The following is a 114,459-nucleotide window of genomic DNA, read 5'->3' on the forward strand; positions in this document are numbered from 1 at the left end:
TTGAGCCTCCTCACAACGCTTGAGGGGTCTCAAGATTGTCGCTTCTCCCCCGTAGGACAAGGAAGGCTACGGCAGCGATACATCGCACGCAGAAAATGCTCGCATTTTCAAGGAGGCTACGCTATTTGCTCCAATACACAGCTAGAAACCAATCACCTCATTTATATAGTTTTTAGTTTTCCTTTCGGTGAATGAAATTAACTTGTTGATTGCAGTGGAAGGCGCGAAGTCCCGCGGGAGGAAGGGACTGGTAAGACCCCGCAACGGAATGAGGAGGCTTACGGACCGCCCGCTGGAAAACGAAGCGCCTGGAACGGAAATCAACAGAATTATATACTTATCTTTTTAAAAAAGAGGTTTCTACCGCTCCGCTTAATCGATAGAAACCTCCCTAAATGAATCACATTATAATGCTAAGGCATTGAACTAGTAATAAACTCAATCACCAATGCGAAAACTCCCAATAATATAGTCATAAAAGTTGTTGCCGAGACTATCTTTTTGCTTAGGTTAAACTTAGGGTCAGAGGTGATTGAATTTCGGTTTACTATAAAAATAACAATTCCTATAATAATAGACCCTGTCCAACTAATCAGACCAACTTCTGTCACTAACTTCTCCCAATCGAAAATCCAAAAGTATGCTATTAAAAGATGTATAACAACCAACGGTATTGTAATAATCCTCGTAATGCTTTCCACTTTAACTACTCCTCCTCGAGTCTATACTCCAAAATGTCTCCTGGTTGGCAGTCGAGAGCTTTGCAGACGGCCTCGAGGGTGGAGAAGCGGATGGCTTTGGCTTTGCCATTCTTGAGGATGGAGAGGTTTGCCATTGTTATTCCGACTCTTTCGGAGAGTTCGGTGACGCTCATTTTTCTTTTTGCCAACATGACATCAATATTTATGATTATGGCCACTGTTTTCACCTCACACTGTTAAGTCATTTTCAGATTTTATGTCAATGGCTACCTGTAAAAGCTTCTGAAGGACCGCGCTGAATACGGCAATTACGATAGAGGCAAAGATAGGAACCATTCCAATAATTAACGCCCCTGGCGCATCATCTTTGTCTGCTAAAAGAAATATAAAAGGCATGATTACTACATACACGCAACTGATTGCAATCGCACATAATTTAATTTTCTTTAAAGCTTCTACGGAAAATTGCGAGAACGCCTCATTCTTATCAATATATCCTAAAAGCTTTAACGCCTGATACAATGCAAAATAAAACGGAATGGTGGTCAAAAACATCCCGGTTACAATAGGATAGAGGATATAAACGTAATCAGTACTTACCGGGTTTTTCATCAACGAAAACAACCCAACTATACATAAAGTAAAAACCGGTGTCCCAATAAGAAATACCGCTATTTTCAAAAAGAGTGTAGAACCTTGTTTCATAAAAGCACCTCGCTTCATCGTGATAATTTGAATTTACCATTTAATTTATTGTTTTTCAATAAATATATATTATTTATTAATGTGCACAAAATCTTAATGAAAGGTTGTTTTCGCATACTTTGTTGCTTTTTCGCATTTATAAACTAACCGTTATATTCCTTGCTGTCGTGCTCTTTTCCTTGCTATACAAGGTAACTCGCATGCCATTTTAGCATTCCTAAGCTGTGAAAAATCCAAAGGCCGATTTTTCTTCGTGAAAAATCCAAAGGCCGATTTTTCTTCGTAAAAAGTCCAATTGCCGACTTTTTACTCAGTGATAGCAACAATCTTTGAGAAAAGAGCCTAACAAAAAGAAAAAGCTTCCTTCTGGTAAGAAGAAAAGCTTTTCCTTTAAGTATTGTACAGATTCCTTCTTTTTGAACGAGAAACACACTTCCACGCTTCCTATTTCCAAACAGCCAGGTACTTTTTCTTGTATTTTTGGTCATCAACTGTGTCAATTAGGTCTAGAGCAGTTTGTTTTATTGCTTCGTCTTGGAAGTGGTCGTGTAAGTCTTTCATGTTTTGGATAATGTCATGACGAATTAGGGTATAGTTCTTTTCTTCCGTTCCATTTTTGAAACGATCGCTCATGTATTCCATAACCATTTCCTTTTGCGGTGTCCCTGCAAGCCCAACTTTCCATATCGATTGAAGACTATGCCTAGCTGTAACAAATTTTACATCTTTTGTGACTTCCCATAACTTAGGAAAATCTTTCATCATTCTCATCTCTGGATCGCTTTTTGCTAGATTCGCTAAATATTGTGCTACCCGAGAGCGCTGATGGTTATCTTTATGCGTTAAATCCGCTAAGAGTTGATCCCAAACTTCATAAGTCCAATCCACTTTTTCTTCTGTGGCATTCAAGATATACTGATAAGCTTCATAACGCTCTTCTTTATCGCCGAACTTTGATTTTTCAAATTGCGATTTCATTATACTATCCATTTTCCCACCACCTACATTACTGTTGTGCGATTTGAATAAGGTTGCCGCAAGTATCGTCAAATACTGCGATGGTGACTCCACCCATTTCTGTAGGCTCCATCGTGAACGTTACTCCTTTTTTAACCAATCGCTCGTATTCCTTGTGAATGTCTGCAACACCAAACATGGTTGCAGGAATACCTTCTGAGAAAATCTTCTTTTGATATTCTTTTGCTGCGGGGTGGACATTTGGTTCTAGTAAAAGTTCTGTACCGTCTTTTTCTTCTGCAGATACAAGGGCAATCCACCTATGCTCACCGACCGGAATGTCATGTTTTTTCACAAAATCCAGTTTTTCTGTATAGAACTCCAATGCCTTGTCCTGATCTTGAACAAATAAACTTGTAACAATGATTTTCATCATGTATGTTCCTCCTTTGATAAGTAACTCGGCCTTACTCAATCCATCCTTTCAGTAAGTTTTTTAGTGGTTCGTTGTTGAAAATGATCACTCGATATTTACCTTTTCTTTCCGACTTTACAAGTCCAGCAGCTTCTAATACTGCAAGGTGTTTCGCTATCGCTTGCCGTGAGATGGATAGTTCATGCTTCATAATGAGACGTACAGTGAGTTCATACAACGTTTGCTCATTTCGTTCAGTTAGTTCATCTAAAATATGCCGTCTGGTCGAATCGCTGAGCGCTTTGAAAATTACATCTTTGTTCATATTTTAATTATATGCAACTAAAAGGTTGCGTGTCAAACTGAGGAGGGCGTCGGGGGGACAGGTACCTTGACCCATTTCTACACAAAAAAAAGACAAGCATCCTACTCACTTGCCTCCTCCATACAAGTATGTAATTTCATTCGTTCATTTCACTTTCGCAAACACACAAGTATCCCGCAGATTCCCATTCACTTCGCGTTCACTATTTTTGAGAATTCCCTCCAGCGTATATCCGGCTCTCTCTGCAACCGCACGACTCTTCACGTTATTAGAATCGCAACGAATCTCGACACGCTTTGCCTTCAGTTGTTCAAAGGCGAACTGGGTAATGCCTTCCACCGCTTCGGTGATGTAGCCCTTGCCGCTGAACCGAGAATCGATCCAATAACCGACTTCAAATTTCGGAATGGACCAGTCGATACGATGCAAGCCTGACGAAGCTACGAACTCACCGGTTTCTTTTAAGAAAACCAAAAGCCTTAAATCCTTTCGCTGCAAAAATTCTGAATGGCTTTCCCTTATATTCGCTTCCACATCTTCCACTGTCTGGTCTTGTTGCGCAAAAATCATCCATGGCTTCAGCTCAGAAAGAGAATGGATGATGGCTTCATGTACCACCGGACCATCTCCTGGCAAAGGCATTCTGATCAAGAGTCTATCTGTGGTGAACTCTGATGGAAAATCTTTTAAGATTGGTTTTGGGTTGGTCATCCTTTACAATCTCCTCTACTGTTATGCAAACTGGATCAAGGGGACAGGCACCATGACCCACTTGTAAAATTGTGCTTTTGCGGATCCCCTACCAAACTCCTTAAAAAATTGTAGAGATTCTTAACTTCTTATTTTTTATTAGGTCTCCCAAACTGTCACGGTTTATTTTAAACGATCCCAATAATGTGCCACCGTCTCCTACACTATAATCCGATAATTGTGTTTGTCCCCTCCACAAAGCTCTTCCTTTTTTAGCATTATCGATAAAATACAATTGATCCTTGTATATAAATTCAATTTCCCGTCCTTGCTCTAAATAATATACAAATTGGTCATAGCTGATGGTGTCTCCTTCTGGCACATTGGCATATTCCTTGTCGTTATTCATTAATCCACCTACCTTGACCTCCATTACTCTTTCCAATCTTGAGGAACCTGCACAATCACATACTTCCCTGTCCACATTTGTGTGGTTACAATTAAATCCGCGTCCTCTTTTTCAAAAAAGTAACCACTACCATCTTGAGTCTGAAACTCCCAGCCATGTTCTTTCATTAGCAGTTTTATGTTTTCATCGTCTTGTCCATGCTCATCCCGAGTAATAAACCACTCATAGCCATCCTCGTTTGCAATTTTCACGATGGGTTCTGAAGAGTTATTGATAGACTGCAAGACTTCTTTTTTACTTACGGATTCTATCGGCAGGGATGCGTAGTAAAACCTGCTATTGTATGCTACTATTCCTAGGATGACTGCAATAAGGCTGATGATGGCGATTCGTTTGATCATGGTTCCCCTCCCCAATTTACAAACACCTATTATTCTTTCTTAAAGCCCCTTCTAAATTCCATACCTATAGTAATCCTGAGAATGATAACTCCTAAATCCACAAGATTCATAGAGTTTTAGCGCATGGGCATTCTTCGCTTCTACCTCTAAAAAGACAGGCAGTCCTTTTTCACTTTCCATTTTCACCACTTTAGATAAGGCTTTCCTGCCAATTCCTTTGCCTTGGAGTTCTGGAAACACAGCGAATCCATATATCCAGGCTTCTCCGTTCGTTTCGGAGACGCGGATTTTTCCAGCAGTTCGATCTTGCGCTTCGATGATGAACATGTCTTCGCTGTTGAGTTCCTTCATTCGCTTGTTAAAGGCTCGCGCTTCTTGTTCTGTAAAATCAAAGCAGGCTACTTCCAATTGAATTTCCGCTTCAAAATCTTCTTGTGACGTTGATGGCCTTATGATTACAGCCGGATCATCATATAACTCACCTGTTTCCCATTTCATTTGATACTCCGCTATATAAAAGGTACAAGGAATGCGGTCTAGAAATTTCTTCGCGCTTTGAGAGGAGCTCGGCGCATTCAACAAGATAGTCGTTATCTCTCGCTTCTTCGTCTCTGCTACCGCTTCAGCAAACAATTTTGTGAAAAACCCTTTTCTTCGGTAGTCTGGGTGTACCATACCAGTCATCTCAATTTTATTACCGAATCCGTAGCAGCCAAGGAAACCTACCAGACGTTCATCTTCATAATGGAAGAAGTCTTCTTTGCTGTTGTCATCCCGAGTTTGGAGCATATCTTCATTCAGTTTCAGCTCGAAGCCCCCTTCTTTTTCACAGGCAATTTGGAGTTGTTTGATTTGTTGTAGTTGTTCGTTTGTTAGCATGGTTTACACCTCTTTTTTGGGTTGTAGGGACAGGCACCGTGACCAATTAACCGTCCTTTACTCTAGCTAAACTTTAATTTGAGTTCTCCCTATGATTCCTTTCACTGTTTATTAAGACACCTTACTTTATGAAAGCTAGGCCTTCCCCTTACATTCCGGGCCAATGGACCTTTCTCTGTGACTTTTCTCCAATTCATTTAAAAAGTCTAGATTTAGGAGTTTACTACAATTTTCTATTCTTACTTCTTCAAGGCTTTGTGCTTGTTTTAATTCATTTAAGTCTAATTCATTTCTAATATAATTTAGTTCTACTCTTTTCAGATTTAATAAAGACGAACAGCCTTGGAAGGATGAAATATTTGATTGAGTAAGTGTTAAGGACGTTAAATGCCTTAACCCTTCTATTTCCTGTAAGTTTTTGTTTTTGGGCTTATATTTTAACAGGGTGAGTACTCGTAAATTTGAGCAGGATGTTAACCCTTTTACATTTTTGTTCCATTCTAAATCCAACTCTACTAGTTCAGGCAGTTTGTTTAAATCTAGGGATACTCCAGGAATATGAATTCCCAGTTCTTTTAGTGATTTCATATGATACAAACCTTCGATATTTTTGATATAAATGCTCGAAATATTAATGTCTTCTACCTCTGGGCACTCCTCTAGAAAATCCACATGTTCTTTCCGATAATAGAGTTCGTTTATTTGAATTTTTTTTACATTGTTTGAACGAATATATTTGATATAGTCATGTAGATTTTTCTCTTCAATGACAATTCTATCACCATGAATTTTCCGAACACGCTTCAGAGTCATAATCTTACGGAACCTCCTTGGGTTGTAGGGACAGGCACCAAGACCCACTTCTACTCTACCTAAACATTAATCTGAGTTCTCCCTTTAAACCAATTCACTATTTATTAAATCGCCTTACTATATGAAAGCTAGACCTTACCTACATTCCGGGTCAATGGACCTGTCCCCACGACTCCTTTCAACTCTCCCTGATCCATCAGGCGCAGGAGAACAGTACCTTTTCTTAATATTTACAATATTTTAACTTATTATGACTCTTTTATATATTATCATTTCAAGTAGATACATAGTCTACAAAAATTCTTTCCCTATTTAAAACTATTAAAGTCTCGTCCATAAACGAGATTTTGATATAAAAAATTAATAGTAGGAGGCATATCTATGCTGAAGAAATCCATGTTGGTTATTTTTGCATTCATCCTGTCGTTCTCTGCTTTGCAACTTGACCCCCAAACGGTCTCGGCACTTCCCCCTGGAACACCATCCAAGTCTGAAGCTCAATCGCAATTGAATTCATTGACTGTGAAATCCGAAGACCCCATGACCGGCTATTCGCGGGATCTATTCCCACATTGGAGCGGCCAAGGTAGTGGCTGTGACACTCGCCAAATCGTCCTGCAACGTGATGCCGACTATTACAGCGGCAATTGCCCTGTCACTTCTGGAAAATGGTATAGTTACTTTGATGGAGTTATTGTGTACTCGCCATCCGAGATTGATGTTGATCACATTGTTCCTTTGGCCGAGGCTTGGCGTTCCGGCGCAAGCAGTTGGACGACCGAACAGCGTCGCAATTTCGCGAACGATCTCAATGGTCCACAATTGATTGCGGTAACAGCAAGCGTCAATCGTTCTAAAGGTGACCAAGATCCTTCCACATGGCAGCCACCTCGCACCGGAGCTCGCTGCGCATATGCGAAATGGTGGATTAACACGAAACACCGTTGGAACCTTCACCTTCAGTCTTCAGAAAAATCTTCTTTGCAAACAATGCTTAACGGCTGCGTTTACTAAATCTATGTGTGACTGCAAGTACAGTAGCTTGCAGTCATGCTTTTAATACAAGGCTGTTTTCGTAAACTTTGTTGCTATTTCGTATTTTTACAACGACCGTAATAATTGTTGCTGTCGTGCTCTTTTCCTGGTTATTCGGAGAGATTGCATGATATTTTGAAAGTAGATACACTGTGAAAAATCCAAAGGCCGATTTTTCTTGGTAAAAAGTCCAATTCCCGACTTTTTACAAGCGAATAGCAACAATCTAAAATGGAGAGGAGTCTTACATATGGAAAAGAAATCATCAATTTTCACTGCATCTCATGGAGTCATGACAGCCGAGGTTGGTGTCATCACTGGCGAACTTGAACTGCGTACCACCTGCGATGATGATGGTGTTCTCTCACTTGAGATTACATACGTCGGTGCCGCGGAATGGTACACGTTGCCTGGCGATGACTATCAACTGCATGATTCGCGAGATCACGAGGTAGTTCATCGGATGCTTGTTAAGGTTTTAGAACGACCTTGAAGAGAGTGGGTCGAAGGAAACAGACTCCTCGGCCCTTTTTAAACCAGGGACGGTTCTTCCGCTTCCACGCTACCTATAAATCAAAGAGAGTCCAAGTAATTTTATATGTACTTAACTTCCTCTTCCCCACAACCTTTCCATCTTTACTTCATTGTGTTCCTTCCTCAACTGAAACACATCAGGATTGCTGAGATTCCTCCAGTGATTAAACCCAAATCTGTCATTATAGTTCTTCAGCAACAGCGACATGATATTTCCGTGTGTAATGATTAAAGTGTTTTCCGTTTCACTTTTAAAAGCTTCTTCAACCACCTCGACAATCCGGTCCATCGCCTCTTTACTAGACTCTCCACCTTCATATTTCAACTCCAAGTCATCGAAGGTTGCTTCCAGTTTTTCAAGCCAGTCGGGTAAATTCCCTGAGCTAAGTGTGCGTTCAGCTAAGCGGTCATCAATTTCTATCTTTATGTTCATTTCCTTACTCAATGGTTCAACAGATTGGATAGCACGTAAAAAGGGGCTTGATAGGATCCGGTCTATTGGTGTGTTGGAGAAGAATCAGGCTAACTCTTGTGCTTGTTTAAATCCTCTTGCTGTAAGCTGTGATTCCGATGGTTGTCCTTGTGCTTCGCAATGCCTGACAATGTAAATGTTTTTTGACATGGATAGATCCCCTTTCGCTTTTCTACTAATTTAGTACGAATAGAATGGAAAATTGTTTCATTTTTCTTTGCGAAAAAGTGCGAGAAGGGACGGTTCTTGCGCTTCCATGTTACATAAGAAGCAAAAGAACCGTCCCTCTAATTAATATCTCTTACGTTCCAAACGATCTCCCCGTTTTCGTCCCAATCACTATGGTGTCGCTTGAATCCTATTTTCTCTAGAACTCGAAAAGATGGAAGGTTCCAGGTACGAACAGTAGACCAAATTTTTCGCCTCCCAGTGGCAACTGCAGCTTCCATAACTGCTGATGCGGCTTCCGTTGCGTAACCTTGGCCGTGCACCCTTTTAAATAACTCATAGGCAATCTCGGGTTCTGCTAAGGTGGAACGGCCGATAATCAAACCACAATACCCAATGACATCTCCTTCATCCCGACGACAGACAGCTAGTAGACTAATCCCGCTTTCCTTAGCTCTTTCACGAAAACGGATAATTTTATCCCTTGCAGCCTCGAGAGTTGGTTTGTCCACGCCCCGTTCCCCAACAAGCTCCCGGTACCAGGACGCATCAGATTCTTCCCACATGCGAAGGTAAAGCCTTTCAGTCACTATCTCAAACTTCATAGACTTATAAACATCTGTCATTTTGGAAACCTCCTTATCTACCTCCGCACTCCTTATACCTTCCCTTTCTAGGAGAGTAGGAAGTATTCTTTTAGTTAATGAAAATCTCTCTAACATACTTGACAACCAAATCCTGCACCAACAAGAATACCAACCATCCACACACCCCCATCCCTATAGAAATGAATAGTTGGATGGAATGCTGGAGTGCTATGTAGACAATGATCAATAGAACGGCAGTTGCCGGGAATCCCCAAAGTACTCCTAAAGCAAATTTACTTATCGTTGCTGCTTGTTCCCCTTGGACATAGAGCCAAATGATGCTAAGCAAACTTACCAATGGCAGTGCAGCAATGATTCCGCCATAGGAGGGAAATCTTCTGGAGATCTCCGTAACTGCCCCAATAACGAGAGCGGATGCGACTATTTTCAAGAGGACGTGCATTGTTTTGCCTTCTTACTAAATAGTTTTAGTGACTCTTCTATCAGGATTTTCTCATTGGCATTCAAACCGTTCCATACTTGTTCTAGCTTTTCTTTATCTAGACTCGTGTTGCGGTGTAAAATCTCTGCACCTAATTCTGTTAAGCAAAGGATGACTTTTCTTTCGTCAAGGGCGTCTCTCCGCTTATGTATGTAGTCTTTTTCTATCATTCTTTTTACATGTTCGGAGGCAGTATTAGGAGACACCTGCAAGAATGATGCAATCTGCTTTACTGCGGTTTCTTCCTTTTTATCTATTAGCTGTAGTATTCGAACCATTTGATGAGAGATCTTTTCCTTATGTACATAATGTAGGTGAAAATAGATATCGGTCCAATATTCATTTAATAATGTTGCTTTATCAGTCATTGAGAACACCTCTTCATATCGCTTATAACGATTATATCGTATAATACGATATAAAGGAAGTGATTTTCTTTTTATTGTTGCTGAGCCAAACAAAAGGGGCTAGGGACCTGTCTCCATGACACCTTTTTTCCAAGCGACCATAGATATGGAATTAATAGAAGATATATATTACAATGTAATTGAGAATGATAATCAAATTCATATATACTGTTAACACGAAGAATTAAAAAAGGGGACAATCTCATGGAAAATAATAAATCAACCTTAGCTCACATCATTCGAGAGCGACGTTCAATAAAAGCTGGATACACCGACAAGGAAGTGACACAGGAAACCGTTCTAGAACTACTGGATGATGCAGTCTGGGCACCAAACCATGGCCTACGGGAGCCTTGGCGGTTTATTTTTGTATCTTCATGTGAAAAGGACGGCTTTGTGGAAAAACTGGTTAAGACGTTTCCGCCAGAGATGCAGGAAAACAGAAGGAATTACTTTCGTCAACCGGCAGCCTACTTAATCGTGGTGATGGAAGAAGACCCAAGACAAAAGCAATGGGAAGAGAACTTTGGGGCGGTCAGCTCGCTTATTCAAAATTTCCAGCTGCTTGCCTGGGAACAAAAGCTCGGCGTTGTCTGGAAAACGAATCCGCATATTTACGATCCAAAAGTTCACAAGATTTTAGGTGTACAGCCAGGAGAGAAAATTGCCGGGTTCCTTCATATGGGGTACTTTGAACAAGTGCCACCAATGGGAGAGCGGACTTCAGCAGAAAAAAAGCTGACTTTTTTTAAAAACTAGAGTCAACAAAGTGGGTCGGGGTGCCTGTCCGAAGCTACTGAAAAATTCTTTGATTTTAGGCTCTGCTAAAACACCGCTGTTGATTTCCGCAAAAGACTTCGCTTTCCGCGGGGCGACCTTGAGCCTCCTCGGGCTATGCCCTGCGGGGTCTCAAGATTGTCGCTACTCCCCCGCTGGAGTCTACGTCTTTTGCTTCAATCCACAGCTAGAAACCATCAAATACTATAAGATACCCAGCTTTTAAGTGGCCTCTGCCTGTCCCTCTGACCCACCGCTGACTTGCTACTTTCGGTATGCCACTACCACCATTATTACTCCTAATATTGAACAGACCAGGTACACGATTGAGTAGGAAGTCAAATCTGCAACCGGCCCCATGATGGCACCCCCCATGGAAACACCTAGGTCGGCAGAGGCGATAAAGAGGCCTAATAATACATTACGGCTGGCCTTTGGAAGGATCAGGCTCAGGTAAGTCGTTAATGATGGATAGAGCAACGCTTGCGCTACCCCAACTGCTATTGCGCCAAAATAGAAGAATACCGCACCACCTTCTATGGCATAGCTGATACTTAACGTCCCAATGACGAGAAGCAGCATGGTACTCATCATAAAGGAAGAATGCCATTTGCCTTCCGAAGGTATCTTTTTACGTAATGTAAAGCGTGATAGGACAACCGTTGTGGCCATCAACATAAGAAAGATCCCTGCATTTCCATTTGGAACTTGCATGGAATAAAGCGGAATGAAGATGGTCGTTGCTCCAAAAACAATTGATCCAAAGAGCATCAATGTGCAGCTTCTAGAAAGATCTGGATTGGTAACGATTTGACGAAAGGCTGTACCCATTCGCATCTGTTCCGCTTCGTGCCGAGATGTTGTTGCAGCCTCCTTCCCACTTACCTTTGCTGTAAAACCAATCACTCCTGTTACAACGGCCAGAGTGACCATGACAATACCGAATGCTCCCATTCCCTCCTGCCAAATACCAAGTGCCAAGAGCGGACCTACGATACCCGGGATATAGGAAAAAAGGGAATACAATGATATTCCTTGTGAGCGATCTTTTTCAGGAAGTGCATCCATGATTCCGATTTGCAGCGCCATGGAAAAGAAGGCCGTGCAAATCCCTTGCAGGATCCTGGCAAATGCATAGCCACCCAGTCCTGTGACGGCATATAAGACCAAGGCTATTCCATTTAGAATCAAAATTGTCCGCAAGATAGGAATAGGGCCATACTTAGCAATCAGGTGACCTGCCCATGGCCTTAGGAACATCGTGGTGAATAAATACGCTCCCATGATGAGCCCTATTGTCGTGTTGGTTGCTCCGAGTGCCTTTCCTTGCAGTGGGATGATGACGTTTAAGATTGCATTAGCACTGAAGTAGAAGAGCACCAAGATATATAGCCGCATAAAGGGCCAGGATAATGCTCCTTTCATTCGTCTCTCTCCTCTATATCGTTAGTAACGAGTGTAATAGTTTTTTTGCATAGTCTGTTTGAACCTTGCCTAAATCTTGTGTATTTACCGTTTCTTCAATTTGACCGTCCTTGAAAATAATCATCCTGTCGCATAGATAGGCCGCTGCTTGGATGTCATGGGTGATGAATATATAACTCATATTGTAGGTGCGTTTTAACTCTTTCAGTAAATCCAACACTTGTACTTGGACAGAAACATCCAACGAACTGATGGCTTCATCGAATAGAATACAAGCAGGCTCTGTTGCAATTGCCCTAGCAATACAGACACGTTGTACTTCGCCACCTGATAACTCATGTGGATACCTTTTCAAATAGCTACCAGGAAGGTCAACCTTCTTGAGCAGCTCGATCAGCCTCTCTTCTCCCCTATCTTTCCTGCCTAAAATCTGTAGCGGCTCAAGAATTGCTTCTTTTACGGTAAAGAAAGGATTGATAGAAGATTTATAGTCTTGAAAGACGGCACTGATTTTTCCAAGCCTCGCTTTCCTTAAATAAGTCGGCAACTCTTTGAAAGTAACACTGCCACTGTCTGGCTTTTCCACTCCAAGAATCATCCGGCCAAGCGTAGATTTCCCGCTCCCGCTTTCTCCGATGATGCCAAGGCACTCTCCAGCCCTACATTCCAGCGTGACTTTGTTTAAGACTTTTTGTTTTTCCTTAGAAAAGAACCCGCCTTTTTTATAGGACTTTTCTACATCTCTAACTAGTAACAACTTGATCCCCCCATAATCTTTTTGTCAATCATTGAGAAAAGAGTCTTTTAAAGTGATTACTTAAAGAAAGTCTCGTTGCCACCAGGTAATTCGTGTATGGATGATTAGCATCATTGAAAATTTGCTGGGTGGTCCCGCTTTCCACAATTTCTCCATCCTTCATGACGATTACATCCTCTGCTATTCTTTGAACCACGCCTAAATCATGAGAAATAAAGATCATGGAGGATCCTAAACGTTCGCGCAGCTTTCTGAACTCCTCGACCACTTCGTATTGAGAAATGGTATCTAAAGCAGTAGTCGGTTCATCCGCAATTATAAGGTCCGGTTCCAATACAATGGCCAATGCAATCATGACGCGCTGCAGCATTCCTCCGGAGAGTTGATGCGGGTATTTCGCAAGCAGGTCTGACGGATTTTTTATCATCACTCGCTCAAGGGCAGGAATTATTTTCGCATCTGCCTGGGACTTGGTTAAACCTAAATGTGTAGCAAGTGTTTCTCTGAGATGGACACCTATGACACTAGTAGGATTAAACGCACTCATCCCATTTTGCATAATCATGCAGAAACTCTTTCCTCTTCTTTTTCTCATTTCCTTTTCTGAAAGACGGGTCAGTTCCTCCCCTTTAAATAAGACACTTCCCTTTTGCTGAAGGGTTGGCTTATTTAGGCGCATGACCGCTTTGCTTGTTACCGATTTTCCGCTCCCGCTCTCCCCTACAATGGCCAGGCAGCTTCCTTCTTTTACAGAAAATGTGCTTCCTTTCACAAGAAGCTTCCCTGAAATGGAGTCTTGCACCTGTAAGTTATGTACCTCTAATAGATTCATTGGTAGTTGGCCACCCCTTTTCCTTGCAAGCTAGCTTTCGGTTGCTTCCATCCGAATCGTTTTTTCTTCGTCTGGACTAGTTTGGGATCTAAAGCAACTTGAAGGGAGTCGGATAAGAAATTGAATGCCATGACAACAAGCACGATTGCAATCCCAGGGGCTAGCATCATCTCCGGTCTGATAAACATGACTTCCCTTGCTTCGTTCAACATCATTCCCCACTCTGCATGAGGTGCTTGAATACCTAAGCCTAAAAAAGAGAAACCAGAGATCTGCAGAATCATAGAGCCGATAGAACTACTTGCAACGACCGTAATATCTGCAAATGTTACCGGTAAGATATGTTTCCGGAGAATCCGTCCATTTCCGCTTCCTGAAACTTTGGCAAACTGAATATAATCAAGCTCTACATACTGCATGACAGATGTCCGGATTACCCTTGCAAACCAAGCCCACTTGATCAAGGCAAAAGCAATTAAGATATTCTCCAATCCCACGCCAAGAATACCAATGACAGCAAGCGCCATCACATATCCTGGAAAAGAAAGCATCATATCACACAGCCTCATAATGACCATATCTACTTTCCCTCTAAAATAACCGGCCAAAAAGCCTAAGATTCCACCAATTAAAACGGAGACAAAGAGAACAGCCAATACCCATAAAACACTCGGTCTAATTCCAAAGATAATTCTGGAGAGGATGCATCTCCCCAAGTGATCATTCCCTAGCCAATGGGAAAAAGATGGCGAAGCATAGCGTAAAGCCATATTCACTTCATTTGGATCATAAGGAGCAAACACCGGAGCAAAAATCCCCGCAATCAGCATCACTATAATGAAAAAGAAGGACACACATCCCACTATATCTTTTCGTAAATTACGCCAGATCCTCATTTATAGCTCCTTTCTGAGCTTTGGATTCATTGCTACATTCACAACATCTGAGAGAGTATTGAATACAACAAAGAATGCAGCTACTATCAGTACATAAGCCTGAATAATTGGAAAATCCCTCCCTAGGATTGCCTTGATGCTAAGGCTTCCTAAACCAGGCCATGCGAAGACATTCTCAACCACCACCGTGCTCCCGAGGATGATGGGAATCGCCATCCCAAAAATAGATATCGTAACCTGGAGGGAATTTTTCAACACATGCAACAGAACTTTGCCTTCTGAAAGCCCAGAAGCTCTTGCGTATAACACATAATCCTCATTCATATTGGAAAGCATGGATGAGCGGACGTTTCTGAAATATAACCCTGCATAACTGATGGTGATCACCAAAACAGGGAGAACATAACTCTGAAAGCCATCCATACCGCTAGTCGGAAGTAAATCCAATTTAACAGATATGTACCAAACCAAAATAGAAGCTAACAAATAAGAAGGCATCGCTGTTAGAAAAAACATCGAACCACGAATGGACTTATCGACCCATTTCCCCTCTTTAAACGCACATAATACTCCTAAAAGAACGGACGACACCATAATAGTGATGGACGAGACAAAGGTCAGTTTTAACGTATTTATAAAAGCCGGCCCAAGCAACGTCCACACTGGGAGGCCATTCACATAGGAATCCCCGAAATCAAGCTTAAAGCAGGACAACAGCCATTGAACGTACTGCACCAGTAAGGGTTGATCCAAACCAAAATCCTTTCTCGTTTGCTCCAAAAGCTCCCCTGTGATCTCCGGAACCTCCTGCGCCTGTAGAATTAATTTGGCAGGATCATGTGGTGAGAGGTGCACAAGCACAAATGTTAAAAACGATACGACGAAAAGCAAGGGAACTGCGATTAACAGCTTTTTAATCAAGTATCTTATCATGCGTTTCACTCCTTTTAAAATAAGGCTCTGTTAAACGCCGCTGTTGATTTCCGCAATAGGCTCGCTTTCCGCGGGGCGACCTTGAGCGGGCTTTGCCCTGTGGGGTCTCAAGATTGTCGCTACTCCCCCGCAGGAGTCTACGCCTTTTTCTCCAATCAACAGCTAGAAACCAACTCATTATCAACAGTCAACTTTAATAAAGCCTTTTCAAAAAAAAAGAAGGGATTTCTCCCCTCTTCTTATTTAAACTTCATTCCTTCAAAAGGTAATTCAAATTGTGTTTGTTTGAAGGTGACACCTTCTAAATTCTTTGGTGCAACCACTGTCACACTTCCATTAGAAATAGGAATGAAAACAGCCTCTTCATGGACCATCGTCAAAATATCTGCATACAATTGTTGTCTCGTGTCTTCATCTGTAGAAATCATTACTTCTTCAATTTTTTTGTAGAGTTCTTCTGCTTGAGCCATCCCTTTCGTAGTATGTAAATAGGAAGCCTCTGAGGTGAAGGCAGCGATTGTACTTTGTGGGTCGTATGCTAATCCCCATGTTTGGTTAAATAACAGATCATACTCCCCAGTTGCACGCCTATTTGCGATAGAAGTGGACTCTTCTCCCACAATATTAAGGCGGATCCCAGCATCCTTCACCAATGCCTGAATGTATTCTGCTTGTCGCTTTTGCGAAGACGAATTGCTGTCATAGTAAAAAGCCATTTCCAACGGCTTGCCGTCTTTTACTCGAATTCCATCATTAGCTGCTTTCCAGCCTGCCTCTTCTAACAGTTCCTTTGCCTTTTCTACATCGTATTCGCGCTTTTCTAATGGAATATCTGCATAGTTTACGTTAGATGAAAATAAGGTATCTGCCACTGATTCCGTTCCATTCAACAGATCTATTACAATGGTTTCCTTATCGATAGCGTGCCAAATAGCCTCCCGGACAGCCTTCTCATTTATCGGATTGTCTTCTCTGCTGCTATTTGCGACAATCATTTTCGTGTTCATCGGCTCACTTCTGATAATCTGATAATCACTGGATGAGACCAACTGCTCCATCGTTTCCACGTCTAAACTATCTGCACCACGGTCATCTGTGAATGCAAAGTTCACTTCCCCTTTTTGCAACGCTAAAAAGGTGGTCTCATCAGCAGGAAGCACCTTGGAGGTTATTTTCTTAATTGTTGGTGCGCCACCCCAGTAAGCATCATTTGCCTCGAACGTCGCATATTCATCTGTTTTTTGGTCCTTTAATATGTAAGGGCCTGTGCCATTGTAACCATTAACCCCGTTCTTGGTTCCTCCATCTTTAAAATCGTTTGGCGACAAGAACACATAAGGTCTTGTCATGGACAACTCTACTAATGTTGGATAATATGTTTCGGATAATACCAATTCAACTACATACTCATCTACCAGATTTACTTCCTTAATTTTCGTGGATAGCTTAATCCAAGCATGCTTTTCTGCATTTGCTTGAACAGCATCCATATTTTTCTTCACCGCTTCTGCATTAAACGGCTCCCCATCGTGAAACGTGACATCTTCTCTCAAGTGGAAAGTGTAGACTTTTCCGTCCTCTGAGATCTCCCAGGATTCTGCAAGCAATGGCTTGATTCCTTCTTTCGTGTTTTCTACAAGAGACTCATACACCATCCCTTGTGCGGACATCGACCCCGTATAAAAATGAGGGTTCATATCATTGATATCCTTGGATGAAGCATAAATCAGTTCATCGGTTTGTTTTTCTTTTGTGCTTGAACTAGTCCCATCAGAGCAACCACTTATAATTAATAAAATTGTTATTGCCAACGATAGTAACTTTGCGTTCTTTAACATTATGCATCTTCCTCTCTTTTATAACGTAACAATTACGATTTAAAAATTATGGTAAATCAAAATGATTACGTTTTATCTAACAGAATTATAGCATGCTGTTTAATTCTGTCAATGAGGGTGGGTCGTGGGGACAGGCACCTTGGCCCACAGATTATGGTGATTTTCTTAATTTCTTATAAAAAAGTATCTTTAGGAGACCTTCTAAGAAACCCAAACGACGCTTTCCCTACCATAGGGAAAGCGTTGTAAATAGTGATATCCTTTTGTAATTAAACATGATAGAAAAGCATGAAGTATTTTGTTGATTTTAATTTTGTTGATTTCAAAAGAGGAATAATGTAGGATGTGGGATTTCGGGTGCATTATTCAATTAAAAATTTAGCCTTTTGGAGACGAAACTCTAGTTGTTACTTTTACTTTTCATAATAAAAATCTCTTTTTCAAGCCTGTTTACCTTAGTGTCAATGAAGTCGACATCGTTCATCCTCGATTCATTTGTTAATTCAAATTGGCCTCCTATACCGTCAAGCTTTGCGTCAACAATATTAAACCGTGCGTCAACCGCATCAAATCGATCGTCAACAATACTAAACCGTGCGTCAACCGCATCAAATCGATCGTCAACAATACTAAACCGTGCGTCAACCGCATCAAATCGATCGTCAACAATACTAAACCGTGCGTCAACCGCATCAAATCGATCGTCAACAATACTAAACCGTGCGTCAACCGCATCAAATCGATCGTCAACAGTATTAAAACGCTCATGCATCTCTGTCTTCATATCATCCATTTGGGACTTCATACCATCCATTCGGAACTTCATACCTGTCATTTCTGACCTTAAGCTGGTTGTTTCCAATTTTAAGTCATTCACGTCTCCTCTCATGCCTTTAACTTCCGAGTCCAGACCGATCAGCAGCTCCAGAATTTGCTTTTCCATGTTATCACCTCCGCTTCTCATTATAAAGGTTAAGAGGAATATTATCATTATTTATACGAAGAATTCATTTTCCATTTTGGGGAAGCGGGTGTCACAGAGATCCACTATTTGAAGTGGGACGGGGTGCCTGTCCCTGCAACACCAGTTCCTCCTCTACCCACGCAAAATAGGCAAAGTACAACAGCGAAAAGAGCCTCCTGATTTTATTATTTCAATGATGTCGACTTCGATTACTTCAAAGCCTCTCTTCCTGAGCTCTTCGTTAACTTTCGGGTTTACTGGCAAGCTGAAGATTTTTTTATTCCCAATACTGAGTACGTTTGTGCCAAGTGTGAACTGTTCATCTTCTGTTACTTCGATTAGTTCGAATCTGGATGAGAGGATGTCTAGTTCTTTTTGTGTAAATGCTTCCGGATAGTAAAGCGCTTCTGATGGTGAGATGATATTGAACACACAATCCAGGTGTAAGTACTTTTCCTTGAATGGCACCTTAACGACTTCATAATGCGGCATAATGCTTTGTAGGTGTTCGATTGCCTTCTCGTTCGTCCGGTTGCTCAGTCCAACATACACGCTTTCTCCATTGATGATGACGTCCCCGCCCTCAATCATATCGCCTTTTAAATTTAAATAAGAGATTTCCTGCTGTTCCAACATGCCTTTTAGGACTTCTTCTTCCCCTTGTCTTATTTTATTGGCCATTTCCGCAACAAATAGAATGTTTCCAAGGGTAAAGCCTATATCTCGTGTGAAAACTTGCTCTGGGAACATTTTGATTGCAGGTAGGAGAATAACTTCCACTCCATGCTCCTCCAATGTATCGACGAATTTTTTATGCTGAGCCATTGCTAATTCAATATGAATTCCCTCATTCTTAAACTTCTTCTGTGTTTCATTGATAACTTCCCGGATTGTCATATACTCCGGTTTGCACAGGATAACCTTGCGTAACACATCATACTCACTACTTGCATGCGGTCGCATCGGGCTTTTTGAAAATAACGACATTGATAAACCCCCATCACTCAATTGATTTTTTTATTGTTACCAAATGGGCTCGAATAAATGATACTCAGTGTGTAGATTTATATTTTTTTGCACAAACTATATGAGCAAATCCTTAATAAAGGAGCCTCACATGAATCTTGGAAAAATAGGGAGTGTTATTATGGGAATTTTAGACGGAAATCCTCAAAATGAACCTTTACATTATGGGGAAGTATTTAGTATGTGGTCCAATTTAGTAGCAAATCATGGATCTATCGCAGCATCACAAACGTTTGTGAATCATACTGGTGATGAAGATCTCAGAAAAATGGTAGAGGAAGGCATTGAAGGTTTAAAAGAAGAGAACAAACAAATTGAACAAGTCCTTAAGGCAAATGGCATCGGATTACCTCCTGTACCACCAGAACGGCCAACAGCAAACTTGGAAGAAATTCCAGTCGGAGCAAGGTTTAGTGATCCAGAAATTTGTGCGACATTGTCTAAAAACACAGGTGAGGCCCTAGTGGCATGCAGTCAAGTTATTGCACAATGCGTTCGTGAGGATATTGCCTTGATGTATGGTCAATTTCATATGACAAAAGCACAATTCGGCGCAAAACTTCTAAAATTGAACAAAAGTAAAGGCTGGCTTATTCCCCCACCTTTACATCTAAATGGTCCTGAACACAAGTAAGTAAAAATAGGAGTAACTATATGAGCATTGAACATAATGAAAAGTTAACAAAAGCTATAAAAAAAGCCGATAAGTCAGTTTATGCCACACAGTTAGAGAGCAATAGTGATAATCTCGGCTATTCACAACAGGCAATTGAGATAGTTGAACAAGAGTTGAAAGAAGCAAAAGAAAATCACACTTCTTCATTAGAAGAACAACGTGCAAATGATATGCTTAGACTCTTAAAAGAAACACAAGCAGCTGTGAATGTCATACGAAATGACTAAATGCGGAGTCCCAGAGATGGGGCTCTTTTTTTTTCGGAAATAGTGGTACAACCCCCAAATGGTGAATAGAATGTGTAAGGAGATAATGGGGAGGGTAACAAAATGAATTCCATTTTCACTTACATATTCTTAGGGGTATCACTTGCAGCACCTATCGGACCGGTCAATGCTGCGCAGTTGGATAAAGGATTGCGACTTGGATTCGGACATGCCTGGATATTTGGGGTGGGGGCACTTGTCGCTGATATTTGCTATATGTTGCTTGTTTATATGGGGATGATTCATTTTATTGAGCAGCCGCTGATGAAAGCATTTCTCTGGCTTTTTGGCTTTTTTGTGCTCACCTATACAGGAATAGAAAGTTTAGTAAAAAGCGGGAAATCAAGCTTTGTGGAAGGATCACGCGGGAAGACGACATTGCTACGATCATGGACTTCCGGTTTCCTGCTTTCCATCTCTAACCCGCTTACCATTCTTTTTTGGCTTGGTATTTATGGTTCCGTTTTAGCAAAAACAGCTTCCTCTTTTTCCAGTAGTCAATTGGCTATTTATAGTGCGGCTATCATCTGTGGAATTTTATTATGGGATGTGTTCATGGCTACGATCTCCAGCTTAGCGAGGAATCTATTAGCGACCAATTTTCTTGTGGTAATTTCTATAATTTCGTCCTTATCGATGATTGGTTTTGGTATTTATTTTGGGGTGCAGGCATTTATATTGTTGTTTATGTAAACCACTATCCCCATCATCCTCCTCCCAAAATCCTTCCCCCTTTTATGACTTGATTTGCACAAACTTCCAGAATAACCTCACCCTCTTTACCTATACTAACTATGTACGTGACAAAATGGATGAAGAAATAAAAAGTGAGGGGTTAACTTGGCGAAAAAAGAGGAAAATGTATCCACCGATGATGCAGTGTTGCAAATGCTCCTTGATCTGACTGATAAGGATGGTGTGGAGATAGGGCTTACGTTAAATATGAATGGGACAGTGGTAGCAGGGACGCTTATCGGTCCACACACTTATTATGAAGGAATAATTATGTCAGCAGATCATGTAGAAAATAGTACACTCTCTCATGTCCTACATAAGAAATTCACTGACCTTAAAGAGGCGTACATTAGTGAAAAACAAGAGGAAGAAGAGAAAAAAAAGCAGGATATGATCGCTACATTTATTCATTTAAAAGATGCTGTGTACATCTCTGGGAACACGCAAGCCCCTTTCACGAGTCACGCATGGTGGCGTGGAAGGATTGATTCGATTGATGGATTTTCATTTAAACTTTAGCCGTGACAAATTTTAAAATCAGAGACAAGGTGTTGGAGGGGTAGAGTTGAAACACAAGAAAATGGCACAAGTCAGCGCTTGGTGCATAATAAGCATGGCTTCCATCCCTCTTATTATGACACTGGGCAATTCCATGCTCATACCTGTTTTACCATTGCTCGAAAAAGAATTGGACATCTCCTCCTTCCAATCCAGTATGATCATTACTTCTTACTCCGTTTCTTCTATTTTCTTAATACCTATCGCAGGATATCTATCCGATCGTTTCGGCAGGAAGATGGTCATATTGCCCAGTTTACTCCTGGCCCTTATTGGAGGGTTGATTTCCGGATTTGCTTCCTGGAAGATAGAAGATCCTTACACATGGATCATTATCGGACGAATCATTCAAGGTGTCGGAGCAGCGGGGGCAACCCCCATTATTTTGCCGCTAGTTGGAGACTTGTATCAGGATGACAATGAGAAGACAAGTTCTTGTTTGGGTATTATTGAGACATCTAATACGTTTGGGAAGGTTCTTAGTCCCATTTTAGGTTCGCTCTTGGCTGCTATACTATGGTACCTACCATTCTTTTCTATATCATTTTTCAGTCTGATCTCCATCCTCCTAGTACTCATTTTTATCAAAGTGCCTAAGAAAAAAGAAAAACCTCTAGGATTGAAGATATTTATCCAGAACACAAGAAAGATACTTCACAAAGAGGGAAAATGGCTTTATACCACTTTCGTTATCGGCATATACGCCATGCTAATCCTATTTGGCCTATTATTTTATTTATCGGACATACTTGAAAAAACCCATGACCTGCACGGCGTAAAAAAAGGGCTATACTTAGCAATCCCTTTATTTACCCTGTGTGTGTCGTCCTTTATCACAGGAAAGGTGATCAAAGGGAATATTGAATTAATGAGAAAAATCCTATTAATTTCCCTTGGGGTCATAGGCATTACTATTGTCTTTGTTGGATATCTGAATGACAAAATTTTCTTGTTGCTTACGATTTCCAGCTTCATCGGAATTAGCATTGGGGCTATGCTGCCCACGCTTGATGCTTTGATCACTGAAAATGTAGAAAAGGAAGAGAAAGGGACGATTACATCCTTTTATAGCTCTTCTCGGTTCATCGGGGTAGCCGCGGGTCCCCCGATTATGTCTGTCGTAATGAAAAATAATCTCTTAGTAAGCCTTTATTTTTCAGGTGCTCTGGCAATCATTATCGGAGTCCTAGTCTTTATTTTCATTCAAAATGTAAAGCCAAAAAAAAGCACGCTCTGGTAGCTGGTTAAAAGGAGAGTCATATGTCAAAAGCCACTTGCAGTTCCAAACAAACAACGGGTGATTTAGCCTGGTGGCAATTATCACTAATAGGAATCGGATGCACAATCGGCATCGGCTTTTTCTTGGGATCTTCTCTAGGAATCAAACTTGCTGGAGCTTCCATTATCGTTTCCTTTTTGATAGGCGCCGCTGGAACCTATATCGTGTATAGCAGATTAGCCAAAATGACCATCCAAGATCCACAGGAAGGCTCCTTTTGCTATTACGCGGGTAAAGCATTTGGCAGATGGGCTGGTTTTAGTTGCGGCTGGAATTACTGGTGTTCCAACATACTAATCATGGGTAGTCAGCTGACTGCCCTTGGTTTGTTATCTCAATTCTGGTTTCCCGATGTGCCGCTTTGGATTTTTTCAGCCGGATATGCAATTTTGTCATTCTTAGTTGTAATGTTAGGGACAAAAGGATTCGATAAAATGGAAGACCTTTTTGCCATCATCAAGGTAGCAGCAATCTTGATGTTCATTGTCATAGCCTTGGGTATATATTTTGGCTGGATTAAAGGAGATGGCGGTGGCGGGAGTGGGTCAAGTCCAGGGAACTTTCCTAACACCATCAAGGAGTGGATGCCGCTGGGGTTCAAGGGGTTGTGGTCTTCGCTTATTTATGCCTTCTACGCGTACGGAGGCATTGAAGTAATTGGACTGATGGCCATGCAACTGAAAAAGAAGGAAGATACGCTGAAGGCTGGAAGTATCATGATGGGGCTATTAATGATCCTTTATGTAGGTTCCCTTGGGCTCGCTGTTAGCCTTGCTACCTTTGAAAAGTTTAACGAAAAAGAGAGCCCTTTTGTGACCGCCCTAACCAATTACGACCTTTCCTTCTTTCCACACGTATTCAACGGGGCCATCATCATTGCCGGTTTCTCCACCATGACCGCAGCACTGTTTGGAGTAACCACCTTGTTGGTCACATTAGCTAAGGACGGAGACGCTCCAAAACTTTTTCAGAAAAAATTAAAATTTAAGGAGCTGCCACTTCCCTCCCTATTACTCGGTGTGGGGGGATTAGCAGCTTCAGTCGCCTGCGCATTCGTGTTGCCTGGGAAGGTGTTCGAATACATCACCACAGCTGCAGGATTGTTATTGTTATATAACTGGCTTTTCATCTTGCTGTCTTCCTTTCGGTTGGAGAAGAAAGGAAAGATATTGTCTGTTCTAGGGCTTCTCCTTCTGCTATTAGCAATAAGCGGAACCCTCTTGGAGAAGACCGTTCGGAATGGCTTCTTTATCAGCATCCTATTCGTATGCTTGATTGGGATCGTGACATTGATAATGCAGAGGAAGTGGAAGAAGGGTGGGGGGAAGAAGAAGTTGAAGTATAGTTGAGGGGGTTGAGGGGACAGGCACCTCGACCCGGTAACTATCCCGTTTTACTAATTGGGTTACGTCGCCTGTCCCTAAAGCTCTACTCTTCATGCCAAATCTCAATAACCGCAAGCGCTTCCTCTACACTTTTCACCCCTGCAATTTTCACATTAAGTTTAAAATCTTCCTTTGCTTTCAATGCCTCTTTTAAATTCCCATAAGGGACAATGACATGGGTGTGCCCATCTCTGGCAGCAGTTTGGACTTTTCCATTTATGGATTCTACATTTTTTACTTTACCGTTTTTGTTGATGGCGCCTGTTACCCCTATAGAAAGTTCATTAGTCCCTTTCCCCTCATGTAAAATGGATGACAACACTAATGCCAGCCCAGCACTACTGCCATTGATGTCCTCTCTATTTAAAAATCCCTCAATTTCAGAGTTAGTGTCTTCTAAATAATGATAAACATTTTTCCTCATATCTTCCACATGACTCTTCTTTACATGTAAAAGTTCAAAAATAAATTCATTTTTACTCCGATAGCGAATTATATTGTTTGCAGCAATATCTTCATACAAATCTGCTTTATTGTAAAAAGTTATCGTTGCTCCCTTTTCCAACTCTACACTTCCAATTCCCAAAACATAAATCCCAGTGTTAGGTACGATTTCTTCTGATGGTTGATAAAAAGTAACAATTGACTCTTTCTCATCAAGAACAAATGTTGAAAACTCATAATTAAAAAGGATAAAAGACAATAAAGCGGAAAATATAAATGAACGTCGCAATGCTTTTATGTTTAAGGAAACAAAAATAAACACTACGTTAGTTACCAGTAGCAACAGCAATAATAATGCAAAATCCATCCCCGTGAGATAATCAAACAAATATAAGTATAAAAAAGTAGAATAAATAAAAGTCGTACCAACAAACGGTTTCAAAATACTTGGCTTATCCAATTTAATATCCCCTTTTGACGATGATATGTCATATTTAATCAAAGAGGTAATCCGTCGCTCAATTTTATATGTTATTACTTTTATTTCTATGCTTAATTATCCGCTCACTGATATATCCCAGCAGTAACCCAACTACAATAGGTAGAAGTGCAATCTCTGTAGATGAAGGGGACCATTTAAAAATAAGAAAATCAATATCAGCAAAAAATCCAATCAAATACAACAAAATCATGGATCCAAAGGCGATTGATAACGGTATCCAAAATGACTTTCCCACTTTTCCAGCCCTCCATTCCTCATTTCATTTCCGCTTGTTATTCTCTTTTAACAGTTCTATAATCTGTTCATTTTGACTTTCGATGTTCCTTAACGATTTTTCAATTGCCATGGATGAAACGAAAATCACAATTAATATGCCGATTCCAACAAGTAACATTCTTATAGCTCCTATTCCTTAATTAGAAACATACATATTAAGTACCTTCTTTTCATAGCTAGCACTTAAACCTAATGCAACGTATTCTTAATCTTTTTTTGCTTTTTGACATATCCTTCTATGATGTATCTCCATTCAGCCCTATATCTCTAATACGAAACAAACTGGAAAAATGTTTCAATATTCAAAAACAAATACTTACAAAGAAAACCAGTAAGGCACTCTTTCTTACCTTACTGGTTGGAAGCATGCCGCCTTTTTCTCAAAGGACTCATGCACGTTATCACCCATTAAACTTCTCTGCCTTCTTACCTGCATAAAAACCCTACCCTCACCATCGCAATTGCCACAGCCGACACTAATCATTTCCTTCTCTCCCTCTTCTTGCAAATTGCGTTAGTCTTGGAAGGTACTCAACGACAAATAATCAGTCTGAGATATGACATCCACTTCTTCCCCATCCTTATGATATACAGTCAGGCTTCCCATTACCTCTTTGACCTCCCAACCCCATAACCGGATGATGGCTTGATACCTTAAAGGTAAGCCATTTTCCTCTGAAGCTGGCCCCCAATGATATTCTTCGAGGGTTCCGTTGCTGGAGGTCAATTCCGCGTACTTTGGCACAGGAAACCCTTTAAATGTTTCCGATTCTTCAAACGATAAAAAGAAAATGAACAGAACTGCAACTATCCCTACTGCAGTAGCTATGCCAAAAAGTTTCTCTTTATTCATCCTTATCGCTTCACCTCCACAGACAGACCTTCAAACATCGAAATCATTTCTTCAAACTTTACCTTCTCCTCCACAAACGGATAGTGATTGCTTTCTTCAAAAACCACTAACTTTGAATGAGGAAGGCTGTTATGTATTTCTTCTGAGAAAACAAGCGGGCACTGCGCATCATACCGACCACCATAAACAACCGTTGGCACCGTGACCTATCTAATTCACTCTCACTGATTTATAGATGAATTTTTTTAGCAATTCCTATCCTAAAATCACTACAGGAAGTACCACTTCCATAAACACTTAAGCCCCCCTATACATAATCTTATACTGACACTCCCTATTACATATGTACGTTAAATGGTTTAAAAAAACTTCTACAAACTAATATTTCTATTCACTATGACGAAAATCCTTTTTTTGTAAAAAAATAGATAAATCCTCTTTGGCAGGATAATTTTTATTGCTACAAAAAACAGGAGAACCGTTCTCCTGTTCACAATTAGCATCCATTCTTAAAGTTAAGTGGTACTGGTTGTGATTGTAGGACACGGTTCTCGATTGGATTGGTGAGGTCGATTCTGTTTCCATAGGTGTTGGTTACGGAAGAGAGAGTTTTTTGGACAAATTGATTAGCTAATAATTTATTTCACACGTAGTTCTTCCCGAAGCGCTTCTGCTTCAAACAACGCCACTTTATCTCCTTGGATGTCTCCGGGTTTATTTCCCTTTCCAATGATGTATCCCTTGAATTCCACTCCCATAAACTCAAAAATGTATTTAAATTGCTCGATCATTGGGAGACCTTTGATAGAAGGCGCATCCCCTCCGACTGCAATGACGTAGGCTTTTTTAGAAGACATTTTCGTTTTAAAATCCGCAAAATTAGCGTCCCGCATGGTATGGGACCAGCGATCAATAAAGTTCTTCATCGTTCCTGACATGCTATACCAATAAATTGGAGTGGCAAAGATTAACGTATCATGTTGGAGGATACGCTCGATCACGGAGTTATAGTCATCTTTTCGATCCTGAAATCCCTCCTCATCGTGTCGCATATCGACAATTGGCAGGATGGTGTGGTCTCTTAGGAAAATTTCCTCCACTTCGATTCCATGAATGGCGTGTTTTGTTAGAGTTTCCGTATTCCCTTGCTTGCGGGTTCCCCCATAAATAACTGCTATAGACATATTGATCTCTTCCTTTCACTTCTGATGACTCTATTTTATACTGAAGAGGTTGATGAGCATAGGAAAGAGGATTATTTTGAGGTGAAAACCTCATATGCGAGCTCGTTTATCGCAGGTTTTGAGTGTGGGGGGGGGCAGTATTTTTGCTTAATTACTAGTATTCTCGGGAAAATTCGCCCAAAACTGTAGATTACACACACTAAACTACCCGGCCTGAAGATTTATGAGCCAAGTTTTCAATTTATAAGCCAACTATTAAATTTATAAGCCACTTTTTCATTTTATAAGCCACTTTGTGCCAGATAAAGGCCATTCGACATAAACCGACACATGCAGAGTGAGACAAGGTTCACGCACCCCCCACCCTGTATCTAAAAGTAAGATAATTACTGATAAAACCGTATTCAAGTAACTCCCTATAGGAAAAAATTCCTAATCAACAAGATTCCATACAACAACGCTGTGCCGCCTGCAATAAGTAATCCTACCATTATAAATCCGTAAATAAGCCCTTTTCCCATCGCAAGGACATCTAAAAAATACCCCTTAATTGAATCCAAGATTGATTGCATAAAAACCTCCTAAAACTTAAAGTTTCTCCCAAATCGCGTTCGTATAGGCCACCTTCAAACCCGCGCGCTCCATATTCTTCTGACTTACACTACCGTAAGCTGCTTGCCCGATTACATATTCACAACCTGCATCCACAGCTTGTTGAATTCGCTTTTGGATCAATGCTGGTTGCACGCCTTTGTTTCGAAAAGCTGGTACGGTTGCCGAAGCTGCTAGCGTTGCAACCGCATTTTTTTGAAACAGGACGCCGACTCCTGCTGGATTTCCCTCGACACTCGCCATATAAAAAACCCAGTGATCGCTCTCTGCTAGGATCTTATTATTCTGCGTGACAAAATTCTTGAACGCTCCGGGCATCCCAAATCCCTTTGTATAAAGGTCTCCGAAAATATCAAAGTCCACAAGACTGATTTCTTCTATTTGAATGGTGTTACCTACCCCAGCTATCGGCGATTCGTCCGAAGAAAGAGAACGATAAAGCGCGGTATGAAAGCCACTCTGAAAAAAGCCCAGTGTACTGAGCTTTCGGAATAGGTCAGCAGATGCATTGCTTGGTGTCACTTCAAACCTAGCCGGAATGCCTTTTTCAGAATAAAACTCTATTATTTCGTCTAGGTCCCCTAGATTCTCTTCGCTAATTCCTTTCACCGTATTGAACGATGGGCCCGGGATATTTTTGACAGAGAAAGCAACTGCATTCCCAAAACGTTTCAAATCCACACCCATCGCGTTATCATTTAAGCCTCTAACTCTCATCAATCTGTCTTCTACTGCTTCAATCTCTGTATGTTCCACGATTTTCATACGATTTTTTGTTAGGATGGACATTTGGTAACCTCCGGTCCAATCAGATCCGTATCCGGCGGGTTATAACCTAGCTGTCGGCCTATTTTCACCATCTGCCCTTTATGGTGGAATTCGTGGGTGGTGGTGTGTGTGAAAAGCCAAAGAGTGCTGAAGTCAGAGGTTTCACCGTTTTTGAAGGTGTATGGAATGATATGCTCCCAGTTTCCTTCAAATTCTTGGAGAAATTCCTCGACAAGCTCGTCTGTTTTGCGGAAAAGCTCTCTCATATCTTGGACGTTGTTAATGGTGTTAGGATCTGTTTGGGGGATTGATTTTTTAAGAGCATGAGTCCCCAGCCAAAAATGATAGCAGCTCGCAATATGTACGTGAAGGTTTCGGATGGAATCACCACCAAAGCTCTCTACTTCTTTAATATATTGTTCGTAGGGCATGCCTTCACAATACTGAAATAATGTTTCCCTTGTCCGTTTGATCCAATCGTACTGACTTTGAAATAACTCCATTTTCCCATCTCCCTATTTTTAATGAAGGAATATTTCGACTTTAGTTAATGGTATCATACTGATGGAGAAATGGTAATAATTTCTTACTTGTAGGGCGGGGGTGATTGTTAGGGGGGATTTTTTGGAAAAAATTCTTTTGGACGTGGCATCCATTTATGCGTGAGGTACACTCTTCCTCTACGACTATGAAGACCTCTTGCTACTGATTTTCCGCTCATGAAGGTCTCCTTGCATCAGCAAAAAAGGCAAGTGTAGTGTGCTTCTACACTTGCCTTCTAATATAAATGGAAGATTACACGTCAGCGTTCCAAAAAAGGGTCATCGTACCTGTCTCCTCAACACCCTACAAAAACATCCCTTTTCACATTACGCTTAGATATATTATTACTCTTCAAATGCTCAGTCAACGTGTTTACAAAGGGCTTTGATCCTGCAATGAAGTATTGTCCTTTGTCATTGTACTTCTCAGTGAATCTGTCTATTTCTTGAAACAACTCATTATTTGTAGTAAGAAAGCTTACAACTACATCGGTATTGGCAAGATCTTCTTTATAGATATGTGACCCTTGGCTATTGAGGTAAAGTAGTTTCACCTGCTTCTCCACATTTACTTCCGCCTCTATTTGTTTGATCATTGCCCGAAATGGTGTAATACCGATATCTGCTGCGATAAAGAGTGCAGGACTGTCATCTTTTGCATAAAAGGAGCCCACAGGTCCGCTCATGCTAATTTTCATCCCAGCCTCTAATTCCAATAACGCACTTTTAAAATCACTTGGGTTATCGCCAATTTTGGTCGTGATTTTCACCACGTCCTCACTTGGAATGGATGCGACCGTTAAGGGTTTGGTGTTGTTTTTTATTTTCTTATGGGTAATGGTAAATAACCCATGTTGCCCTGGTTTCCACGTTAGGTCTTTATCCTTTTTAAAAATAAATGAATAGACCCCTTCTGTTTCTTTCACTTTTTCAATCAGAACGAGTTCACTTTTCTTAAAAATAGAAAGTGCATCTTTAAAAAAGCTCATCCTTGTATCCCCTTTCTCCCATTAATCTTCTTTTAGGATCTCAGTTAATCCTTCTACCATCATTGCCCAACCATACTTCGCGCCATTGAATGCTTGGTTCTCTTCTGCGAATCCTGCATGTTCCAGGTGTAGGTAGGTTATATCTCCTTCTTCTTTTAAGGTCCAGGTAACAATCGTATCAATTGGACCGCCAACCCATGTGTAAGATAGCTTATTAGGCTTGTCAACTATTAAAACTTCACTATCTACAACCAAGCCGATTTCTTTATTTCGAAACTGACATTTGTAGCCTACAATTGGTCTAAAATTATTCTCCATCACCCATTGTGCAAGTGTTTCTGAGTGAGTCAGGGCATTCCAAACTTTCTCGATGGGACTTTTAAATTGAAAATCTAATAATAAATTGGCCATTATTTATTCCTCCAATAATTTCTTTAGTCGCATTGCACTTTCATTCCAGAACTGCTCATAAAACGCCAACCAGTCTTGAACTTCCTTTAAAGGAGCCGGGTTAAGGCGGTACCTTGTTTCTCTTCCTATTTTACGATTTGTTACTAAATCGGCGGCTTTCAGAACAGACAAATGTTTTGATACGGCCGTGCGTCCCATATCAAAATGGGGAGTCAGTTCGTAAAGAGGCAGCTCCTCTAATTCGGCTAACAGGCGGATGATTTTCCGTCTGGTTGGATCTGCAATAGCCACATATACATCTCTTTCTTGAAGGGCAAGACTCAAGATCCCTCCTCCTTTCAAATAAATAAGACACCAATCAGTGTCTTAATTATACGACACTGATTGGTGTCTAGTCAACTGGATATATTGTATAAGAGAACGAGGATGGATACTTAAACAAAGAAGCGATAAGATAAATACCCAATTGCAACTATTAAAAATAGGATGACAGCAGAACCTGTTATCATTCTTGTTTTATCTAAAATTCCTTCTTCATTAAAGAAAAACCCCTTTATATTGCGCCATAAATCTATAAATAATGTTGCGATGTCCATACGAAGGCCCTCTCCCTTCAAATCTTATACCTATATATGTAAATATTAGCAGAATTCATAGAATATTAAGCACTGTCTCTAGATATTTATGATGTTGCATTTGAAGTTCGTGCCAAAATAGGGTGAGTTGATGCCAAAATGGTCCTAGTTCGTGCCAAAAACAATCAAGTTCATGCCAAAACACCACTAGTTCGTGCCAAAACAAGTTTTTGGTCTTTCGGACAGGCACGATGACCCAGTGGTTCACAGTGCCTGTCCCCTCAGCCCTTTCTTTTTGTTTAAAACATCCCATTTAGGGGAAATTAAAAGCACTTTGATTTATACATATTTAGGAGGTTTTGTTCTTGAAAAGAATGTTTGGTGTGTTGCAGAAGGTCGGGAAGGCGTTAATGCTTCCGGTCGCACTCCTACCAGCGGCGGGGATTTTGCTTGCGCTTGGGAATGCGTTGAAGGAAGAAAATTTGCTGGAATTGATGCCGTTCCTTAGCGCTGGCTGGATTCAGATGGTAGCGAATATCATGGATGCTGCCGGGGGAATTGTGTTTGATAATCTCCCTGTGTTATTTGCCGTTGGGGTTGCTGTTGGACTAGCCGGTGGTGAAGGGGTTGCTGCGCTTGCCGCCATTATCGGGTACCTCATCATGAATGCGACGATGGGTGTCGTGCTTGGCGTGGATGACGGCATGCTTGAGAATCCGGCATATGCGAATGTGCTCGGAATTAACACGCTACAGAGTGGTGTGTTCGGCGGGGTAATTGTCGGGATTCTTGGGGCCTTTATGTATAACAAGTACTACAATATCGAATTACCATCCTATCTCGGGTTCTTTGCCGGAAAGCGTTTCGTTCCGATTGTAACAGCTGCATCGGCTGTTGTGCTCGGGATTGCGATGTCCTTTGTTTGGCCTCCAATTCAAGGTGGGCTGAACACACTGTCAGAAAGTATGATCAATACCAATCTGACGTTGTCCGCATTTATTTTCGGTGTGATTGAACGGGCCTTGATTCCATTCGGGCTTCATCATATTTTCTATTCTCCTTTCTGGTTTGAGTTCGGTTCCTATACGTCGGAAGCCGGCAACATTGTCCGCGGAGACCAGGCGATGTTCTTTGCGCAGCTGCGTGATGGTGTCGAGCCGACTGCCGGGACCTTCATGACCGGTAAGTTCCCATTCATGATGTTCGGACTGCCAGCCGCGGCGCTTGCCATCTACCACACGGCACGTCCGGAGAAGAAGAAATTGGTCGGCGGAATTATGGCATCAGCTGCCCTTACCTCTTTCCTAACTGGGATTACAGAACCAATTGAATTCTCATTCCTATTTGTCGCACCTGTACTGTTCGCAATTCACACCGTGTTTGCGGGACTTTCATTCATGGTCATGCATATCCTCGATGTAAAAATCGGGATGACGTTCTCAGGCGGAGTTATCGACTACCTTCTGTTTGGAGTTGTGCCGAACCGTACCGCTTGGTGGCTTGTGATTCCAGTCGGGCTTGTGTTCTCCGTCATCTACTACTTCGGGTTCCGCTTTGCGATCCAGAAGTTTAACCTTGCAACACCTGGTCGTGAGGACGTGGACGAGGATGAGGATGGCGCGACTCCGACTACTGCAGGAGACCTGCCACATGACGTATTAGAGGCGATGGGTGGAAAGCAAAATATCTCCCATTTGGATGCTTGTATCACAAGGCTCCGTGTATCGGTAAACGAGATTTCAATGGTCGATAAGGCACGTTTGAAAAAGCTTGGTGCCTCTGGCGTGCTTGAAGTCGGCAACAATATCCAGGCTATATTCGGTCCGAAATCAGATACGTTAAAATCACAGATGAAAGACATTATGGATGGAAAAACACCTCGTCCTGCGAAGACTGCCCCAGGTGAAGAAGTCGAGCAGCAGATTGAAGAGATCAACCCGGATGCCATGCAAACCAAGTCTACAGAGGGTGGATTTATCGTTCCAATTAAAGGGGAAGTCAAGCCGCTGGATGATGTGCCAGATGAGGTCTTTTCCGGCAAGATGATGGGTGACGGGTTTGCAATCGAACCTTCGGAAGGGCTTGTTGTCTCCCCAGTTGACGGGAAAATCGTGAACCTGTTCCCAACAAAGCATGCAATCGGGATCGAGTCCAACGAAGGACACGAAATTCTAATTCACGTGGGAATTGATACGGTCAATCTCAAGGGTGAAGGTTTTGAGGCGTTGGTTGCCCAGGGGGATACGGTTACTAAGGGTCAGGAGCTCCTAAAGTTTGATATGGACTTTATCCGCGAGAATGCTCCTTCCTTGATGACGCCAATCGTGTTCACAAACCTCAAAGATGATGAAAAGGTGAAACTGAACAAGCAAGGTGCGGTTGACTTGAAAGAAGATGGCATTGTGGAGATTTCGAAAGGATGAATGGAGGGACGGTTCTCTTGCTCCGGGAGCAAGAGAACCGTCCCTATTTTTATTTCACTGATGGCGGGGTGTTATGCAAGGCTGGCGGTGCAGGATTAAGTATTGGCTTACTTCCCCAAGCACCTCCCATGCTTAAATATTGGAAGTTGGCCAATCCATCCGGTGCTGGCCCACTAGCCCATCTGCCTTTGCTGCTCTCTTCTCCCTCTGATAATGCGATAAACGTATGGGCAACTTCTGACTTTTCCTTTTGAGTAGGGAAGGTGCTTGGAACAATGACACCTTCTTGTGCTTCCAACTCTCTGATTGCCGCTATCCATTGGTTCTGATGCATTCTATCTCTGGCAATCAAAAACGAAAGCATGTCTTTTACGCCCCGGTCTGTGGTCTGTTCATATAACCTTACTGCTTGCAGACGCCCTTGTGATTCTGCATTCAAATTCGCCCTGAAATCAGCAAGTAAATTCCCGCTTGCGATTACATAACCTCCATTCCAAGGCACACCAACACTGTTGACCGGCATTGCTCCAAGACCCGATACGATGGCATATTGTGGATTCATCCCCCCCATAATCGCCGCCATAACAGGATTCTGAGCCGCCTCTTCTTGGGCTTTTACCGGAGCATTATCCAATAGTCTTGCAATCATCGTAGCCAACATCTCAATATGAGCGAGTTCCTCCGTTCCAGTATCCATCAATAAATCCCGGTACTTGTCATGTTTCCTTGCTCCCCAGCCTTGAAAAAGATATTGGACAGCAACCGAAATCTCCCCGAACTGTCCACCCAAAATCTCCTGTAGCCGTGTTGCAAATATGGGATCCGGCTTTTCTGGCTTTGCCTCATACTGTAATTCCTTTATATGAAAAAACAAACTATCTCCACCTTTCTCTTAAACCTTTACAAATTAAATATACTGAGACCTCCTTGTACATCATTCCTAAAAATTTTGGTCCCCGAAAGTATTTTAAAACAACCAATCGGCTACTTCGTTTTGACCCTCTATATTTCGTGATATAATAAAGAAAAATTTATAAGCGAGGATATATTATGGACAAACATCGAATCTATACTATGAGCTTCGCAAGTGTTTATCCCCATTACGTGACAAAGGCGGAGAAAAAAGGACGTACCAAATCAGAAGTGGACGAAATCATCCGTTGGTTGACTGGCTACAGCCAGGAAGAATTAGAAATGCTACTGGAAAAAAAGACAGACTTTGAGACCTTCTTTGCGGAAGCTCCCCAAATGAATGCTTCACGGGCTTTAATCAAAGGTGTCGTTTGCGGTGTTCGAGTGGAAAACATTGAAGAACTAACTATGCGAGAAATACGCTATCTGGATAAGCTGATCGATGAACTAGCCAAAGGAAAAACAATGGAGAAGATTTTTCGGGCTTAAGGGACTGGCACCTTGACCCAGCCAATTTCTGTAAGGATAAGGCTATTCGAAAATAAGTAGTAAGACTATAGAACACTGATCTCCTATATAAAAGAGTCGGTGTTTTTGTTTTGTAAGCAGCATAATATGTTTGGAAAGAGGTGTGTTTATGCAAAAGAGTTCCACCAAATTCGGGTCACTTTTCTTTCTGTTATCAGTCATTCCTTTGGTTTCCCTTATGAGTTCGTGGGGGGCGATAATTGTGGAGTTTTTCAACAGAGTGACCATTTTCATCCCACTTGCTTGTGGTATTATAGGCCTGGTTGTGAGTTTGTTTGGCGATAGGGGTTGGCCTAAAATTGTTCTGGTTTTAGGTAATATCCTTTGCATTGGTGCATGGATCTTGCTACTATTTGTTGCAATTTACGGTTTTCTAGCACCATAGATTTATCCATAAACTTGATAGATTTCGACAAAAAGGAATAGGGCTTTCTCTTTTCATGAATTATAAAGTTTCCCACTATACCTTTCTCAAAAGTTAATTTTGATTTTTCGGCTGGATACCTTGCCGCCCATAAGGCTAGTATTTTTTTCATCAAACGTTTGTTTAAAAAATCCTATTTTAAGATAAAGGTTTCCCGGGAAATTTGTCGGTTTGAATAGAATACTGGCATGTTTGTGAATTATACCACTACACCTTTTTCAAAAGTTAATCTCTTAAGAATAGTTTTCCCCTTACAGCCCCATGCCTTTGAATTTTTCTTAATCAAACGTTTGTTTGAAAATTGCTATATTAAAATAAAGAAAAGGACAGCCCTTTTCCAACAAGGGCTGTCCTTTTCAATGCTTAGCTCAAGTCCATGATGAAATCCGTCGATTCAAAAAACAACAAACTAATAAGAATTATGATAAGAGGCAGTAGGATACCGACGAGGCTACAAATTAAACCTGCCTTGGCATATCCTCGTCCTGATTGATCCGTTTTCTGAATCTCATTCAGACCCATCACAGCAAGTACAAATCCTGGAACTGCAAAAACCATGCTCAAAAAACTAATAGCGCAACATAATATCGATATGATACCAAGAATCAAAGAAAGAATCGCATTACTATTTATTTTTCCAGTCTCGGAATGCGGAACAGATTCATTCATTTTTTACACCTACCATTCTAATTTAAGTGAATGTTAGAAGGTTACAAAATTTATTTACACCCTTATTGAATTATACAGCGTTCTCACGGATAACTTCCCGAAGTTTTTCTTTCTCACTGCCATCCATCAAAAAGCTTTGCGGAATCAAAATAGCTTTATTTTTTGATATGTAGAACACAAACATATCCTTCGTTTCATGAATAGCCACGATGTCACTCCACTCAAGATTCGCTTCTGACTTCCTGACTTTTTGTTGGACACCTTCCTTGCTGACGGTGATGAATATTTCGTTTTTGATCAGCTGGTCACTATTGAACTCCTGTTTCACCTTGAATTTGTTGAGCACAGGTATCATATACCATACGATTAGTCCCAGCACCACCGCTCCAATGAGCCTTCCGATAAACGGGAGATATACAAGATACGTGGTAATCGGTATGTATAGAAAAGCACTAATGAGGGTGAACATCAGTCGCATTTTTCTCCAATGGAAACTGACATAAGTGTTATAATCCTCAAAACTGACGATGCCACTCACAGACACTTCTTCTCTGTTTGTTTGCAAAAGACCACTCCTTTTTGTTAATAGTAGCATGAATTCATTGCAGCAGAGTCATTTTGGACTTGTGTCCGTAACTGTAGTTACCTGCGCTTCTCATTTTCCAACAATGTATCTATCTTTTCTTCTATTCTATCAAGCTGCGTTCTCCGTTTCATAAAAGAACGACTCCCCCCGACAATCAACACCAATATCAGCACTAATAGCCCAAAAACAAATAGCTGCAATAGCGCGTCACCCAAATGAAATTCACTCATTAATATCGTCACACTCCTAATTGAATCTTAGGGTCAGGTACCTCGACCCTTCACTTGATTACCCGTCAAGCTAAATAAGTGCTTCCAATAAATAAAAACAGCAGGCTAAGCAAATACTCTGGGACATATACTTTTTTCTTTTCCCCATAGTAATGGGACTCTGCTCCATTTCCCAAATTTGTTATTCCTACAAGGATAGAGGCAATTCCTAAATAAGTGAAATTGAAGTCATCCCTATATCCTATCACCAAAAGTGTAAACACACCTATTAAGAGTATGAATCTAATTACATTTATCGGTCTCGAACTTTTTATACGTTTTCCTTTTTGAAAAAACAAGCCCATTTGGAACACTCCAATATTTTCAGTTTCTCTTTAAATGTAATGTATATAGGACCGGCCGCAATAGAGCGAACGATCCCTCAATTTCGAATGAAGAATAGGTGTACAAGTTTTAGTCTCCCGTTTTCATAAGCGAGTGTATCTTTTTCCCGACAACTGCCGCATAGAGTAGCACAGCATAGATGGTGACCCCCGCAAGGTAAAATGGCAGTTTGTCAGCAGGATCCGCGGTTGATGGTACTCCGTGTGCTTCGTTATACCAGGTTATATCCTTGAGACTGTACCAGATTGCGAGATATGTAAGTAGTAAGAAAAGCAGTACCAGTACTGTTTTAAAATGAAATGTGACACTATTCAAACTGATTATCAAGACTTCTCCTAGAGACATAGTTTGGTGAGGGAGTTCTTGCATTTCATCACTGGGTATGATGAAATAAAGCATCAATCCACCCCAGATAATAGCTATCATCAGCAATTCCAGTGTCCCCATTTTCACCCTCCCATTTTTTGCTACTAATAACTATACGAAACTGCATTCTGTTTGGTTTCATATCTTTTGTATTACGAGTTGAAATCAGTTTTCACGTCCCCAATCGGCTAAAGTGTCTTCGCAGCCCCTCGCCCAAAATATTGAATGTCAAAATGACATACATGATTGCGAACGCTGCAGCTGCCGGAATCCAGACCGCGGTATAGATGTCTTTTCTGGCATCTCCCAAAATGGTCGGCCAGTTGAAGCTGGTGTTGGAGATTTGATAAAGGCCGGTTTGAACCTCCACGAATTCCATCGTGATAAAAATGGAGAATATTCCGAGCTGGCCGATGATGAGGGCCACTCTTCCGATATCAAAGCAGAAGTTGACCAGCATGGTTGGGAGCAGTGTCGGCAGGAAGTGGTTCTTCGCAAGGCCGAAGTTCGTGAGGCCCACGGTTCTCGCGGCGTCGATATACGGTTTATTTTTCACATGAAGCAGTTGGTCCCGGATGGTCACCCCGACCCGACCCACTTCCACCAATGCTATGCTGAAAATGACAATCCAGAACCTGTTCTCTGCGTATATCAAAAGTGGCAGGTTAAACGCAAGGATGGCAAAGAAAATGACCGGCATGCTGGAAAATATCTGATCCCATACATTGAGGACATTGGAGATGACCCGACCTCCCAATGATGCAATGGCCCCAAGCGTGATGCCTACTAGATAGCGAATTGCCGTTATTAGGAAGATGAGCATCAGCGTGTCCTTGGCACCTATAACCAAAAGGCTCACCATGTTTCTGCCTTCATGGTCGGATCCAAGCGGAAAATCAGCTGAAGGAGGGAAAGGTGCTGATTCAATACCACCCGACTCTGGGAATATTAATCGTTTACCTTCTATCCCCTCTTTTACATACGGAAAATAGGAGCCAAACGTAGCCACCATTATTAAAATCAGCAGGAAAAATCCCCCGATCCACAGCGATTTATTTTTCGGCATCACTTACGCTCCCTTCTGGCTGAGTTTTGTCAGCAATAACATTTTGAGTACATGAACGACCAGCACAGTGGCAATAAAACAGAGGGCAAATCCGAAAACGAGGCCTGCTTCAATCGTGGTAGCCCCGAATCCGACCGTGTTCTGCCTTCCTCCCAGCGCCACGAACATCCTGTTTCCCGCACCGGCATAGCCTGTCAGGTACTCGACCATCAGCATATTGGAGATAACCACCATCATGATGGTCGGCAGGTGAGCGATAAGATCGAGCGCGCTGTTTCTCAAAATATGACGGTTTATCACCTGCTTGACTTTAAACCCTTTGGCAAAGGCCGTGCGGATATAATCCTGTCCATCCTGGTTCAAAAGGGACACACAAGTCATCCGCGCGACATACATGGTCGGATAGATGGACACGAGGAGTGCCGGCGCAGCAAAGCTGTACCAGTTTTGGTTGCTGAAGATCAGTCCCATAGGAAGATAGTAGAATGCTAGATAGAAAGCAATGATTACGATGAAAAAGTCAGGAATGGACTGAAATAGCCAGGTCGTGCCGTTCCCAAGCAGGTTCTTTTTCGTATAGGTGTTGCGGTAATCGAAAATCCCTTTGTACACGCCGGCAATAATACTTACAACAAAGCCGATGACGATGACGAGTAGGCTTTTCGGATAATACCTGAAGAGTTCCTTTTCCACCGAGGTTTCCGAAAACATCGTTCCGCCAAGGCTCTTATGTTCCCAGATGTGCTGGAAGAATTGGATGATGTTATTTTTATAAATATCTAAGAATAGTGAAAGCTGAAATCCCGGAAATCCTCCGTCTCCTAATTCTACAGGGATTTCCCCATAGTATCCGCCTCTTGGAAAAAAGATGAGCAGGATGGTGAAGACTAAAGCCAAGACAACTGAAAGTGACAATTTTAATGATTCTTTTTTTAATTCCATTGGTTCCCCCTTGTAAATCTTTTAACATTCAGTCTTTTTTCTCTGCTATAAAATACGTGCCTTCCACTTCATATAGAATGGCGCTGCTATTCTCGGTGTGTATGTAGAGTGGGGTTCCAGGTGCAAGAGCGTTACTGTCGAGATGCCGCTCCTCCACTTCCTCTTCCGTATCTATTTCCACGATGTTTCGTTGAACAATACCGATGAGCTCCCCCTTGGCACTTTCCTCCGCCTCTTGATGCGTCAGTTGATAAGAGGAGCCGTTAACATTCACGAATTCGTATGCCCAAGATGCTTCTTCGGAGTGGATGGTTATGATGGGTTCTTTGGTGTTTATGCAGCCTGATAAGGTTATGGAAAGGATGAAAAGCGCTAATAGTGTTTTTTTCATTTTTGTCACCTCAACCATTTGACGGCTGGAGTGTATGTAGGTTTCATTGCGCAGTTTCGACATTTCAGGCTTTTGACCTATCTTTCCTTGTATTAAACACACTGGCAAAAAAACCAATTATGGCGGCAATAGGAAGTTTAAGGAGAAAGTTAGCTGTCAGCCCTTCCACTGCATATCCTTTTACCTTTTGAAAAACCGTTGCTTCCGGAACCCAATCGATCACATATCCAACGCTCAAAATGCCAGGTATGGAGATAAGTGTGTAGACAAAGACAGTAGTGATGATGAACCTTTTCCAGTGCACATGCCTTCCTCCTTTTGAACGACTTAGCATTCTATCTCCAATTATTTCAAAATAATTGGTTTTACTCAATTGTTTTTTGAAAATTTTGTTAATAGTGAAATGGGTATTGTTTACAATTTGTCACTTTTGAAAGAATGCAATCTACGGAACTGGTGCACAGAGGTTTAAAAAAGCACCCTTTCTTTTTGAAAGAATGCGAGTAGTGATATAGTTTCGTTCTCTTGGAGAAAACCTTCTTCCTAAACTGCAAAAAGAGATTAGAGAGCGCCTCTCTCGGACAAAACCTTCTCCCTAAACTGCAAAAAGGGAAGAGAGAGGCACTCACAGTGAATTTCCACTATCATTACTCCCCTAGTAGTATCCGCTCAAACATCACCATATCCACCGCCTGAATCCCATCCTCAAAAATTGGTTCCGGATATTTCAGAAAAAAGCCCTTCCTTATTTCCATCATCCGAAATCCCGCTTTTTGATAGAATGCCAGATTGGCAATGCTGGAGTTGGCTGTACCGACAATCATTTTGCGGAAGCCCCTCTTCTGGTAAATCTCAAATGCTTCTGAGATTACCAGCTTTCCAAGACCTAGTCCGCGAAATTGCGGATCCAATGCAATATTTTTCAGCTCGATCACCTTGCCTGGCAGCTCCACGAACAAAGCTACTCCTGCCACTGAGTGCACAGAGCCAACATCGAACATGATCGCGTACATATCCCCTTCCTCTATATACTCATTTACCACGCTCTCGCTTTCATCCGCCAAGAGTAAGAAAGGCATATAGTCTATGCGACTCCCTGCGTCCACAGAAATCAGTTGTATTTTTCCCGTCATAACCTTTTCCTACCTCCTAAATCCGCCTTCCGAGTGAATGATCTGACCTGTAATCCATTCGGCATCTTCACTTACAAGGAACTTGATGGTTCGTGCAACATCACTCGGTTCCCCCACCCGACTGGAAGGGAACATATCGGAAAGTCCTGCCCGGATTTCCTCTGTCATCCAGCCTGTATCAGTCGGACCGGGGTTGATGGCATTGACGGTAATCCCAAGCTTAGCAACCTCTGCAGCCAAGGTAATCGTCATGGCATCAATCGCACCTTTTGTCGTTGCATACGAGAGCTCACCTGGCATTGGTCCACGGAACTGCCCGGATGTCAGGTTAACGATTCGCCCACCTGCTCCTCTTGTAAACTGCCGAGCAAATCTGCTGCTTAATAGAGTGGTAGCACGGATGTTTATTAGATAGTGCTTATCCAGATCCTCCGCTGTAATAGTGGCATAGTCATCGTTGGTAGAGTATGCCGCATTGTTAATCAAGATACTTGGCTGGCCGAGCTCCTCTTTCACTTTTTGAAACAGAAGATCAGGTGCTTCTACGAGTGTGAGATCCAGCTCAATAAAGCGCACCGGTACACCGAAGCCCTCAAGCTCCTCTTTTAAAAGATGTGGTTCATTCGCCACAGAACCCCATGGCATCTCTTTATCGTAAGGCGTCCAGTAAGTAAAAAAGATCGGGTGCCCCGCTTTTGCAAGCTCTCTGCAGACAGCAGCTCCTATCCCCTTTAAACGGCTTGCGCCAGTTACCACTGCAATTCTATTCATAAAATAACCCTCCTAAGATGATTAGGTATATCCACGTCTGGCCGATAGAGATGTTTTCTCCCAATAAAAAACAGGTGCACCAAAGGCACCTGTTTCTAGTGGGGCAATCGAACTCCACAACATGTGTATTCCTTTAATGAAATGATGGATCGACAGACTGGTCCCGTGTTCGGAACTGCTGTCACTATCCAATTACTCAGGTTTTCATTAAAGGTTCTTCCACATTGTTAGGATTTCGATTCCCCTTCCGTACATCTCTTTCTTTTAATGGTAATAATTTCAAACGAGTCTGTCAAGGGCAAGAGAGTTTAATATCGACTGATGTTCCCAAGAATTTCTTCTATGATGACATCTGGCTCCTTGTGAGTCGTATCATACAGATGGGGAATGTTTTCCGCTTTATTTTCCAACTGTTGTAAAAGCTCCAAGGAACGATGGATCATCTCGGTATCTCCACGTTTCGTGATGCGCTCTATAAGGACTTCTGGTTCTGCGCGCAGAACCACATAGTGAAGCGTGATATCATCCAGGCCCGATAGCTGGCTGCAGAACCATGGTAATTCATCCTCCACGACATAATCGATGACAACATCATAACCCTTCTCAATAAAATTCAGGGTCAAACTGCTCAGGTTCTGCCAGACGATGGAGAGCTTTTCCTCCCAAGAGGATTGCTCCTTTCCAACAAACATGGCCATTATTAAGTCCCCTTCTATCAGGACCGCTTTATCCATTTTGCGTGACAGACCTTTGGTAATGGTTGATTTTCCCACACCACATGGGCCGGAAATGATATAGATGGACCTTGTCATCGCTACACCTCTTTCTCAAATAAATTAAAAAAGAGCAGCAATCACGTTGAGAACGTTAACTGCTACTCTTGAAGATATTATGTAAAAAAACAAAAAATCCTGCATTGAAAAACACAAGAACTTGTGGTAAATTTATATAGATATGCATTGCGTTTTCTTGTAATTGAATATATTTTCCCTATTTTAATTATACAATGCATCTAATACGTTAGTCAACCTTTTTGTAAAAAAACTTTTTTAAAGGAGTGTTCCCTATGAATCAGGGCTTTCCGCAGGAGCAAAAACGAGTAGACAGTGTAATGGAGACGATTACGGAGGAAATCAGCAGACTTGAAGAAGAAACTGCCAAACGTAGGAACGAAGTGGTTCATATCCGCCGGCACTTTTGGGATGAAGTCAAGGTAAGCACAGATAGCTTCGATGATTACCTCGAGACCATCATCGGTTTGCGACAAGAAGCTCAGGCTCTGTCTGTAAGTCAAAGCACACATCGACATGCATCCAAGCGTTTATCCACCTTGCGACGAATGAAGGAGAATCCCTATTTTGGCCGGATCGATTTTTTGGAAGAAGGAAATGCATCCGGGGAGCACATCTATATTGGCATCTCCTCACTTAGTGATACGAGTGGTGAGGATTTCCTGATCTATGACTGGAGGGCTCCTGTATCAAGTGTCTATTACGATTACCAGCCCGGCCCAGCTAAGTACTCCACTCCTGGAGGCGACGTCCATGGCATGTTGGAGAAAAAGTGGCAATACCTTATCCGAGGTGGCGTTCTGGAGTCCATGTTCGATACGAGCCTCACCATTGGCGACGAAATTTTGCAACAGGTACTTGGCAAAGGCACAGATAAACAGATGCACAGTATAGTGGCCACCATTCAGCAGGAGCAGAACCGGATCATCCGTCATGATTCCGGGAGATTGCTCATAGTTCACGGCGCAGCAGGAAGTGGCAAGACATCCGCCGCCCTGCAACGAATTGCTTACTTGCTCTATAAGTATCGTGATCATTTGGATGCTGATCAAATCATTCTTTTTTCACCTAATTCCATGTTCAGCAGTTATGTGTCCAATGTCCTTCCTGAACTTGGTGAAGAGAATATGCAACAGGTTACGTTCCAGGAATACTTGGATCATCGTCTCGGTAAAGAATTCCAAGCCGAAACCCCTTACGAGCAGTTGGAATATATCTTAACTGGGGAAAATACCCCTTCGTATCAAGCAAGACTTGCAGGTATCCGTTTTAAAGCCTCCACCCGTTTCTTTGAGGCGATTCAATCCTATAGACAGTCACTGGAACAATCAGGCATGCTGTTTAAAGACATCACCTTTAGAGGGAAACCACTTGTTACCGCAGAGCAAATAGCGGAAAGGTTTTATAATCATGACACTTCCCTCCGCTTCCATAATAGATTGGAGAAGCTGAAGGATTGGTTAATAAAACTATTGAAAGAGCAGCAAAAAGTTGAAGAGGAAAATCCTTGGGTTCAAGAAGAAATAGAGTTGCTCAGCAATGAGGAGTACCATAAGGCGCATAAATTTTTAGCGGAAAAACGAGGCTTTGAAAGAGAAGCGGTTGCCGACTATGAAATGGAGCCGGAAGCACTTGCCCGATTGATTGTTCACAAAAAATTGAAGCCGTTACGAAATCGTGTTCGAGCTTTCCGTTTCATCGACTTTAAAGGCCTATACCAGCAAATTTTTTCTCATCCTTTGCATATTAAGCAATGGATGGAAGGGGAAAAACCAGCGGAGTGGTCAACAATTTGTGAAGCTACCTTAGAAAAGCTTGAGGAAGATGAGCTATTTTATGAGGACGCCACTCCGTTCTTACTTTTAAAAGAGCTGATTCAAGGCTTTCAAACGAACAGCGTGATCAAACACATTGTGGTAGACGAGGCCCAAGATTACTCTCCCTTTCAATTTGAATTTTTGAAGCGCCTGTTTACCGCGGCAAGGATGACCGTGCTCGGCGATTTTAACCAGGCAATCTTTGCTCATGCCAGTGAAGAGGTTGATTTCAACACGCTAACCAGCCTTTATGGGCCAGATAAAACGGAAATAATCAATATCGCACGAAGCTACCGTTCCACCAAACCGATCATTGAATTCACCAGAAGACTCGTTCCTAATGGGGAAGGGATCATTCCTTTTGAACGAGATGGCGAACGCCCTATTATGGAACAAGTAGCTGATCACGCAGAACTGCATCGCTGTATTGTTTCCAAAGTCGCAGATTTGCGACGCCATGGCTATCATAGTATTGCTATCATCTGCAAATCTGCTGAGGAAAGTGAACGTGCGTTTAAGTCGCTGGCTGGTATTGATGAGATTAAACTACTGAGGAGCAACTCGATGGAGTATGAACAAGGTGTAGTTGTTGTCCCGGCGTATTTATCCAAGGGAATCGAATTTGAGGCGGTCATAATTTATGACGCGTCGGAAATTGTGTATGGCGATGAGAGTCTCCGAAGACTGTTTTACACTGCTTGTACCAGAGCAATGCATTATTTGCAGCTTTATAGCGTAGGTAAGCCGGGTCCGTTTTTAGAGGGCGTGTTGCGGGAGGGGTTTATCCGATCTTGAGATAATTGGAAGTCGGGGTCTATAACACCTTAAACTGTACAGCAAACTATAAACATATCAATCACTCTCAGAGTGAAGAGCTCAAGAGACCTTGATTCTATCCCATTAAGTAAATCCCATCCAAAAGCCCAATTCCTAAAAAAACAAGAGAGAAATTGGGCTTTTTTTTAATAGGTGATAAATCCGGATATCTATGCTGAAAATAATAATCTTCTCTTCAACTTTTGCTCCGTTTCAAGCATATTAAATTGCTGATCTCTTCCTTAAGAATGTCTCAAAAGGACCTCTTATAGATCTTTGATGCATAAAATATGCAACCGATACTGAAATAATCCAAACTAACAGGGCAATTATGTCACTCGCTAATTGACTAATGTTTCCACCAAGACCACCAGCATAAGGAGCTAAAATGAAAACAAATAGAAGTGACTGAAATAGATAAAAACTCAATGAACGTTGTCCAAGAGCAGAAATAGCTTTTGTAAGGCTCCCAGTCGTCCCTTCTAACTTAACAACTAGTAATCCAATCAGCGCAGTCCATCCAACACCACCAGCATAACCAGTTATTGTATGAAGTGATTTTGCAATAGCTTCGAAAACATCATTGTAACTTGTCCAAAATAAAGACGACATTAGGGCCATCGGTATTCCGCCAGCAGTCGATAGTAAAAGCCCCAATATAGCAGCCGTGATAAGTGCCTCCTTATGGCTCTTAGGGTTATCTATTATCTTGAAACGGGCCGCTAAAATGCCAATTAGCACCCCTGGGATTACTTGATAACTCAGCACAGGTGTATAAAACAACCAATCAAACATTCGAGTAATAGATGCCTCAATAGGATTTGCAATTATAGCTGAAGTTGCGACTTCCATATTCAATGCATCAAAACCTCTAGGCATGTACGGGGCAAACACTCCTACCAATATAAGAAAAAACACAGCGATTATGATGATTCTCCTATTGGATAATTGAAGAAATAAACTTGCAAAAAGGAGAGAGATAAATCCATACACCCCGATGATATCTGCCATGAAAAGAGTTGCATGGAAAAAACCGATTACTAACATCCAAGCTCCTCTGCGCTTAAAGATTTTTTTCGTATCCTTCAAGTTGACCCCTTTTCTCTTTTGGCCTTTAAATACTTGATGGAGCCCATATCCGAAAAGGATAGCAAATAGAGGGAAAGCACGTCCGTCAATGAAAACTTGCCTGAAGAATACAGTTAACTGGTCTATTAAAGTGATTTCTTTTTCAGTTGAAAATATAAATTGATTAGCATGTGCCAAAGCAATAAACAACAACATAAAACCACGCGCTAAGTCTGGTGTTAATTTTCTTTTATTTGCAATTGAGATAGTATTCATAAGTTTTTCCTTACAATTTATTATTTTGATTATTAACTAGTACTATAAGTCTGAAACTGTCGAATTACAATGTAAGCAAAGTGCAAACTACTTTCACCCAATCCATCCTATTCAAGATCAATCTTGAATAATTCTCCTTTGCCACTACGTATCATAATCTACTCCCTAAATTTAAAGATTCAAGTGTCTGCATTGATTTAAGAGGCTCCCTTAAACCCGCAAGATCCTTTTCATTAAACCTCCACAACATATATACCTATCCCCCCTTCGTTCGAAAAGGTACCTCGATGGAGTTAGTCTCTTCACGCATTCTTTATTGGCTTCCATTCCGTGCAATGAAATTTTTTATTTTTTCATCACCTGTTCCTCTTTTTGTTTTAAAATAAACACTTCTCTAATAAAAGCCCCCACTATGCCAGAAGCTCCAATGATGGATATCAAATTCATAATCCTGACAAAAGTATGAGGAGTAGAAACCACCACGATACTTTGTAAGATTATAGACAGGCAAAGTAAAGAAGACATCATAACATAGTATTTAACGGTTGGCTCTTTTACTTTCATCGTAATCCCCCTCCATATTTTTCACATGCCGCTTTGTATCGTTTCCCAATCCGCAACCTTGCGCAGAATTTCATCAATCCCCCATACTAGAAAAGAGCCAACTGTAGAACAAATAAGAAAGAGCCTGCTCAAATTATCCCAAGCCTCATTATTGAATAAATGGAGGATGAATATTAGAATCAACCCAAAAAACAAGTGAATGACGAAAGCAATAAAAGCTCTTATAGAAGGAGATATTTTTTGGGTGACCATATCGGAGAGGCAAGAAACCGGTAAACCATACAGTAATAAAAATGGGGCCCCATATAAAAACAAGAGCCAAAACACACCTAGAAATTCCGATATTGAAGGAAGGCTCCATACCGAGATGAGTGCAGGTACAAGAATACAGGCCAAGAAATAGGTCAAAAGCTTCCTAATGATCATTATGTATCCCCCTATAAAGTACGTCTCTTTATTGAAACGGAAGTCTAGGTGGTCATACCCAAATACTGATAATCCCTATCATACACCCAGTAACAAGAAAAGCCGTTGCTACTCTTATATTGTTGACACCAGCATTTACGAGTTTTCTGGAGAGGGCATGTCCACCTTCAAGGTTCTTGAAACGCTTCCAGAACTTTTGATAAAAATATGCCGCTAGAAGGAGAAACATTAGTGCTAAAATGTCCAGTACTACAAACCAACTCAGTTAAATCCCCTTCCTTTCGCATTTGACTCTCCAAATCATATGATGATAACCCTCATCCCAAAAATCTTCTAGCAAAAAGGCCGGATCTCCAAATTTCTTCGTCCAGATTCTTTGAGCACTTACATACCCACTGTCGAGGCAAAACTCTGTTATGCACTTGCTTTGCATTGCCAGCATTATTCTATTTAAAAGTAAATTACCTATCCCTTTCCTTTGGTAATCAGGATGTACAAAAATGGTCCCGACTTCATGTAAGCCTTTAAACGCATTATTTGTACACATGCAAATAAGCTCACTTGCTGCTCCATATTCGATAGTTCCGATTATTTTATCTCCATCTAGAGCAAGAAGAAAAAACCGCTTCTCCCCATTACTTTCCAGGTCTCTAGCTAAGTAGGTTTTCTTCCCTTCTATCTCATTTTCCATGTCTTCTATTTTATCTACTATGCCTTCTTTGTTAAATGTGTCTGTTATTACCGCTCTAAAAAATTGATTCAAGTTGTTAATATCGTCTTCCATTGGCCTTCTTATCTCTACGTTAATCAACACAAAGCCTCCTTCATAAAAGTCAATATATGAACAATACTATTCCGCTTGAAAGTGAGATATAGATAAATCCTAACAGCAATGCATACATGAACTCTTTAGATTTTCGATCCAAGATTAAATATAAACCTCCATAAAAAAATCGTTAAAACTATCATTAATATGGAAGAGAAAGCTATTAGACCATAATCAGCAGAAAAATAGATTTCTATTCTATCCATTAAAATAATGGTTAAAATAACTACCGGGAGTGATATCCAATGGCTTTTTGCTATCGTATCCTTCCCTTTTTGAAACTTTACTTTTCTTGAAATCATTTTGAGAAGTGTTTTTGCTAAAAAATGACTCACTACAAAAAGCCCAACAACCGTGATAATCTCCATCATTAAAATACAAATCCCCTCCTGTTAAGGTGAAAATCTTACCCAACCACCAACAAAAAACAGTCTGTTGAAACCATACTAGACCCGGCTTCCCACCAAAATATCCATTAATTGGTCCACACTTTTAGCAATATAGGTAGGTTCGGCATCCCTAATCTCATCTAACGAACCATAACCGTAAGTCACTCCAATTGAATCAATCCCTGTATTCTTCGCCCCAATGATATCGTGCTTCCGATCTCCAATCATGATAAAATCGCTATGTTTATAATTAGTATATTTATCGAGTATGTATTGAATGATTTCCGTTTTGGATGACCTTGTTCCATCAAGGTTACTCCCGACAATAAGTTGAAAATATTGTTCGATATTAAAATACTTTATAATTTGTTCAGCAAACACGGTAGGCTTCGAAGTCGCAACCACTAACAAATAGCCACTTTCCTTTAATGCCGCTAATAGCAAAGAGATATTAGGATATAACACATTTTCAAACATCCCCTTCTCCCTAAACCTATCTCTATAAAGATCAATTGCACTTTTTGACTTCATTTCATCAAAACCATAATACTCCGCAAAGGAAACCTGGAGTGGTGGACCAATAAAACACTCTAGTTTATCGGTATCAGGCTCCGCAATAGCCATTTTCTCTAATGCGTATTGAACCGACTTCGTAATTCCTTCTTTTGGATCGGAAAGGGTTCCATCTAAATCGAATAGGATGATCTTGTATTTTTCCAAAATAACTCCCCCTTTTTATCTAAACTCATCTTGCACGGAATAGAAATCACTTTCCAATTGGAAATGTTTTTCAAGTTACAACTGCACAATCCCTTCTTCCACTCCAAATCGGATGAGACCTTCGTATGGATCTCCACAAATATTTAATAACTTACAAAACGCCGGTTCAGTTTTGTATCCTTGATTTTTAAGGTTTATCACTTTTTCTTTTAAACCTGGATTTCTCTTCAACAGTTCATATTCAATCATCATATGGAGATATGCAAATTGCTTGTGTACAGGTTGAGCTTGTCCGAACAATTCAAACTCAAAATCCCGAAAAATAAAGTTCGCTTTCACTACTTCTCTTCCTCGGATCGTTGTTCTTTTGATTGAGAAATTCTCCTTATCAGCGTAAAGAGTTTGTAGCTTTTCTGCGAAATGCCCTAGCTCCTGTACTTCCATAATTATGTCTAAATCTGACCCTTGTATATCAATACCGATGGGTAGCGTTCCACAGAGGATGGGATTATAGGCATCTAACTCATTCAAAATATTCAAGTCTCTCATTGCTACATAAGCCTCTTGCTGCTTTATATTGCCGGCTTTCATTTTCTCGAAAGTATTGATCAAAAAACACCTTCCTCACCCTCATTAAAAATTCGGCGCTATTCTTTACTTTCGAATAGCGCCTAAATGATCAATTACGTTGCATATATTTTAAAGGTGCAACTCTTTATATATATTCTAAGTAAACTTAGCAAATGCTACCAAAGATCCCTCATCACAAGACTTGAAACCATTCTTTTCATAAAAATGTCTTACGTCAGGGGCTTCTTCCGTTAATAGAACTTTTTGTCGAACATGTTGATATTTCTTCAGAACCTGCTGCAACAGTTGAGTAGCAATTCCTTGATTATGATATGCATTCAACACCAGAATATCTTGGATATAAATAATGGTTAATCCGTCACCAACAATACGAATTAACCCAACCAATTCTTCACCATCCCAAGCAGAAATAACTTCCAAGGACTGATAGATTGCTTGATAAAGTATAAATCCTTGGTGTAAGCAAACCACTCTACATCATTGTACAATTTCTCTAATTGTTCTAGCTTAATCACTTTGTCTCTACTAAACTTAATTTCCATTCCTTTTCCTCCTCAAAATAATTATTTTGAAGAGTTCTTCCATTTAACCACTGCCTTATACCTCCATTAGCCGCTTTTAACGAATAAAAAGCGCCGTACCCAAATCCATATACTGCATCATATGGTTCTTGACTTAAGTAATTTAATCTTCCTTTAAGCTATCCAATAACACATATCCAAAAATTAACGCAGCTATGGTGGAAAGATCTAAATGTATGATGTCCATCATAAACGGAATGTACCTACCTAGGATAGTGAGAGAAAGAATGGGAACCAAAGCTACGTAAAAGGTTGGAAGTCCGACTGTCAGTAACTTTATCCAATTCACTGACCATGCTTTTTCTTGTTTTATCTCTTTTATTAATCTTGGCAAGCGAAGGAGTATTCCTATTAAGACCGTGAATAATGTTTTAAATATAACTGCAGGAATAAAATTATAGTTCCTTTGAGCTCCATCCAGCAAATGCAGCTGATATCTTGAACCAATATAGTATATAAACCCAATAACTATAGTCCAGAATAAATACCTTGAAAATTTTCTCATCACAAACCTCCTGCATTTTATTGGACATTACATAGTTGATATACGGGGTTACAGTCAAAAAGTTTCGTATTTTGCCCTAAAGCTAGTTGGCCCAACAAACGTGTATTCTGAGTTAACTATGGCTACATTTATAAATAATTGTTGATCTATTTTCACACTTAGCTCCAAACACTTTCCTTCTTCCTCTTAATCAAGTATGTAACGGTACTTAAAATTAGAATGGTAATTAGAATACTAAAGCCTAGGAATATTGAGGTATTAAAGCTGTTGATTATTTGAAAAATGAACAACAGTGCAATAATAGATATAAATATATAACCTTTTTTTCTACTTTTAATATAAAGAGATGAAAAAATGGTTAGTGCCAAAGAAACCATAATTACTTGAGATATGAAAATTGTGAGGTACATCCAAAAACTCATTTTCTCACGTTAGCCTCCTTATTATATTCTTGTGTTGTAATTCAAAATCGATGTCAGACTCTTTGTGATCTACTATATTAACTTTTGTGTTTTCACCTAAATATCTTATAAATCCCCTTCCGATCGCGATGCTCACAACCATTTTTCTCGAATATCTTTATCATATTGGCATTGTTCACATCGGTGCTTCCCACATAATAGATGGCCTGAAATTGCTTGAGTAACGCCATACTAATTTGGTGAATTTGTACACCCAGTCCGCGCCCCCTTAATTCAGGAACTACACCGAAATAAAATAACCTTCCTTCATCTTCGGTGCCTATTTCTATATGAGGAATACTTATTCCAACCAAAGCTCCATCCTTCAAAAAATAATAGCAATGCTGCCGCCACACCGGTCCCAGTTCATTTTTTAATGAATTCATGACTTCATCTATTGGTTGCTTTATATTCTTATTGGCAGATCCCGATCGACAAAGCTCATATAACTCTCCATATCTCTGGTCATCCAGGAATCCTTCTGCAAGAGAATGCCAAACTAATTCACCCTCCGGTATAGGCAAATCGGCCAGTTTCCGTGTGTACTCCACGATACATGAAACTTTGCCAAACTTATTTTCAAGCAGCCAACTTTCATATTGCTCATCCATCAGTAAGGATAAATAGCCAATCTCCAGTCGGTCCCATTCTTTCAGGATGTCTGCAAATTGGCTTAAGTATAATTCTGTAGGAACATCATCCATTTTAATCTGATCAACAAGCCAGTATTTTTGTTCGTTTTTAATGATATTAAATAAGTTCAATTCGCTCCCCCACTACCTTCTTCGGTTGTTGGACAATCCGAAAGATAAAGTTAATACCTTCAAGAAACCGTCCTACCTGCTACCTGTAACTCTATTATTTTAGGTTAAATATACCTTTTCCAGTTTGCAAATCTATTGGCAATGATGAATGTTCGTGTGTTATGAGCCAAGACTCATTTACTTTTTTTAAGCCAAATGTAAAACGGTTTGTTATTTGACGAAGTTTCTCTCCAGATTTTTCTCTGTAAGCAGCGAACGTTACAGCACAATGAACAAATGCAACATTAGTATTTTCCTCAATAGATAAATCATTAAAATCTACTTTTAGTAAATCTCCGTCTTCACTCAAACCATTAAACCACTCTAATACATTTTCTCTCCATAAAGAAATACCCTTACACTCCCAGTTTCCCCAGCAATCATAAATAAGTACATCAGCAGCATAGGTAGACAGGAATTTTTCAGCATCTTTTTCATAAACCGCACATTTGTAATTTTCAAGAACGTCCTGAACTTTACTAATACCAATCGTCATTAAGTCATCTCCTTCAAAAAAGTTAAGTTTTTTTCCATATTCATTCCTTTTTTACTTATTCAACAATCCTGCACTTATTACTTATTACCAATTGTTTCAAAATTAAGTAATTTCCACAAGAAATATATTCAAAAAAAGCTTACCCTTTTCTGGATAAGCGCTTTGTTAGCTATAGTATCTTTTGTGATTAAGAGTAAAGTTCGAAATTGGATTGGGCAACTTTGCATCTAAATAAGTGTTAAGAATAATAAATGCTAAACATAATTAGGATAAGAATAATTGCTCTAATCCAAATTAACTTATTACTTATTCCAGCTTTCTTCTCCAAGTGATATATATAATGAACTGTTATGATAAAACCTAATAATGTCAGTATGTACCCTGTTGTAATTTCAACTAATATAAGATATTCAAAAATACTAAAACCAATTAGAAGAAGACCAATTGAACCCAAAATCATATTTAGATAAAGACTTCTATTATTGTCATTCATCACGTCATCTTCCCCGTTCCTACCATTCCGTTCAATTATAATTATTTCCTTGTTCAGGAAATACTTCCAGATTATTGAAGTTTTACGATTTATTCACTAATATCGTAAACCAGTATATCGAATAATTTTTCATCAACATAAAGGAATATCGCCCATTCACCGGGTTTTGGTATCTTAACGGTTGACGGTGCGTGTACATCCGCTCCATTATTGGGTCCCCCAAGTGGTATGCTCCATCCGTTTGTTGTTATTTGATGAATGGTTTGTGATTCCTTATGGAAGCCAACCACTGTAAGTTTTACGTTGGTGGGCTCATTAACTCCCCATAAATGCCACATCCATTTTTGCGGAGTTAAACTGGGCATATCTGCACCTATGACACCTGACTTATTTTTATTACCCATTATATTGTCATTAAAAATGACTGCTTTGTTTTCCCAATCGATATTCTCAAAATTACTTTCCTCTACGAAATCAGGAATGCTTTCTGTTATGTTCGAATCATTTTTAGTTTCATTTGATGAGCAAGCCGTTAAAACGAATGCACCTAACAACAGAACCAATAAAGCTGTAAACTTTTTACTATAAACCATTAGGAACCTTTTCCCCCTTTAATAAGTTTTCTAATACAGGAATGCTGCCCTATTCCTAAGTAAGAAGCGATAAGCTATGCTGCAATCGCTCCAGATTCTTGAACAACTCATAGATGATGGATTGTTAAGCTTGCTTTCTAATATCAACTTTATAAGAAATTTTATCTTTTACTTCTTTTTCTTAAAAAACACAAAATAAAGAATTATAGACAACGATAGAAGTACAATTATAATTGATGGTTCCATAGTAATACCTCCAGAATGTATTTAACATAAAATACGTTTTCTCTTAGTGAAAAGTTTCATCTACATCAAAATTGACAAGTCAACCTGAAAATTTGATATTTACTTACTATGGAACCTAGTTACGAGCACAATATAGAAATAGATAAAGCAGGTATTTTACAAACTTCCTCACAGACTTATCTTGAATTCTTTTAAAATTAGTCAATCATTAGTAACTACTTATGTGTTTCTTCCATATTCTTCACGTGGACTGTTTTAGTTATGAGAACAGCAACTACTTCTTTTTTAGTAATCGCACCATTTTTCTCATAATTTACAATTCGGTAAATCCCTTCTTATTTACTTTCATATTCCATTAATCTGCCCTTTTACTTAATACCAATTATTTCAAAATCTGTCGTACAACTCAATCTTCTTTTCGTCAAAAAACGCATTCCTTGTTTCAGAAAAGCGTTAGTTAGTGGAATAATGTCTTATATAATCTAATTATCTCGTTTATATTTTTTTGAAAAGTAATAGCCTACAAGTGATATTGAGATTACCATAACAGTAAATATAATGAATTTAACCAATTGCTTATCCCATACAAAATAATAGGTGAAAATTAAACTACCAATTATAATTATAATTTGAAGTACGAGATAAAAAATCCTTTTATCCAAGGTCATCCCCACCCTTATTCAAATCCTCTTCCTAATTTTAACATATAATTTCCACTTCTTAATACTATGATTGGCCGTTTATTGATTAATTCCGCTCCCATAATTCATGATTCGTAGATAACCATATTTAAAAATGGTAATTGTAATTTAGAAATAAATGGAATACATTTAAAGAGGAAACATTTTTATGTTTATTGAATGGGGGTATTCAACATGCTTTGGGTGAACTTTGTTCTGATTATCGTAATTGTGTTGGTGGTGGCGAAAATAGTTAAAGTTTCTTTAAGGAAACTATTAAAAATTGAGAAAAGCAAAAAGAAGTTTTTTTCTTACAACCATATCAATAAGCTGCACGTAAAAATTGATTGGAGTTTCAGAATTATTGCTGCGCTCACTTCTATTACTCTAGCTATCTTAATTGGTAATCAAAACATCTCCATGACCGCAATAGTAGTGGTTTTGGTAGTATTTATTTTAGCGGATTATTCGATACGGGCATTTTTCGAATGGAAATTCTCCGACAATCCGAAAGAATCCATTTTAACGGTTAGTGAGATGTTTATATTAGTTGTTTCGGTTGTCATTGTTTCTACTATGAATTTATTGAATATTAATCTACATTAATGTTGATTTTTGGGAAGGGGAGGGTTCATTAGACTGCTTTTGCAAGCTGCGTCTTCCCCCGAAAATCGAAACCTACTTGTTCAGTATCCCCAAATATTCCTTCCATGGCCCCACGTCTGTGCTGTACCTTTTTGCGATTACACGTACGATTTGGGCAGTGTGGGTGAGGTCATGCACCGCCCATGTGGAGATTAATTCTCTTGCCTTCACTTCCCCGAGGGCCGGGTGTATGCCTTTTTGCTCCAAATGCTGTGTCGGGTCGATAAGTAGTTTAAGTGTTTGTAGGTTTTCTTTCCGAATTTCTCTAAACGCCTGTAGCTTCTGCTCGATTGGTGCTGCCGTGTTTTCATTTAAATGTGCGAACCGGTCAAACTCCGGGAATGGCTTGCTGTCGCCTTCCTGCAAAATAAACCGGAGCCGCGGAATCCAGTTCATCTTTTCCCCTTCGATCAGGTGGTCGATGACTTCTATGGCATTCCAGGTTCCTTCCCCTTCATTACAGATTAACCAGCCCTCTGAAAGACCCACTAGAAGCTGTTCGAGCGCATTTGGTGTGCGTTCAAGTATCTCCATCGCTTCATTCATTTGAAAGTTCATGGTACATACCTCCCTCTATTATTCATTCAATCTATTAATAATTTTACATCATCTGCTAAAAGAGTGGACAAGGAACTCGATATAAAGGAAAAGGGGAGATTTTTGTCATGAAGAAAGCAGTCATTCTTTTTATATCAGGGGTATTTTTTCTAACTGTTACACCAGAAATGGCGTTTGCCCAGGCTGTATCAAACGAAACGGGACAGCCCAATAAATTCATTGTCATTGTTTCTACTATTATCATCATCCTCGTCTTCTCTCTTTTTAAATGGTGGAAAGACAGGAACGCTACATAAGGAAAAGTCCAAGCATGCCAATCCATTCCTCATATCCTATAGAAAAGACTATGGGAGTGATCTGGGATGGGAAACGCATGTCTGGATTTCAATATCAGGACACAGTTTACCTTTACGGTGAGTGATCGGGATCTAAGTAAGGTTTTGAATGGACTGGCTGAGGAAAGCGTGAATATCAACGGCTATTTCCAGACGCTTGCCGGGAAGAAGTTCAATTTTGTCCGCATGGTGGTCGGTACATCTGCTGATGAGCCCGAGCGGGACATCCGCATAGTTCGGAGAGTGATGAAGCAAGTCGGGGTCCGTTATAGGGAGAATCAGATTATCCAGTTGCTCGATCGTGTTTATGGTGTGCCGGGACAGGTCAACACAATCTTTGGCACGCTTTGGTGCAAGATGCAGGTTCGTGCTGTCTACCTTGGGGAGGACAACAACATCTACCTGGATGTTTCCAATATCGGATACGCAATCCGGCTTTTATCAGAAGTGAACCCTCCGCGTTGCTAGGACTGTTGTGATGGCCTTTTGCCTGAATGCTGCATAGTATAGGGTAAAACTCAGACTGAAGGAGTTGTGAGACTATGCGGGAGATGCCGGAAGTGGTGGAGTCGTTTGACTATTTGATTCGGACGCAGTTTTCATTTGATGTGGATGAATGGGCTTTAAGCTGTATTATGGATGGATTGGGAGAGCAGCAGGTCAATATTAATGCCTATTTTCACTCTAAGACAAATGATGGGACTCACCTTGTAAAATTGGTACTTGGCAGCAGTGAAGCTGAGACGTCACAGGACTTGCAGGCGTTGCGAAGGGTTTTGCGTGGCTATGGACTGGGTTTCAAGGAAAGACAGGTCATCCAGGTGGTTAAGCTGCCGGCAGGGAAATCCGGACAGCTCAACGACCTTTTTGGTGCGCTCTGGTGTGAGCTACAGGTGGAAAGCATGTATCTAGGCGAAAATACGAATGTATTTTTAGATACATCCGATATTGAACGCGCAATTGACATCCTTTCTGATCCAGTAATGTTTGTATGTGAAAAGAACTGTTAGAACGGGACAGTGTCATGAATCGGCGTGGTCGTGGTGGCCTCCCAGTCCGTGCGGGTAATGGCATATCCGACTGAATCGAATAGCTTGTCGTTTTGAGGCCAGGCACTACGGTGGTAGGCTTCTTTGACGTATCCGCTGTTATGGAAGGTCTTGCGCATTGCAAGGTTGTCGTGGCGGGTATGGCCTTCGATTCTGATGAGATGTGGGTAGTTCGTGAATGCATATTGTGTGAGCCATTTTACAGCTTGAGGGCCACGGTTTTGTCCTCTGGCTTTTTGTTTGAGTCGGAGGTCGAACAGGCAGCTTGGGTCCTCTAGGTCGAAAAGCCGTAACATGCCGATGGTTGTTTGATTCTCGTATTGGATGAAGAAGGTTTTTGTTCCTTCGTTTGTGTAGTTGTTTTGTGCGATGGATTTTTTTATCGCTTCCTCTGTCGGGTTTTCCGTCCCATGGTAGGGCCAGGTTTCGGTTGTCAGCAGTTGGACAAGCTCGTTTTCGGTTTCTTTTGTGAGTTCGGTGTATGTTTGCATATTAGTCTACTTTCCTCCGTTTAGCTTGTTGATTTTCCCATTCCTCGCGCAGCATGCCCATGCGGATCGAGTCATAGAGTTTACCTTGATAGTTTCGAACGTTCCTTATACATGCTTCCTGTGTGAAGTTCAATTTTTTACCGACCTGTACCATCCGGAGGTTTCCGGACCAGGTGGTATAGCCGACTCTCGGAATCTGCGGTTTTGTATGGAACAGATAGTCAGTCCATAGCTTGATTGCTTCGGTTCCGTAGCCGCCATTCCAAAATTTTGGCAAGTAGATGATGATGCCCATCTCCAGCCAATTGGACGGTTCGTGCTCCCAGTAGTAGATGACGCTTCCGATTGTCTCGGGCTCGGCTGTTTGCGTTTGGATCAGGTAGATGGAATCCATTCCTCCGTTGATCTGCTTGGTCATTTTCGTGATGTAAGTTTCCTCGTCGATAATCTCCAGTGGAAAGTATGGCGCGTCCCACTTTTTGTATTCGGGGTTGGGGTCGCCGTACATGAGGTGGTATAGTTCCGGGAGATCGGGGATGGTTAGTTTTTTAAGTTGGATTTTGGTTCCTTGGATGGTAGTTGGTGTAGCTGATATTGATGAGTTTTGGATTGTCGGCATAAGTAAGGGCTCCTTTTTGGATGGGTAACTAGGTAATTTACGTTTATGTGTGGGGTTTGGTTTCGTTTTTTGTCTGTTTTCTTGACTTCGTGATGGAAATATATGGATTGTCGTTAATTCAGGCTGTTTTTTTGTATAATTGGAGAGGTTTTTTGAATACTTTGGGCATTTTTTTGTATAATTCCCCTCGTTTTTTGTATACTTCCCCTTTAGACCTTCAGATGCACAATTACACAAAAACCTCATCTTCCAGCAGATCCCTTATCCTAGCATAGTAATTTTTAAACAATCGTTTGTTCAAGGAAAAATTCAACTCTTGTGCCCCAATGCATCCACGAAAAAATCACAAATTAACTTTTAAGATTGCTATGTTACCAAAGTAATTTCCCCCAAAACTGAAAAACAGACCCCTATCCCAAAAGATAGAAGCCTGCCCACCAAATCATTTATTCCCCTAAATCCACATTATGGTACACACGTTGCACGTCGTCGCAGTCTTCTAGCGCATCAATAAGCTTTTCAAACTGCTCTTGTGCATCTTCCGGTAGCTCCACTTCGTTTTGAGCAAGCATCGTTAGTTCGGCTACTGTGAACTCTTCCACTCCGGCATCCTTTAATGCTGACTGCACCGCATGGAATTGGTCGGGCTCAGCATACACGATTACCGTTTCCTCTTCTTCCATGATGTCGCGCACGTCCAGGTCCGCTTCCATCAGCAACTCTAGTACTTCGTCGGAAGTTTTTCCTTCGAATGCGAATACTGCCGTTGCGTCGAACATATAGGCAACAGATCCACTTACACCCATGTTACCGCCGTTTTTCCCAAATGCTGCACGTACTTCGGAAGCTGTGCGGTTTACGTTGTTTGTAAGTGTGTCCACGATAACCATGGAACCGTTCGGACCGAAGCCTTCGTAACGTAGCTCATTATAGCTTTCTTCCCCGGCGCCTTTAGCCTTGTCGATAGCGCGGTCAATGATGTTGCGTGGCACGTTGTATGTTTTCGCGCGCTCAAGTACAAATTTCAATGCCATGTTGGATTCTGGATCCGGCTCGCCTTGCTTCGCTGCTACATAGATTTCAAGGGCAAATTTAGAATAGACTCTACTCGTATTCTGATCCTTTGCCGCCTTCTTTTCCTTGATGTTGTTCCATTTACGACCCATATATATTCACTCTCTTTCGGAATTTAAAAGATATAACTTTTTCTATTATACATCAATCCCCTTCACGGTTTCGAGTATTTCCCATTAAAATGCTTGTTACCTGTGGTAAGATTGGTTTTGATGTTCTAATCATTTTATTTTTAACCTATTATAACTTTTAGGAGGGTCGCAATTTCAGAGATTGCGATATGTTTACTATGAAAAATTTATTTTCTTCTTTTACTATATTTTCATCGGTTCAATGGTTATTTTTCATTTTCGCCAATACGGTTGTGGTTCCGCTCTCAATCGGGGCCGCTTTTGACGTGGCACCGGAAGTGAGCCGGATGATGCTGAGTGCCTCCCTTCTTTTTACAGGGCTGGCCTGCATCTTTCAAGGATGGATGGGCCATCGCTACCCGCTGCTGGAAGGGCATTCTGGTTTATTGTGGGGCGTGATGTTGAACCTTGGACTCACTGCCTCTTCGCTTGGCATGAGTTTCACCGAAATTGGCGGGGGCGTTGCGACTGGACTGCTGTTTGCCGGCGGGTTCACGATGCTGCTTGCGGTGTTCGGCTGGACTTCGGTGTTGCCGAGAATCTTCACGCCGATGGTCATGACGGTGTATCTGTTCTTATTGACCTTTCAGTTGATGATGGTGTTTTTCCAAGGGATGCTCGGTGTGACGGAGGATGGCGTGATGAATGTGCCTGTGAGCATGCTTTCCGTTGCGCTTGTCATTTTTGTTAGTGTGTTGAAAATAAAGGCGCCGAGGGTCATCGGGAATTTCGCGATTCTTATCGGAATTGTCGTTGGGTGGATATTGTATGTTCTGCTGTTCCCTGGTAGTGGCCAGGAGGCGCCTGCTGCGGCATTTGCGTTTGACCTGTTTCCGCTCGGCGCGCCGAATCTGGAGTATGGAATCATTGCGGTCGCCTTCTTTGCAGGGGTGCTGAACTTGAGCAACACGATTGCATCTGTTCAGGCGGCTGCCGACCTGTATGGAGAGACTGCCATGCCGGGGCAATTCCGGAATTCCTTCTTCTTTACTGGCATGTTTTCAGTGATTGCTTCCTTATTCGGACTTGTTCCTTACACGCCGTTCACGTCGACGATTGGATTTTTACAGAGTACGAGAATATTAGATCGGAAGCCGTTTTTCATAGGTGGCATCATGCTTGCCGCAATTGGACTGGTGCCTCCGTTGACGTCGTTCCTGGTGACAATGCCAATGACTGTTGGAAATGCAGTGCTGTTTGTTGCGTATCTACAGTTGTTCGGGACTGCCTATAGCAGTCTGAGAGGTGCTGTATTCAACTCGGATACGATCTTCCGCTTGGCGGCACCAGTATTACTGGGGGTCTGCTTGATGAACACCTCGCCGGCTGTGTTCGGTCCGTTGCCGGTGCTATTGCAGCCGTTCTTGGCGAATGGGTTAATCATGGGAGTGCTGCTGTCGATTGTGTTGGAGAAGGTGACGAATTGGGGGCAGTTTGAGGATAAGGCGGTTGAGCATAGCTGACTCTAAGTGTTAGCTATTTTGATTAGCTATTTTGATTTACCGGAAGTACTTTTACTTTAAAATTGATAATCCAAAAGGAAAACCTCACATAAAAGAGAATGTATTACTGAATTAATTATTTTCTCAGGAGGTTTATTCCCATGAATCCAACCCTAACGGAAGGGCACGGAGATGTCATCAAAGCTATCTTCGTCTATCCTCGAACAGAACAAGTCGAGGAAGTCACACTAAATACGGCGCAAGTAACCGCCTTGCTAAATTCTACTCAAGTTTGGATTGAGTCTTTCAGCGCAAACCTAAAAATGCATAACACCGTTTGGTCGTATGGCAACGGAAACTTCACATTGCAAATTTATTTGAAGTGAGATCGAAAAAGCAGAACCAGTTTACTTAGTGGTTCTGCCTTTCAGCTGTTTCTTTCCTCATCGCCGCTCTCAGTGTTAAGATAATAATCACCAAGAACAAGGAGGAAACCATCATCCGACAGATAGAATTCAAATACGAAGTCACACGACATGCTTTATCCGCGCTGGTTAATCATTTTAAACCTTGGCGTTATGGGAGAATTCTCTTTTATATAGGCGCTTTTCTTTTCAGCATCTATTCCATTACCGACCTGCTTCAGATGTACGGGGAGATACCTACCGGGTTGTTTGTCATGTCCGCCGTTATGGCATTTATTGTTCCGTTCTTTGTTGCTTTCCTTTTAATTAAGATGGTCACTTTTCTTGCAGGGCTCATTTTATTTAGAAAACCCGTTTATGAAGAGGAGATGATCGTGCGGTATCAGGAGGGGGACGACTATTTCCTTGCCGGAAAAGACCAATCGAAATTCAACTTTACTGCCAATACTGAAATGATAGAAACGAAGGACTATTACATTCTGTTCAAGGGTAAGCTTATCCAGGACGGGATTGCCATTCCCAAGCTGTCCTCGCTTGATGAGGGGTATGAGGAGAGAGTCGGGTTTCTGATTAGTATTATACAAAGTAAAAAATGAGCAAGAAGCCTTTCGTGGATGTGGAAAGGCTTTTTACTTACAATTGTCGGTCGTTACCCGCTATTCTTCAAAAGAACAAACCCCAAGAATATGACCGTCCGGATCCTTGAACTCAAAGGACATCACTGTGCCATAATCCATTACGTCCTCTACCTCTACACCATTCTCCCGCAATTTCTGATGTGCCACATAAATATCGGAAGAATAGAAGTTCAATAAACAATGGGATGCTGGTGTCACTTTCTCCGCGTGCACAAGCGTCAAAGGCGTCTCCCCCACTTCAATTGCCGCATAGCCATTTTCTACATCATGCCACCTGACTGAAAAGCCTAGTACCTCTGTGTACCAATTAATGGACCTTTCCATGTCAGTCACCTCTAGAAATACTGTATCAATCCTTTTGAATAGTGCACTCATGCTATCTGCTCCTTTCTTTGATTTCTTTGTGAAGTCATGCATAGTTAACCTCCATTACCCCTTTATCGTCGATATAACTTTAAGTACACCTCCAAATCCTCCGCACTATTAATCTCTGAAATGTCATCCTTGTGCAGTTGGAGTGTCTTATTCTCAAAGCTGAGCCCAAAATGATGCAGAGGAACTCCCTTCTCTTTTAATGCCTGTAAAAAAAGAAAAGCCCTCTGCATTTCCGTCTTACTGTTAGCGCTTGTTAGGAGGATTTTGTCTAAGGTGACACCTACTTCGACTGTTGCATACTTTTTGTATCCTCCCACTAGGGGCTCTTTTGGCTCCGTTTCAGAATAGACTAAATCAATCCCGTAGTTAGAGGGGTTAGGGTAATGTTCTTCCACGATTGCTCCTATTTCCTCATTTGCCTCCGTACTCCAAACCTCATAACGATACCCATCTTGCGTTTCTCCTGTATAGCGATTCTGCCCCACATAAAACAAAAGATCTGGTTCGTCTTTTGCATAGGCATAAGCATGATATTTCCTCGTGTTGAAAAAATCAAAAGAGATATCCTCGATCACAAAATCCTTGCCGTATTTCTCTTCCAAATATGTTTCGAATACTTGTTTGTTTTTCCATAGCCCCCAAGGCGATCCCCAAAAGACAAATGACAGGAGCAGGGCCAGAACAATGCCCCCTGACCCCCACCACATATATTTTCGCTTCAGCTTACATTCCCCCAGCTTTCCGTTTTTTCCAGTCCTCTGCAAGCATTCCGTACACCGCATGATCGACGTGATGGTCATACAGCCATTCCGCTTGTCGAATCTTCCCTTCCAACGTAAATCCGAGTCTCTCTGGAATAGACCTACTTTTCACATTCTCCACCGCCGCACGAATATCAACCCGGTTCATTCCAAGCTCCGTGATGGCATAGTCCGTCAACGCTTCCGCCACCCTAGTCATGATGCCATTCCCTTGATAATCCTTATCCAGCCAGTACCCGATATATGCCACTTTGTTGGTCCAGTCAAGGGTATTGTAGCTTGCCGCACCAACTATTTCCCCTTTAAAAAGAATCATCGTCGTCATCGCTTTATTTTCCGCATAGCTTTGTCTGGTACCTTTTATAAAATTCCTGGAGTCCTCCACCTTTTTTGTGAAGTCCAGCCATGGCAGCCACTCGCGCAGATAGGCCCTAGAGTTGTCGGTCAGCTCAAATAGTCGCTCTGCATCTTTTTCTTCTGCTAGTTTTAAAGATAGTTCCTCGTCAATTTTATGTATGAACATGGTTGTGTTCCCCCTAAATGATTTGTAGTTTTTTTAAATGCATAATCGATTCCACATTTTCCTTTTTATCGGCTCAAATGCTCATGTATCAACTTCCATTTCCCCTCTTCTTTTACAAACACATTCGTTGCCCGCCCGCTTCCGGAAATGAATTCTCCATTCATGTAGCCTTCATAATGAAACGTGTAGAGGCAAGTTGCAGTCCTCTCACCCACAGCAATCCACTGCACATCTTTTGCAGCGTACACTTCCTCTTTTATTGTGTCCCATGCGTTTTCAAAGAAAGAGCGAATATCCTCTAGGCTGGTGCAGGTTTTATTAGTGAACCAGTAGACAACATTCTCGTGGAGACTTTTTTCCACGTTATCAAAGTTGTGGGTGTTCGTAGCTTCTATGTACTCTTCTAGCGCTTTTTTATAATCCATTTCCATTTCCATTCCCCTTTACGGTCGCATTTCCTTTGGCTCCAACACTCCAACGAGGGAAGTCTGTGCCTGGTTCTGAATTGCTTCTATTACCCCGTCGGCAATCTCTTTGTTCCGGAGCCATCTTCCTTGGTTCCCTTCCAGCTTAAATCCAAGTTGGATCTGGTGGTAGCTGCAGGTGATTGGAATATGCATAGCACTCTTCACTTCCGAAAGATGGGCCCGGCTTCCTAATACGTGGTAAAGCTCCAAGACTCCACTTGTTTCTGCAATTGTTTTGGTTATCTTATCCAACGCCGGTTCTCCACCGGTATGAACCCAAGCTACGACCAAATCGACTGGACCGTTGTGCTGGATTGTTTGATGGAGCAGGCTGTCTAGTTTGTCCACTTCTTTATAGTCGACCAACAAAGCGGTTATTTTCCCATTCTCCGCTTTGTCAGTCAGTGCACTCATCTTATGAGGATTTCGTCCAATAACGGAAACATGGTAATCCTGTACCGTTAACCATAGACATACCTCTGCAAGCATGCCTGTACCGCCAATTACTAGCGCATGCTTCATGTCCTTTCCGCTCCTTTCACTTTCAACCGGTACACAAACTGTTCGCCCATCCGCCCCATCACTTTTTTTCCACTGTCTTCAAAACCTGATCTTAGGTACACCCTTTGCGCAGCTTCGTTTCGTAGATTTACCGCCAGTATGACCTCATCCACTTGAGGGTAATTTCGCTTCACGAAGTCCGGCAACAGTTCCAGCGATTTCCCTGCAATCCCTTGTCCTTGAAAAGGAAGAGAAACGGAATATGCCCGTAAAAGAATGGCAGTTGGATTGTCTGTATATGTTGGAAGTTCCTCCCCCTGGTAAAGGACGAAGAAACCGGCCGGTATCCTGTTTGATAAAATGACAACCGGATGCCTGCCTTTATCGGTTTCACATGTTTCCAATGCGTCAACTGGAAGGGAGGTGAATTTCAGTTGTTCTTCTGGAAGCTCGAATTCATTTAAACGATCCCGGTATTCCGGGCGATATGTGTCAAGTTCCACTTCATTCCTTTGCGTCACCGTCCAACCGTCTTGAGGGTCTATTAAACTATTTGTGATTTCCATCGGTAAAGGTCCCGCTAAGCAATCCGCCAGCTTTAGCGCCCCTCTCCACTCCTTTTCCGGACGAAGCAGGCAATTCGCTTCAAAAAACTGCACGTTAATCTTTTCACATGTAGCGCTTTGCTTACTTCTTTCTACGATTTCATCATGGATATGTTCCATGAAAAATTGATAAGATTGCTTATCTTTCCACATGGACAAGATACACGCTTCTTTGGGATTGGTTGCGCTCCAGCCACCTACCTGTCCCAAAATACCCTCTGCATTTTCCAGCACAAGCCAAGCCTCTTGTGCTTTTGAAAAATCTTCTCTATGTTCGTCGGCCACTTGGCATTTAATCCATTTTATTAGCATCACTATCACCTTTCGTTGCAGAAATAAGCTCTTTGGCAAAATCAATGATGGCGTTGACTCTTTCCTCGTTTTTCGTAAATTTCCTCTCTGGACTTCCCTTACGAATATGGATTGCCTCCTGAATCAGGTCATGCCACTTTTGATCAAGTTCACGCCGCCCATATTCTCCCGCCTCAAGCTTGGAGATGATACCTTGTTCCTTCGATGTGTAAAATTGCCGCAGCAAGCCGAGCACTGTCCATTCCATTTCCGTTTCAATGTGTTTAACTGGGTATGCGATCAGTTGCTCTTTCTTCTGTTCCATGGCGAAAATTCTTTGAGCCCAGTATTCATTCATATTTTTGCGGACATAAGCTATTAGATCTTCAGTTGTTACGGCAAAGGGGAGGTCGTAAGCTTCAGGGCCCATGATCGTTATTCCTTTGTTTTTCAATAGCCACCACGTAACCGGAATATCATGCACCGCTTTTCCGAAGGTGCCCTCGTTGTAGAAATAGGTTTCTTCTCTCATGTTAGTCCATTGCACGTATATTCCATCCAATTGCGGCTTTTCGCATGTTTTCTCTAGGTTTAAATGAATATTTTTTAATGTATCTGCATCTTTTCCTGTGAGTTTTCGGCTTGTCACCGCAACAAAATCAACGTCACTTTCTCCTTCCATATACGCATCTATTGCGATGGACCCGTGCAAATACAGTCCTTCTAGCAACCCTGGTAACTCTTTGTTGCAGCTATCTATATAAAGATTCAAAACCTTTTGTACATTTTCCGGAATCCTACCCATTTTTATCACCCTATTATTAAAAAATTTGCATTCTACACCTTTCGACTCTCTGTCCGTTTTTTCCTCTTACACGTAAGAAAACAGAATAATAATGAATAAACACGAGATTAATTATTGACCAAACAAGAATAAACATGCAATAATAGGAAAGAAGTTGAAAATAACATTGGGGTGATGATCTTGTTTACAGATGAAAGACGGGGAGAAATTTTGAAGGTATTGGAGCAGGATGGAAGAGTGCTGGCGAAGGATTTGGCCGACCAGTTCAACATGTCGATTGATTCCATCCGCAGAGACCTATCCATCATGGAAGAACAGGGGCTTTTGAAAAGAACACACGGTGGCGCAATTCCGGTAGCATCCGTTCGGACCATGCCACGTCCTCCTGCAGAACGCTTCGGGGACGGCACGGAACACCAGAATGCCATTGCAAAAATGGCTGCAGGGTATGTAAAAGCTAACCAAACGGTATTTATCGGCGGGGCGTCCATTCACTATGTATTGCTCAAGTATCTACCCAAAGACATTCCATTCACGGTGCTAACCAACTCACTTGAAATTGCATATGCGTTGCGCGGGTCCGAAAACATCTCCACATTTTTAATTGGTGGAAATGTAAAAAGCTCCGGCAATATTACGGATGCTTTGGCGAATGAATTTGTGCGTCAGTTCACGGTCGATTTGTGCTTTGCAACGGCTGGGGCTCTTTCCGCAAAAGGCTTGAGCACCGCAACGCCGGAAGTGGCCATATTTTATAAGACGGTTTATGATAACTCGAAGAAATTGGTTGGGATGTTCGAACATACGAAGGTCGGGCAGGAGATGTTTGCCGGAATGTATCCGGTTGGGAAGTTGGATGTTGTGATTACAGATAAGGAAACAGATAAAGAAAAAGTGAATGGGTTGAAGGCTGCTGGGGTTGAGGTTTTGGTGGCTGGGGAATAGATTTTTTTAATGAAAGGCTCTTTTCTCAAAGATTGTTGCTATTCCCTTGTAAAAAGTCGGTATTTGGGACTTTTTACTAGGAAAAATCGGTCTTTGGATTTTTCACTGCTTATCTACTATAAAATCGGCATGCAAGTTATCCTGTACCGCCAGGAAAAGAGCACGACAGAAAGGAATATAACGGTTGGTTTATTAATGCGTAAAAGCAACAAAGTTTACGAAAATAGCCTAATGAAAAGCGACGGCACACGTCTTGGTGCTGCCGCTTTTTTGTATTATGTTAATTGCTTCTTCTTCCGTTTTTCCTGTGTCCACGATGTTGGAAATCAGCAAATAACCAGAGTTGATGCGGAAACTCAAGGAGTTCGTGCCAAAATAGGTCGAGTTCATGCCAAAATCCCGTAAGTTGATTCCAAAACGCATCCAGTTCATGCCAAACTACCCCGAGTTCATGCCAAACGTTTTTTTCCGCCGCCGTACCCTCCCCAATAAAAAAGACATCGACTCCATCCCGGGATCAAGGACCCCAAAAAAATCATTCCTCCTTCTCAAAATCCTCCCGCAGCAACCCATAATAGGCAAGGTCCACAAATCTCCCGTCCCGCATCGCATGCTGGCGCCAGGTTCCTTCGTGTTTCATGCCGACTTTCTCCATGATGCGCCAAGATCCAGGGTTATCAGCAAACGCTCCGGCGAAAACCTTGTTGAGTCCTAGTTCCTTAAAGCCGTAATCCACCACAGCACGTGCAGCCTCGGTTCCGTAGCCTTTTCCCCAATATGGTCGGCCGATCCAGTATCCCAGTTCTCCGCGTTTGTAGGCTGGGGTTTGTTTGATGTTGATGATTCCTATTAAACTGTCGCTCTCTTTTTCTACAATCGCTAAGACTGCCAGACTCTCCTCTTCTGCAGCCATCATGCGTTGGATGAAGTCCTTGGCAGAGCCTGGCGGATATGGATGCGGCACCGTCAAGGTTGTTTTGGCAAGTTCGTAGTCGCTGGCCAGTTCTTCGACACGGTCAGCATCTTCAAGCTTTAGCCGTCGTAATAGTAATCTTTCTGTATTTATTATTTTCCCCATTTGATGACCCCTTTTCTCAAAACAAGAAATTCAAAGTAATATTTTCCTATTATATACATTCTTTTTGCTTTGTCCATACTTCAAATCTATCAATTCTGACTATTTCTACTATTTTTCGATTTTCTCCTGACTAAAAAATAGGATTATTTACTCACCCACTTTAGTACGTTACCGCATCTTAAGTCATAGAAAATCCTGGAATTTTCTATCGTTTCACATACATTCAAGATCGGCTGACCTTAAAAATAGTCTGAATAGTCTGTTTACCAAACCCCCTTTTTCCTTTACGATGAAAATGTCGAAAATATCGTAACCCGATATTTTCGTAACACTAAATATCTAGAGGGGATGGGTTTATTTGAAAAAGATTTTTATTCTTGCTGCAGTAGTATTCCTTATTTTCGCCGGTCTTTTCTCCGGTGGACCATCGTCAAACGCGGCGAGCTCGCTACAGGAATTCAAAAACAAAGGGAAAGTAAGGGTTGTCGACAATAAAGGAAATCAAGGACCTCCTTCCTTTGTAGCTGGAATTCTATCAGAAAAGCAAGCAAAAGCCGACGCTCAGAATGCGAAGAAGTTCCTTGGAAAACATAAGGACTTTTTCCACATGAACAATCCTGAAAAAGATTTGAAGGAAGTTAGAGCAACAACTGATGATCTTGGGATGACACACGTTCGCCTTCAACAAACGAAAAACGGCGTTCCGGTCGATCGAAACGAACTCAATGTACATTTTAACGAAGAGAATGTGATCACTACGGTTAACGGCAACTATGATACGAAATTAGACTCCTTAGAAATCAACACCACACCTTCCATTCAAGCGGACAAAGCGGTAACAGAAGCGAAAGCAGCGGTTGATGCTCCAGCAGATATTCCGATTGAGTCCTCTGAACTAATCATCTATCCACTCGAGGAAAACTATCATCTTGCTTACCGAGTAAACCTCGAATTTTTCGAAGGCGAAGCTGGTAACTGGTATGTGTATGTGGATGCCCACAATGGTAAAGTATTAGATCACTATAACGCGATGACTGGCTTTGGATTCTTCGAAGATATCATTGGAACGAACAATGTAGAAGGATCTTCCGCTTTAAAAGTAGAACAAGGTCCAAATCCGAAAGCAGTTGAAAATGCGGGAAAATTGAAGCCTGCGCGCGGGTCTGGCTTAGGCACAATCGGATTGACAAAGCTACTCAATCTTTCTCACGGCAATGTTCCTGGAAGTGGCGAGGGGACGCAGTTCTTCTTGGCTGATTATACAACTCCACAGATGGATGGAATCTTCACCTATAATATGAAAAACACGTCTAATCAAATGTGGTTATATTCCAACAAAAATGCTTCCTGGAAGGATGTAGAATACACTGGAGATAGCAGCACGTGGGAAACAGTTGGACAAGGTCCTGCAGTCGATGCACACTCCAACTCTCGTATTGTGTATGATTATTTCTTAAATAAGCATGGCCGCAACTCCTTGGATGGAAACGGAATGGCCATTAATTCTCGCGTTCACTACTGGAAAGAATATAACAATGCCTTCTGGAGTAACGGAATTGCGATGATGACTTATGGGGATGGCGATGGAAAGCAATTCATTCCACTTGCTGCCTTAGATGTAACGGCCCATGAAATGGTTCACGGTATCACGCATTATAACGGCGGCTTGCGTTACCGTTTTGAGACTGGTGCTATCAATGAAGCCTACTCTGATACATTTGCTGCTTTAGTAGACGATAGCAACTGGGATATCGGCGAGGATATTATGGGGGAAGAGTGGTTAGCGAATGGCAGAACGGCCCTTCGAAGCAATGAAGATCCAGGTAAGTTCCCAACAGGTGCGGTCTACTGGCCTTACAGCATTGACGGTGAAGGTCGCTACCCAGCCCACATGGATGAGTACTACTACCTTCCTTCGAACATGGATAACGGCGGGGTACACATCAACTGTACGATCCTACAGCACTCCGCCTACCTTGTAGCGGAAGAATATGGCATGGGTAGAACAGTGGTGGCAGACACTTGGTACCGTGCATATGACTACCTGCACTACGACGCATCTTTTGCAGAGTTCCGCGAAGCGATTTTACAATCTGCTATCGACCTTTATGGCGAGGGCAGCGACGAGTACAATGCGTTCTTGGGAGCATTTGATGACATCGGTCTTTATGAAGGCTGGTCTGTGAATGACAATCCGAGAGCACCACAATTTTAATTTAAACAAAAAAACAGTGCCGATTAACCATTTGGCACTGTTTTTTACGTTTACTTTTCTAAATAATGCACACTGAACTTTTCCTCGTCATCCATCCATATCTTGCTCGGCTTAAACCCGCATTGTATAGCAATCTCCTGGAACTCACCGATTGAGTATTTATAGGAATTTTCCGTGTGGATGGTTTCGCCTACTCGAAAGTAGAATTCGTGTTCTTCAATTTTCACTGCCTGATCATATTGGCTTTCAAGGTGCATTTCAATGCGACCTTTCTCCTTGTTATAGAAGGCGAGGTGTTCGAATTGTTCCTCATTAAAATCCGCCTCAAGCTCCCTGTTTATTCTTGTCAAAAGGTTGAGATTGAATGCCGCGGTAATACCTTGCGCGTCATCATAGGCCTTTTCTAGCGTATTGATGTCCTTTTTCGTATCAACACCAATGAGGAAACCATCTCCTTCGTTCAGGAGTTGAGCGGATTTCATTAGAAAGTTCCGGACTTCCACCGGCTCGAAATTCCCAATCGTGGAGCCTGGAAAGAATATTACCTTCTTTCCTTTCGACTCCAATGGCAGCGTAAGTGGAGCCGTATAATCCCCGCATACCGCCTTTATCGTTATATGAGGGAACTGCATTCCGAGCTCCAAGCTTGACTGAAAGAGAAAGTCACGCGAGATATCAATAGGAACATATTCTTTTAGACTCGAAAAATTGTGAAGAAGCGTCTTTATTTTGTTGCTGCTTCCGCTTCCGTATTCTATTAATGTGTGGACATCCCCAACAGCCATCGTAATTTCCTGTATCTTTTCGTTGAAGATTTTCACTTCGGTTCGAGTCGGATAATATTCGTCCAGTCCAGTTATCAATTCGAACAGCTCTGAACCTCGATGATCATATAGGAATTTAGGGGAGATTGTCTTGATTGGAGATGATAGTCCCCTTATGATTTCTTCCCGCATGTTTTCTTTTTCTATATAAAAATCGTAGCCCTGAATATTGTTTTCGAGCAATCTCATATTGCATCCTCCGCCAAACGGAATCCGCTGAACTGCCAGCGCTTATCAGCTGGGAAGAAGTTGCGGTAGGTGCTGCGGATGTGATCCTGCGGTGTGGCACAGGATCCGCCGCGCAGGACGATCTGGTTGCACATGAATTTGGCATTGTATTCTCCAAGAGCCCCTTCAAGCGGCTTGCTGCCCGGATATGGCGAGTAGGCGCTTGCTGTCCATTCCCACACGTCTCCGTACATTTTTGACCCGGCCAATTGATCGGTTGCAGCTGGATGGTAAGTGCCGCTGTCCATCGTGTTCCCCTTAATCTCGAGGTCCCTTGCCGCATGCTCCCATTCCGCTTCTGTCGGAAGACGCTTTCCACTCCATCTGCTGAAGGCGTCCGCCTCATAGAAGCTAACATGGACAACCGGCTCATGAGGATCGAGATTTTTCATGCCAGAAAGGGTAAAGATGCTCCACTCGCCATCGTCCCCCTTTCTCCAGTAAAGCGGGGCTTGCCAGTCGTTCTTTTTCACGGTATTCCAGCCGTCAGATAACCAGTAGTATGGTTTCTGATATCCTCCTGCTTCTATAAATTCCAGATACTCCCCGTTGGTAACAGGGTGATCCGCCATTTTGTATGGCTCGAGCCAAACTTTATGATTCGGTCCTTCATTATCAAAAGCAAAGCCATCACCGTTATGCCCGATCTCAATGAGACCGCCATCATAGGTATGGAAGGACGGCTCTCTTTTTTCGGATGGGCCGGATTGGGATTCTTTATACACTGGGTGCAGCGGATTGACGAAAAAGTTGTATTTAACATCCATCAGGATCAGCTCCTGGTGCTGTTGTTCGTGCTGCATACCGATTTCTATGAGGCTATGGATCTTTTCCCGGTTAGCTTGTTCTGCCCCTTCATGTTGCTCGATCAGATCCACTATATAGTTGTTTATATAATCACGGTATCGGAAAATGTCCTGGATACTGGGTCTCGATAGGACGCCGCGCTGATGTCTCGGTTGGAATGGCCCTACCGTTTCATAATAGGAGTTGAAAAGAAAATCATAGGATGGGTGGAACTCTTTATAGTTCTCAAAGTACTCTTTGAGGACAAAACGCTCAAAGAACCAGGTGGTGTGGGCCAGATGCCACTTTGGTGGACTGACATCCGGGTGAGATTGAATGATAAAGTCTTCGGTTTCCAAAGGCTGGACAAGCTTCATGGTGATATCACGCACATTCATAAATCGCTGTGAAATGGATTTTAATGCTTGTGTTTGTGTTTCCATGTGTACCGCTCCTTTTATTGGATTCTAGCTTTGTTCGACCACATTTCCTTCTGCAGGGATTGGATTTTCTTTCAGCATTTTGGCGAAATGCATCAGGTTGTATGCCATGATCTTGGCATGTTCCATTGTGAAGTCGTTCTTATGTCCTTCCGCTTCGATATACGACGATCCAGGTCCCGCTTCGCCTACCCAGTATGTATCCACATTCGGCGGAATCGTAAAACCAATATGCGTCAATCCGTAAAGGATGGATGAGGCCGCATGCTTTGCGCCGTCCTCGTTTCCTGTTATGACTACACCTCCCACCTTGTTATAGTAAATATATTGCCCTTTGTCATTCGTTAGTCCACTTCCGCCATAAAGCCGCTCCATCACCATCGTTGCAACACTGCTCTTCTCACCAATCCACAGCGGCGTCCCGATGATGACGATGTCCGCATGCATCACCTTGTTGAACACATCCTGCCACTCGTCCCCATAACCCTCGTCCTCACTCACGCCGAATTTAATGTTGTAATCTGCTATCCTCACAATCTCAGACTCTACGTTTTCGTTGTTGAAATGCTTGATGACCTCTTTCATGAGTGCTTCTGTATTGGATTCCTCGTTGGAAGATTTAAGTGAACAATTTAGGAATAATGCTTTTGTCATTTTGGGGTGGTCCTCCTCTTGTTTTGGTGATTGAAAATATTACTCTTTACCCTATTAAAGGTAATTGAAACGTAAAAAGATAGATTTGTTGGGTGATGTTTTGGTTAAGAGTTTGTGAAGTGAGGGATGTGGAGGTTAATAGCTCATTAGGGGCTTTCGGGGGCACATTTGTGATAGGTTTTATTGTATCGAGTCAACATATCGGCTGAAAGCAGCCTTTTAACGCGCTGAAACTCTAAAGTTACACTAAAATACGGTAATTTTATAGGCAGAACATACTGTCGAAGGGATTCCCCCCCATAATAAGGGTTTTATTTTCCACCCCAATAATTTATAGTCCAACTATTAAATTTATAAGCCACTTTTTAATTTTATAAGCCATTTCGGACCCGATAAAGGCTATTCGACACAGGATAAAGGCCAATCGACACAAACCGACACACACTAGAGGGAAGGAGCAGAAGAAACCCCTGCCCCTCCCTCCTCACGATACCTTCCTCTCATCCATCTCCCTATCAATGAACCTAAAATAAGGAAAAAACAACCCGACTAACGCGACCGCGGTAATCATAGATCCAATGAGGAAATACAAGGGTCTCACTCCCCATACTTCCCCTAGCAATCCACCTACCAATACACCTAAAGGCATGACTCCTCTAATAATAAGGAGTCGAACAGAAAAGATTTTGCCCATCAAATGATTTGGGATGATACGTTGACAGAGGGTCGTATTGTTTATACTGAAGATGGCCATCACAACCCCAGCTATCACCTCTAGCACAATGGCTACGATAAGACTACTCTCGTTCAAACCAAGACCGACAAATGTGAGTCCTCCAATCCCTAAGGCCCCTAGCATGATGAATCTCGGACTCCTATAAGGTATTCTCCCGATTAGAAATGCCCCTAGAATATAACCTACAGGAAACCCCGCCATAAAATATCCATAGCCGGCATAGCTTGCTTGCAGCTCCCCTGTGATATAGGGAAGCGTTGTGACCATTGTTACCCCTACACCAAACTGAACGAACGCAAGGAAAAAGCCCAGCCAAACAACAACACGCTGTTTGAAGAAAAAGGCGATCCCCTCTCCGAATTCTTTCCACCATGTGCTCCGTACCACTTTCTCCGGTGAGGGCTCTTTTACAAACCACAGCAGCCCACCACTTAACCCAAGTGCAACAATCACAAACAACAATGTCACGTTAATTCCGATGTATTCAATCACCAATCCTCCGATCAATGGCGCCATGAAGCTCATTAATCTTACCGTGCTCTCTATCAAAGCATTTGCCTGCTTAAGTTGTTCATTCGGTACAATCGTTGGAGTGATGGCATGATTTGCCGGCACGTATAGCGGAGTAATCAATCCCACCACTATCTGAACGAAAAAGATATGCCATACCTCCAAATGTCCTGCACTCCATGCAAGTAAAGGTACCAGAAATACGGCGGCCCTTGTCCATTGAGAAAAAATCATGATCCACTTGCGGCTCCATCTGTCGATAAACGGACCAATGAAAAGTTGAAGGATGAGTGAAGGAATGAAATACAGGAGCCACATGGAGCTTAATGCCATGGTGGAGCCAGTCAGCTGATAGACCATAATGGAATTGCAAAAGGTTCCAAAGGCACCACCAAGTTCAGAAATCATGTTACCCGACCAGACATAGACGAAGGAGCAATTTTTCCAAATGCTCTTCACTGATGGAGATACCTCTGCATTTCATCCTCCAGCAGATGCAAGGTATGCTTTCTTAACGTGTATATTCCGTCTTTGCTATCGACAAGCTTGGCAGCACGGAGGATTTTCAAATGATGATGGATGGTTGATTTTCCCACGTCCAATAAGCCCGTCAACTCCTGCAGGGTACATTCCTTTTCGGAGAGATGCTTGACGATGCGTATTCTGGCTTCATCACCAAGTGCCTTGTATTTTGCGACCAAAAAGTGGTTTGGGGTGTACCTGTCATCCGGAGTGATGCTTTCGTTTGCTACAGGGTAGTAAAATATCTTTGTTCCTTCCATATCCGCTTCAATGTTCCATGGGCGGTAGATTTGCTGGGGAACCAATAATACTTCTTGCACATTTGGCTCCGGTCGATATTCGATGCCACCTGTCGCCCACTCTACAAGTTGCTCTGGCGTCAGCTTCTTCTGCATTTCAATCTTGGCTGCCACATCCCTTTTCAAAATTTCATTGGTTTCTTGCTCAACCTGCTGCTCAAATTCCTCGTACCACTCTTTCATAATGGCTTTGAGATGGCTTTTTAGTGAGTCTGTTTCCGATTGGCAGATGAACTGTATATAATCTGGAAAGAAGTTGTGTTGCTTTGTCTTCTCCATCAAAGTGCGGCAAGCATCCCTATCCCCTTCCGAAGCTTTTATCCTCATGTCCTGAAACTCTACACCTAAATAGGGAAGGGAAAGAAACTTAAGCTGCTGGTCTTCAAGATTCTCTATATAAGAGAGGAACTCATGAAGGTCTTTACAGTGATGATAATGACAAAGCTGGAGTAAGGTTTTCCATGTGTTGTTCTTTTCCACATCATCCAAAAGCGCCTGCAGTTCCCCTGATAACTCATTTCTTGTGTGATCCCAATAGGATTTTGGTTTTTCCAATGAATCGTGTAACGGGGTATTGGTCACTGCGGCAATCCCAAGTGCACACTCCATTAAGAGGGAATATCTGAAGGTGACCTGATAGGATTCTCTTTTTCTGTTTGTAATGTTTAATAGTTTCATTTTCACACCTCTTTTTATAAATATAGAATTATATATTCTATATTTATAAAACAACTCCTCTATTTTTTATCAAACGCACAATAAAAAGACATATCTGCTCCTAACAGATATGTCTCTCTAACTTTTACATATATTTTTCCAGTAAGTGCATCAACTTGTGCGGTCCTCTTTCCTTATTCGAAGGAATTACTACGATGGTGTCTGACTCCGGATAGTAGCCTGCTGCAAAGCTCACGCCTGGGTCATAGCCCATCACATGGTATTTTACAACGTTATCATTCTCTTTCTCAATCCAGACTCCATAGCCATACCAATCTTTCTCGTTATCTGTTTGAATCCAAGCGGTGGTCATTTTCGCCAGCATTTCCTTGCTCACCAGTTTGCCGTCCATTAACGCTCGCCAAAGTCTGGCCATGTCACCGGCTGTAACATAGGCTCCCCCATCCGCTCCACCTTTTATGGGAATGGAGTAGCTGTTGGTCTTCCAGGATCCGTCTTCCTCGTCTATGTAACCAAGGGCAGTTCTGCCAGGTAATTGATCCATAGAAAAGTAGCCCGAGTCAGACATTTCAGCAGCATCAAAAATTTGTTCCTTCACATACTCAGTAAAGGGAACTCCTGCAACCTTTTCGATGATTAATCCCAATAATATATAACCCGCATTATTGTAGTGGAACTTCTCACCTGGTTCAAACTTCATCGAGAGATTCTGGAACAGAGGAAGGAAATCCTCCAGCTTTCTCATGTGGTACATTGGATACTCCACCCAAAGCTCTTCAAAATCATCCATTACTTCCTCGTCAAAATAGTCCGGAACTCCTGAGGAATGGGTAAGAAGGTGATGGACCGTTACATCAGGGTGAAAATGAGGGAAAGGATGATCCAGCAAGCTGCTTAATTTTGAATCAAACGACAATTTTCCACTCTCCACCAATTGGCAAATGCCTATTGCTGTAAATAACTTGCACCCTGAGGCAATTCCGAATCTCGTTTCCAGTTTGTTTGGAATGGACTCTGAGCGATTGGAATAGCCATGTGCACTGGCATGGATCATTCCAGCGCGATTCTCCACATGTATAACACCTGAAAATTCTATTTCACTTACCGTTATTGCTAAAATCGTTTCTAGTTCTGTGATTTTTAACATCACCGCTACACATCCCCTTTATTTCGTTACTGCTTTCAATACAAACCGGTCCTGCCTAATATCTAGATACTCTTCCTGCATTATTTTTAGATGAAGCTCGTACAATCGATCGAGGTAATCCTCCAACCGAAAATCCACTACCTGCCATGGAATGGCCTTCAAATAATAGATGAGCGCACCGATATCGTAAAACCGTTGCAATGGAAATTCCTTTTTGCTGAGGAGAACCTGGAAACCATGCTCTTCCAATTGCTTGTGTGAAAAGTCGAGATTCCAATGGGCATGTTCATTATTAACTGGCGCTCCGAGAAGTCGGTTGATATCCTGGCAATCACTCCATCCGACCTGTTGAGTAAGGAATATGCCTCCATCTCGTAAAACCCTTCTTACTTCGCTAGGGTCGTACTCTTCATGTTTATTGATAATCAGGTCAAAGTGCTTATTTGGAAAATGGAGCTGGTTGTCCGGCTCCACTTCCACTACCTTTACACCAAGCGGTTCCAGTCTATCTTTTGCAATGGGAAAGTTCGTTTTATAGCCTTCGGTTGCACAGACTGTCTGCGGGAACGGCTGCAGCTTTGAAAGCAGTTCTCCTCCTCCTGTTCCCATGTCAAGCATGGAAGTTGCATCTGCCATCAATGTTTTTGCCATGCTGCCATATGACCAGGAGAGCATTCCAGATGCAAGGCGTCCAGTTTCTGTTATGTGGGAAAAATCCCATCCGGAAAAATCGGTTTCTGCCTCTTTTAGATAGTGTTGAAAAAGTTGATCGGTGTGCATGTAATCACCCTCCATATTTTAAATTCAGTAGCTAGTTAGTAGGCATGGAGGTCCGCGACTACGGTTTTATATGTCGTGCTCCAGTAGATTCATTGCCTTATCTCCTCCTTATTCCTTTTCTTTGAATAATTATACCAAATATTCCGACTAAAAAACCGAAACAAATACATTCAAGTCCCGATTTTCCTTCAAACCTGTTACAATGAACCCATACATAATTGGGAGGGATTACTGGTGAAGATACTTGTTGTCGGTGCAGGTGCTGTCGGAGGATACTTCGGCGGACGGCTGTTGGAAAAAGGTGAAAATGTGACATTCCTTGTGCGGGAGAAACGAAAAAAACAGTTGGAAAAGACCGGACTTGTCATTAATAGCACACACGGTGATGTCACACTGAAACCGAAGCTCCTTGTCAGCGGAGAAAAGGCAGAAACATATGATGTCATTTTATTATCGATGAAAGCCTATCATTTGGATTCTGCGATAGAGGATTTCAAAAACTATGTTGGACCGAACTCAATGATTGTCCCCTTGCTTAACGGCATTGCGCACATGGAAAAGTTAACGGCGGCTTTTCATGAGTCGAATGTGCTTGGTGGACTTTGTTTTGTGGAATCAACTTTGGACGGACAAGGTGCCATCATCCAGACTAGTACCATTCATGATCTGGTTTTCGGTGAGCTAGATGGAGGGAAAACAGAACGAGTTGAGATGCTGGCTCAAACTTTCAATGGAACCAAGGCAAACTTTTCCCTTTCCGAAAATATCCACCAGTCTATGTGGCATAAATACCTGTTCATTGCTACATTGGCAGGAGTTACCACATTGTTCCGTTCGCCAATCGGGCCAATACGCGAAGATGACCTTGGCGCGGACACTATCAAACAGACTTTAGTGGAAGTTGCGGACATTATGAAAAGTGTAGATGCACCACTTGCAGAGAATATGGTAGATGGGAACTGGGATAAGCTTCATTCGATTGCAGCAGGTATGAAGTCGTCGATGCAGCGGGACATGGAAAAAGGGTTATCTGTGGAGGCCGACCATTTTTACGGCTATCTGCTAGGACTTGCAAAAGAGCACGGGATTTCTGCTCCTACGTTGGAAAGGATTTATGCCAACTTGCGGATCTATGAGGGGCAAAAGTAATAAGGTTATTGTTTGGAAGCTTAGGGCCATTGGGCTTTAAGCTTTTATTGCCTTTTGAGTGTCAATTGTTGTTCATATATTGTGCTTAGGAATCTGTGTTCTTTTTGAAAAGCTTTAGCATCCCTAAAACATCGTCGGTTTGAGAAACTTCGATTCTGTTCACTGTGTTTTCGACATTAATCAATTTGCTCTCGACGTTTACTAATCTGTCCTCGACTTTTACCAATCTGTTCTCGACTTTTACTAAACTAGTTTCCACATTTTTTAAGCGAGGATTTATTTCTTCTTTCACAATACCTTCTAAGGAATCAAACCGCCTTTCTAGACCATCAAATCTTCCTTCTACATTCTTTAAACGGCCATTCATTTCCAATAATAATTCCAGTATCTGTTTTTCCATTTTGTTTCACCTCCTTCTCATTCATTATAGGGGAGTTCCAAACGGAGTTCTACCATTTTCCCATATAAAAGGAATAACCTGCTATCGAAAGTCGTCAGCAGGTTTCCATTTCTTTTATGGCGGCTTTGATTCTGAGTAGAGCTTCACTTAGCACCTCGCGTGGGCAGGCGATGTTTATACGTTCGAATCCTTGGCCACCTGCGCCGAACTTCATTCCTTCATCTAGACGTACTCCTGCTTTTTCCAAAAAGAAGGAATGCAATGCTTCCGGTGGGATTCTAAGGTTCCGACAGTCCAGCCAGATAAGATGGGTTGCTTCCGGTTTCACTACTTTTATGGAAGGAATATGATCTTTCAAGTAGGAGCAGACATACTGCAGGTTGTCATTTAGGTACTCCTTCACTTCTTGAAGCCAAGGCAAGCCTTTGTAGTAGGCAGCGATGGTTCCTTCTACCGCAAACGCATTGGGACGCATCAGCCCGAAGCCAGTTAAAAGGGTTTCATATTTCTGTTTGATTTCTTTGTTTGGAATGATAAAAATGGAGCTTTGCATTCCGGCAATGTTAAAAGTCTTGCTTGGTGCCGCACATGTAATGGAAAGTTTCAGATGATCTTGGTGGACCTTTGCAAATGGGATATGCTTGTACCCTGGATAGGTGAGGTCGGCATGCATTTCGTCCGAGATAACGATCACTCCATGCTTTTCACAAATCTCTCCTATCTTCCGCAATTCTTGTACCGTCCACACTCTCCCGACCGGATTGTGCGGGCTGCAGAGGATAAACACTTTGGTATTTGGTCGCGATGCTTTTTCTTCAAAATCCTTGAAGTCCATTTTATAGCCGTCCTCGGAATAAAGGAGTGAATTATTTAAAATGGTACACCCTTGTGTTTGGATAGTAGAAAAGAATGGATAATACACAGGATCCTGCACAATCACCGAATCGCCCGGCTGTGTTAAAGCTTTTAGCAACAGGTTCATTCCTGGAATGATTCCCGGACTGAACGATATCCACTCCTGTTTCAATTCCCAGTCGTACTGTGTTTTCCACCAATATTCAACAGCGTCATAGTAACGTGCACAGAAAGTGCTATACCCATAGATGCCGTGTGTGGCTTTTTGGCTGATGGCATTTACGATCTCTTCGGAAACCTGGAAATCCATATCCGCAATACACAATGGAATGATATCCTGATCTTCTATGAACCATTTAACCGAATGCGTCTTTCTTCGGTCGATGTATTTTTCCAGCTGCATCGTTTTCTCCCCTTTGTTTTTGTCGCTCTAGTATGCCTTAGCCCAATATACCATATGTTTTGCTTCTTTTCCGCAGCTTACACAGGTTTCGGCTATGCGATCCTGTTCAAACGGCATACAACGGGAGGTGGCGCTAGTTTCCTCTTTTATTTTGTCCTCGCACGCTTGTTCTCCGCACCACATCGCTTTGATGAAGCCGGCTTTTTCTTCGAGCTGCTCTTTGAATGCTTCGAAAGTCGTTGCCACACTTGTTTTGGATTCGCGGTGGGAACGTGCTTTTTCTAAAAGGTTTTTCTGAATGTCTTCTAGGATTTCTTGGATTTTCGTTTCCAGTCCTTCCATAGGTGTAATCAATTTTTCCCCAGTGTCACGGCGGACAAGTACAACTTGTTGTTGTTCGATATCGCGTGGACCAGCTTCTAGTCTTAATGGAATGCCCTTCATTTCGTACTCATTGAACTTCCAGCCAGGCTTTTTGTCACTGGCGTCAATTCCAACTCGGAGTGTGCTGGATAGCTTTTCTTTTAAGTCATAGGTAAAATCAAGGACCCCTTCTTTGTGTTGAGCAATAGGGACAATTATCACCTGCGTTGGTGCAATTCTTGGTGGAACCACTAGGCCGCGGTCATCGCCGTGCACCATGATCATGGCACCGATGATACGTGTCGTGAAGCCCCAGGAAGTTTGTTGCACGTATTGTTGCTTGCCTTCACGGTCCAGGAATTGAATGCCGAAAGCTTTTGCAAACCCATCACCAAGATGATGAGAGGTGGCCGATTGCAAAGCCTTTCCATCATGCATCAGACTCTCGATCGTATAGGTGTATTTGGCTCCGGCGAATTTTTCTTTTTCGGTTTTCTGTCCTTTGATAACAGGGATGGCCAAGATATTCTCACAGATCTCCGCATAAACGGTGAGCATTTTAACGGTTTCTTCGTGTGCCTGTTCATCCGTTTCATGGCAAGTGTGACCTTCCTGCCAAAGGAATTCAAGAGTTCTCAGGAATGGTCTTGTTGTCTTTTCCCAACGGACGACGTTTGCCCATTGGTTGTAGAGCTTAGGCAGATCGCGGTAGGAATGGATGATGTTTTTGTAATGTTCGCCGAAAAGCACTTCCGAAGTTGGGCGGACAACTAAGCGTTCTTGTAATTTTTCGTCGCCGCCATGGGTGACCCAAGCCACTTCCGGCGCGAAGCCTTCAATGTGATCTTTTTCTTTTTGCAGGAGACTTTCCGGTATGAAAAGTGGCATATAAACATTTTCATGGCCGGTTTCTTTGATTCGTTTGTCTAGTGCCTCTTTGATGTTTTCCCACAGTGCGTAACCGTATGGGCGGATGATCATGCTGCCGCGGACGCTGGAGTAGTCGACGAGTTCGGCTTTGGTGACGACGTCTGTGTACCATTGGGCGAAGTCTTCGTCCATGTTAGTGATTTTTTGTACAAAATTTTTATTGGACATGTTGGTTTGCTCCTTTTTATAAAGTTCATTCCGAAATGAAGTGAGTTCGTGCGGAAATGGCCCGAGTTCGTGCCAAAATTAGGCGAGTTCATGCCAAGAGACCCCGAGTTCATGCCAAACCCATTTTTCAGCTAAAAAAAAAAGCCCCGCTCTGATAAGGGACCATCTCTGGCGGTACCACCCTTATTCAAAGCAAAGCTTCACTCTCTTTCATGGTAACGGTATTGAACCGCTGCACCGTTTCTGATGCAGAACTCCGAGGCAGGTTCAAATGCTCATCTATAGCTGCCTCACACCACTTGGCACCTTCTCTTGAATAGACGAAATCATTTTACTGGTCCTCTTCTACGTTTGATATTGAGAAGATTATATAGGTTAGTTGGAAAATTTGTCAATCTATTATTTTGCTAGTATGGGCAATTAATTAAGAATCAATAACTTCCCCTGAGATAGCAATTGCCACAGCCTCTTCTGCGCTATATGGAGGAAGGGGTTGGGATTTGACCATGAATATGGCGAATAGAATCAGGAAAAGAATCGGTGCAATCGTATGGACCTGCCATGTATGTTTGTCTCTGCTGCTCCGATAGTAAATCCACCGGTCCACAAGCGCATAAAGCAAAGCGGCACCAGATGCATAAAGTGTAAGCATCCAATGCTGGGACCAAATGACAGGTAACCCGCCTAGAAGTCCATGCAGCAGGATAAAAATGATGCTATTCCCTTTCATCCATCTGTTTACAACATACTCGATGCCGATGGAGATTAGGTTGCCATATATAAGAATGATTCCTCCAACCACAAAGAGGAGTATGTAGGTCCAGCCCAGGAACGAATCCAGGTAGATCGGTTCTCCTTGACCGAAAGAACTTGCCGAAATGAGGATGGATATGATGAATGTAGAGACATAGAATGCGGTGAATTTTCTGTAGAGCATATTGTCCAAACCGGATTCCTCCTAATATGTAGAGGTTTTGATAGTTTTATTATACTATTTCGGGGTGTGGTTTGGGTATATTTCCCTTGAATTAAAATGGTAATTGGTCATGGTGGGTAGCAACGTAATTGGTGAAATTAGCTGCGCGCTGAATTGATTGGATTTTCGCTGAAATATTCTTGAAAACGCTGAATGGAATGCTGTTTTCGCTGAAAAAATTCCAAAATCGCTGAATCATTCTCATAAACGCTGAATCCTCAAGGATTATCGCTGAATTGGTATTTTGCTCTCTCCCTAAAACCACATTAAAAAGACGACCGTACAATCCGATAAGTACGACCGCCCTTTCCACCTACTATGATATTAACCTTTCCTTCAACCGTAATAGTTCTCCCAGCTTCTCCCCTCTAGCCTTTTCATTCAATCGGTATTTTTCCTCCAAAATCTCCCACAGCAGCTCCCCCTTCTCTTCAAAAGACAATGGCAGCCGCTTCACCACCTCCCGATATTCCGCCAAAAACTCTGTATAAGAAATCCAGGAAGAATCGAACTGTTCCTCGAGCTCTCTTTTCAACTTGCGGGTCAATTTGGGACTCGATCCGTTGGAGGTGACGGCGATTTGCAGGTTCCCGCGTCTGACTGTTGCGGGGAACGTGACATTTCCCTCTCCTGATTCATCGACGACGCAAACGAGCTGTGATGCACGTAAGCCGCCAACAAGTGCGCTGTTCACTTTTCTGTTGTTCGTCGCCAAAATGGCCAGGAAAGCTTCCGCAAAATCAGCTACCTCCGCTCCCCGTTCTACCAACTGGTATCCCCTTAACACCGCTAGCTCCCGCACTTCCTCTGAGAACTCCGGCGCGATAAACGTGATATCTGCCTGCTCGGCGCCTAGCACCTTCGCTTTACGGGCCGCAATCCTCCCACCGCCTGCGATGATAACTTTCTTCCCTTGCAAATCAATGATTAACGGCTGCAACTCTCACTTCCCCCTTTTCCAAACCCCACGAAAATGAAGCTCGCTCTACCACAATATCTTGAATCACTTGGTGGCGGCTTAACGGCTCGATCAACACGATATCCTGGCCAGCGCGCTTTCTTTTCCGGACTTCCCTTTCGACTTCACTTAACAACAAACCTGCAAACAACAGATAAGGTACCACAATCACCCTGCCAACTGCCTCGAGACTAATCTCTTCCATCCCCTCCGCAAATAATGGCGTGGTTGCCGCCAAGTAGCAGACCTCCACTCGTGAAACGCCAAGCCGCTCACCCACTCCCGCTTTTATCTCTGCAAAAGCTTCATGGATGGCGGGATCACTGCTGCCTCTTCCCACAAGCAAAACCGAATCTGCAACATCCACACTTCCAACATCCGCCCTCACCAACTCACTAATCGCATCCACAATCCGCTCCTGCACCCCAAAAGCGGAGGCGATTTGCACGCGGACCTCCGGGTATTTTGCCAGTGAAGGCTCGAGCGCTTCCGGGATGTCCTCTTTTATATGCCCAGCTGTTAAAAGAAAGATGGGAATGACGGTGATCTCAGTTGCTCCTTTGGCTACACAGCGTTCGAAGCCTTCCGGAATATACGGCTCGGTCAGTTCCAGAAAGCTGATTTCCTGTATGGGTGCATCGACTTGTGCGATGACCCTTTCCAAGAAACCTTTTGCCTCCTCCGCTCCTTTTTTCGAGCGCGTTCCATGTCCTACATATAAAATGGCGTTTGACATCATATCCCGCTCCCTTCTATCCGTGTACGACAGGCAGATGAGGCACTACCTCCTCTTCAAACCAGTGCAGCTTCTCATGGAGTTTCACCACTTCCCCGATTACAATCATGCTCGGATTGGAAATGTTCGCTTCCTTTACCTTCCGCTCGATATTGGCAAGCGTGCCGACGACGGTACGCTGTTCATCTAATGTTCCCCAATGTACAAGGGCAATAGGTGTTTTGGGTGACTTGCCGTTCTCCTGCAGACGCTTGAGTATATTTGGCAGTTGGGAGACGCCCATGTAGACACAGATGGTATCTACCGCTTGCGTAAGGTTTGCCCATTGATGCTCCGCTTCCTTATCGCCTGCCTGGTGTCCCGTGACAAAGGCGAAACTTTTGCTCAAGGTACGGTGGGTGACAGGAATACCGGCGTAGGCAGCGGCTCCGATACCAGCCGTTATTCCCGGTACGACTTCAAAAGGGACATCCTGCCGCGAGCATTCCTCAGCCTCTTCGCCGCCACGTCCGAACACAAATGGATCCCCACCCTTCAAACGCACGACCTGCAAGCCTTTTTTCGCATATTTTACAAGAAAGTGATTGATGGTTTCCTGTTTCATCGTGTGGTAGTGGGGAAGCTTTCCGCAGTAGACAAGCTGTGCCTCTTTTTTCGCATAGTTTAGTAGTTCGGGGTTCACAAGGCGGTCATAAAGGATGACATCCGCCTGCTCGAGTAGGCGCAACCCCTTCACTGTAATCAATTCAGGATCACCAGGACCCGCTCCCACCAAATATACTTTTCCCTTCATGCGCTACCACCCTTTCTCCTCTGGATCTAAAATATAGCCACTCTTCTTCCCAAGCCGTTTTTTCTCTCGTAAAATAACTTCTTTCACTGCGGGCTCCTTCAGATAAAACTTTTCAAGCTCCACATCAAGATGCTCAAAAGCTGCTTCATCATTATCGGCATAAATGACGGATACGATTTCCTTGGCCTCCAGGGCTACATCAAATCTATACAGATACGCCATCGGTTTCTTTTCCTAAAATAGTATCTAGTACGCCTTGCAAGGTGGAAACTCCCACGCGTCCTACAAAGTCGAAGAAAGATTCTCCCTTTGTTTTCTGGTCGCGGAAGTAGATTAGTAGCTCCTCAAGGACATCCGTCAATTCCTCTGCCGCTACTTTTCCCTTTAGCTTTTCATTGAACTTACCACCTTTGTTCAGGGTCCCGCCCACATAGATCTCATAGGCTTCGACCATTTCCTTTTTCTCGTTGCGCATTTTCATACCCTGCAGGCCGATGTCACCAATCTGGCGCTGGCCGCAGGAGTTCGGGCAGCCGACCATATGGGTGCGGATCGGGACATCAAGGCTGATGCGCTGGTCGAGTTCCTCAGCGATAAGTCTCATGCGCTCCTTCGTTTCCACCAAGGCCAGATTGCAGTATTCAATCCCGGTGCAGGAAACGGCATGGCCGAGAAAGGAGTTCGGGTTGATAGAAATGCGTTCGAAAATCGGTTCTTTGAGCAGTGCTTCCACGTTTTCCTCTGGAATATTTGGGATGATAAGATTCTGGGAGTTACAGGTTCTGATCTCCCCGTTTCCGTATTCTTCTGATATTCTCGCAAGCTCGAAAACTTCCTCTGCATCAAGGCGTCCTACCGGTACGTTGAAACCGAGGAACTTCAGGCCCTCCTGCTTCTGGTCATGAATGCCGTAGAAGTAGCCTGCGTTCCATTCGTCTTTTGGCTCTACGCCTTTTTCAGGAAGTGGACCAGTGTGCTCAAGCAACTTCTCCTTGAACTTCTCTGGCCCCCAATCGGCGATCAAAAATTTCAGGCGGGCGAGATGGCGTTTCTCCCGATAGCCAAAATCCCGGAAGATGGTCGTGACGGCTATCGCGACCTCGAGCGTTCTTTCCGGTTCCACAAACACATCGATTGTTTCTGCCAGGAACGGCCTGGAGGAGAGCCCGCCGCCGACTTTCAGGTGAAAACCACTTTTTGTAACACCATCAATCGTTTTGGTCGCTGGTGTAAAAGAAACACAGTTGATTTCCGCGTTGGATGCATTTTTCGTATTGGCACTGATCGACATCTTGTATTTTCGTGGCAAGTTAGAGAAGTCCTCATTCTTCTGAAAGAAATCATAGACCTCTTTTACAATGCCTGTAGTGTCGAATAGCTCGTCGGGATCAAGCCCTGCAATCGGGTTGCCGACAATCGTACGGGTGATGTCCCCGCACGCTCCTGCGCTTGAAAGTCCAACTGCTTCCAGGCGGTTGAAAATGTCTGGTATCTGCTCGATTTCCAGCCAGTGGAATTGAATGGCCTGCCGTGTTGTGATATCGAATACTCCACGTCCATAGTCGCGGGCAATGGCTGCCAATGCTTCGACCTGAGGTTTTGTGAGAATTCCGGAGGGGACATTGACCCTCATCATGAAATAGCCGTCCTCTTTTGGTCGCTGGAGGTAAAGTCCCGCCCATTTGAAAAGGTCCCACTGATCCTTAGGAATGGAATCGAATCCATTCTTTGCGTAATGCGGGATGTCATCGAGAATTCGGAGACCATCCTTTTCCAGTTTCGCTTTCTCCGTTTTGTTTAACTTTTCATTATCTGCCCAGTGTTTCACATATGCCATGAGCGTTTCCCCCTTCTAGATAATTTTTTGCTCTCTTAAGTATTGGAGTATTGTTGTGACGGCTTCCTCCACCGTCAGTTTTCCGGATGCTATCGTGATTTCCGGTTGTTTCGGCTTTTCGTAAGGAGAATCGATGCCGGTGAAGTCCTTAATTTCCCCACGTCTTGCCTTTTTGTATAGCTCTTTTGGATCTCTTTTCTCACACTCCTCCAAGGGACAGTCCACAAACACTTCAATAAACTCGCCCTCTTCGAACAGCGTCCTCACCTGATCTCTGTCGTTTCGGAAGGGGGAGATAAATGCTGTTGTGACAATCTTTCCACTGTCGACAAAGAGCTTTGCCACTTCCCCGATCCGGCGGATATTTTCGTTGCGGTCAGCTTCTGTGAATCCGAGGTCCTTGTTGAGTCCATGGCGGACATTGTCTCCATCAAGCACATACTCGTTGATGCTCTGGCGGTATAGTTCCGTGGACACTGCGTTTGCGATGGTCGACTTACCAGATCCGGATAGGCCGGTGAACCAGAGGACACAGCTACCATGCCCATTCTGCACACGGCGCTCCTCTTTTGTAATGGTCTGTTCATGCCAGGTGATGTTTGTCGCTTTCGTCATTTGTGTTTTCCTCCTTTATACGGCTGCTGTTTTCTGTTGTTGTAGTCCGTCGATTAAAACCTCAATGACCTCTTTTCGGCTAAAGGTGGACGGTGGCAGCTCCCCGGCTCGCAGCAACTCCCTCACTTTTGTTCCTGATAAAATAACCCTGTCCTCCTTTGAATGCGGGCAGGTCTTGTCAGAGGCCATGCCCTCGCATTTGTTGCAGTAAAAGCTGTGTTCGAAAAACAGCGGCTTGATGCCAAGTTCCTCCTCTGTGAATTGATGGAAAATATGCTGCGCGTCATAGGTCCCGTAATAGTCGCCAACTCCTGCGTGATCCCGGCCGACAATGAAATGCGTGCAGCCGAAGTTCTTTCTGGCAATGGCGTGAAAAATTGCCTCCCGCGGCCCGGCATAGCGCATGGCGGCTGGGTACACAGCGAGTTCGACCCTGTCTTTCGGATAATAGTTTTCAAGCAGGACCCGATAGCTTCTTAGTCTGACGTCTGCTGGAATATCGTCCGATTTCGTTTCACCCACGAGCGGATTTAGGAAAAGCCCATCCACCGTTTCAAGTGCCGCTTTCTGAATGTATTCGTGGGCGCGGTGGACAGGGTTTCTCGTTTGGAAGCCGACGATGGTTTTCCAGCCTTTTTGTGCGAAAAGTTCACGGGTTTCTTTTGGTTCGAGCCAGACATCCTGGGCCACCCCTTTGTTAGTCTTTTGGGTAAGCGTCACTTCCCCGGCAACGTAAATGTCGCCTCTTTCGAATAGACGTTTGACTCCCGGATGTGCAAGTTCTTCCGTTTTGTAGACTTCACGTGCCTCTTTTTGGAGGTCCGGTTCGTACCATTCAGAGACGGTGATGACTCCGTAAGTGGTTTGCTGGTAGGTAAGTTTGTAGGTTTCACCTTCTGTTAGAGTTTTTGCCACTTCCTTTGTCACTGGGAGGGTGACAGGCACTGACCATATGTTGCCGTTTTGGAGTCGCAGGTTTTCGACGACGGATTCGTAGTCGGATTTTGTGAGGAATCCAGTGAGCGGACTGAAGAGCCCGACTCCGATGAGTTCGAGATCGCTTAGAGCGATGGCGTCTATTTTGATTTCTTTTGTTATGTTTGTCGTGTCATAGTTTGGTTGGTAGGCCTGCACAAGTGTGCCGCCGTGTGGTTTTGGTAAGGTCATTTGTTTTCCCTCTCTTTTGATGGATTTTTGGTTGAAAATTTAAGTTTTTTTATTGATTTAAAATCGTTCGGTCAAACTTTGGTTATGTTCGGACAAGTTCACCGCTACATTAGATGCAGTTCGGTCAACTATTTGATTGGTTCGGTCATATTAGACTTGGTGTTCGGTCATTTGGAAAATTGGTTCGGTCAAGTTGAGAGAATCTTCGGTCAAGTTCGAGCAAACTTCGGTCAACTTTAGGAAATCTTCGGTCAAGTTCGGCAAAACTTCGGACATTTGGTCTGTGCGCCCCCATTTCGCCCCGCCAAGCTCCACCACCCCAAAATCCTCAATTAATCCTCGCTGCCCGTAGACACCGCCGCTGCCCCCGTCCCAACGCCGCCCGAACGCTGCATCAAAAACTTCACCCCGAACACTGAAATCAATACCCCCAGCATCGCAATAACCGGATACACATTCTGCTCAATCAACAGCTGAATCAGTGTGTAGGAAAGTACCATTGATAACACCGGCGATACCACCCACACAACTAGTAGCTGCACGACAATGTCCTTTTTCAAAACGGATCGCCCCTGTTTAACAAAGCCGATACCGATAATGGAAGACGTCGTGATCTGCGTCAGTGGCACCGGAATGCCGAACACCGAAGCCGCAGTTACTATTCCGGCTCCCGTCCCTGAAATGACGCACCCTTCCTCTAGCCGCAGCTTCGTTATTTTCTTGCCGTTCGTTTCCATGACACGCCAGCCGAGCAACAGCGCTCCAAGTGCGACAAACAGCCCTCCCCAGAGAATCCCCTGTCCGGTGCTCATGATGCCTGCTCCCACAAGCGGTCCAACGGCATTGGCTACATTGTTCATCCCGGCCGAGAATGCCTCGAACACCCCCATGACGACGACCAGTACAGATAATACCGGAACGGCCCGGGACGACTTTACCCAACGATCTATCACTCTATTTTTCAGCACCCAGGTGGCACCGATTGCCATCAGGAAAGCGATAACCGGGGTCAGCAACCAGAACGAAACGATCCAGGCAAGCTTTCCGACAAACAAGGATTGATAAACAATTCCGGCACCCACTACGGCACCAACGGTCACTTCACTTGTGGAAAGTGGGATGCCGAATACATTGGCCAAAAATAAGGATAGAGCAGCGGATGCGATTACGATAAGCGCAATAGCAACGGTAAAGGTGCTCTGGGGTACAATGCCGCTCCCCATCGTCTTGACTACCTCTCCTCCACCCAGCCATGCCCCGAAAAACACTGCTATCCCGCATAACACCAAAGCCAGATTTCGTTTGACAACTCCTGATCCATAGGCGATCCCCATGGATGCCGCCGCACCGCTCGCACCAATATTCATGGCGAAAAAAAGACCAACGATGACGGCAATGGTAACTAGCATGCTTTTTCCTCCTTCATTACATGACCAACTTTAGTTTGTATGCAGCCCGCACTCCGTCTTTCCACTTCCCACCCAACGACCGGCCCTGGAATCTCCGTCCGTTCCGACTGCCTGCGTACAGGGAAAACAGCCGATGCTTGGGTAACCGTGGTCATGGAGTTCGTTATAGGGAAGACCTTTGGATCTGATGCGATGCCAGACGTCCTCCCATGTCCAGTGAATAAGCGGACAGATTTTAATGTTCTGGAATTTATCATCACGATTCAGGAAGTTAGTGTTGGCCCGTGTTGGCGACTGCTCCCTTCTCAATCCGGAAATCCATGCCTTTTTTGGCGTGAGCGCTTCTCTTAGCGGTTCCACCTTGCGGATCTGACAGCAGCGGCTAGGATCTCTTTTCCAAAGGGCTGTGCCATGCACTTCCGCTTGCTCCTCCAAGGTGAGGGCCGGTTTCCTTTTTTCAATTTGGAGCTTTGGATATCTGGCTTCTATCTGCTCGATGACCTTATAGGTTTCTGGAAAATGGAGATCCGTATCTAAGAACACAATCCGGGCATCCTGCCTTACCTCCTGAATCAGATCGATCAGGACCACCGCCTCGGCTCCGAAACTCGAGGCATAAATGATTTCGTCATCGGAGTAGTTTCCATATGCCCATTGCAACATGGCTTTTGCACCCTTTGTATCATCATCAATCGGAAAGGAACCCGATAGTTCCTTCCAGTTTTCATACGTGATTTTCTGTTCCATTCACTTACTGCTCCTTTCTTTTCCAACGAGAAAAGGCAGCCCTTTTACATGTGCATGCTTGATGAGCATCATGTAAAAAGACCGCCTCCAGTTTGTCTGGTCAGCGCCTATTTATTTTTCTGAAGGCGAACCTTCTCATTTTTTTCTATTTGAATCACTTTTCCATCCTGTACCACCAGGGTGATAGATCCAAATTTGACTGTTTGCAGCATTTTTTCCAAGTGGGTTACGACATCTTCCCATTCCGACTGTTCCAGTTGGCTCGCCTCCGTTTCTTAATGCATTTATATTAAGACTGTTTTCGTAAACTTTGTTGCTTTTTCGTATTTATCAACCAACCGTTATAACCCTTACTGTCGTGCTCTTTTCCCGCTTATCTAGATTAAATTACATGCGTATTTTAGAGTAGATAAGCAGTAAAAAGTCCAATAGCCGACTTTTTACTAGTGAATTGCAACAATCTTTGAGAAAAGAGCCTATATAAAAAACGCCTCTCCCATTAAGGAAAAGGCGCATCGTATGTATGCTGCACCTTATCTTCCAAAATGGGAATCCATTTTGCTGGAATTGGCACCTTGCTGTTCGCAGGTTGCCGGGCTTCAACGGGCCAGTCCCTCAGCCGCTCTAGATAAGCGTCAATTAAGTTGTCATTTTATAAGCTGTTTTCGTAAACTTTGTTGCCTTTTCGTATTTTTAGGCAAGCCGACATATTCATTGTTGTCGTGCTCTTTTCCTGGTTCTACAAAATGGCTTCTTGCCAATTGGTAAGTAAATAAACTTATAAAAAGTCCTATTGCCGACTTTTTATTGGCATATAGCCACATACTTTTAGAAAAGAGCTTTGTTAAATGTTAAAATTAATCCTACCATACGTATATGAATTGTCAACAATGAAATTGACTGTTTTTTAAGTTTTTTTATTTTTAGGAAATTGGTCCTAGTCCGCTTCAGCTCAGTCTCCGATTTTTTTCAGCTTAGTTTCGCCATTCATCAGTACTGCCTGATATATGTTTCCGCCTCTTGTTTCAAACACGACTCCTTGGATGGTATCCTCCAACTTTTCAAAGGTGATGATATCTCGTTTCGTTAGACCATTGGAATCAAACGTCACTTTTCCTTCCATCTTGAGTTGGCCATCACCGATCTCATCCGCCAGTTCGATTTCATGGTCGAGCACACGCTCTTCAATCCAGCCGGCAAGTAAAGGCTCCAACGTTTTTTCGTTAATTTTCAAATTTTCACTAGATGTAAGAATCATCGAGTAGCGGACATACTGGACCGTCCCATACTCGTTTTCCCCCATTCCGAGTGAAAGGGAGGAGATATCTAATTCAGGGTCTGCTTCCTTTTGGGTAACCATATTGCATGCGGTTAACAGGAACAAAAGACAGAATAAAGCCATTGTTTTTTTTATGATTCTTCCCCCTCCTAGAAACCCTGTAAATATTGCCATCACCTTTAACATATTCGACCGGTTAAAAGTCAACATCATCCCTCTCTCCCTCTACTATCTCCTTAAACCTTAACATATTTTTCCTTGTCTCCGTTACTGGAAAATAAAAAATGGTGCCAGATTCCCATGTTTAGGATCTGGCACCATTGCTATCAATTTTATTGGCATTTAGCCATTTCCACTTCTTTACGCTTTTCGGTTACAATCACTTCCACATGCTGGTACAAGTTGACGAATTCGCCCGGAAGCAGTCCTCCGTATTCACCGTCAAGGTTAAGCTGCATTTTTTCCTGCGTGTTCACCTTTACCCGGTTTGCTTTTGTATAGATGACCAATGGATCTTTGACATGGTCGCCGCGCAGTGCCATCGAGGCGATACGGATAAAATCGGCGATATTTGCTTTTTTGAGAATGATCAGGTCAAACATGCCATCGTTCATGCAGGAGTCTGGTGCAAGCTTTTCGAAACCGCCAACAGAATTGGATAAGGATACGAGGAACAGCATGATTTCCCCTTCAAAAACTTTCCCATCGTATTCTATCGTTACATTAGTTGGACGAATGGATGGAAGCATCTCGATCCCTTTAAGATAGTAGGCAAGCTGCCCAATCATGGTTTTCATCTTGATCGGTACTTCATAGGATAGCTCGGTCATTTTTCCGCCACCAGCAATGTTCATGAAGTACTGGTCATTCGCTTTTCCGATATCAACAGGCATCGGGACACCTGTTGCAATTACATCGACACATCCTAAAATGTCATCGCGTGGAAGGTCCAGTGCTCTGGCAAAGTCGTTTGTCGTACCAACCGGGATAACTCCAAGCTTCGGACGGTAGTCCTGTTCTGCCAGCCCGTTGACCACTTCGTTGATTGTACCGTCTCCGCCTGCTGCAACCACAAGTTCATATCTACGCTCCACGGCCAGCCTTGCCGCTTCCGTTGCATCTCCATGTCCTGTTGTAGCATGGCATGAAGCTTCATAACCAGCCTTTTCTAATCTAACCAATACTTCTGGCAAGTGCTTTTTGAACAGTTCACGACCAGATGTCGGATTGTATATTACCCTAGCTCTTTTCATTTCCCATCATCCTAAAATTATATTTAACTAAGCCCTCTTTTATATCTATGTCTTGTCCTGCTCTATATGTTGTTTGATAAGATAGTTATAGTTACCAATACCACTAAGTAGTGAACTGCTAACCCACTACTGATAACATATTAGCCTATTCTGTATGTAATATGCAATTAAAATGAAAATTTTGAGAAATGGTGAGATTGAATGAGTATAGATAGGCACATTAATTAATGAATCCCTATAACTCAGGTATCACACTAACCTTTTCCTCATTAATCCTCTATGAATCCCGGCAACTCCAATATCACCCATACTCATTCCTCATTGACCCTCTATGAACCCCGGCAACGCTAAAATCACCCTTACTCAGTCCTCATGGACCCTATCAGCCTTCAGATTAAAATTATCGTTCTTTCTCATTGGCTCTTTTCTCAAAGATTGTTGCTATTCACTAGTAAAAAGTCGGCTATTGGACTTTTTACAGCTTATCTATTCTAAAATAGGCATGTTGTTTACTCTGTACACCCAGGAAAAGAGCACGACAGTAAGGAATATAACGGTTAGTTGATAATTACGAAAAAGCAACAAAGTTTACGAAAACAGCCTTCTCATTTTAAAAAAGCCCCAACTGCACCACCGCTACTCAAGCAAGTAGCAGCAACAGCTGGGGCCATATTATTTATTACTCTTCTGTCTTCTTCTCTTCGCCTTTTTTCGAAGTGGCGATTTCGTTAGTCAAGCTGTCAATGCTGTGGCGCACGTTCGCTTTGCCTGAGAAGTTTTCGATAAGCTCTTTTACATCAATGCCTGATGATGCTTTCAGTGATTCCTGGAGTGTGGACATCAGGTTGGTTGCGTAGCCGGTAACCTTGTTGGCGCCGCTGTTTTCGCCGCTTCCGCCTGTGTCTACTACTGTGATCTTGTCGATGTTGCCAAGTGGAGCCGCAACTTGCTTCGCGTATTCAGGAAGCATTTTGAGGATCATGTCCAAGATAGCCGCTTGACCGAACTGTTCGAATGCTTCTGCGATTTTTTCTTTCGCTTCCGCTTCTGCAAGACCTTTCAGGCGGATAACTTCCGCTTCGGATTCCCCTTGCGCTCTTTGTGCGTCTGCAATCGCAATACCGTCGATACGGACTTTTTCCGCTTCCGCTTTTGCCATCGCTTCAATACGGTACTTGTTTGCATCCGCTTCAGCCATTTGCTTCATTTTATCGGCAGATGCTGCTTGCTCAACAGAGTAACGGTCTGCATCGGCCTTTTTCTTGACCTCGGAGTCGTATTGACGCTCACGACGCTGAATCTCTTTTTCCTCAAGCTCGATTTGTTTCTGACGCTCGATGATCTGGATTTGCATTTGCTGCTCGGTTACTTCCTGCTTCGCACGTGCTTCCTCTAGGTGGTACGCCTGGTCGGCACGAGCTTTTGCAATATCCTGCTCGCGACGGTACTCGGCAACCTTCATTTGATTCTCTTTTTCCGCTTCCGCGATTTCAGTCGCACGCTCAATCTCGGCGCGTTGTGCGTCTTTTGCCGCTTCTGCACGCTTAATACGCGTTTCTTTGTCTGCTTCAGCTGTTGCAATGTCTGCGTCACGCTTTACTTGCGCGATACGTGGTTTACCAAGGGATTCTAAGTATCCATTGCTGTCACGGATGTCACGGATCGTGAAGGATACAATGATCAATCCCATTTTCGCTAAATCCTGGGATGCCACACGTTGTACTTCTTGTGAGAACTTTTCACGGTTTTTGTAGATTTCTTCCACTGTCATGGAACCTAGGATGGAACGAAGGTGACCTTCAAGAACTTCACGTGCTTCGTTTTCCAGGTCTTCTTTTCTTTTTCCTAAAAATTGCTCGGCAGCTGTTGCGATGTCGCCGATGGAGTTGCCGATCTTGATGATCGCCGTTCCGTCCGCCATTACCGGTACACCCTGCTCTGTGTAAACTTCCGGCGTTTTAACATCTAGTTTGATAGATAGCAAGCTTAATGGTTCGGATTGTTGGAATACCGGCACGATGAACGCCCCGCCACCTCGTACAATCTTGATTTTGTTGCCTGATTCGTCTGTGTGGACATTTTTTCCACCCAGGTAGCTACCTGTGATAATTAACGCTTCGTCTGGACCGACTGTTTTGTAGCGTGCTACGAAAACAACGATAAGGACGAAAATCAGTGCAACGACGGCACCAATGACAATCAATAATTCCATTCCCATTTCTCTTCCCCCTATTTATTATAGTTTTCTAGTACCTTTTCGTATGGAGTGACAGAGACCACTCCGATTTGGACATCGATGATCAGGACTTCTGTATCGTAGGGAATCTCCTCGTTTTCGAAGCTCTGTGCAGATCGCGAAACGGTGCTTCCTCCGATGCTCAGTACCACTTCTCCAAATCCGTCTTTTGGCACTGAGATGATGACTTTTGCAAGCTTGCCTTTCAGGTCATCGTCCGTGTATCCGAGTGAGGAGTCTGCAGACTTAATCGGTACTAAAACAAAGATATGAAGCAGAATGACCAATAGAAGTGCAAGGATGGTGGCAATAGCCAATACCAGTAATCCGGAGAGTGGTGAGTATTTTTCAACCAGATAGCCTGTTGCTCCAAACACTGTAAAAAATGAAAAGATAAGAGCTGGATCAATTGGAATGACGTCAAATATCCCATCCACCACATCCGATAATAAAACATAGATCAGCGTCAAGCCGCCAAAGATGATGAGGCACCAAAAATATAGGGTCATCATATCCATTCCAAACATCGTCATAAGCCATCGTTTCCTTTCCTGTTGTATTGAGGTGCAATCCTCCCTTTGAACCCTGATCTCCCTTCCAAAATTCCTTCCGCTATTATATACGGGTCATTTCTCCTAAAGGTTTCAAAAACATTTCTATTTTTCTACCTTTTTCTTAAATGGAGAAAGGTGTAAAATAATAGTAGGAATTTACATAAATCTACCTATTTCATCATAAACCAAACTAAAGGGGAAAACTATTACTTATGCTAAAAAAAGGAATAATTTGTGGTGTGAGCCTGAGCCTTTTGGCAGGTTGTACGAGCTTTAATAGTTTATTAGAGGAAAAAGAAACATTGGTTGGTACTGCGCACGCTTTTAAAACCGCGGTTCCGCAAATGACGGATTATGATATGGCCTGGGATGTTTTTTTCGAAAAAGAACCGGCCGAACAGGATGTGCAGGAAGGTAGTGAGGAGGTTGCCTCCGTGGAGGATGATCCTGAAGAGTCGACGAACGAGGAGCAACCTTCCCAGCCTGGAGACTCGGAAGAACCGGCGGAGTCTGGGGAGCCTGAAGCGATCCCTGTTGTTGCCAACCCTGGAGCGATGAATGTCATGGTTAATAAATTCTGGTCGCTTCCGGAAGGATACCGCCCCGGGGACCTAATCAAGCCGAATGTGCCTTTTTCTTTTGGGGACGAAAACAGTGACCGTTCTAAGTTGCGTGCAGAGGCGGCCGAGTCATTGGAGGTCATGTTCAATGTCGCAAAAGGCGAAGGTATTGAGCTTTATGCACGGTCCGGCTTTCGATCTTATGAAACACAAGCTGCTATTTTTAAAAATGAGGTAGCTACATTCGGATATGAACAGGCTGTTCTTTATGTTGCGCTGCCCGGAACAAGCGAGCACCAGACGGGGCTTGCCATGGATATAACCGCAAAGAGTGTGGGGTTAGAGCTTGTTGAAAAGTTTGAGGGTACAGCGGAGGGCAAGTGGCTTGCGGAAAATGCTCACCACTACGGCTTCATTTTGCGCTATCCGAAAGGGCAAACAAATATTACGGGGTATGCGTTTGAACCATGGCATTTCAGGTATGTGGGCGTGGAGATCGCTGGGGAGATTTATGCGAAAGGGATTACGTTGGAGGAATATTTGGTGGATGTGCGGGAGTTTTAAGTTTAAGAAGCATGAAGAGTGCGCATTTGCGGCTCTTTTTTCGTGTGTCTTTCAAGGCAACATGGATTTATGAGCCAAGTTTTTATTTTATAATCCAACTTTTCATTTTATAAGCCACTTTTGTGTATATAAATGCCATTCGACAAACCTCAGCAAATTTTGCAGTCCACTCTTATCACATTCCCAAATTAAACAGAACCCCAACATCCAGCGTTGGGGTTCAACCTTTAGTACTTAGCGCTTCTTAATTTCCTCAATCAAAATCTTGTTCACCATCTGAGGATTTGCCTGGCCTTTGGATGCTTTCATGATCTGGCCGACAAGGAAGCCGATGGCACGTTCGGTTCCTTCTTTGTAGTCCTGGACGGATTTAGGATTTGCATCCAACGTTTCGCCGACCATTTTACGAAGCGTGCCTTCGTCCGAAATCTGGACAAGGCCTTTTTCTTTGACGATCTTTTCTGCGTCGCCGCCGCTTTCAATCAGTTCCTTGAAAACTTTCTTGGCGATTTTGGATGAAATGGTGCCATTTTTAAGAAGCTTGATCATGCCGGCGATTCCTTCTGGAGTCAAAGCGGTATCATCGAGTTCTTTGTTTTCGGCGTTCAGGTAGGCGGAAACCTCTCCCATCAGCCAGTTGGAAGCAAGCTTCGCGTCAGCTCCGGCGTCCACTGTCTCATCAAAAAAATCAGACATTTCTTTTGTGATTGTCAGAACTTGAGCGTCGTATGCAGGTAATCCAAGCTCTTCCACGTAGCGCTTTTTGCGCTCGTCCGGAAGTGTCGGGATGGCTGCGCGAACACGCTCTTTCCAGTCGTCATCGATATGGAGTGCCACAAGATCTGGCTCAGGGAAGTAACGGTAGTCGTCCGATCCCTCTTTCACACGCATCAAGACAGTTTCTTTGGTAGCTTCATCATAACGGCGTGTTTCTTGTTCAATAACTCCTCCAGATGAAAGAACCTGCTCTTGGCGAATCACTTCATATTCCAAACCTTTCTGGACAAAGTTGAAGCTATTTAGGTTCTTTAGTTCTGTTTTCGTACCGAATTTTTCCTGTCCAACTGGACGCAATGAAATGTTCGCATCACAGCGAAGGGACCCCTCTTCCATTTTACAATCGGAAACGTCCGTGTATTGGATGATGGATTTCAGCTTTTCCAGATAGGCATATGCCTCTTCCGGAGTGCGAATATCCGGTTCAGATACGATTTCCACAAGTGGTGTCCCTTGGCGGTTATAGTCGACAAGGGAATAGCCGTCGCCTGTGTGCATCAGCTTTCCTGCATCCTCTTCCAGATGAAGGCGGGTGATGCCGATTCTTTTCTTCTCGCCGTTCACTTCGATATCAATCCAGCCGTTTTCCCCAATTGGTTTGTCATGCTGGGAAATCTGGTATGCCTTCGGGTTGTCCGGGTAGAAATAGTTTTTGCGGTCGAATTTCGTGTCGGTTGCGACTTCGCAGTTAAGAGCCATCGCAGCTTTCATCGCATATTCTACTGCTTGCTTATTCAGGACAGGCAGGGTTCCCGGATAACCTAGTTCCACTACACTTGTATTGGAGTTCGGTTCTGCGCCGAATGCGTTCGGACTTGCCGAAAAAATCTTTGATTTTGTTTTTAACTCTACGTGTACTTCTAGTCCAATAATCGTTTCATAGTTCATGTCTTGTTCTCACCCCTTACAGTTGTGGTTTTTGTTTATGAAAGTCGGTTGCCTGCTCAAACGCATGCGCAACGCGGTAAATGGTGCTCTCGTCAAAATGATTCCCGATTATCTGCAAGCCGACTGGCAGCCCGTCCACAAAGCCTGCCGGAACCGAGATTCCCGGTACTCCTGCAAGGTTTACAGGGATGGTCAGAATATCGTTTGCGTACATCGTTAACGGATCTTTCGTGTTTTCGCCCACTTTGAATGCAGGTGTCGGCGTAGTTGGTCCGATAATCACGTCATATTTTTTAAATACGTCTTCAAAATCCTGCTTGATGAGCGTACGGACTTTTTGCGCTTTAACATAATAGGCATCATAATGGCCTGCGCTCAATGCGTATGTTCCAAGCATGATACGGCGCTTCACTTCTGGGCCGAAGCCTTCGCTGCGCGTTTGCTTGTACATGTCGAGGAGATTTTTCGCATTGTCCGTGCGATAGCCGTAGCGAACGCCGTCAAAACGGGCAAGGTTCGCGGATGCTTCTGATGAAGACAACAAATAATAAGTCGCCAGTGCATATTGGGAGTGCGGCAGGGAAACTTCTTCCCATTTTGCTCCTAGTCCTTCTAGTACTTTCAGTGCGTCTTTGACAGATTGGCGAACCTCTTCGCTTACGCCTTCTGCAAGGTATTCTTTTGGCACACCGATCTTGAGTCCTTTAATGTCGCCAGTCAGGCTGGATAGGAAGTCCGGTACGTCTGCGTTGGCAGATGTAGAATCCATTGGATCGATACCTGAGATTGCTTGTAAAAGATAGGCATTGTCTTCCACTGTACGTGTGATTGGCCCGATCTGATCAAGGGATGATGCAAAGGCGATCAGCCCGTAACGCGAAACACGGCCATATGTAGGTTTCAATCCGACGACACCGCAGAAAGCTGCAGGCTGACGGATGGATCCGCCTGTATCAGTTCCGAGGGAGAAAAACACTTCCCCTGCTGCGACCGCAGCTGCCGATCCACCGCTGGATCCACCTGGTACACGGTCAAGGTCCCATGGATTACGGGTTGCCGCGAATGCAGAGTTTTCGTTGGAAGAGCCCATCGCGAACTCATCCATATTTATTTTTCCGATTGTAACGGTTTCTGCCTGGTGCAGCTTCTCTACAACAGTTGCGTTGTAGATCGGGTTGAAATCTCCAAGAATTTTACTTGCAGCCGTTGTGCGGATTCCTTTTGTAACAATGTTGTCCTTGACTCCGATAGGAAGGCCAAACAATAGGCCGTGATCTTTTTCTAGCCCTAATGCTTCGTCGAGCACTTTTGCATATTTACGAGCATTCTCTTCATCCAATGTTAAGAATGCTTTTACTTTATCATCGACTTCGTTGATGCGTTTATATGACGTATCAACTAGGTCTGAGACGCTGATTTCTTTTTTATGTAAAAGGCTATGTAATTCGGATAGCTTTTTATCAAACAATGACATGGGGTTCCCTCCTAACTCTTCCTATTCAATTATGCTTGGTACACGAATCTGGCCGTTTTTGTGGTCTGGAGCATTCTTCAATACCTCATCGACCGGCAGACCTTTTTTCGCAACATCTTCTCTCATGACATTCTTCATATGTAGAACATGAGATGTCGGTTGAACATCTTCTGTATCTAATTCATTCAACTTTTCAGCGAATGAAATAATTGCATCCAATTGACTTGTGAACATTACTACCTCATCATCGCTGATCGCAAGACGGGCCAAATGTGCCACATGCTTCACTTGATCCTCAGAAATACGGGACATCCTCTTTCACCTCCGCAAAATATCGAACTTGCACAATACACCTATCATACTAAACTTTAACCCCCACAAGCAATTGTGAGGGGATATTGGTGAAAATTTCTTTAGTTGGGTAAAGAGGGTCTGACCCTCAGTGCGTTAATACAATAAAGAATCCTGCTCCTTACCTACTTTTTTCAAAAAGCCTTTTTGTGAATCGTAGTGGTATGTTTCATGTTTTTAGGGAAAAAATAAGGGTGCTTTCTGATGAGAGTTGACTTGATTAAGGTCGTGAATATTACAGCAATATTACGCGTTTGATAATTCTGAATAGTTTTACTTTAATTAATTGTCAAATGGGAAGTATGCCCATTGTATCAAGGGGTAGAGTGTTTTTCTTCCTATTGAAAAAGGTTTCAATCGCTTGAACAAAGGGAAATAATTTGTTAGCTTAAATACTCGTAACCGTTATAAGAGCAATTTGGGGCGCCGAAATTGCTGATGCAAACAGAAAAATAAAGAAATTCAGGAGTTGATATTGTGGAAACAGGAGTATTTATTTCCCTAGCGCTCTATTTTATCGTCATGCTAGGAATAGGTTATTATGCCTACAAAAAATCAACTGATGATATCTCCGGCTTTATGCTCGGTGGACGTCAGTTAGGACCTGGGGTAACAGCATTATCTGCCGGGGCATCTGACATGAGCGGTTGGATGCTGATGGGTCTACCAGGTGCCATGTATGCATCCGGTGTATCAAGCATGTGGATTGCTATCGGTCTTACAATCGGGGCTTATGTGAACTATCTTATCGTTGCACCCCGCTTAAGGGTTTATACAGAAACTGCAAATGACTCCATTACAATCCCAGATTTCTTTGAAAACCGTTTTTATGATGGAACTCGCATTTTACGCTTCGTTTCAGCGATTGTTATCATCATCTTCTTCACACTTTATACATCCTCTGGTCTTGTTTCAGGTGGTACACTTTTTGAAAGTGCATTTGGATTGGATTATACAACCGGTTTAATTGTGACTGCCGGTGTGGTAGTAGCGTACACATTGTTCGGAGGATTCTTGGCGGTTAGTTTAACTGACTTTGTACAAGGTTGTATCATGCTTCTTGCCTTAGTACTAGTGCCAATTGTAGCCTTTACTGATTTAGGCGGTGTTGGGGTAACGCTTGATGAAGTTCGTGCAATAGACCCGACTTACCTTGATTTCTTCAGAGGTACCACGGTACTTGGAATTATTTCCTTACTTGCATGGGGACTTGGTTACTTTGGACAGCCTCATATCATCGTTCGATTTATGGCGATCAAGTCCATCCGCGACTTTAAAGCCGCTCGCCGTATCGGAATGAGCTGGATGATCGTTTCCATCATCGGTGCCATGGCAACAGGATTAGTAGGTATTGCCTATGTAAACCGTACAGGTATGGAACTGGCTGATTCAGAAACAATCTTTATTGTTTTCTCACAATTTTTGTTCAACCCACTTATTAGTGGATTCTTACTTGCAGCTATCTTAGCCGCTATCATGAGTACGATTTCTTCTCAGCTACTTGTTACATCAAGTGCGCTGACTGAAGACTTTTATAAAACTTTCATGCGCCGTGAAGCAAAGGATAAAGAGCTTGTCCTAATCGGTCGTATCTCAGTATTGATTGTTGCAATTGTTGCAATCATGCTATCTCTGACACCTAATGATACCATCCTTAACCTTGTTGGTAATGCATGGGCAGGATTCGGTGCAGCATTCGGTCCAGTAATAATTTTGAGCCTATACTGGAAACGTATGAACCGTTGGGGTGCACTTGCAGGTATGCTTGTAGGAACGTTTACTGTTCTTGTTTGGATCTACGGACCATTTAGAATTGATGGTGAAAGACTGTCAACTTGGATGTATGAAATAGTTCCAGGATTCATCCTAAGTACGATTGCAGTAATCGTGGTAAGTTATATCACTAACTTACCTAGAAAGAAAGTAAGTGAAGGCTTTACGGAAATGGAAGAAACAATGGAAACAGAACACAATAAAGAGTAGTTTATCTTTACAAAAGAGAACCCGGAATTCGGGTTCTCTTTTTGCTTTACTTATATATAAATTTGAAAAGTTGATTTTGTTTTTTTGTTTGAATCCCTTGGGGCACATCAGGCGGGGATTTTTTTAGTCAAACGTTTGTTTTAAAAAACCTATTCTAGGATAAGAAAACGTTCTTTAACCCCTCTAAAACACCAGTAATTAGTTTAGAACTCTTACTATATCACGACACCTTTTTTAAAAGTTAATTTCTTTTTCGAACGCTGCAGGCTATGAAACGGTTGGTTTTTCATTTTCAATTATTCAAACGTTTGTTTGAAAAGTGCTATGTTGGCAAAATGTTGTTTTTTCTCACATTGTTGATCCCAGCATACCGTGGAAGCAACTAGTAGGCAAAAAAATACCGTTACCTATTACAGGTAACGGCTTTTCCTGTTGCTTATTTGCTTACTTGCTATCCACCAACACCAGCACTTCCAGCTTATCTGCTGTATTCACAGCAAACACACTGTACACCTTATCGGCTTCCAGCTTCGTTCCGGAAAGGTCCAGAACCTGTTTTCCGTCAGGCAATCTAATTTCGAGATTGTACGTTCCTGGCTCCAACTCCTGGTAGACTGAAATGTCTTTAAAGGAAAGCTCGCTGAATACGGTATCCCCTTTAATGACTCCAACATCTACTTGTGGAGCATCTGGGGAAAGGTGACCAACGCGGGTGAATGCTTTTCCTTTTGGAGCTACTCTCGTATCTTCCACGGCAATCATTTCAAGCTTGGCTAAGTTATTAACCGCTGCTACCGTATATGCCTTTCCGCCTTCCACTGTAAGCTCTTGAGCAATAACCGCCTTGTCCTTTTTGCCTGCTGGAAAAACCTCTACTTTATGTGGACCTGCTCCAAGCATTAAGTAATCGGTTGCATCTTTGAATTTAGCTCCTTCTACCGCCACATTCCCATCTACATACACATCGACAGCTGGTGCATCAGGGGATGCGTGAAGAATACGGACTTGAGCATCTTCCCTCTTTCCCGTTTCAGCCGCGATTAAGTTACTTACTCCACCAAATACAAATAGCACTACCGCTAATACGCTTATGAATCTCTTCATTTGTAGTCTCCTCTTTTCTAAATTATTTTGAACACACTGTTAGTATGAAGATTTTTAGTTAATATATGTAAAAAAATAGAAATTTACTAGTTGGTTTTGGGGTATTCTTGCTGTTTTGTTTGGAGTTCGTGCGGATACAGGGGGAGTTGATGCCAAACTGGGGCAAGTTCGTGCGGAAAGTTGCCAAGTTCGTGCCAAACAACCCATAGTTGATGCCGAGCAGTTTTTGCAGGCTTATTTTGAGGGTTAGAAAAACCGAGCAAAAACCGCCCGGTCTTTTTAAAGCAAAAAATTTTAGTTGATTGGTTAATCTCCGCTGTTCCTTTCCGCAAATAGCTTCGCTTTCCACGGGGCGACCTTGAGCCTCCTCGGCGTTCCCTGTGGGGTCTCAAAATTGTCGCTATTCCCCCGTAGGACAAGGAAGGCTACGGCAGCGATACATCGCACGCAGAAAATGCTCGCATTTTCAAGGAGTCTTCGCTATTTGCTCCAATCCACAGCTAGAAACCAGTCATCTCATTAAGATAGTTTTTAGTTATCCTTTCGGTGAATGAAACCACCTTGTTGATTGGAGTGGAAGGCGCGAAGACTCCTGTGGGAGGAAGGGTCAGGGGAGACCCCACAGGCTTGCCGAGGAGGCTCCCGGACCGCCCACTGGAAAGCGAAGCGCCTGGAACGGAGATCAACAGAATTATATGCTTTCTTATCTTTTAAAAAAGAAGCTGACACCCAACCGGGCACCAGCTTCCTCTCTATAGAAATTATAAACTTTCAGATGTTGTTTTCGCTTGCAGATGAAGCAATAGGTAGTCAGGACCGCCCGCTTTGGAGTCTGTTCCTGACATGTTGAATCCGCCGAATGGCTGGTATCCAACAATCGCACCTGTGCATCCACGGTTGAAGTATAGGTTACCAGCGTGGAAGTCTTCACGTGCTTGTTCAATTTTGTCGCGGTTGTTCGTGATGACCGCTCCAGTTAGACCGTACTCTGTGTTGTTGGCAATCTCAAGCGCATGATCGAAATCTTTTGCTTTTGCAAATGCTACAACAGGTCCGAAGATTTCCTCTTTCATCAGGCGAGCTTCAGGGTCGACGTCCGCAACGATTGTTGGCTGTACGAAGAATCCTTTGGTGTTGTCCCCTTCGCCACCAGCTAAGATGCGACCTTCTTCTTTTCCGATTCCAACATATTTCATTACTTTATCAAATGCAGCCTGGTCGATTACAGGTCCCATGTAGTGGTTCTCTGTAGGATCGCCGACTGTCAATTCTTTTGTCAGTTCCACTGCACGGTTCAATACTTGGTCATATACATCTTCTACGATTACCGCACGGGAGCACGCAGAACATTTTTGACCGGAGAAACCGAATGCAGATTTTACGATGGATTGTGCTGCCAACTCAAGGTCTCCCTCGCTGTCTACCACAATCGTATCTTTACCACCCATTTCAGCGATTACGCGCTTTAACCAGATTTGGCCAGGGTTTACTTTGGAAGCACGCTCATAGATTCTTAGACCAACGTCACGGGAACCTGTGAACGAGATGAAGCGTGTACGCGGGTGGTCTACAAGGTAGTCCCCAACTTCTGCACCGCTACCTGGTACAAAGTTAAGCACACCAGCAGGCAGGCCAGCCTCTTCCATTACTTCTACAAATTTAGCTGCAACAACAGGAGTTGTAGATGCAGGCTTTAGTAGTACTGTGTTACCTGTTACAATTGCCGCTACTGCTGTACCAGCCATGATTGCAAATGGGAAGTTCCAAGGGGAGATGATGACACCTACACCTAGTGGAATATAGTTATAACGGTTGTATTCACCTACACGACTTTCTAAAGGCATACCGTCTTTTAATTTCAGCATTTGACGCGCATAGTACTCAAGGAAATCAATCGCTTCTGCTGTATCTGCATCCGCTTCATTCCAAGGCTTCCCTGCTTCTTTAGTTAAAAGTGCAGAGAATTCGTGCTTACGACGACGAATGATTGCTGCCGCACGGAACAAGATGTCTGCTCTTACTTCAGGCTTCACTTTGCGCCACGTTTTGAACGTTTCGTCTGCAACTTGCATCGCTTTCTCCGCTAAGTCACGATCCGCCTTTGACACACGACCAACAACCTCTTCTTTATTTGCAGGGTTCACGGATACGATTTTATCTTCTGTCGTAACACGTTCTCCACCAATAACTAAGTCGTAATCTTGTCCTAAATAAGAGTTCACTAGTTTTAAGCCTTCAAGATAAGCTTGTTTGTTTTCCTCATTAGTGAAATCCGTAAATGGTTCATGTTTGTAAGGTAATACCATTACATTCGCCCTCCTTTGCATTCTAAAGCGCTTGCATACATTTCCCATTCTACCTTATAGTAACTAGTCTTTCAAATATTGTTTATTTTCTAATAGGAAGAAATATCTATAGGCTGGGAGAAATGGGCTAAATGTGGTTTTTAGGTATGAATAAAGATGCTTTTTTGCAAAAAGTTACAATGAGGGCCGAAAAAGTCACAATGTGCCCTTAAAAAGTTACAATCATCTCCTAAAAAGTCACAATAACCCCAAAATTAGTTGCAATCGCTCCTGAATTCCCGGCAAACATAAAAAAACCCACTATCCAAAAGAATAGTAGGTTCCAAAAAAATTAATAGATATGAACAAACGGTTTTTCCGCTCCGGCATCCCTTACAATCAACGCTTCCTCTCCACTGATGGAAGAGATGGATACTTGTAGATTGATATAGTTCGGGAAGTGTTCCACCACGAGTCCCGTCACATATTGGGTGAAACCGATCAGTTCGGCTTTCCCGTTGAATTCCATATTCACTTCAATCGAAAGCTGTTGAAGCTCGCCATCACTGTAGTAACCTTTGCCGACAACCCCTGTATGGTTTGGAAAATAATCGTCGATATCCAATTTGAAGTTTTCAAACCTAACAGCGTCATCACGGTATATTTCCGTTGTTTTACTATTAGGGAAAAGGTGATATTCCTCGTTCACACTATCCCATTTACCGATTGTGTTGTTGCCCGAAGGAACATTAGCCTTGGCTATGAAACTTCCTGGTACAACTGAATTCGCAGGACTTTGCTTGTACAATCCGATCATGATCGGGACATTTTCCAGTCCCTCCATTGTGCGCACCCTTTTGATTATCTCTTCTGCAATTTTCTTTCCTTCAGCTTCCAGGTCTTCATCCGGGATAGCATACTCCCTTGGAAAGCCACCATCATTATCTGAGAGGTTATAGTAATGGACCGAGTTAAGTGCTATTCCTATAGCCACACCGCCAAGCTCAACCTGGTCCTCACCTCTGCGAATAAGGAAATTCTGTTCTTGGATATGAGCTAGGTAAATTGGGCTATCTTCATTCCTTGCCTCTGTTTCTTCAATTTTCTCTGATTCTTGACCACGGGCAATCGGCGGGTTCAGCCCCAAACTTCCCTCGCCAGCACGGCGCTTCAACCATTCTGAAACGGTTCCCCGCTTAATATATTGTCCTTCTTGATACAGATAGTTGTCAGAGGGGAATACCTCCTGAGCCATGCGCATCAATCCGGTTTCCAACTCCTCCACATCGACCCGGCTATTTAGACGCGGGGCGATTTGGCCACGGGTTTCCCCTGGCTTGTAGGGCAGGATGGTTTGATAATAGTCATCTGATATTTTATATCGTGGAACAATGGCTTGTTCCGTGTTTTCCTGCTGCGCTGGATCTTGTACCACTTCTTCCTGTTTCTCGAATCCTGGCACACATCCGGTGGCAAAAAGAGAAACAACAAGGAGCAACGACAAAAACCTTTTCACTTCCAACACCTCTTATGATTGTATTTCCTTGAGCATTTGCGCCTCGTTCCAAACTTCTATTCCAAGCTCTTGCGCTTTCGTCAGCTTAGAGCCAGCTTCTTCTCCTGCAACGACCAGATGGGTGTTCTTGCTGACACTGCCTGTCACTTTTCCGCCAAGCTGCTCAATGGCCGCTTTGGCATCGTTCCGTGACATCTCTTCCAGCTTCCCAGTCAGGACGACCGTTTTTCCTGCAAAATAGGAATCCACATCTTCTGCGCTGACGGGCTTCGGACCTTTATAGGCCATATTGACGCCAAGTTCTTTCAGTTCGGCAAGCAACTCTGCCACTTCCGGCTGTTCGAAATAGGTCACGATGGAATCAGCCATCTTGTCGCCGATCTCGTGGATGGCAGTCAACTCTTCCTTCGTCAAGCTTGCAAGTCGGTCCATATGGTCGAATTCCTGCGCCAATGTTTTGGCAGCTTTTGCTCCGACCAGGCGGATTCCAAGGCCGAACAGAAGGCGCTCAAGCGAGTTATCCTTCGTTTTATCAATGGCAGATATCAGATTATCAGCAGATTTCTCGCCCATTCGCTCCAGCTCAAGTAGCTGTTCCTTGATTAATTTATATAGATCTGCCACGTCCTCTATCAGGTTTTCACGGAAAAGCTGTGCGATCACCTTTTCACCAAGACCATCAATATTCATGGCATTACGGGATACAAAGTGGATCAATCCTTCGCGAATCTGTGCCGGACATTTCGGGTTGATGCAGCGCAGTGCCACTTCCCCTTCAATGCGAACCAGCTCGCTTTCACATTCAGGGCAATGGGTCGGCATCGTGAAGTCCCGCTCTTCCCCGGTTCTTTGCTCTACAAGAACGTTTACCACTTCCGGGATGATGTCTCCCGCTTTTTTGACAATGACAGTATCTCCAAGCTTGATGTCCTTTTCACGGATGAGATCTTCATTATGTAAGGACGCTCGTTGGACGGTTGTTCCCGCTACACGCACCGGTTCCAGAATTGCAGTGGGAGTTACCACACCTGTTCGGCCTATGTTCAGTTCGATATCCAATAGCTTGGTGGTCACTTTTTCGGCAGGAAACTTGTAGGCAATTGCCCACCTTGGACTTTTCGCGGTAAAACCAAGCTGTTCCTGATGCTCGATGTTGTCGACTTTAATGACGATACCGTCTATATCATACGATAGATCCGGGCGTTTTGTGTGCCAACCTGTGACATATTCCAGAACTTCTTCTATGGAAGTGCAAATCTTTCTTTCCGTGTTCGTCTTGAAGCCCATTTTATCGAGATAGTCCAATGCCTCGTTGTGGGAATCAACGCCTGTTTCCCCAGCATCCGAAAGACTGTAAACGTACACGGACAGGTTGCGGGAGGCAGCGATTTTTGGATCGAGTTGGCGAAGGGATCCCGCTGCAGCGTTACGCGGGTTTGCAAACGGCTCCTCTTCACGTTCCATTTTCGCGGCATTCAGCTTTTCAAAAGAGTTCTTTGGCATGAAGGCTTCCCCGCGGACTTCAACGGTTACCGGTTCTTTTAATCGCAAGGGGATGGATTTAATCGTTTTAAGGTTCATGGTGATGTCTTCACCTGTTGTCCCATCGCCACGGGTGGCACCAAGGACGAACAGGCCATCCTCATAGCGGAGTGACACGGCAAGCCCATCTATTTTCAGCTCGCAGACATATGTCACATCATCGCCCACAGCCTGTTTCACTCTGCGATCGAAATCTCGCAAGTCATCTTCGTTGAAGGCATTGCCTAGGCTGAGCATCGGTGTGCGGTGCTCGACCTTATTGAACATCTCAAGTATATTTCCTCCTACACGTTGCGTCGGGGAGTCTGAAGTTTGTAGTTCGGGAAAATCCTTCTCGAGCGTCAGCAGTTCCTGTAAAAGGGAGTCGTATTCGGCATCTGAAACAGACGGTTTGTCCAGCACATGATATTCATAGTTAAATTGGTTCAGTACATCATGCAGCTCGCGTACCCGTTTTTCAGCTTGTTCTCTTTTCATGCAAAGTCGTCCTTTCTCTTTTGGCGGTTTTCATCTACTATTAAACCTTCGTCACAGGTGCAAACTTAGCCAAGAGGCGCTTGACGCCTGTAGGACTTGGAAACGCGATGTCCAATTCCTTGCTGTCGCCATCTCCTTTGACACTGACAACCGTACCGACTCCCCACTTTTTATGCTCAGCTTTGTCTCCTACCATCCAGTCTAAGCTTTCCCCTCCTGATGCGGTCAGTCCACGGGATGGTGCGGTAGTACGACGTGCAGTTTGAGATGCTGAACCTGCGGAACTTGCAGCCCTTCCTCTTTCTGAGGTGGCTCCTCCAAACGGAGAACCTGAACTTCCTCCACGACTCCCAAACGGTGTTGGACGTGACAGGCTTTCTTTTGGCTCGGGGCTTTCCAGTAATTCTTCCGGTATCTCTTTTATGAATCGGGAAGGTGGGTTGAGGTTCGTACGGCCGAACAAGGTACGCATCTGGGCATTCGTGATGAATAATTCCTCTTCCGCACGTGTAATCCCTACATAAGCAAGGCGACGCTCCTCTTCCATTTCCGCTTCTTCAAACAATGAACGGCTGTGAGGGAATACCCCTTCCTCCAATCCAATCAGGAATACAACCGGAAACTCCAGTCCTTTTGCAGCATGCAGGGTCATTAAAATAACTCCTTCCTGCTGGGCAGGATCCTCATCGTCCAATTTATCAATATCGGCAACAAGCGCAAGGTCTGTCAAGAATGCAACCAGGCTCTTGTCATCGTATTTTTCTTCAAAGTTTTTCGTAACAGACAGGAACTCGTCGATGTTTTCGAGTCTGCTCTGCGATTCAATCGTTTTGTCCGCTTTCAGCATTTCACGGTAACCGGATTTTTCAAGTATTTCTTCCACAAGCTCGGTAACAGAAATGTACTCCTGCATCTGTACATAGCCTTCAATAAGCGCGCGGAACTCTTTCAACTGGGACGTTGCACGACCGCTGACGCCAATCAGGTCCACTTCTGCAAGCGCGGTGTAGATAGAGATATCGTGCTGCGTAGCATAGTTTGCTATTTTATCAACAGTTGTAGCACCGATTCCACGTTTTGGCACATTGACGATACGTTGCAGGCTGATATCATCGTCAGGGTTGGCAATCAGACGAAGGTAAGCAAGGATGTCCTTGATCTCTTTGCGGTCGTAGAACTTGGTCCCGCCAACGATCGTGTAGTTGATGTTGGACATGAGGAGCATTTCCTCCATCACACGCGATTGGGCGTTCGTACGGTATAGGATGGCAAAGTCGCCAAGGGTGCGTTTTGGATCCTTTTGCATGAGTTCACGCATTTTCCCTACCACGAACTGTGCTTCCGTTTTTTCGGAATCAGCTTGATAATGGATGATTTTCTGCCCTTCAGAGTTCTCGGTCCAAAGGTTTTTCGGCTTTCTGCTGACATTTTTCTCGATTACGCGGTTTGCCGCTTCCAGAATACGTTTTGTTGAACGGTAGTTCTGCTCCAGCAGTACCACTTCCGCGTTTGGATAGTCCTTTTCAAAAGAAAGGATGTTTGCGATATCCGCCCCGCGCCAGCGATAGATGGACTGATCGGAATCTCCTACTACACAAAGGTTTTTCAGACGGTCCCCAAGAAGCTTAACTAAAGTGTATTGCGCATGATTCGTATCCTGGTACTCATCGACATGGATGTATTGGAATTTGCGTTGGTAGTATTCCAGTACTTCCGGCACGCGCTTGAACAGGTGGATGGTCGTCATAATCAGGTCATCAAAATCAAGCGCCTGGTTCTTTTTCAGCCTTTTTTGATAATCAGTATAAATTTCGGCAACCTGCTGCTCGTATGGACCAAGTGGCTGTTTCGCATACTGCTCCGGGTTCATGAGTTCATTTTTGGCTGAACTGATGGTACCTAACATCGTTCTTGGTTCAAACTTTTTCGGATCGATATTGCGATCCTTTAAAATATTCTTGATGACTGACAGCTGATCTGTCGTGTCCAGAATGGTAAAATTGCGGTTCATACCGATGCGGTCAATGTCACGACGCAGGATCCGCACACACATGGAGTGAAATGTAGAGATCCAAATGTCTTCCGCTGCCGGCCCTAGAAGCTTTTCGACACGCTCCTTCATTTCACGGGCGGCTTTGTTCGTAAAAGTGATCGCCAGGATGTTCCACGGTGCTACCTGTTTTTCCGCCATCAGATAGGCGATTCGATGTGTAAGAACCTTCGTTTTTCCGCTTCCCGCTCCGGCCATGATCAGTAACGGGCCGTCCATTTTCTTTACTGCTTCCTGCTGCATCGGGTTGAGTCCCTCAAGAAGTCTCTGACTTAAATATTGCATATTTTTTCACCGTCCCAACAAACATATGTTCTTATTTTCTATCATACTAAATTGTCGTGAATATTACTATTTATTTTGGATAATTGGTGATACACCGCTGTTGATTTCCGCACTGGGCTTCGCTTTCCACGGGGCGGTGCTTGAGCCTCCTCACTTCGTTGCGGGGTCTCAAGTCTACCGCTACCTCCCGTAGGAGTCTTCGCCCTGTGCTCCAATCAACTGCTAGAAAATCGTTTAAAGCTTATTTTTTCACAGCTTCCACTGTCTTCAATGCTTCTTTCAAATTATCATAGACCGAGTTCCCTACCACAATGGTATCTGCGTAGGCTGCCATTTCTTTGGCGCGTTCAGCTGTTGAGATCCCGCCCCCGTAGAATAACTGGGTTTTTTCGAGTGTCTGTTTTGCCGCTTGAACCATTTCCAGGTCTCCGTACGTTCCACTATATTCTAAGTAAAAGATAGGTAGATTAAACATTTTCTCTGCCAATCTTGCGTAGGCAATGACATCCTCTTTTGTGAGGTCGGTTTTTGCATCAGTCAACTGGGCTGCCTTGCAATCTTGATTGAGGATGCAATAGCCCTCTGCAACGATTTCCTCCCAGTTCATGATGTCACCATATTCTTTAAGTGCCTCTATATGAAGGTTCACGACCCATTCCGTTTTTCTACTGTTCAACACGCTTGGGATAAAATAAAAATCGAATCCCGGTGTGACCGATTCAATGGTG

133 protein-coding genes, 1 pseudogene, 1 riboswitch and 1 other annotated feature (1 of these 136 cut by a window edge) are annotated in these 114,459 nt (G+C 43.0%); of the genes and pseudogenes, 29 read left to right on the top strand and 105 right to left on the bottom strand.

Annotation, left to right across the window (positions count from 1 at the left end; all coding sequences use genetic code 11):
* Window positions 1-706: 706 nt before the first annotated feature.
* The 10 genes from AB685_RS17415 to AB685_RS17465 all read right to left on the bottom strand — a co-directional run bounded on the left by AB685_RS17415 (window position 707) and on the right by AB685_RS17465 (window position 6,295).
* Entirely contained in the window at window positions 707-919 is a 213-nt protein-coding gene (locus AB685_RS17415; RefSeq protein ID WP_047971875.1) for a helix-turn-helix transcriptional regulator, read from the bottom strand.
* A gap of 10 nt (window positions 920-929) precedes the next feature.
* Entirely contained in the window at window positions 930-1,406 is a 477-nt protein-coding gene (locus AB685_RS17420) for a DUF2975 domain-containing protein (RefSeq protein ID WP_047971876.1), read from the bottom strand.
* Between the two features lie 444 nt (window positions 1,407-1,850).
* Entirely contained in the window at window positions 1,851-2,396 is a 546-nt protein-coding gene (locus AB685_RS17430) for a hypothetical protein (RefSeq protein ID WP_047971878.1), read from the bottom strand.
* A gap of 16 nt (window positions 2,397-2,412) precedes the next feature.
* Window positions 2,413-2,796, bottom strand: coding sequence for a VOC family protein (locus AB685_RS17435; protein WP_047972033.1), 384 nt, complete (start codon window positions 2,794-2,796; stop codon window positions 2,413-2,415).
* Window positions 2,797-2,830: 34 nt separating this feature from the next.
* Entirely contained in the window at window positions 2,831-3,103 is a 273-nt protein-coding gene (locus AB685_RS17440; RefSeq protein WP_047971879.1) for a metalloregulator ArsR/SmtB family transcription factor, read from the bottom strand.
* A gap of 144 nt (window positions 3,104-3,247) precedes the next feature.
* Window positions 3,248-3,814, bottom strand: a complete 567-nt coding sequence (locus tag AB685_RS17445) for a GNAT family N-acetyltransferase (protein WP_047971880.1) — start codon at window positions 3,812-3,814, stop codon at window positions 3,248-3,250.
* A 100-nt stretch (window positions 3,815-3,914) separates the two neighbouring features.
* Complete coding sequence (locus AB685_RS17450; protein WP_128755896.1) at window positions 3,915-4,202, bottom strand: hypothetical protein; 288 nt, start codon at window positions 4,200-4,202, stop codon at window positions 3,915-3,917.
* A gap of 23 nt (window positions 4,203-4,225) precedes the next feature.
* Window positions 4,226-4,603, bottom strand: a complete 378-nt coding sequence (locus AB685_RS17455) for a hypothetical protein (RefSeq protein ID WP_047971882.1) — start codon at window positions 4,601-4,603, stop codon at window positions 4,226-4,228.
* A 51-nt stretch (window positions 4,604-4,654) separates the two neighbouring features.
* Window positions 4,655-5,482 (bottom strand): GNAT family N-acetyltransferase, encoded by an 828-nt coding sequence (locus AB685_RS17460; RefSeq protein ID WP_047971883.1) that lies wholly within the window; start codon window positions 5,480-5,482, stop codon window positions 4,655-4,657.
* A gap of 135 nt (window positions 5,483-5,617) precedes the next feature.
* Entirely contained in the window at window positions 5,618-6,295 is a 678-nt protein-coding gene (locus AB685_RS17465; RefSeq protein WP_053073871.1) for a hypothetical protein, read from the bottom strand.
* A gap of 381 nt (window positions 6,296-6,676) precedes the next feature.
* Between AB685_RS17465 and AB685_RS17470 the strand changes: the two genes are divergently transcribed.
* Window positions 6,677-7,309 (top strand): HNH endonuclease family protein, encoded by a 633-nt coding sequence (locus AB685_RS17470; protein ID WP_047971884.1) that lies wholly within the window; start codon window positions 6,677-6,679, stop codon window positions 7,307-7,309.
* Between the two features lie 199 nt (window positions 7,310-7,508).
* Entirely contained in the window at window positions 7,509-7,823 is a 315-nt protein-coding gene (locus AB685_RS17475) for a hypothetical protein (protein WP_241773334.1), read from the top strand.
* A gap of 111 nt (window positions 7,824-7,934) precedes the next feature.
* Here the strand turns inward: AB685_RS17475 and AB685_RS17480 are convergent.
* The 4 genes and pseudogenes from AB685_RS17480 to AB685_RS17495 all read right to left on the bottom strand — a co-directional run.
* Window positions 7,935-8,366: pseudogene (locus AB685_RS17480) on the bottom strand (histidine phosphatase family protein); the annotation flags it as partial.
* 257 nt (window positions 8,367-8,623) lie between these two features.
* Window positions 8,624-9,130, bottom strand: a complete 507-nt coding sequence (locus tag AB685_RS17485) for a GNAT family N-acetyltransferase (RefSeq protein ID WP_047971886.1) — start codon at window positions 9,128-9,130, stop codon at window positions 8,624-8,626.
* A 70-nt stretch (window positions 9,131-9,200) separates the two neighbouring features.
* On the bottom strand, window positions 9,201-9,554 hold the full coding sequence (locus tag AB685_RS17490) for a DUF3147 family protein (RefSeq protein ID WP_047971887.1): 354 nt from the start codon (window positions 9,552-9,554) through the stop codon (window positions 9,201-9,203).
* Window positions 9,539-9,961, bottom strand: a complete 423-nt coding sequence (locus tag AB685_RS17495; protein WP_047971888.1) for a MarR family transcriptional regulator — start codon at window positions 9,959-9,961, stop codon at window positions 9,539-9,541. The genes AB685_RS17490 and AB685_RS17495 overlap by 16 nt, the downstream gene beginning before the upstream one ends.
* 243 nt (window positions 9,962-10,204) lie before the next feature.
* Here AB685_RS17495 and AB685_RS17500 point away from each other — a divergent pair, with 243 nt between their 5' ends.
* Window positions 10,205-10,759, top strand: a complete 555-nt coding sequence (locus AB685_RS17500) for a nitroreductase (protein WP_047971889.1) — start codon at window positions 10,205-10,207, stop codon at window positions 10,757-10,759.
* Between the two features lie 282 nt (window positions 10,760-11,041).
* On the opposite strand, the gene AB685_RS17505 is transcribed toward AB685_RS17500, so the two are convergent.
* The 8 genes from AB685_RS17505 to AB685_RS17540 form a co-directional block, all read right to left on the bottom strand.
* Complete coding sequence (locus AB685_RS17505) at window positions 11,042-12,202, bottom strand: MFS transporter (RefSeq protein ID WP_047971890.1); 1,161 nt, start codon at window positions 12,200-12,202, stop codon at window positions 11,042-11,044.
* Window positions 12,203-12,215: 13 nt separating this feature from the next.
* The gene (locus AB685_RS17510; RefSeq protein ID WP_047971891.1) at window positions 12,216-12,959 is read right to left on the bottom strand and encodes an ABC transporter ATP-binding protein; all 744 of its coding nucleotides are present in this window, start codon (window positions 12,957-12,959) and stop codon (window positions 12,216-12,218) included.
* Window positions 12,960-12,987: 28 nt separating this feature from the next.
* Entirely contained in the window at window positions 12,988-13,791 is an 804-nt protein-coding gene (locus AB685_RS17515; protein WP_047971892.1) for an ABC transporter ATP-binding protein, read from the bottom strand.
* Window positions 13,788-14,687, bottom strand: a complete 900-nt coding sequence (gene opp1C, locus AB685_RS17520) for a nickel/cobalt ABC transporter permease (RefSeq protein WP_047971893.1) — start codon at window positions 14,685-14,687, stop codon at window positions 13,788-13,790. The genes AB685_RS17515 and opp1C overlap by 4 nt, the downstream gene beginning before the upstream one ends.
* A complete protein-coding gene (gene opp1B, locus AB685_RS17525) occupies window positions 14,688-15,620 on the bottom strand; it encodes a nickel/cobalt ABC transporter permease (RefSeq protein WP_047971894.1) in 933 nt (310 codons plus the stop codon).
* Window positions 15,621-15,859: 239 nt separating this feature from the next.
* Window positions 15,860-17,458, bottom strand: a complete 1,599-nt coding sequence (gene nikA / locus AB685_RS17530; protein WP_047971895.1) for a nickel ABC transporter substrate-binding protein — start codon at window positions 17,456-17,458, stop codon at window positions 15,860-15,862.
* A gap of 400 nt (window positions 17,459-17,858) precedes the next feature.
* Entirely contained in the window at window positions 17,859-18,401 is a 543-nt protein-coding gene (locus AB685_RS17535; RefSeq protein ID WP_053073872.1) for a hypothetical protein, read from the bottom strand.
* 153 nt (window positions 18,402-18,554) lie between these two features.
* Window positions 18,555-19,409 carry a dimethylarginine dimethylaminohydrolase family protein gene (locus AB685_RS17540; protein ID WP_047971896.1) on the bottom strand — a complete coding sequence of 285 codons (855 nt, stop codon included), beginning with the start codon at window positions 19,407-19,409 and terminating at the stop codon, window positions 18,555-18,557.
* Window positions 19,410-19,539: 130 nt separating this feature from the next.
* Here AB685_RS17540 and AB685_RS17545 point away from each other — a divergent pair, with 130 nt between their 5' ends.
* The 6 genes from AB685_RS17545 (at window position 19,540) to AB685_RS17570 (ending at window position 24,311) form a co-directional block, all read left to right on the top strand.
* Complete coding sequence (locus AB685_RS17545; protein ID WP_241773335.1) at window positions 19,540-20,082, top strand: DUF3231 family protein; 543 nt, start codon at window positions 19,540-19,542, stop codon at window positions 20,080-20,082.
* Window positions 20,083-20,102: 20 nt separating this feature from the next.
* Window positions 20,103-20,351, top strand: coding sequence for a hypothetical protein (locus AB685_RS17550; RefSeq protein ID WP_047971897.1), 249 nt, complete (start codon window positions 20,103-20,105; stop codon window positions 20,349-20,351).
* Window positions 20,352-20,453: 102 nt separating this feature from the next.
* Complete coding sequence (locus tag AB685_RS17555) at window positions 20,454-21,083, top strand: LysE family transporter (RefSeq protein WP_047971898.1); 630 nt, start codon at window positions 20,454-20,456, stop codon at window positions 21,081-21,083.
* A 147-nt stretch (window positions 21,084-21,230) separates the two neighbouring features.
* Window positions 21,231-21,644 (top strand): gas vesicle accessory protein GvpU, encoded by a 414-nt coding sequence (gene gvpU, locus AB685_RS17560; protein WP_047971899.1) that lies wholly within the window; start codon window positions 21,231-21,233, stop codon window positions 21,642-21,644.
* Between the two features lie 94 nt (window positions 21,645-21,738).
* The gene (locus AB685_RS17565) at window positions 21,739-22,923 is read left to right on the top strand and encodes an MFS transporter (RefSeq protein ID WP_241773340.1); all 1,185 of its coding nucleotides are present in this window, start codon (window positions 21,739-21,741) and stop codon (window positions 22,921-22,923) included.
* A 20-nt stretch (window positions 22,924-22,943) separates the two neighbouring features.
* Window positions 22,944-24,311 carry an amino acid permease gene (locus AB685_RS17570; protein ID WP_047971900.1) on the top strand — a complete coding sequence of 456 codons (1,368 nt, stop codon included), beginning with the start codon at window positions 22,944-22,946 and terminating at the stop codon, window positions 24,309-24,311.
* Between the two features lie 79 nt (window positions 24,312-24,390).
* Here the strand turns inward: AB685_RS17570 and AB685_RS17575 are convergent, their stop codons facing one another.
* From AB685_RS17575 to AB685_RS31380, 13 genes are all read right to left on the bottom strand, one after another.
* A complete protein-coding gene (locus AB685_RS17575) occupies window positions 24,391-25,251 on the bottom strand; it encodes a S16 family serine protease (protein ID WP_047971901.1) in 861 nt (286 codons plus the stop codon).
* A gap of 64 nt (window positions 25,252-25,315) precedes the next feature.
* Window positions 25,316-25,528: a hypothetical protein gene (locus AB685_RS17580; RefSeq protein ID WP_047971902.1), complete on the bottom strand. Its 213-nt coding sequence runs from the start codon at window positions 25,526-25,528 to the stop codon at window positions 25,316-25,318.
* A gap of 24 nt (window positions 25,529-25,552) precedes the next feature.
* Complete coding sequence (locus AB685_RS32405) at window positions 25,553-25,687, bottom strand: hypothetical protein (protein WP_277814296.1); 135 nt, start codon at window positions 25,685-25,687, stop codon at window positions 25,553-25,555.
* A gap of 396 nt (window positions 25,688-26,083) precedes the next feature.
* On the bottom strand, window positions 26,084-26,422 hold the full coding sequence (locus AB685_RS17585; protein WP_053073873.1) for a hypothetical protein: 339 nt from the start codon (window positions 26,420-26,422) through the stop codon (window positions 26,084-26,086).
* Between the two features lie 2 nt (window positions 26,423-26,424).
* Window positions 26,425-26,622, bottom strand: coding sequence for a hypothetical protein (locus tag AB685_RS17590; RefSeq protein ID WP_053073874.1), 198 nt, complete (start codon window positions 26,620-26,622; stop codon window positions 26,425-26,427).
* 438 nt (window positions 26,623-27,060) lie between these two features.
* On the bottom strand, window positions 27,061-27,606 hold the full coding sequence (locus AB685_RS17595) for a flavodoxin family protein (RefSeq protein WP_047971903.1): 546 nt from the start codon (window positions 27,604-27,606) through the stop codon (window positions 27,061-27,063).
* Window positions 27,607-28,022: 416 nt separating this feature from the next.
* Window positions 28,023-28,178: a hypothetical protein gene (locus tag AB685_RS31755; protein WP_198530538.1), complete on the bottom strand. Its 156-nt coding sequence runs from the start codon at window positions 28,176-28,178 to the stop codon at window positions 28,023-28,025.
* A gap of 16 nt (window positions 28,179-28,194) precedes the next feature.
* Complete coding sequence (locus AB685_RS17600) at window positions 28,195-29,007, bottom strand: GNAT family N-acetyltransferase (RefSeq protein WP_047971904.1); 813 nt, start codon at window positions 29,005-29,007, stop codon at window positions 28,195-28,197.
* Entirely contained in the window at window positions 28,995-29,489 is a 495-nt protein-coding gene (locus tag AB685_RS17605) for a DinB family protein (RefSeq protein ID WP_047971905.1), read from the bottom strand. Before AB685_RS17605 ends, AB685_RS17600 begins: the two co-directional genes overlap by 13 nt.
* 335 nt (window positions 29,490-29,824) lie before the next feature.
* Window positions 29,825-30,517, bottom strand: a complete 693-nt coding sequence (locus AB685_RS17610) for an FAD-dependent oxidoreductase (protein ID WP_047971906.1) — start codon at window positions 30,515-30,517, stop codon at window positions 29,825-29,827.
* A gap of 21 nt (window positions 30,518-30,538) precedes the next feature.
* A complete protein-coding gene (locus AB685_RS31760) occupies window positions 30,539-30,928 on the bottom strand; it encodes an SRPBCC domain-containing protein (protein WP_047971907.1) in 390 nt (129 codons plus the stop codon).
* A gap of 3 nt (window positions 30,929-30,931) precedes the next feature.
* On the bottom strand, window positions 30,932-31,252 hold the full coding sequence (locus AB685_RS31765; protein ID WP_047971908.1) for a metalloregulator ArsR/SmtB family transcription factor: 321 nt from the start codon (window positions 31,250-31,252) through the stop codon (window positions 30,932-30,934).
* Between the two features lie 110 nt (window positions 31,253-31,362).
* Window positions 31,363-31,524, bottom strand: coding sequence for a hypothetical protein (locus tag AB685_RS31380; protein ID WP_157860737.1), 162 nt, complete (start codon window positions 31,522-31,524; stop codon window positions 31,363-31,365).
* A 353-nt stretch (window positions 31,525-31,877) separates the two neighbouring features.
* Here AB685_RS31380 and ptsG point away from each other — a divergent pair, with 353 nt between their 5' ends.
* Window positions 31,878-33,926: a glucose-specific PTS transporter subunit IIBC gene (gene ptsG / locus AB685_RS17630; RefSeq protein WP_157860742.1), complete on the top strand. Its 2,049-nt coding sequence runs from the start codon at window positions 31,878-31,880 to the stop codon at window positions 33,924-33,926.
* A 49-nt stretch (window positions 33,927-33,975) separates the two neighbouring features.
* On the opposite strand, the gene AB685_RS17635 is transcribed toward ptsG, so the two are convergent.
* On the bottom strand, window positions 33,976-34,800 hold the full coding sequence (locus AB685_RS17635; RefSeq protein WP_047971911.1) for a manganese catalase family protein: 825 nt from the start codon (window positions 34,798-34,800) through the stop codon (window positions 33,976-33,978).
* Window positions 34,801-34,976: 176 nt separating this feature from the next.
* On the opposite strand from AB685_RS17635, the gene AB685_RS17640 reads away from it, so the two are divergent.
* Together AB685_RS17640 and AB685_RS17645 are read left to right on the top strand one after the other, a co-directional pair.
* Complete coding sequence (locus AB685_RS17640; RefSeq protein WP_047971912.1) at window positions 34,977-35,327, top strand: DUF2200 domain-containing protein; 351 nt, start codon at window positions 34,977-34,979, stop codon at window positions 35,325-35,327.
* A gap of 148 nt (window positions 35,328-35,475) precedes the next feature.
* Window positions 35,476-35,751 carry a hypothetical protein gene (locus AB685_RS17645; protein ID WP_047971913.1) on the top strand — a complete coding sequence of 92 codons (276 nt, stop codon included), beginning with the start codon at window positions 35,476-35,478 and terminating at the stop codon, window positions 35,749-35,751.
* A gap of 402 nt (window positions 35,752-36,153) precedes the next feature.
* Here the strand turns inward: AB685_RS17645 and AB685_RS17650 are convergent, their stop codons facing one another.
* The 11 genes from AB685_RS17650 to AB685_RS17700 all read right to left on the bottom strand — a co-directional run bounded on the left by AB685_RS17650 (window position 36,154) and on the right by AB685_RS17700 (window position 43,140).
* Complete coding sequence (locus AB685_RS17650; RefSeq protein ID WP_047971914.1) at window positions 36,154-36,459, bottom strand: DUF4190 domain-containing protein; 306 nt, start codon at window positions 36,457-36,459, stop codon at window positions 36,154-36,156.
* 70 nt (window positions 36,460-36,529) lie between these two features.
* Window positions 36,530-37,024 (bottom strand): YcxB family protein, encoded by a 495-nt coding sequence (locus AB685_RS17655; RefSeq protein WP_047971915.1) that lies wholly within the window; start codon window positions 37,022-37,024, stop codon window positions 36,530-36,532.
* Window positions 37,025-37,101: 77 nt separating this feature from the next.
* Window positions 37,102-37,275 (bottom strand): DUF4083 domain-containing protein, encoded by a 174-nt coding sequence (locus tag AB685_RS30960; protein WP_128755897.1) that lies wholly within the window; start codon window positions 37,273-37,275, stop codon window positions 37,102-37,104.
* Window positions 37,276-37,728: 453 nt separating this feature from the next.
* Window positions 37,729-38,106, bottom strand: coding sequence for a hypothetical protein (locus AB685_RS17665; protein WP_047971917.1), 378 nt, complete (start codon window positions 38,104-38,106; stop codon window positions 37,729-37,731).
* Window positions 38,107-38,197: 91 nt separating this feature from the next.
* On the bottom strand, window positions 38,198-39,037 hold the full coding sequence (locus AB685_RS17670) for an ABC transporter permease subunit (RefSeq protein ID WP_157860738.1): 840 nt from the start codon (window positions 39,035-39,037) through the stop codon (window positions 38,198-38,200).
* Between the two features lie 57 nt (window positions 39,038-39,094).
* Window positions 39,095-39,988, bottom strand: a complete 894-nt coding sequence (locus tag AB685_RS17675; protein ID WP_198530539.1) for an ABC transporter permease — start codon at window positions 39,986-39,988, stop codon at window positions 39,095-39,097.
* Window positions 39,989-40,061: 73 nt separating this feature from the next.
* Window positions 40,062-40,424, bottom strand: coding sequence for a hypothetical protein (locus tag AB685_RS17680; protein ID WP_047971920.1), 363 nt, complete (start codon window positions 40,422-40,424; stop codon window positions 40,062-40,064).
* A 64-nt stretch (window positions 40,425-40,488) separates the two neighbouring features.
* Complete coding sequence (locus AB685_RS17685) at window positions 40,489-40,728, bottom strand: hypothetical protein (protein ID WP_047971921.1); 240 nt, start codon at window positions 40,726-40,728, stop codon at window positions 40,489-40,491.
* Window positions 40,729-41,071: 343 nt separating this feature from the next.
* Window positions 41,072-41,557: a GNAT family N-acetyltransferase gene (locus AB685_RS17690; RefSeq protein ID WP_047971922.1), complete on the bottom strand. Its 486-nt coding sequence runs from the start codon at window positions 41,555-41,557 to the stop codon at window positions 41,072-41,074.
* 9 nt (window positions 41,558-41,566) lie between these two features.
* A complete protein-coding gene (locus AB685_RS17695) occupies window positions 41,567-42,328 on the bottom strand; it encodes an SDR family oxidoreductase (RefSeq protein ID WP_047971923.1) in 762 nt (253 codons plus the stop codon).
* Window positions 42,329-42,636: 308 nt separating this feature from the next.
* Window positions 42,637-43,140 carry an AAA family ATPase gene (locus tag AB685_RS17700; RefSeq protein WP_047971924.1) on the bottom strand — a complete coding sequence of 168 codons (504 nt, stop codon included), beginning with the start codon at window positions 43,138-43,140 and terminating at the stop codon, window positions 42,637-42,639.
* Window positions 43,141-43,394: 254 nt separating this feature from the next.
* On the opposite strand from AB685_RS17700, the gene helD reads away from it, so the two are divergent.
* Window positions 43,395-45,731, top strand: a complete 2,337-nt coding sequence (helD, locus tag AB685_RS17705) for an RNA polymerase recycling motor HelD (RefSeq protein WP_047971925.1) — start codon at window positions 43,395-43,397, stop codon at window positions 45,729-45,731.
* Between the two features lie 243 nt (window positions 45,732-45,974).
* Here the strand turns inward: helD and AB685_RS17710 are convergent, their stop codons facing one another.
* Together AB685_RS17710 and AB685_RS17715 are read right to left on the bottom strand one after the other, a co-directional pair.
* Window positions 45,975-47,096 carry a DUF418 domain-containing protein gene (locus tag AB685_RS17710; protein WP_047971926.1) on the bottom strand — a complete coding sequence of 374 codons (1,122 nt, stop codon included), beginning with the start codon at window positions 47,094-47,096 and terminating at the stop codon, window positions 45,975-45,977.
* Between the two features lie 345 nt (window positions 47,097-47,441).
* Window positions 47,442-47,660 (bottom strand): hypothetical protein, encoded by a 219-nt coding sequence (locus AB685_RS17715; RefSeq protein WP_047971927.1) that lies wholly within the window; start codon window positions 47,658-47,660, stop codon window positions 47,442-47,444.
* A gap of 199 nt (window positions 47,661-47,859) precedes the next feature.
* Here AB685_RS17715 and AB685_RS31385 point away from each other — a divergent pair, with 199 nt between their 5' ends.
* On the top strand, window positions 47,860-48,063 hold the full coding sequence (locus tag AB685_RS31385) for a hypothetical protein (protein WP_157860739.1): 204 nt from the start codon (window positions 47,860-47,862) through the stop codon (window positions 48,061-48,063).
* Between the two features lie 288 nt (window positions 48,064-48,351).
* Here the strand turns inward: AB685_RS31385 and AB685_RS17725 are convergent, their stop codons facing one another.
* The 10 genes from AB685_RS17725 to AB685_RS17775 form a co-directional block, all read right to left on the bottom strand.
* On the bottom strand, window positions 48,352-48,897 hold the full coding sequence (locus AB685_RS17725; RefSeq protein WP_047971929.1) for a GNAT family N-acetyltransferase: 546 nt from the start codon (window positions 48,895-48,897) through the stop codon (window positions 48,352-48,354).
* Between the two features lie 98 nt (window positions 48,898-48,995).
* Window positions 48,996-49,283, bottom strand: coding sequence for a hypothetical protein (locus AB685_RS17730; RefSeq protein WP_047971930.1), 288 nt, complete (start codon window positions 49,281-49,283; stop codon window positions 48,996-48,998).
* Between the two features lie 75 nt (window positions 49,284-49,358).
* Entirely contained in the window at window positions 49,359-50,021 is a 663-nt protein-coding gene (locus tag AB685_RS17735) for an HAD family hydrolase (protein WP_047971931.1), read from the bottom strand.
* Between the two features lie 75 nt (window positions 50,022-50,096).
* A complete protein-coding gene (locus AB685_RS17740) occupies window positions 50,097-50,633 on the bottom strand; it encodes a DUF4269 domain-containing protein (RefSeq protein WP_082153695.1) in 537 nt (178 codons plus the stop codon).
* 114 nt (window positions 50,634-50,747) lie between these two features.
* Window positions 50,748-50,999 carry a GNAT family N-acetyltransferase gene (locus AB685_RS32150; protein ID WP_241773336.1) on the bottom strand — a complete coding sequence of 84 codons (252 nt, stop codon included), beginning with the start codon at window positions 50,997-50,999 and terminating at the stop codon, window positions 50,748-50,750.
* Complete coding sequence (locus AB685_RS32155; RefSeq protein WP_241773337.1) at window positions 50,987-51,154, bottom strand: hypothetical protein; 168 nt, start codon at window positions 51,152-51,154, stop codon at window positions 50,987-50,989. Before AB685_RS32155 ends, AB685_RS32150 begins: the two co-directional genes overlap by 13 nt.
* A gap of 142 nt (window positions 51,155-51,296) precedes the next feature.
* Window positions 51,297-51,698, bottom strand: coding sequence for a hypothetical protein (locus AB685_RS17750; RefSeq protein WP_047971932.1), 402 nt, complete (start codon window positions 51,696-51,698; stop codon window positions 51,297-51,299).
* Between the two features lie 514 nt (window positions 51,699-52,212).
* Entirely contained in the window at window positions 52,213-52,923 is a 711-nt protein-coding gene (locus AB685_RS17760; protein WP_047971934.1) for a GNAT family N-acetyltransferase, read from the bottom strand.
* Between the two features lie 94 nt (window positions 52,924-53,017).
* A complete protein-coding gene (locus tag AB685_RS17765; protein WP_047971935.1) occupies window positions 53,018-53,458 on the bottom strand; it encodes a nuclear transport factor 2 family protein in 441 nt (146 codons plus the stop codon).
* A gap of 582 nt (window positions 53,459-54,040) precedes the next feature.
* Entirely contained in the window at window positions 54,041-54,544 is a 504-nt protein-coding gene (locus tag AB685_RS17775; RefSeq protein WP_047971937.1) for a hypothetical protein, read from the bottom strand.
* Between the two features lie 1,121 nt (window positions 54,545-55,665).
* On the opposite strand from AB685_RS17775, the gene AB685_RS17785 reads away from it, so the two are divergent.
* Window positions 55,666-56,076 carry a DUF4181 domain-containing protein gene (locus AB685_RS17785; RefSeq protein WP_047971939.1) on the top strand — a complete coding sequence of 137 codons (411 nt, stop codon included), beginning with the start codon at window positions 55,666-55,668 and terminating at the stop codon, window positions 56,074-56,076.
* Window positions 56,077-56,148: 72 nt separating this feature from the next.
* Here the strand turns inward: AB685_RS17785 and AB685_RS17790 are convergent, their stop codons facing one another.
* Window positions 56,149-56,673 (bottom strand): DinB family protein, encoded by a 525-nt coding sequence (locus AB685_RS17790; RefSeq protein ID WP_047971940.1) that lies wholly within the window; start codon window positions 56,671-56,673, stop codon window positions 56,149-56,151.
* Window positions 56,674-56,780: 107 nt separating this feature from the next.
* On the opposite strand from AB685_RS17790, the gene AB685_RS17795 reads away from it, so the two are divergent.
* From AB685_RS17795 to AB685_RS17805, 3 genes are all read left to right on the top strand, one after another.
* A complete protein-coding gene (locus tag AB685_RS17795; RefSeq protein WP_047971941.1) occupies window positions 56,781-56,969 on the top strand; it encodes a hypothetical protein in 189 nt (62 codons plus the stop codon).
* 66 nt (window positions 56,970-57,035) lie between these two features.
* On the top strand, window positions 57,036-57,476 hold the full coding sequence (locus tag AB685_RS17800) for a hypothetical protein (protein ID WP_047971942.1): 441 nt from the start codon (window positions 57,036-57,038) through the stop codon (window positions 57,474-57,476).
* A gap of 74 nt (window positions 57,477-57,550) precedes the next feature.
* The gene (locus AB685_RS17805; protein ID WP_047971943.1) at window positions 57,551-58,018 is read left to right on the top strand and encodes a hypothetical protein; all 468 of its coding nucleotides are present in this window, start codon (window positions 57,551-57,553) and stop codon (window positions 58,016-58,018) included.
* Here AB685_RS17805 and AB685_RS17810 read toward each other — a convergent pair.
* The 3 genes from AB685_RS17810 to AB685_RS17820 all read right to left on the bottom strand — a co-directional run bounded on the left by AB685_RS17810 (window position 58,015) and on the right by AB685_RS17820 (window position 60,333).
* Window positions 58,015-58,548, bottom strand: a complete 534-nt coding sequence (locus AB685_RS17810) for a GNAT family protein (RefSeq protein WP_047971944.1) — start codon at window positions 58,546-58,548, stop codon at window positions 58,015-58,017. The two genes, AB685_RS17805 and AB685_RS17810, sit on opposite strands and share 4 nt — an antisense overlap.
* A 1-nt stretch (window position 58,549) precedes the next feature.
* Window positions 58,550-59,167, bottom strand: coding sequence for a GNAT family protein (locus AB685_RS17815; RefSeq protein WP_047971945.1), 618 nt, complete (start codon window positions 59,165-59,167; stop codon window positions 58,550-58,552).
* 446 nt (window positions 59,168-59,613) lie between these two features.
* The gene (locus AB685_RS17820) at window positions 59,614-60,333 is read right to left on the bottom strand and encodes a YebC/PmpR family DNA-binding transcriptional regulator (RefSeq protein WP_047971946.1); all 720 of its coding nucleotides are present in this window, start codon (window positions 60,331-60,333) and stop codon (window positions 59,614-59,616) included.
* Between the two features lie 197 nt (window positions 60,334-60,530).
* On the opposite strand from AB685_RS17820, the gene AB685_RS17825 reads away from it, so the two are divergent.
* From AB685_RS17825 to AB685_RS17835, 3 genes are all read left to right on the top strand, one after another.
* Entirely contained in the window at window positions 60,531-61,835 is a 1,305-nt protein-coding gene (locus AB685_RS17825; protein WP_047971947.1) for a uracil/xanthine transporter, read from the top strand.
* A gap of 140 nt (window positions 61,836-61,975) precedes the next feature.
* Window positions 61,976-62,200 carry a hypothetical protein gene (locus tag AB685_RS17830; protein WP_047971948.1) on the top strand — a complete coding sequence of 75 codons (225 nt, stop codon included), beginning with the start codon at window positions 61,976-61,978 and terminating at the stop codon, window positions 62,198-62,200.
* Window positions 62,201-62,505: 305 nt separating this feature from the next.
* The gene (locus AB685_RS17835; RefSeq protein WP_198530540.1) at window positions 62,506-62,835 is read left to right on the top strand and encodes a hypothetical protein; all 330 of its coding nucleotides are present in this window, start codon (window positions 62,506-62,508) and stop codon (window positions 62,833-62,835) included.
* Window positions 62,836-62,895: 60 nt separating this feature from the next.
* Here the strand turns inward: AB685_RS17835 and AB685_RS17840 are convergent, their stop codons facing one another.
* From AB685_RS17840 to AB685_RS17870, 7 genes are all read right to left on the bottom strand, one after another.
* Window positions 62,896-63,294: a VOC family protein gene (locus AB685_RS17840; RefSeq protein WP_241773338.1), complete on the bottom strand. Its 399-nt coding sequence runs from the start codon at window positions 63,292-63,294 to the stop codon at window positions 62,896-62,898.
* Window positions 63,295-63,314: 20 nt separating this feature from the next.
* A complete protein-coding gene (locus tag AB685_RS17845; protein ID WP_047971950.1) occupies window positions 63,315-63,959 on the bottom strand; it encodes a hypothetical protein in 645 nt (214 codons plus the stop codon).
* Between the two features lie 16 nt (window positions 63,960-63,975).
* On the bottom strand, window positions 63,976-64,536 hold the full coding sequence (locus tag AB685_RS17850) for a GNAT family N-acetyltransferase (protein WP_047971951.1): 561 nt from the start codon (window positions 64,534-64,536) through the stop codon (window positions 63,976-63,978).
* Window positions 64,537-64,601: 65 nt separating this feature from the next.
* Window positions 64,602-64,961: a nuclear transport factor 2 family protein gene (locus tag AB685_RS17855; protein WP_047972041.1), complete on the bottom strand. Its 360-nt coding sequence runs from the start codon at window positions 64,959-64,961 to the stop codon at window positions 64,602-64,604.
* Window positions 64,962-64,979: 18 nt separating this feature from the next.
* Entirely contained in the window at window positions 64,980-65,525 is a 546-nt protein-coding gene (locus AB685_RS17860) for a short-chain dehydrogenase (protein WP_047971952.1), read from the bottom strand.
* Window positions 65,522-66,421 (bottom strand): GNAT family N-acetyltransferase, encoded by a 900-nt coding sequence (locus AB685_RS30480; RefSeq protein ID WP_082153696.1) that lies wholly within the window; start codon window positions 66,419-66,421, stop codon window positions 65,522-65,524. Before AB685_RS30480 ends, AB685_RS17860 begins: the two co-directional genes overlap by 4 nt.
* Complete coding sequence (locus tag AB685_RS17870) at window positions 66,402-67,205, bottom strand: aminoglycoside adenylyltransferase domain-containing protein (RefSeq protein ID WP_047971953.1); 804 nt, start codon at window positions 67,203-67,205, stop codon at window positions 66,402-66,404. The genes AB685_RS30480 and AB685_RS17870 overlap by 20 nt, the downstream gene beginning before the upstream one ends.
* Before the next feature lie 180 nt (window positions 67,206-67,385).
* Between AB685_RS17870 and AB685_RS17875 the strand changes: the two genes are divergently transcribed.
* The gene (locus AB685_RS17875) at window positions 67,386-68,150 is read left to right on the top strand and encodes a DeoR/GlpR family DNA-binding transcription regulator (RefSeq protein ID WP_047971954.1); all 765 of its coding nucleotides are present in this window, start codon (window positions 67,386-67,388) and stop codon (window positions 68,148-68,150) included.
* 93 nt (window positions 68,151-68,243) lie between these two features.
* Window positions 68,244-68,555, top strand: coding sequence for a hypothetical protein (locus AB685_RS31770; protein ID WP_047971955.1), 312 nt, complete (start codon window positions 68,244-68,246; stop codon window positions 68,553-68,555).
* A gap of 130 nt (window positions 68,556-68,685) precedes the next feature.
* Here the strand turns inward: AB685_RS31770 and AB685_RS17885 are convergent, their stop codons facing one another.
* A complete protein-coding gene (locus AB685_RS17885) occupies window positions 68,686-69,228 on the bottom strand; it encodes a GNAT family N-acetyltransferase (RefSeq protein WP_047971956.1) in 543 nt (180 codons plus the stop codon).
* Between the two features lie 358 nt (window positions 69,229-69,586).
* Here AB685_RS17885 and AB685_RS17890 point away from each other — a divergent pair, with 358 nt between their 5' ends.
* Window positions 69,587-71,443, top strand: a complete 1,857-nt coding sequence (locus AB685_RS17890; RefSeq protein ID WP_047971957.1) for a M4 family metallopeptidase — start codon at window positions 69,587-69,589, stop codon at window positions 71,441-71,443.
* 50 nt (window positions 71,444-71,493) lie between these two features.
* Here AB685_RS17890 and egtD read toward each other — a convergent pair whose 3' ends face one another.
* From egtD to AB685_RS17925, 7 genes are all read right to left on the bottom strand, one after another.
* Window positions 71,494-72,456, bottom strand: a complete 963-nt coding sequence (egtD, locus tag AB685_RS17895; protein WP_047971958.1) for an L-histidine N(alpha)-methyltransferase — start codon at window positions 72,454-72,456, stop codon at window positions 71,494-71,496.
* Complete coding sequence (gene egtB / locus AB685_RS17900; RefSeq protein WP_047971959.1) at window positions 72,453-73,724, bottom strand: ergothioneine biosynthesis protein EgtB; 1,272 nt, start codon at window positions 73,722-73,724, stop codon at window positions 72,453-72,455. The genes egtD and egtB overlap by 4 nt, the downstream gene beginning before the upstream one ends.
* A gap of 24 nt (window positions 73,725-73,748) precedes the next feature.
* On the bottom strand, window positions 73,749-74,375 hold the full coding sequence (locus tag AB685_RS17905; RefSeq protein ID WP_047971960.1) for a flavodoxin family protein: 627 nt from the start codon (window positions 74,373-74,375) through the stop codon (window positions 73,749-73,751).
* 484 nt (window positions 74,376-74,859) lie between these two features.
* Entirely contained in the window at window positions 74,860-76,080 is a 1,221-nt protein-coding gene (locus AB685_RS17910) for an MFS transporter (RefSeq protein WP_047971961.1), read from the bottom strand.
* Window positions 76,077-77,120, bottom strand: coding sequence for a metalloregulator ArsR/SmtB family transcription factor (locus AB685_RS17915; protein WP_047971962.1), 1,044 nt, complete (start codon window positions 77,118-77,120; stop codon window positions 76,077-76,079). Before AB685_RS17915 ends, AB685_RS17910 begins: the two co-directional genes overlap by 4 nt.
* 124 nt (window positions 77,121-77,244) lie before the next feature.
* On the bottom strand, window positions 77,245-78,267 hold the full coding sequence (locus AB685_RS17920) for a serine hydrolase (protein ID WP_047972043.1): 1,023 nt from the start codon (window positions 78,265-78,267) through the stop codon (window positions 77,245-77,247).
* 18 nt (window positions 78,268-78,285) lie between these two features.
* Entirely contained in the window at window positions 78,286-79,047 is a 762-nt protein-coding gene (locus AB685_RS17925) for a class I SAM-dependent methyltransferase (RefSeq protein WP_047971963.1), read from the bottom strand.
* A gap of 234 nt (window positions 79,048-79,281) precedes the next feature.
* Here AB685_RS17925 and AB685_RS17930 point away from each other — a divergent pair, with 234 nt between their 5' ends.
* Window positions 79,282-80,196, top strand: coding sequence for a ketopantoate reductase family protein (locus AB685_RS17930; RefSeq protein WP_047971964.1), 915 nt, complete (start codon window positions 79,282-79,284; stop codon window positions 80,194-80,196).
* 85 nt (window positions 80,197-80,281) lie between these two features.
* Here AB685_RS17930 and AB685_RS17935 read toward each other — a convergent pair whose 3' ends face one another.
* The 11 genes from AB685_RS17935 to sat all read right to left on the bottom strand — a co-directional run bounded on the left by AB685_RS17935 (window position 80,282) and on the right by sat (window position 90,397).
* A complete protein-coding gene (locus AB685_RS17935) occupies window positions 80,282-80,596 on the bottom strand; it encodes a hypothetical protein (protein WP_047971965.1) in 315 nt (104 codons plus the stop codon).
* Between the two features lie 94 nt (window positions 80,597-80,690).
* Complete coding sequence (locus AB685_RS17940) at window positions 80,691-81,854, bottom strand: MalY/PatB family protein (protein WP_047971966.1); 1,164 nt, start codon at window positions 81,852-81,854, stop codon at window positions 80,691-80,693.
* A 27-nt stretch (window positions 81,855-81,881) separates the two neighbouring features.
* Window positions 81,882-83,315, bottom strand: coding sequence for a proline--tRNA ligase (proS, locus tag AB685_RS17945; RefSeq protein ID WP_047971967.1), 1,434 nt, complete (start codon window positions 83,313-83,315; stop codon window positions 81,882-81,884).
* A 154-nt stretch (window positions 83,316-83,469) separates the two neighbouring features.
* Window positions 83,470-83,672, bottom strand: a binding site (T-box leader).
* 67 nt (window positions 83,673-83,739) lie between these two features.
* Window positions 83,740-84,261, bottom strand: coding sequence for a hypothetical protein (locus AB685_RS17950; RefSeq protein WP_047971968.1), 522 nt, complete (start codon window positions 84,259-84,261; stop codon window positions 83,740-83,742).
* A 346-nt stretch (window positions 84,262-84,607) separates the two neighbouring features.
* Window positions 84,608-85,231, bottom strand: coding sequence for an NAD(P)-dependent oxidoreductase (locus tag AB685_RS17955; protein ID WP_047971969.1), 624 nt, complete (start codon window positions 85,229-85,231; stop codon window positions 84,608-84,610).
* On the bottom strand, window positions 85,212-85,988 hold the full coding sequence (locus tag AB685_RS17960) for a sirohydrochlorin chelatase (RefSeq protein WP_047971970.1): 777 nt from the start codon (window positions 85,986-85,988) through the stop codon (window positions 85,212-85,214). The genes AB685_RS17955 and AB685_RS17960 overlap by 20 nt, the downstream gene beginning before the upstream one ends.
* Before the next feature lie 13 nt (window positions 85,989-86,001).
* Window positions 86,002-86,778: a uroporphyrinogen-III C-methyltransferase gene (cobA, locus tag AB685_RS17965; protein ID WP_047971971.1), complete on the bottom strand. Its 777-nt coding sequence runs from the start codon at window positions 86,776-86,778 to the stop codon at window positions 86,002-86,004.
* A gap of 3 nt (window positions 86,779-86,781) precedes the next feature.
* The gene (locus AB685_RS17970) at window positions 86,782-87,000 is read right to left on the bottom strand and encodes a DUF3906 family protein (RefSeq protein WP_047971972.1); all 219 of its coding nucleotides are present in this window, start codon (window positions 86,998-87,000) and stop codon (window positions 86,782-86,784) included.
* A complete protein-coding gene (locus AB685_RS17975; RefSeq protein WP_047971973.1) occupies window positions 86,984-88,615 on the bottom strand; it encodes a ferredoxin--nitrite reductase in 1,632 nt (543 codons plus the stop codon). Before AB685_RS17975 ends, AB685_RS17970 begins: the two co-directional genes overlap by 17 nt.
* Window positions 88,616-88,630: 15 nt before the next feature.
* Entirely contained in the window at window positions 88,631-89,230 is a 600-nt protein-coding gene (cysC, locus tag AB685_RS17980; RefSeq protein WP_047971974.1) for an adenylyl-sulfate kinase, read from the bottom strand.
* 15 nt (window positions 89,231-89,245) lie between these two features.
* Window positions 89,246-90,397 carry a sulfate adenylyltransferase gene (gene sat, locus AB685_RS17985; RefSeq protein WP_047971975.1) on the bottom strand — a complete coding sequence of 384 codons (1,152 nt, stop codon included), beginning with the start codon at window positions 90,395-90,397 and terminating at the stop codon, window positions 89,246-89,248.
* Between the two features lie 27 nt (window positions 90,398-90,424).
* On the opposite strand from sat, the gene AB685_RS31775 reads away from it, so the two are divergent.
* Complete coding sequence (locus tag AB685_RS31775) at window positions 90,425-90,637, top strand: hypothetical protein (protein ID WP_198530541.1); 213 nt, start codon at window positions 90,425-90,427, stop codon at window positions 90,635-90,637.
* 92 nt (window positions 90,638-90,729) lie between these two features.
* On the opposite strand, the gene AB685_RS17990 is transcribed toward AB685_RS31775, so the two are convergent.
* From AB685_RS17990 to AB685_RS18015, 7 genes are all read right to left on the bottom strand, one after another.
* Complete coding sequence (locus tag AB685_RS17990; protein WP_047971976.1) at window positions 90,730-91,806, bottom strand: inorganic phosphate transporter; 1,077 nt, start codon at window positions 91,804-91,806, stop codon at window positions 90,730-90,732.
* Between the two features lie 30 nt (window positions 91,807-91,836).
* Complete coding sequence (locus tag AB685_RS17995) at window positions 91,837-92,553, bottom strand: phosphoadenylyl-sulfate reductase (RefSeq protein WP_047971977.1); 717 nt, start codon at window positions 92,551-92,553, stop codon at window positions 91,837-91,839.
* A gap of 107 nt (window positions 92,554-92,660) precedes the next feature.
* Window positions 92,661-92,810: a YezD family protein gene (locus AB685_RS30485; protein WP_128755902.1), complete on the bottom strand. Its 150-nt coding sequence runs from the start codon at window positions 92,808-92,810 to the stop codon at window positions 92,661-92,663.
* Window positions 92,811-93,083: 273 nt separating this feature from the next.
* Window positions 93,084-93,188: riboswitch (SAM riboswitch) on the bottom strand.
* A gap of 317 nt (window positions 93,189-93,505) precedes the next feature.
* A complete protein-coding gene (locus tag AB685_RS18000; RefSeq protein WP_128755898.1) occupies window positions 93,506-94,045 on the bottom strand; it encodes a hypothetical protein in 540 nt (179 codons plus the stop codon).
* Window positions 94,046-94,164: 119 nt separating this feature from the next.
* Window positions 94,165-95,085, bottom strand: coding sequence for a diacylglycerol kinase (locus tag AB685_RS18005; RefSeq protein WP_047971979.1), 921 nt, complete (start codon window positions 95,083-95,085; stop codon window positions 94,165-94,167).
* A 679-nt stretch (window positions 95,086-95,764) separates the two neighbouring features.
* Window positions 95,765-97,303 carry a flotillin family protein gene (locus AB685_RS18010; RefSeq protein WP_047971980.1) on the bottom strand — a complete coding sequence of 513 codons (1,539 nt, stop codon included), beginning with the start codon at window positions 97,301-97,303 and terminating at the stop codon, window positions 95,765-95,767.
* 11 nt (window positions 97,304-97,314) lie between these two features.
* Window positions 97,315-97,854, bottom strand: coding sequence for a hypothetical protein (locus AB685_RS18015; RefSeq protein ID WP_047971981.1), 540 nt, complete (start codon window positions 97,852-97,854; stop codon window positions 97,315-97,317).
* Between the two features lie 233 nt (window positions 97,855-98,087).
* On the opposite strand from AB685_RS18015, the gene AB685_RS18020 reads away from it, so the two are divergent.
* On the top strand, window positions 98,088-98,999 hold the full coding sequence (locus tag AB685_RS18020; protein ID WP_047971982.1) for a M15 family metallopeptidase: 912 nt from the start codon (window positions 98,088-98,090) through the stop codon (window positions 98,997-98,999).
* A gap of 234 nt (window positions 99,000-99,233) precedes the next feature.
* Here AB685_RS18020 and gatB read toward each other — a convergent pair whose 3' ends face one another.
* Genes gatB through gatC form a run of 3 tightly spaced genes read right to left on the bottom strand, consistent with a single transcriptional unit; the run spans window position 99,234 to window position 102,450 of the window.
* Entirely contained in the window at window positions 99,234-100,664 is a 1,431-nt protein-coding gene (gene gatB, locus AB685_RS18025) for an Asp-tRNA(Asn)/Glu-tRNA(Gln) amidotransferase subunit GatB (RefSeq protein ID WP_047971983.1), read from the bottom strand.
* A gap of 16 nt (window positions 100,665-100,680) precedes the next feature.
* On the bottom strand, window positions 100,681-102,138 hold the full coding sequence (gatA, locus tag AB685_RS18030) for an Asp-tRNA(Asn)/Glu-tRNA(Gln) amidotransferase subunit GatA (RefSeq protein ID WP_047971984.1): 1,458 nt from the start codon (window positions 102,136-102,138) through the stop codon (window positions 100,681-100,683).
* A gap of 21 nt (window positions 102,139-102,159) precedes the next feature.
* Window positions 102,160-102,450 (bottom strand): Asp-tRNA(Asn)/Glu-tRNA(Gln) amidotransferase subunit GatC, encoded by a 291-nt coding sequence (gatC, locus tag AB685_RS18035; protein ID WP_047971985.1) that lies wholly within the window; start codon window positions 102,448-102,450, stop codon window positions 102,160-102,162.
* Window positions 102,451-102,966: 516 nt separating this feature from the next.
* Here gatC and putP point away from each other — a divergent pair.
* On the top strand, window positions 102,967-104,472 hold the full coding sequence (gene putP / locus AB685_RS18040) for a sodium/proline symporter PutP (RefSeq protein WP_047971986.1): 1,506 nt from the start codon (window positions 102,967-102,969) through the stop codon (window positions 104,470-104,472).
* Between the two features lie 444 nt (window positions 104,473-104,916).
* On the opposite strand, the gene AB685_RS18045 is transcribed toward putP, so the two are convergent.
* Window positions 104,917-105,576: a DUF4397 domain-containing protein gene (locus tag AB685_RS18045; protein WP_047971987.1), complete on the bottom strand. Its 660-nt coding sequence runs from the start codon at window positions 105,574-105,576 to the stop codon at window positions 104,917-104,919.
* A gap of 115 nt (window positions 105,577-105,691) precedes the next feature.
* Between AB685_RS18045 and AB685_RS32410 the strand changes: the two genes are divergently transcribed.
* Complete coding sequence (locus tag AB685_RS32410) at window positions 105,692-105,826, top strand: hypothetical protein (protein WP_277814297.1); 135 nt, start codon at window positions 105,692-105,694, stop codon at window positions 105,824-105,826.
* 511 nt (window positions 105,827-106,337) lie between these two features.
* Here AB685_RS32410 and pruA read toward each other — a convergent pair.
* The 5 genes from pruA to AB685_RS18075 form a co-directional block, all read right to left on the bottom strand.
* Window positions 106,338-107,882, bottom strand: coding sequence for an L-glutamate gamma-semialdehyde dehydrogenase (gene pruA, locus AB685_RS18055; RefSeq protein ID WP_047971989.1), 1,545 nt, complete (start codon window positions 107,880-107,882; stop codon window positions 106,338-106,340).
* A 331-nt stretch (window positions 107,883-108,213) separates the two neighbouring features.
* Entirely contained in the window at window positions 108,214-109,377 is a 1,164-nt protein-coding gene (locus AB685_RS18060) for a CamS family sex pheromone protein (RefSeq protein WP_047971990.1), read from the bottom strand.
* 12 nt (window positions 109,378-109,389) lie between these two features.
* The gene (gene ligA / locus AB685_RS18065) at window positions 109,390-111,396 is read right to left on the bottom strand and encodes an NAD-dependent DNA ligase LigA (protein ID WP_047971991.1); all 2,007 of its coding nucleotides are present in this window, start codon (window positions 111,394-111,396) and stop codon (window positions 109,390-109,392) included.
* 40 nt (window positions 111,397-111,436) lie between these two features.
* Window positions 111,437-113,731, bottom strand: a complete 2,295-nt coding sequence (gene pcrA / locus AB685_RS18070; protein WP_047971992.1) for a DNA helicase PcrA — start codon at window positions 113,729-113,731, stop codon at window positions 111,437-111,439.
* Window positions 113,732-113,972: 241 nt separating this feature from the next.
* Window positions 113,973-114,459, bottom strand: partial view of a heptaprenylglyceryl phosphate synthase gene (locus AB685_RS18075; RefSeq protein WP_047972044.1) — the 3' portion only. The gene runs 197 nt beyond the window's last position; the window shows 487 of its 684 coding nt (coding positions 198-684); the start codon falls outside the window, past its right edge — the gene reads right to left on this strand; its stop codon occupies window positions 113,973-113,975.

The organism is Bacillus sp. LL01 (assembly GCF_001037965.1).

Coding starts and splice junctions, on each gene's coding strand:
- AB685_RS17765 (WP_047971935.1), bottom strand. CDS start 53,458: ATGACGATTGGTATTAGTAAAGTTCAGGACGTTCTTGAAAATTACAAA.
- helD (WP_047971925.1), top strand. CDS start 43,395: ATGAATCAGGGCTTTCCGCAGGAGCAAAAACGAGTAGACAGTGTAATG.
- AB685_RS17700 (WP_047971924.1), bottom strand. CDS start 43,140: ATGACAAGGTCCATCTATATCATTTCCGGCCCATGTGGTGTGGGAAAA.
- proS (WP_047971967.1), bottom strand. CDS start 83,315: ATGTCCAATAAAAATTTTGTACAAAAAATCACTAACATGGACGAAGAC.
- AB685_RS17960 (WP_047971970.1), bottom strand. CDS start 85,988: ATGATGTCAAACGCCATTTTATATGTAGGACATGGAACGCGCTCGAAA.
- AB685_RS30480 (WP_082153696.1), bottom strand. CDS start 66,421: ATGCTAATAAAATGGATTAAATGCCAAGTGGCCGACGAACATAGAGAA.
- AB685_RS17535 (WP_053073872.1), bottom strand. CDS start 18,401: ATGGAAAAGCAAATTCTGGAGCTGCTGATCGGTCTGGACTCGGAAGTT.
- AB685_RS17905 (WP_047971960.1), bottom strand. CDS start 74,375: ATGACAAAAGCATTATTCCTAAATTGTTCACTTAAATCTTCCAACGAG.
- AB685_RS18045 (WP_047971987.1), bottom strand. CDS start 105,576: ATGAAGAGATTCATAAGCGTATTAGCGGTAGTGCTATTTGTATTTGGT.
- gatB (WP_047971983.1), bottom strand. CDS start 100,664: ATGAACTATGAAACGATTATTGGACTAGAAGTACACGTAGAGTTAAAA.
- AB685_RS17665 (WP_047971917.1), bottom strand. CDS start 38,106: ATGGGGACACTGGAATTGCTGATGATAGCTATTATCTGGGGTGGATTG.
- AB685_RS17790 (WP_047971940.1), bottom strand. CDS start 56,673: ATGAACTTTCAAATGAATGAAGCGATGGAGATACTTGAACGCACACCA.
- gatC (WP_047971985.1), bottom strand. CDS start 102,450: ATGTCCCGTATTTCTGAGGATCAAGTGAAGCATGTGGCACATTTGGCC.
- AB685_RS31755 (WP_198530538.1), bottom strand. CDS start 28,178: ATGCAATCAATCTTGGATTCAATTAAGGGGTATTTTTTAGATGTCCTT.
- AB685_RS31760 (WP_047971907.1), bottom strand. CDS start 30,928: ATGGCCAATTTATTATTAGATTTTCAATTTAAAAGTCCCATCGAGAAA.
- AB685_RS17570 (WP_047971900.1), top strand. CDS start 22,944: ATGTCAAAAGCCACTTGCAGTTCCAAACAAACAACGGGTGATTTAGCC.
- egtD (WP_047971958.1), bottom strand. CDS start 72,456: ATGAGATTGCTCGAAAACAATATTCAGGGCTACGATTTTTATATAGAA.
- AB685_RS17815 (WP_047971945.1), bottom strand. CDS start 59,167: ATGCCGACAATCCAAAACTCATCAATATCAGCTACACCAACTACCATC.
- AB685_RS17605 (WP_047971905.1), bottom strand. CDS start 29,489: ATGGAGTTATTTCAAAGTCAGTACGATTGGATCAAACGGACAAGGGAA.
- cobA (WP_047971971.1), bottom strand. CDS start 86,778: ATGAAGGGAAAAGTATATTTGGTGGGAGCGGGTCCTGGTGATCCTGAA.
- AB685_RS17460 (WP_047971883.1), bottom strand. CDS start 5,482: ATGCTAACAAACGAACAACTACAACAAATCAAACAACTCCAAATTGCC.
- AB685_RS17860 (WP_047971952.1), bottom strand. CDS start 65,525: ATGAAGCATGCGCTAGTAATTGGCGGTACAGGCATGCTTGCAGAGGTA.
- AB685_RS17495 (WP_047971888.1), bottom strand. CDS start 9,961: ATGACTGATAAAGCAACATTATTAAATGAATATTGGACCGATATCTAT.
- AB685_RS17650 (WP_047971914.1), bottom strand. CDS start 36,459: ATGAATGAATCTGTTCCGCATTCCGAGACTGGAAAAATAAATAGTAAT.
- AB685_RS17885 (WP_047971956.1), bottom strand. CDS start 69,228: ATGGGGAAAATAATAAATACAGAAAGATTACTATTACGACGGCTAAAG.
- AB685_RS17810 (WP_047971944.1), bottom strand. CDS start 58,548: ATGCAAACATACACCGAACTCACAAAAGAAACCGAAAACGAGCTTGTC.
- AB685_RS17450 (WP_128755896.1), bottom strand. CDS start 4,202: ATGAATAACGACAAGGAATATGCCAATGTGCCAGAAGGAGACACCATC.
- AB685_RS17540 (WP_047971896.1), bottom strand. CDS start 19,409: ATGTCGTTATTTTCAAAAAGCCCGATGCGACCGCATGCAAGTAGTGAG.
- AB685_RS17515 (WP_047971892.1), bottom strand. CDS start 13,791: ATGAATCTATTAGAGGTACATAACTTACAGGTGCAAGACTCCATTTCA.
- AB685_RS17845 (WP_047971950.1), bottom strand. CDS start 63,959: ATGTGGTGGGGGTCAGGGGGCATTGTTCTGGCCCTGCTCCTGTCATTT.
- AB685_RS17645 (WP_047971913.1), top strand. CDS start 35,476: ATGCAAAAGAGTTCCACCAAATTCGGGTCACTTTTCTTTCTGTTATCA.
- AB685_RS17870 (WP_047971953.1), bottom strand. CDS start 67,205: ATGGGTAGGATTCCGGAAAATGTACAAAAGGTTTTGAATCTTTATATA.
- pruA (WP_047971989.1), bottom strand. CDS start 107,882: ATGGTATTACCTTACAAACATGAACCATTTACGGATTTCACTAATGAG.
- AB685_RS17610 (WP_047971906.1), bottom strand. CDS start 30,517: ATGAGCTTTTTTAAAGATGCACTTTCTATTTTTAAGAAAAGTGAACTC.
- AB685_RS17920 (WP_047972043.1), bottom strand. CDS start 78,267: ATGTTAAAAATCACAGAACTAGAAACGATTTTAGCAATAACGGTAAGT.
- AB685_RS17975 (WP_047971973.1), bottom strand. CDS start 88,615: ATGGCATATGTGAAACACTGGGCAGATAATGAAAAGTTAAACAAAACG.
- opp1B (WP_047971894.1), bottom strand. CDS start 15,620: ATGATAAGATACTTGATTAAAAAGCTGTTAATCGCAGTTCCCTTGCTT.
- AB685_RS17935 (WP_047971965.1), bottom strand. CDS start 80,596: ATGGAAAAACAGATACTGGAATTATTATTGGAAATGAATGGCCGTTTA.
- AB685_RS17565 (WP_241773340.1), top strand. CDS start 21,739: ATGGCTTCCATCCCTCTTATTATGACACTGGGCAATTCCATGCTCATA.
- AB685_RS18020 (WP_047971982.1), top strand. CDS start 98,088: ATGCTAAAAAAAGGAATAATTTGTGGTGTGAGCCTGAGCCTTTTGGCA.
- AB685_RS17595 (WP_047971903.1), bottom strand. CDS start 27,606: ATGTCTATAGCAGTTATTTATGGGGGAACCCGCAAGCAAGGGAATACG.
- AB685_RS32405 (WP_277814296.1), bottom strand. CDS start 25,687: ATGTTACTTGTTGGAATCGGCATATTAATTGTGATTTTCGTTTCATCC.
- AB685_RS17825 (WP_047971947.1), top strand. CDS start 60,531: ATGAAAAATTTATTTTCTTCTTTTACTATATTTTCATCGGTTCAATGG.
- AB685_RS17970 (WP_047971972.1), bottom strand. CDS start 87,000: ATGGCGTATCTGTATAGATTTGATGTAGCCCTGGAGGCCAAGGAAATC.
- AB685_RS30960 (WP_128755897.1), bottom strand. CDS start 37,275: ATGAGTGAATTTCATTTGGGTGACGCGCTATTGCAGCTATTTGTTTTT.
- AB685_RS18015 (WP_047971981.1), bottom strand. CDS start 97,854: ATGACGATGTTTGGAATGGATATGATGACCCTATATTTTTGGTGCCTC.
- AB685_RS17805 (WP_047971943.1), top strand. CDS start 57,551: ATGCGGGAGATGCCGGAAGTGGTGGAGTCGTTTGACTATTTGATTCGG.
- AB685_RS17455 (WP_047971882.1), bottom strand. CDS start 4,603: ATGATCAAACGAATCGCCATCATCAGCCTTATTGCAGTCATCCTAGGA.
- AB685_RS17855 (WP_047972041.1), bottom strand. CDS start 64,961: ATGGATTATAAAAAAGCGCTAGAAGAGTACATAGAAGCTACGAACACC.
- nikA (WP_047971895.1), bottom strand. CDS start 17,458: ATGTTAAAGAACGCAAAGTTACTATCGTTGGCAATAACAATTTTATTA.
- AB685_RS17430 (WP_047971878.1), bottom strand. CDS start 2,396: ATGGATAGTATAATGAAATCGCAATTTGAAAAATCAAAGTTCGGCGAT.
- egtB (WP_047971959.1), bottom strand. CDS start 73,724: ATGGAAACACAAACACAAGCATTAAAATCCATTTCACAGCGATTTATG.
- opp1C (WP_047971893.1), bottom strand. CDS start 14,687: ATGAGGATCTGGCGTAATTTACGAAAAGATATAGTGGGATGTGTGTCC.
- AB685_RS17445 (WP_047971880.1), bottom strand. CDS start 3,814: ATGACCAACCCAAAACCAATCTTAAAAGATTTTCCATCAGAGTTCACC.
- AB685_RS17690 (WP_047971922.1), bottom strand. CDS start 41,557: ATGACGGGAAAAATACAACTGATTTCTGTGGACGCAGGGAGTCGCATA.
- AB685_RS17775 (WP_047971937.1), bottom strand. CDS start 54,544: ATGGTTTATAGTAAAAAGTTTACAGCTTTATTGGTTCTGTTGTTAGGT.
- AB685_RS17505 (WP_047971890.1), bottom strand. CDS start 12,202: ATGAAAGGAGCATTATCCTGGCCCTTTATGCGGCTATATATCTTGGTG.
- AB685_RS17640 (WP_047971912.1), top strand. CDS start 34,977: ATGGACAAACATCGAATCTATACTATGAGCTTCGCAAGTGTTTATCCC.
- AB685_RS17715 (WP_047971927.1), bottom strand. CDS start 47,660: ATGAAAGTAAAAGAGCCAACCGTTAAATACTATGTTATGATGTCTTCT.
- AB685_RS17820 (WP_047971946.1), bottom strand. CDS start 60,333: ATGGGTCGTAAATGGAACAACATCAAGGAAAAGAAGGCGGCAAAGGAT.
- AB685_RS17490 (WP_047971887.1), bottom strand. CDS start 9,554: ATGCACGTCCTCTTGAAAATAGTCGCATCCGCTCTCGTTATTGGGGCA.
- AB685_RS31385 (WP_157860739.1), top strand. CDS start 47,860: ATGACGAAAGCAATAAAAGCTCTTATAGAAGGAGATATTTTTTGGGTG.
- cysC (WP_047971974.1), bottom strand. CDS start 89,230: ATGACGAAAGCGACAAACATCACCTGGCATGAACAGACCATTACAAAA.
- AB685_RS17995 (WP_047971977.1), bottom strand. CDS start 92,553: ATGGAACAGAAAATCACGTATGAAAACTGGAAGGAACTATCGGGTTCC.
- AB685_RS18005 (WP_047971979.1), bottom strand. CDS start 95,085: ATGAAAAGAGCTAGGGTAATATACAATCCGACATCTGGTCGTGAACTG.
- AB685_RS17940 (WP_047971966.1), bottom strand. CDS start 81,854: ATGCAGCTGGAAAAATACATCGACCGAAGAAAGACGCATTCGGTTAAA.
- AB685_RS17470 (WP_047971884.1), top strand. CDS start 6,677: ATGCTGAAGAAATCCATGTTGGTTATTTTTGCATTCATCCTGTCGTTC.
- AB685_RS17750 (WP_047971932.1), bottom strand. CDS start 51,698: ATGAGAAAATTTTCAAGGTATTTATTCTGGACTATAGTTATTGGGTTT.
- AB685_RS17800 (WP_047971942.1), top strand. CDS start 57,036: ATGGGAAACGCATGTCTGGATTTCAATATCAGGACACAGTTTACCTTT.
- AB685_RS17915 (WP_047971962.1), bottom strand. CDS start 77,120: ATGAAACTATTAAACATTACAAACAGAAAAAGAGAATCCTATCAGGTC.
- AB685_RS17830 (WP_047971948.1), top strand. CDS start 61,976: ATGAATCCAACCCTAACGGAAGGGCACGGAGATGTCATCAAAGCTATC.
- ligA (WP_047971991.1), bottom strand. CDS start 111,396: ATGAAAAGAGAACAAGCTGAAAAACGGGTACGCGAGCTGCATGATGTA.
- AB685_RS17500 (WP_047971889.1), top strand. CDS start 10,205: ATGGAAAATAATAAATCAACCTTAGCTCACATCATTCGAGAGCGACGT.
- pcrA (WP_047971992.1), bottom strand. CDS start 113,731: ATGCAATATTTAAGTCAGAGACTTCTTGAGGGACTCAACCCGATGCAG.
- AB685_RS17550 (WP_047971897.1), top strand. CDS start 20,103: ATGAGCATTGAACATAATGAAAAGTTAACAAAAGCTATAAAAAAAGCC.
- AB685_RS18010 (WP_047971980.1), bottom strand. CDS start 97,303: ATGGGAATGGAATTATTGATTGTCATTGGTGCCGTCGTTGCACTGATT.
- AB685_RS17465 (WP_053073871.1), bottom strand. CDS start 6,295: ATGACTCTGAAGCGTGTTCGGAAAATTCATGGTGATAGAATTGTCATT.
- AB685_RS17835 (WP_198530540.1), top strand. CDS start 62,506: ATGGCATTTATTGTTCCGTTCTTTGTTGCTTTCCTTTTAATTAAGATG.
- AB685_RS17440 (WP_047971879.1), bottom strand. CDS start 3,103: ATGAACAAAGATGTAATTTTCAAAGCGCTCAGCGATTCGACCAGACGG.
- AB685_RS17420 (WP_047971876.1), bottom strand. CDS start 1,406: ATGAAACAAGGTTCTACACTCTTTTTGAAAATAGCGGTATTTCTTATT.
- AB685_RS32155 (WP_241773337.1), bottom strand. CDS start 51,154: ATGGAAATTAAGTTTAGTAGAGACAAAGTGATTAAGCTAGAACAATTA.
- AB685_RS17670 (WP_157860738.1), bottom strand. CDS start 39,037: ATGGTGGCTACGTTTGGCTCCTATTTTCCGTATGTAAAAGAGGGGATA.
- AB685_RS17785 (WP_047971939.1), top strand. CDS start 55,666: ATGCTTTGGGTGAACTTTGTTCTGATTATCGTAATTGTGTTGGTGGTG.
- AB685_RS17545 (WP_241773335.1), top strand. CDS start 19,540: ATGAATCTTGGAAAAATAGGGAGTGTTATTATGGGAATTTTAGACGGA.
- AB685_RS31380 (WP_157860737.1), bottom strand. CDS start 31,524: ATGGACATCGCAACATTATTTATAGATTTATGGCGCAATATAAAGGGG.
- AB685_RS17485 (WP_047971886.1), bottom strand. CDS start 9,130: ATGACAGATGTTTATAAGTCTATGAAGTTTGAGATAGTGACTGAAAGG.
- sat (WP_047971975.1), bottom strand. CDS start 90,397: ATGACCTTACCAAAACCACACGGCGGCACACTTGTGCAGGCCTACCAA.
- AB685_RS17585 (WP_053073873.1), bottom strand. CDS start 26,422: ATGAATAAAGAGAAACTTTTTGGCATAGCTACTGCAGTAGGGATAGTT.
- AB685_RS17795 (WP_047971941.1), top strand. CDS start 56,781: ATGAAGAAAGCAGTCATTCTTTTTATATCAGGGGTATTTTTTCTAACT.
- AB685_RS17680 (WP_047971920.1), bottom strand. CDS start 40,424: ATGAAAAAAACACTATTAGCGCTTTTCATCCTTTCCATAACCTTATCA.
- AB685_RS18000 (WP_128755898.1), bottom strand. CDS start 94,045: ATGATGTTGACTTTTAACCGGTCGAATATGTTAAAGGTGATGGCAATA.
- ptsG (WP_157860742.1), top strand. CDS start 31,878: ATGTTTGGTGTGTTGCAGAAGGTCGGGAAGGCGTTAATGCTTCCGGTC.
- AB685_RS17695 (WP_047971923.1), bottom strand. CDS start 42,328: ATGAATAGAATTGCAGTGGTAACTGGCGCAAGCCGTTTAAAGGGGATA.
- AB685_RS17730 (WP_047971930.1), bottom strand. CDS start 49,283: ATGATGGAGATTATCACGGTTGTTGGGCTTTTTGTAGTGAGTCATTTT.
- AB685_RS17990 (WP_047971976.1), bottom strand. CDS start 91,806: ATGCTAGTTACCATTGCCGTCATCGTTGGTCTTTTTTTCGCCATGAAT.
- AB685_RS17925 (WP_047971963.1), bottom strand. CDS start 79,047: ATGCACACCGATCAACTTTTTCAACACTATCTAAAAGAGGCAGAAACC.
- gatA (WP_047971984.1), bottom strand. CDS start 102,138: ATGTCATTGTTTGATAAAAAGCTATCCGAATTACATAGCCTTTTACAT.
- AB685_RS17600 (WP_047971904.1), bottom strand. CDS start 29,007: ATGTCCATCCTAACAAAAAATCGTATGAAAATCGTGGAACATACAGAG.
- AB685_RS17435 (WP_047972033.1), bottom strand. CDS start 2,796: ATGAAAATCATTGTTACAAGTTTATTTGTTCAAGATCAGGACAAGGCA.
- AB685_RS17710 (WP_047971926.1), bottom strand. CDS start 47,096: ATGAATACTATCTCAATTGCAAATAAAAGAAAATTAACACCAGACTTA.
- AB685_RS17555 (WP_047971898.1), top strand. CDS start 20,454: ATGAATTCCATTTTCACTTACATATTCTTAGGGGTATCACTTGCAGCA.
- AB685_RS17840 (WP_241773338.1), bottom strand. CDS start 63,294: ATGCATGACTTCACAAAGAAATCAAAGAAAGGAGCAGATAGCATGAGT.
- AB685_RS17850 (WP_047971951.1), bottom strand. CDS start 64,536: ATGTTCATACATAAAATTGACGAGGAACTATCTTTAAAACTAGCAGAA.